We start from the raw sequence: 111,448 nt of genomic DNA, 5'->3' as shown, positions 1-111,448 counted from the left end.
AGGATGGCGCCGAAGTCGCAGTAGTGCTCGGACAGGGCCAGGAGACGCCCGACGAGCAGATCCGTCGCGGCGAGCACGGGCATCCATACGGACTGGACCGACAACATCTCGGCCCGGTCCAGCAGCTCCTTGCTGACCGGTGCCCGGGTCGGCCGGAAGATCAGGTCGACCTCCTGGCCCTGGCTGCGGGTCTTGACCAGCCAGTCCTCCGGCGGCTCGGTCACCGTGAGCCCGCCCGCCTCCAGCGTGGCCGTGACGGCGTCGACGTCCTCGGGCAGCACACAGAAGTCCACGTCGTGCTGAAGGGTCGCCGGTCCGCCGTGGGCGTACACCGCCACGCCGCCCGCCAGGGCGAAGGGGTGCCCGGCGGCCTTGAGCAGGGACGCGACCTCTTTCGCCGCTTCGAGGATGGCCTGGGTCCGGTCCGGAGGGAGCCCGTCGTCGTCCGGGTCGGCGAGCACACCCGCCGCCCTGACACCGCCGTTCCGCGCTGTCAAGACACCTCTCCGGTCCTCGCGGAGGGTGCGCGCAGCCGCGGGAGCACGAACGGGAACTCCATGACTTCCACGATACGGCGGCCCCGACGGAAGGCGAGGCGGGCGAGCGGGCGGCCCGGGGCACCCGGATCACCGGCCCCCACGCGGCCGGCGGCTACGTCGGTGGGAGGTCGAGCAGGCTGATCAGGGTGCGCCGGAAGTCCCCGGTCCGAGGATCGTCCAGACCGCCGAGCGGGGCGAGCAGCCGGTCGAGCAGCACCTGTACGGCGTCGATCGCGGGCCGTACGGCCGTCCTCCCCTCCTTGGTGAGAGCCAGCCGTACGACCCGGGTGTCCTCGGTGTCCCGAGTGCGCCGCACGAACCCGGCCGACTCCAGCGAGCGGGCCAGCTTCGACACATACAGCGCCTCCAGGCCCGTGTGGTCGGCGAGCTCCCGCTGACTCGGCGGCCGACCCGAGCGCTCCATCCCGAACAGCGAGGCCAGCAGCACATATTGGGCGTGGGTCAGGTCCAGGGGCGCCAACTCCTGGTCCATCGCGGTGCGCCAGCGGTTGGACAGAAGCCAGACCAGATGGCCGGGGGTGGCGTTCGACAGATCACTCACGACAGGTACCGTACATGGCTACTAAATGGGTGGGGCGTCGGTCCGGTGGGACGCCGGATCGGCCGGGTCTCCGCGGTGTACGGGTCGGCCGTCGCAGGGGAGAGGCGACGGACTGAAGCGTGAACGTGCCGTTTGATTTCCGGACAGGCGGAGTGGCTGTGACCGAGTGACTAGGCGCTCTCGGCGGTGGCCTGGCGTTCCGCCGCCTCGACGATGTTCGTGATCAGCATGGCGCGGGTCATCGGCCCCACGCCGCCGATCGGGGGAGCGAGGGTGCCGGCCACCCGGTCGACGTCGGGGTGGACGTCGCCGAGGATGCCCTCCACGGTGCGGGTCAGCCCGACGGACAGCACGGTCGCGCCCGGTTTGATCCAGTCGGGCCGGACCAGGTGTGCCACACCGGCCGCGGCGACGACCACGTCCGCGGCACGGGTGTGCGCGGCGATGTCGCGGGTGGCCTCGTGGCACAGGGTGACGGTGGCGTGTTCCGTGCGCCGGGTGAGCATCAGTCCGAGCGGCCGGCCGACGGTCACACCGCAGCCGATCACACAGAACTGGGCGCCGGTGATGGGGACTTGGTGGCGGCGCAGGAGGTCGAGGATGCCCCGAGGGGTGCAGGGCAGCGGCGCCGGAATGCCCAGGACGAGCCGGCCGAGGTTGGTCGGATGGAGCCCGTCCGCGTCCTTGGCCGGGTCGACCAGCTCCAGCACGGCGTGCATGTCGAGGTGCGCGGGCAGGGGCAGTTGCACGATGAAGCCGGTGCACGTGGGGTCGGCGTTGAGGCGCAGGACGGCGGCCTCGATATCGGCCTGGGTGGCGTCGGCGGGCAGATCGACGCGCAGCGAGGCGATGCCGACCTCGGCGCAGTCCCGGTGCTTGCCGCCCACATACGAGCGGCTGGCCGGGTCGTCGCCGACGAGGATCGTGCCCAGCCCGGGGACGATGCCGCGTTCCCGCAGGGCGAGGACGCGGGCGGCGAGTTCACGCTTGATGTCCGCCGCGGCTGCGGAGCCGGACAGTACGGTCGCTGTGGTCACGGTGCACACGTTCCGTTTCTGCGGGATGTTGATGGCACGGCCCTCCGGGCTCTTGCACAACTGGTCCGAGAGGATCTGCATATAGGGCTTCAGCCGGTGTTTCCTCAGCACTCGACCACGTGGAGAGCGAGACCGCCACGCGCGGTCTCCTCGTACTTGTCCTGCATGTCCGCCCCGGTCATGTCGGCCCCGGTCTCCCGCATGCTCGATGCCGACGGTCCTTTCATCCGGTGCCTCCGCCGTACTCCGTGGCCGCGTCGACCAGCCACGCCGCCGTGTAGGGCGCGAAGGAGGAGCGGACGAGGAGCCATGCGCTGGAGGCCGCCTCGCCCCGGACGACCAGGGTGATCCCGGTCTGCGCGAGCAGGGTGGTGTAGCAGGCGCCGACGGGGGCCACGCGCGGGTCGAGGTCGAGGGCGCAGCCCTGGGCCAGGATCTCGCGGGTGAGGTGCCCCCGCAGGGACAGCACCGTGCGCTGCGCGGAGACATCGGTGACGGTGGCGAACTCCTCACCGATCGCGGACCTCAGCTGCTCGACCAGCGTGTCCCCGGTGTCCGCGGGCGCGACCAGCAGCCATTCGTCGGGCCCCAGCCACAGGGCCTTCACCTCACCGGACAGCTCCGCGCGCGAGGCGGACGGCAGCCGCACACCCAGCACCGACTCGACCGCCTTCGCCGCCGGGCTGTCCGGGGTCACCCGCAGGTTGAGCTGGGTGAGGTACGGCAGCTCCCGGACCTGGAAGCCGGCGGGCAGCCGCCCGAAGGCCTCCTGCCAGGCGCCGAGCGGGCTGAAACGGGAGGGTGGAGCGTCGGCGGAGCCGGGGAAGCCGGGGAAGCCGGGGAAGCCGGCGGAGCCCGGAGCGTCGGGGGTGCCGGGGGTGTTGGGGGCGTCAACCGTCACGGCGGCTTCCCTCCTTGTCGAAGACCACGGGGTCGGTCACGAGCACGGGCACGGTGCGGCCCTCCAACGGGATGTAGAGGGTCTCGCCGATGCGCCCGGTGCCCCCGCGCAGCAGGGCGAGGGCGAAGGTGCGCCGCAGGGCGTCGCTGCGGTAGCTGGAGGTCACGTGCCCGAGCATCGGAACCGGCGGCGCGGGCACCGTCTCGGTCGCGATGATCTGGGCGCCCTCCGGCAGCAGGGTGGACTCGTCCACCGGCAGCAGGCCCACCAGTTGCTTGCGGTCGGTGCGCTGGTTCTCGGCCCGGCTGAAGGACCGCTTGCCGACGAAGTCGTCCTTCTTCTTGGACACCACCCAGGACATACCGAGGTCCTGCGGGGTGACCGTGCCGTCGGTGTCCTGCCCGATGATCGGGTACGCCTTCTCCGCGCGCAGCACATGCATGGTCTCCGTGCCGTACGGGGTGATGCCGAACGGACCGCCCGCCGCGTACACGGCCTCCCACACCGAACGGGCGTACCAGGCGGGCACGTTGATCTCGTAGGCGAGTTCACCGGAGAAGCTGATCCGCGCCACCCGGGCGGGGACGCCCGCCACGACGGTGTCCTGCCAGGTCATGAAGCCGAAGGCGGCATTGCTCACGTCGAGCGCGGGCGCGACCAGGGCCAGCACGTCCCGCGAGCGGGGGCCGACCAGCGGGATCGTCGCCCAGTGCTCGGTGACGGACGTGAGGTGGACCCGCAGCTCGGGCCACTCCGTCTGGAGCCATTCCTCCATCCAGTCCAGCACCTTGGCGGCGTTGCCGGTGGTCGTCGTGACCAGGAACTCCTCGTCGGCGATGCGCAGCACCGTGCCGTCGTCGAGCGCCATGCCGTCGGCGCCGCATATCACGCCGTAACGGACCCGGCCGACCTTCAGGGTGCTCATCAGGTTGGTGTAGAGCCGGTCCAGCAGGACGCCGGAGTCGGGGCCCTGGACGCTGATCTTGCCGAGGGTGGAGCCGTCCATCATGGCGACGCCCTCACGGGCGGCCCGGCACTCCCGCAGTACGGCCTCGTCCATCGTCTCGCCGGCGACGGGGTAGTACCACGGCCGCTTCCACTGGCCCACGTTCTCGAAGAGGGCACCCCGCGAGACGTGCCACGGATGAAGGGCGGTGACCCGGACCGGGTCGAACAGCTCACCGCGGTTGCGACCCGCGAACGCGGCGAACGCCACGGGCAGCGCGGGTGGCCGGAGCTTGGGGGTTCCCAGCCCGGCGATGTCCACGCCCACCGCCTCGGCGATGATCCCGGAGGTGAGGACGCCCGAGGTGCGGCCCTGGTCGTGGGCGGTGCCGATGGTGGTGTACCGCTTGACGTGCTCCACCGAGGTCAGACCCGCCCCGGTGGCCCTCAGCACGTCCGCGACGGTCCCGTCACGCTGGAGGTCGACGAACTGGACATCGCCGTCGCCGGGGATGCGCCAGAGCACCGAGCCCGGTACACCGGCGGGCTCGGCGGCGACGGTCGGCAGCGGGATCGGCTGTGCGGACCTGCCGAGCGCCGACAGCGCCTGTACGGCAGCCTCGTTGCCGTCCGCCAGAACCCCGGCCGTCCCGAGAACCCCGCTCGCGGCACCCGCCGTACGCACCGCGTCCAGCGCCGCGACGGGCACGAAGGAGCCCAGGCCGGTGTCGTAGCGCAACGCGCCACGAGCCTGGCTGAACAGCGCCACCGCCGGGTTCCAGCCGCCCGACACCAGCAGCAGGTCGCAGCCGATCTCCTCGGAGCCGACCCGGACGCCGGTGATCCGCTCGGCGCCGGTCGTTCCGGTCACCACCTGCCCGGCCCGCACCTCGATACCGCGCGCGGCACACGCCTCACGCCAGTGCGCGGGCACGTTCTGGCGTACGTCGATCACCGCGCCGACGCGGGTACCGGCGTCGGCGAGTTCGATGGCCGCGCGGTAGGCGCTGTCGTTCGTGGTGAACACGGCGATCTCGCGGCCCGGAAGCACACCAAAGCGGTTGAGGTACGTACGGGCGGAGCCCGCCAGCATGACGCCGGGACGGTCGTTGTCGTCGAACGCGATGGGCCGCTCGTAGGCGCCGGTGGCGAACACGACCTGCTTGGCCCGGATGCGCCAGACGCGCTGACGGGAGACATGGGCGGGCGCGTCCGCGCCGAGGTGGTCGGTGCGCTTCTCCAGGGCGAGGACGAGACCGTCGTCGTAGTAGCCGATGGCGGTGGTGCGCTGGAGCAGACGGACATCGGCCGCCGCTGAGAGTTCGTCCCTGACGGCGGTGACCCAGGCGGCGGCGGGCGTGCCGTCCAGGAGTTCACGGGAGCCCGGCAACGAGCCCCCGGCGGACGGCAGTTCGTCGACCACCACGACCCGGACACCGGCCCGTGCGGCGGTCAGGGCGGCGGACAGACCGGCCGGCCCGGCGCCGACGACCAGCACGTCGCAGTGGGCGTGCATCGTGTCGTACCGGGCGGGGTCGGGCTCGGTGCTCAGTCGGCCCTGTCCGCGCAGGCCCCGGGCGACGAGGCCGTCGTACAGCTCCACGGTCGTGGCGGTGAGCATGGGCTCGGGGAAGGGGGCCTCGATCTGCACCAGGGCGTTGGGCTCCTCGACGCCCGCGGTCATGATGCCGCGCGGACGCCCGTACTTGATGCTCGTGGCCACGTGGTGGACCCCGTTGGCCAGCAGAGCCGAGGCCAGGGTGTCGCCCGGGTGGCCGGTGTACTCGGAGCCGTCAAAGGTGAACGACAGTGTCCTGGCACGGTCCACGGAGCCGAGGCCGTCGACACGGAACGGGTTGCTCATGCGCCGGCCTCCTGACCGTCGTCGCCCGGGCGGGAGGTCGCCAGGAACTGGTGGGTGGCGGTGTCGCGCACGGCGTTGAACCAGCGACGGCATCCGGCCGCGTGCATCCACCGCTCCGCGAACGGGCCCTTGGGGTTGTCGCGGAAGAAGACGTAGTGGGCCCACTGCTCGTCGTCGAGTTCGGCGGGCTTCGCGGGGTACGGGACATGTGCCTGTCCGCCGTAGTGGAACTCGGCTTCCTCGCGCTCGCCGCACCAGGGGCAGGTGATGAGTTGCATCGGGGGTCTCCTCGGACGCGTCAGTGTGCGACGGCGGCCGCGCCGTGCTCGTCGACCAGTGCGCCGGTGACGAACCTGGACAGGGTGAAGGGCGCGTTGTACGGGTGGGGCTCGCCCGTGGCGATGGTGTGGGCGTAGCACCAGCCGACACCGGGCGTGGCCTTGAAACCACCCGTTCCCCAGCCGCAGTTGAGGTAGAGGTTCTCGACCGGGGTGAGCCCGACGATGGGGGAGGCGTCCGGGGTGGTGTCGACGATGCCGGCCCAGGTGCGCAGCATGTGGGCGCGGGCGAACACCGGGAACAGCTCCAGGGCGGCGGCCATCTGGCGCTCGATGATGTGGAACGCGCCGCGCTGGCCGTAGCCGTTGTAGCTGTCGATGCCCGCGCCCATGACCAGCTCGCCCTTGTGCGCCTGGGAGACGTACACATGGACGGCGTTGGACATCACGACCGTCGGGTGCACCGGCTCAAGCAGTTCGGAGACCAGCGCCTGCAACGGGTGGCTCTGCAACGGCAGTCGCAGACCCACCATGGCGGCCAGCACGGAGGAGTGCCCCGCCCCCGCGAGCGCCACCTTCCCGGCGGCGATACGGCCACGGGTCGTCCGTACGCCCGTCACCCGGCCGTCCGTCACATCGATCCCCGTCACCTCGCAGTTCTGGATCAGATCGATGCCGTACGCGTCTGCCCGCCGCGCGTAGCCCCAGGCGACGTAGTCGTGCTTGGCGATGCCGGCGCGCGGCTGGTACGTGGCGCCGAGCACCGGATAGCGCACGTCGGGGGAGACGTTGACGATGGGGCAGACCTCGGCGACCTCGTCCGGCTCCAGCCACTCGGCGTCGATGCCGTTGAGCTGGTTGGCGTGGACGCGGCGCTTGCTGTCGCGGATGTCCTGGAGGGTGTGCGCGAGGTTCAGGACGCCGCGCTGGCTGAACAGGATGGGGTAGTCGAGGTCCTCTTCGAGGGTCTCCCACAGCTTCAGGGAGTGCTCGTAGATGTTCGCGCTCTCGTCCCACAGGTAGTTGGAGCGGATGATCGTGGTGTTGCGGGCCATGTTCCCGCCCGCGAGCCAGCCCTTCTCCAGGACGGCGATGTTGGTGATGCCGTGGTTCTTGGCCAGGTAGTAGGCGGTGGCCAGGCCGTGCCCGCCGCCACCGACGATCACCACGTCGTACGACGGCTCGGGGTCGGGGTTGCGCCAGAGGAAGTCCGGGTGGTCCGGGAGCGCCGTGCCGGTCATGCCGAGGCTCCGTTCAGCTGGGAGTACAGGGGGAACGCGGCGGCGAGCTTCGCGACCCGGCCGCGCAGCGACTCGGCCTGGTCGGCGGAGAGCTGCTCGGGCTTCAGCGTTTGGGCGATGATGTCGGCGACCTCGCGGAACTCGACGTCGCCGAAGCCGCGGGTGGCCAGGGCGGGGGTGCCGATGCGCAGCCCGGACGACACCATCGGCGGGCGCGGGTCGAACGGCACGGCATTGCGGTTGACGGTGATGCCGACCGAGTGCAGCCGGTCCTCGGCCTGTCGGCCGTCGAGGGCGCTGCCCCGCAGGTCCACCAGGACGAGGTGGACCTCCGTGCCCCCGGTGAGCACCGTGATGCCCGCCTCGGCGACGTCGTCGGCGAGCAGCCGCCCGGCGAGGATCTTCGCGCCCTTCAGCGTGCGCCGCTGCCGCTCGCGGAACTCCTCGCTCGCGGCCATCTTGAAGGCGACCGCCTTCGCGGCGATCACATGCTCCAGCGGACCGCCCTGCTGACCGGGGAACACCGCCGAGTTGATCTTCTTGGCCAGCTCGGCCCTGCTGAGGATCACCCCGCCTCGGGGACCGCCGAGGGTCTTGTGCGTGGTGGTCGTGACGACGTCGGCGTACGGCACCGGGCTCGGGTGGAGCCCGGCGGCCACGAGACCGGCGAAGTGCGCCATGTCCACCATCAGATAGGCGCCCACGCTGTCGGCGATCCGGCGGAAGGCGGCGAAGTCCAGCTGCCGGGGGTAGGCCGACCAGCCCGCCACGATCAGCTTGGGCCGGTGGGCGAGGGCGAGCTGTTCGACCTCGTCCATGTCGACGCGCAGGTCGGACTCGCGCACGTGGTACGGGACGACGTTGTAGAGCTTGCCGGAGTAGTTCAGCCGCATGCCATGGGTGAGGTGCCCGCCGTGCGCCAGGTCCAGGCCGAGGACCGTGTCACCGGGCTGGAGCAGGGCGAACATCGCGGCCGCGTTCGCCTGGGCACCGGAGTGGGGCTGGACGTTGGCCGCCTCGGCGCCGAACAGGGCGGTGATCCGGTCGATCGCCAACTGCTCGACCGTGTCGATGTGTTCGCAGCCGCCGTAGTAGCGCCTTCCGGGGTAGCCCTCGGCGTACTTGTTGGTCAGGACCGAGCCCTGGGCCTGCATCACCGCCGGCGGCGCGAAGTTCTCGCTCGCGATCATCTCCAGCGTCGACTGCTGGCGCGCGAGTTCCGCGTCGACCGCGGCGGCGACCTCCGGGTCGAACAGGGTCAGCGGCTGGGAGAGGCTCATGCGGTCCCCTTGGCGGACTAGAAGAATACGACTGGTATATCAGTTGTAGATGCACCTTGGGCGGGCCGTCAAGAGTCTCCCGCGCGGGCTTCCGGGGGCCGATGATCGGCCGGCCTGACGCCGAAGACGGGCGCACAGCCTCGCACCGCAGCTGGTATATCAATTGTTGCGCTACCGTACGTGGTGTTGGAGTCCCGGCACGGAGGGGTGTGCGCGCAATGCCGATCGCTGTGGCGGAGGAGCGGCTCTCCCTGGCCGAACGGGCCTATCAGGTGCTGTGCGACCGTTTGGTGACCCTGCGGATCGCGCCCGGTACACCCATCAACGACGAGCAGGTGGCGGCAGACCTGGGCATGGGGCGCACCCCGGTACGCGAAGCGCTCAAGCGTCTGGAAGCCGACCGGCTCGTGGTGGCCTTCCCCCGGCGCGGCACCTTCGCCTCCGAAGTGCAGATCACCGACCTGGGCCACCTCACCGAGGTACGCCTGCAACTGGAGCCCCTGGCGGCCGACTGCGCCGCGCGCAGGGCGAGCGCGCAGGACCGGGCCGTACTGACCGAACTGCTGGCGGAACTGGACGCGGCGGCCGGGGGAGAGGTCGGGGAGCTGATCGCGCTGGACCTCCGGCTGCACCGGGCGCTGTACACCGCCACGGCGAACCCGTACCTCCGTGACACGCTCGTACGCTACGACAACCTGGCCACGCGCATCTGGTGTCTGTTCCTGGACCGTCTGCCGGGGTTGGCCGGCCATGTGGGCGAGCACGGTCCGCTCGTGCGCGCCGTGCTGGCCGGAGACGGGGAGCACGCCGCGCACCTGGCCGCCGAACACGTGTCCGGCTTCGAGTCCACGATCCGCTCCCTGCTCTGACACCTGGCTTCGGCAGGGGCTGACGTCAGCGGACGAGCACCGAGTGCCCCACCAGCCAGGCCTACCAGCCAGGTCTAGACGCCTTTGAAGGGGTCTCCGACCACCGAGGCGACGTACGCGAAGGCCAAGGGCTCGAAGAGTTCCCGGAGTTCGTGGGCGAGTTCCTGGGCGCTCTCGCCGGGCCAGCCGCTCGGGAGGAGCTCTGCCGGAAGGCCCGGGTCCAGGTAGGGGAAGCGCATCCACTGCTCAAGGGCCAGGGTGTGGAGGGCGAAGGCGTCGCCGGGTTCGGCGACGCCGGCGGACTCCCTGACGGAGGTCAGCACCGGGGACCATGAGCGCACGTACTTGTCGTAGGAGGCGGCGAGTTCTTCGAGGTTCCAGGCGCGTCGGACGAGCGCGGCGGTGTCGCCGAGTCCCTCGTGGTGCGCGGTGAAGGCGTCGACGTACCGTTCCAGGCCGAGCCGGCGCACCCACTTCACGGCCGTGGGAAGGACGCGCGCCGGAGCGATCCACAGCCCGCTGTCGAGCTGGCCCATGCCGAGCCAGATAAGTCGTTTGCGCAGGGTGTACCGCTTCTCCCGCTCCGCTTCGGGGACCGAGAAGGAGACGACGGCCCAGCCGTCCTCCAGGCGGGCCGGTTTCAGCGGGGCGTAGACGACCTCGTCGCCCTCCTCGAAGATCAGCTGAGCTTTGGCGGTGGCGGCATAGCCGCGGACCGTGCCGCGCCGCTGCGGTACGAGCAGGTCGCGGCGCGTCATCCGGGTCACGGCCGATCGGGTCGCCTGGGCCGGTACGCCCAGCCGTTCCAGGAGCGTGATCAGGTCGGCCACCGAGGACCAGCCCCGCAGCAGCCGTGAGTAGCGCCCGTGGACGGCAAGGATCAGCAGTTGTGTGCTGTTCTTCGCGTCGTCCTGCGGCAGATCCACACGCGGCTTCATCCCTCGCCTCTCGTCCTGGCGGCCTTCGCGTCCCCCATTTTTCCTCCGGGACACCGCACTCCCCTCCGCGAGCCCCCTCCGCGCACCCCTCCACGATTCTATGTCGGGTCTGTTCCGGCCTAGCGAGATGCGACATACTCGGCCCCTGCGTCACAGCGCCCGACATCCGATCGAGGAGGCAACCGCGTATGAAGCGCGAGCTCTACGGCACCGACCACGAGGACTTCCGGGTCATGGCCCGGGCCTTCGTCGCCAGGGAGGTCACCCCGCACCTCGCCTCCTGGGAGGCCGCGGGCCAGGTCGATCGCACGCTCTTCCGGGCCGCGGGCGCCGCCGGACTGCTGGGGCTCGGAGTCGAAGAGGAGTACGGCGGCAGCGGCGTGGACGACTTCCGCTACCACGCGGTCCTCAACGAGGAGCTGTGCCGAGCCGGCGCCACCTCCGTCGTCATGAACATCAACGGCTTCATCGACCTGATCGCCCCCTACTTCCGCGAACTCGCCACCCCCGAGCAGAAGTCCCGCTGGCTGCCGGGGCTCGCCGACGGCAGCCTGGTCGCGGCCATCGCCATGACCGAGCCCGCGGCGGGCAGCGATCTGCGCGGGATACGTACGCGTGCCGACCGGACGGCGGACGGCTACGTGCTGAACGGCACGAAGACCTTCATCAGCAACGGAATCCTCGCCGACCTGGTGATCGTGGTCGCCCGCACCACCGTCACCCCCGACGACGGACAGGAGGGGCTCAGCCTCTTCGTGGTGGAGCACGGCATGCCCGGCTTCGAGCGCGGCCGCAAGCTCGACAAACTCGGCCTGTCCGCCCAGGACACCGCCGAACTGTCCTTCACCGATGTCCCCGTACCGGCCGCGAACCTGCTCGGCGAGGAAGGGCAGGGCATGACATACCTGAAGCGGAACCTGTCGCAGGAGCGCGTCAGCGTCACCGTGACCGCCGCCGCGACCATGCGGCGCGTCCTGGACGAGACCATCGCCCACACCCGGGACCGGATCGTCTTCGGACGCCCGCTGTCCGAACTCCAGGCGACCCGCTTCACCCTGGCCGAACTGGCGACCGAGACGGAGATCGCCCAGACCTTCACGGACCGCTGTGTCGCCGAACTGGCCGCCGGCCGTCTGACCGCCACCGAGGCGGCGATGGCCAAGTGGTGGGTCACCGAACGCCAGCAGCAACTCGTCTCACGCTGCCTCCAACTCCACGGCGGCTACGGCTATATGACGGAGTATCCGATCGCCAGGGACTTCGTCGACACCCGCGCCGCCACCCTGTTCGCCGGCACCACCGAGATCATGAAGGAGATCATCGGCAGGTCATCAGGAACCAGGGCCCGCCCGCCGGCGACCGTACGAGATCGCTGCTCATGGCGATCTCGATCTCCGGCTCGGGGTCGGTGGACATCGCGTGGTGGTCGTTCGACACCACGTCCAGCTCCGGCGCCCAGCGCCAGTAGTCCTGGGCGTCGGTGATCGCCATGAAGTTGGTGGTGACCGGGATCGACGGGGTCGCCGCGCGCAGCACGTCCCGTTCCGCCCGGTACAGCGACAGCGACTCGTCCGAGCAGAAGCGGTGCCAGTCGAGGAGCTGGGTGGGGTTCGGGCCCGCGCCGGTCGCACGCGGGGGCAGGATCTCCTCCCAGTCGGAGTAGCGCTGGCTCCAGAAGGCGGTGCCCCAGGCGTGGTCGAGCGCTACCAGGTCGTCGCCGTACCGCGTCCGCAGCCAGTGGCGGAACGCCGCCGCGCTCTCGTCGCAGTAGCAGGCGTTGTTGTGGCAGCCGTACTCGTTGTGGACGTGCCACATCGCCACCGCCGGGTGGTCCTGGTAGCGCCGCGCCAGTTCCTCCGTGATGCGCAGGGCCGCCTCGCGGTAGCGGGGCTCGACGGGCAGAACGTCTGGCGGCTGCCGTACGACATGCGCCGGCCGTCCTTGTCGACCGGCAGCGCCTCCGGGTGCTCGCGGAAGAACCAGACCGGGGGTGCGGCGGTCGGCGTCGCCAGGTCGGCGGCGATGCCGTGGTCGTGGAGGAGACCCAGGACCCGGTCCAGCAGGGAGAAGTCGTACGCGCCCCGCGACGGTTCCAGCAGGGCCCAGGAGAAGATGCCGACGCTGACGATATTCACGTCGGCCTCGCGCATCAGGCGCATGTCCTCGGCCCAGACCTCCTCGGGCCACTGTTCGGGGTTGTAGTCGGCGCCGTAGGCGATGCCGGGGACGGAGAGGGAAGGGTTCTGGTCATTTGAGTCCCGAGGTTGCGGTGCTGGTGACGAAGCCGCGCTGGAGGATCAGGAAGAGCGCGAGCACGGGCACGATGTACATCACCGAGCCCGCCGCGACGAGGTGGTAGAGCCCGGTGCCGTGTTCGTTGACATAGCCGGTGGCGATCTTGACGGAGAGCGTGGTGCGGTCGTCGTCCAGGAGCAGGGCGGGCGCGATGTAGTCGCCCCAGCTCCAGCTGAAGGAGAGGATCAGGCTGGTGGCGATGACGGGCCAGGACTGGGGCAGAAAGATCCGCCAGAAGATACGGACCTGGCCGCAGCCGTCGATGATCGCGGCCTCCTCCAGTTCCTTGGGCATGTTGGTGAAGAACTGCCGGAAGAGGAAGATCAGATACGGGGCGCCGGCCAGCCCCCACAGCACCCACGGGATGTAGGTGTTGACGAGGTCGGCCCTGGCGAACAGCAGATACGTCGGGATGAGGGTGATGATCTGCGGGGTCATCATCGTCGACAGCACGAGGCCGAAGACGAGCCGCTTGCCGGGCGCTTCGAGGCGGGCGAAGCCGTAGCCGGCCCAGGCCGAGGCCAGGGTGATCAGGCCCGCGTAGAGGGAGGCGATCACCAGGGAGTTGCGGGCGTAGCCGAGATAGTCGAAGAGGGTCAGGGCCTGCGAGAAGTTGCTGAAGGACGGGTCGTGCGGCCACCAGTGGATGGGGACGGCGCGCAGTTCTGACTGCGCCTTGAACGCGGTGATCAGCAGCCATCCGAAGGGGCTCAGGAACAGCACGACGGCCGCGATCAGCAGCATGTAGACGACTTTGCGTCGGGCGATGACCATCACTTGCCCCCGATCGTCCGGGACTTGGACTGGCCCTGCTCGGGGTCGACCGAGTAGAAGACCACGCCCCTGCTCAGCCGGAAGACGAGCAGGGTGACGAGCATGATGATCGCGAAGAGCACCCACAGCATGGCCGAGGCATAGCCGTAGCGGCCGTTCGCGAAGTACTGGGAGAAGACGTCGATCATGATCAGGTAGTTGCTCTCGGGTACGGCTCCCACGCCCTTGGGGCTGGGGTCGAGCGAGATGAGCAGCGGGACGAAGGTCTGCAGCGTGGCGATGAGCTGGGTGACCACCTGGAAGAACAGCACGGGGGAGAGGAGGGGCAGCACGATCCGGGTGAAGGACTGCCACTGGCTCGCCCCGTCCACCCGTGCCGCGTCGAGGAGTTCCCGGGGGACGTCCTGGAGCCCCGCCAGCGAGATGATCATGACGTGTCCGCAGCCCCACACGGTCAGCATGATCAGCACATAGTGGGCGTTGGGGTCCGCGAGCCAGGCGATGCCGTTGACCCCGAAGAGGTCCAGCACGCCGTTGGCCGATCCCGAGTCACGGTCGAAGATCAGCTTGAAGGTGAGGGCGGCACCGACCGGCGGGACGACCGGCCGGCAGATGGATCAAGGTGCGGAACAGCCCCCTGCCGTGGATCTGCTGGTTCTTCATCCCCTCGCTCTCCACGGTCGACCCGGACCACGACGGCATGGCCGAGCGCGCGGTCGACCTGCTGATCAGGCGCATCGAGCAGACCGACCCGGCGACCGAGCACGAGGAGTCCGTCGGAGACTTCTCGCTGGTGATCCGCGAGTCGACGGGCGGCTGAGCCCACCGCGAGTCGCGGGCCCGCCTTCATCCACGCACCAGGGAGTCCTCCGTGCACCTCATGGCCAACGCCCCGCTCTTCCGTGACCCGGTGTACGACGGCGCCGCCGACCCGGTCGCCGTCTTCAACCGGCAGGCGGGCGAATGGTGGCTGGTCTACACCAACCGCCGCACCACCGCCCCCTGCCCCGGCGTCGCGTGGGTGCACGGCACCGACCTCGGCGTGGCGGCCTCCGCTGACGGCGGCCGCACCTGGACCTACCGGGGAACCCTCACCGGCCTGGACACCGAGGCGGGCAGAAACACCTTCTGGGCACCGGAGATCATCTGGCATGACGGACTCCACCACATGTACGTCAGCTACCTCCGCGGCGTACCGCACTCCTGGTCCGGCCCCGCCCGTATCCGCCACTACACCAGCCCCGACCTGTCGTCCTGGACCCACCACGGCGAACTGGACCTCGGCTCCGACCGGGTCATCGACGCGTGCGTGTACCCGCTGCCGCGCGGAGGCTGGCGGATGTGGTTCAAGGACGAAACCCGGGGCTCCCACACCTACGCCGCCGACAGCCCCGACCTGTACCACTGGCGGCCGATCGGACTGGCGGTCGGCCGCCGCCCGCACGAGGGCCCCAACGTCTTCGAACTCGGCGGCCACTACTGGATGCTCGTCGACGAATGGCGCGGCCAGGGCGTGCTCCGCTCCGACGACCTGACCACCTGGGAACACCGGGGACTCATCCTCGACCGGCCGGGCAGCCGCCCCGACGACGGCACCATCGGCCTCCACGCCGACGTGGTGGTGCAGGGGGACAAGGCGTACATCTTCTACTTCACCCACCCGGGCCGCACCAATGGCCCGGCCGAGGACGAGGACACCGCCGCCACCCGCCGTTCCTCACTCCAGGTCACCACCGCCCGGGTCGTCGACGGCGACCTGCACTGCGACCGCGACGAGCCCGTACGGATCGCCCTGGCTCCCACACCCGACTGACGCACCGGGCCTGGCCCGGGAAGGGCCGGCCGCGCGTTGCGGCGACGCATGTGGCCGAGCCCTGCTGTGTGGCGAGCGTCACGAGAGTCTTCGGGAGCCGTTGCGTACGCTGATCACGGCCGTTCGAGAGAGGCACCCCGGGGCGCGAGGACGACCCCGAGTGCCCCTCCCGACGTCTGATACACCAACAGAACAGCCCTTGACCTGCAAGAACGCAGGCAGGGAGCCTAGTTGTGGGAGTCCCGATGTTCCGTACCATGTTCAAGTCCAAGATCTAACGCTTGGTCATTCCCGCAGGTCAGAGGCATGATTGCCGGGCTGAGGTCAGCAAACAGTCAGCATCGGACGTGGCTGCGTCCTGGCGTTGCTGACCTCTGGGCCGGGGAGTGACCCGGCCAGGGTCGCCCCTAGCTCCATCCCGGAAGGTTTGATTCGTGCCCCGACAGCTCGCCCGCGGCATGGGGTCCTTCTTCAAGGACTGCGACTGTGCCAAGCCGACCCGTTGCCCGCACCCGTACACGATTCGGTTCAGGGACGCCCTGGGCACGCAGCGCGAGGAGGGCGGCTACACCACACAGGACGACGCGATCGAACGCCTTACGCAGCTCTACGCGGAGAAGAAGCGGACGGCACCATCCGTTGCCGAGGCTCGCCGAGAACTCGGTCAGCAGACGGTCGAGGAATACGCGAAGCAGTGGCGGCCCCGGCAGCGCAAGATGACTGAGTATTCCACCGGCGAGCACGTTGACAGCTCGATCAATGTGCACATCGTTCCCCGGCTCGGATCGCGGAAGCTGAACTCTGTCACGCCGATCGTGGTCGAGTGCTTTTTGGACGAACTGGAGAGCGACGGGGTTGGTCGCGGAAACCAGGTGAACATATTCCGCACCCTGAAGGCGATCCTGAGAGACGCCTATGGCAAGGGAGCCATGGCGGATGACCCTGTGAAGGGAATCCAAGAACCGGAATACGTCCGGCAGAAGGTGGTCATCCCGTCCCTCGCCTACGTGAAGAAGGCGCTGGCCGTCGCCGATGAGTATCTTGCGCTCGAGATCGTCATGATGGTGGGTTGTGGGCTGCGAAACGGCGAGGCCAGGGCGGTGAACGTCAACAATGTCGTGGCGGACGACATCTACCGGGTGCACGAACAGATCCACTCCAATACGCACAAGCCGGCGAAGCTGAAGCACCGCAACGCAGGTGAGTTCAGGGAGGTTCCGCTGCCGCGTTCGGTACGGGAAGCGATGGAGCGATACGAGGAGAAGCATGGGACCACGACGGAGGGTTACTTGCTGCGTGGTCCCAGTGGGTACTACACGGAGCCGATGGAACGCCGACGAGTGCAGAAGCTATCCAAGGACCTTCCCGCGGAGGACGGTGTCGGGATGTACGGCTTCCGGCACTACTTTGCCTCGAACGCGCTCGGCCACGGGATACCGATCACAGATGTGGCGGAATGGATGGGCCACAAGTCCATCGAGGAGACGTATCGCACCTACCGGCATCTGATGCCTGGGAGCATCACCAAGGCGGCCCGCATTCTGGATGCCGGCCTTTGGGAGGCGGCTTGAGTCGATCTATACCACCAGCAGATTCTTCGTCTGCTGGTGGTACACACCTTCCGTACCGCTGAGCTGCAGAAACTGCGTCGACTGAGGCGCGTGGTGGCCCGATGGTCCGGGAATGGCCCGGATCGTGGCCCGAGGTCCGACGCGGCGGACTCAGTTCTACGGCGGTGACATGAGGTCGCATCAGCCAGTGTCGCCGTCGCCGAACAGCCTTCCGTTCGGCCTTGAGGCCAGCTGTGACGGATTGGGGGCGCCGGGGCGGTGTGGTGTCACCTCTCCTTGTGTGTCCTGGTTGCGGCGTGCGCGGCAGAACGCGCTGGGTTCCGGGCTGGGCATCGGCGCGTGGTGTCGTGCCGGAGTTGGCGGGCAGTTTCGTGTGATCACCGTGCCGGCCGTAGCAGCGCGCCCGTCCAGCAGGCGTTGCGGCGACGCGCGTAGTGGGCCAGGTCGGCTGTGGCCTGCTCCCTGGGCTCGGCGATGGCGGAACGCACAGCTTCGATGTCGTCGGCGTCGACGTTCTGGACATTGACCATCAGCTCGTCCCTGATGGTCGCCGGCTTGCCCGGGGGTTCGGTGGTGTAGGCATGCACCGCCTCGAATGCGGCCTCGATGAGGGAGAACAGTCGAAGCCAGCGAGGTGGTGTGAGCCGTTGACCGCAGAAGAGGCAGGTCCGGATGCCCCGCTGCGCGGGCGCAGCCTCCATCCCGCTCGCCGCCACCAACCGCATCAACACCCGAAGGCTGACGGGCCCGTATCGACAAAGATGTCGGTTGCTCGGACCTGGAGTTCGGGCAGCGGTGGCGCGGCTGCGACATGCGACCGCCAGTACAGGGCGAAGTCAGTCACCCCAGGCGGCGGGGGCGGTGGCCGGTGGGAAGAAGGCCACGCGTGTGAGGAAGTCCTTGAGGAGGACGCGCCACACGTACCACTCGTGTCCGCCGTCGAGGAACGCGGTCTGTACGTGGATACCGGCGGCGGTGAGATCCCGCACCGCGCGGAAGGGGCCCCGGTGGAGTGTCGAATACCCGGCGTTGATGGGGTCTTGCCACCCGCAGCCGATGTAGACGGAGACCTTCCGCATGGCTGCGATCTGCGTGTCGCCGAGGACCGTGCCCGGTGGCAGGCCGGCGCTCATGATCCCGTAGTAGCCGAACCGCTCCGTGTTGTTCAGCAGCAGGTAGGACGTGCGCATGCCACCGGCCGACAGTCCGGAGTAGGCCCTGTCGGCTGCAGACGTCGAGACGTTGTAGTGCGCCTCGACCCAGGGGATCACCCGCTCGATGAGGTCGGTGCGGTGGAGCAGCTGGCCGTCCTGCGAGTTCGCGTAGCCCGTCGCGTTGGGCATGACGACGACCATCGGCTGGATCTCGCCCCTGTTGATCAGGTTGTCGAGGATGTCGGCCACGTTGCCCTGGGTGTTCCAGCCCATCTCGTTCTCGCCGCCGCCGTGGCTGAGGTAGAGGGTCGGACAGGGCTTCTGCCGCTTCGGGTGGTAACCAGGCGGCGTGTACACCACCAGGTAGTTCTTGTCGGCAGGGGACACATGCCCGGGGGAGTCGTACGTGATGTGGCCGAGCTTCCCGCGCGCGCCTGTGCTGGGTCCTTGCCAGGAGACGTCGACCCCGCCGAATCCGGGGTCGGAGGGGACGTACACCTGACTTCTGTCCACGGCCGTCCCGTGGACGACTCCGTTGACCACGTTCCAGGCCGGATTGCCGGGGTCGGGCAGTTGCCCGGTCTCCGTCGCGTCCGTGGCGTCGGTGTCCACGAAGAATCCGTAGGTGTACACGCCGCCCGGCAGGGGAGTGGTCCAGGTCCACACGCCGTCGCGGCCCTTGGCCATGTCGGTGACGGGCCAGATGGGGCTCGTGGTGTTGGGGTGGGAGGCGGGTACGTCGCCGGGCTGCCACTGGGGCGGCAGCAGTCCCTGCGTCGGCACCGTGTAGTCGGGTCCGGTGAGGCGCTGCGGCAGTTCGGACGGGCGCTCGAAATACCATTCGCCCTTGATCTGGACACGAGTCGCGGCCGGCGCGTAATAGCGGAAGGTCACTTCGTACCCGGTGGGGCTCTTGCCGGTGTGCCTGACGACGGGGCCCAGGGCGGCCGGGTTCCCGCCTCCCGAGGTGCGCTCCGAGTCTCCGTCGTCCCGCTCGCGGGTCGATGCCCTCGCTGCTTGGCCGGTTGACACGATGCTGGATGCGGCGCCGATGCCGACGGCCATGGCGCGGGCCGCCGCACGTCTGGTCAGTGACATGAGGAGTTCCTCCTACCAGGCTTCCTGGGTCGCGAAGTACCGCTTCCAGAAGTCGAGTTTCTCGGGGGACGCCACCCGTATCGGCCCGTAACGTTCGCCGATCTCCATCACGGTCGGGGATGCGGGACTGTATGCGGGCCACCGGGGCAGACCGCGGCCGTTCGGGTTGCCGGTGGTGATGTAGTTGGCCAGGTAGGAGGACAGGGTGTCGGCGATCTCGCGGTCCTGGTCGGTCCACGCCTGGGTGCTCGGGTAGAGGTTGCCGAAGAAGTAGACGATCTCGGAGCCGTGGTAGGCGCCCCGGATGTCGTGGTCGGGGCCCGGCGGGCGGTGCGTCCAGAAGTACGTGTAGACGGGCCGGTCGGCGCCCTTGGTCCACTCGGTACCCCACAGGTACGTGGAGACCCGGGAGTTGTCGCGGATCGCGTCGTTGCTGGCGAGGGCGGCCTCGTCGTCCGTACTCGCCGGGTAGAGCCGTAGAAACTCTTCGGCCATCGTGCCGAACTTCCGCTGCGCGGCGGTGACGTAGTCGTCGAGGGTGACGTGGACGGGCGGGGCGCCGGGGCGGTTGGGGTAGCCCGCCTCGCGCCAGTAGTCGAAGGCGGTCTCGGGTACGGCCCCGCTCTCGTCGAGGTTGTTGCCGGCCAGGTACCAGACGTCGTTCTGGGCCCGCGCTTCGTAGGTCGCCCGGTAGCCGGCCGGGAGCAGCCAGCCGTCGACGACGGGCCGGAAGAGGGGCGGTTTCGCGACGGACTTCGTGTCGACCGTCTCGTCCTTGAGTGAGGCGCCGTCCGTGAAGTCCTGCCAGGGCAGGGCGCGTAGCTCGGCGAGGGTGGTTGCGCCCTTCGTCACGCCGTAGGCGGGTCCCTGCTGAAGTGCGGTGTCCATCCTCCTCAACGACACGCCCAGGTAGCGCAGTTCGGGATCGCTCGGGCAGCGGACCTGGCTCTCGGCGAGGGAGCGTTGGAAGAGCCCGGTGGCGAGCGGGGACATGGACAGCATGTTCGTGGAGCCGGCGCCGGCCGACTGGCCGCCCACCGTGACACGGTGCGGATCCCCGCCGAACGCGGCGATGTTGCGCCGCACCCACTTCAGGGCCGCGATCTGGTCCAGCAGACCGTAGTTGCCCGAGACGCCCTGGCGGGACTCCGTGCTCAGTTCGGGTGTGGCGAGGAAACCCAGCGCGCCCAGGCGGTAGTTGAAGGTCACCACGACGACGCCCTTGGCGGCCAGGACCGAGCCGTCGAAGGCCGGGTCCGAGCCGGTTCCCCCGGAGAACCCGCCGCCGTAGATCCACACGTACACCGGGCGCCGTTCCCCGCTTCTCCCGGCGCCGGTCCAGATGTTGAGGTTGAGGCAGTCCTCGCTCATGGTGAGGGTGCCGGACGCCTGCGGGGGTGCGTCGCCGAAGGTGTCGGCCTTGCGGACGCCCGTCCAGGTCGGCGCGGGCTGCGGCGGCCGCCAGCGGTTCTTCCCGGCGGTGGAGGCCGCGTACGGAATCCCCTTGAAGACAGTGACACCGGATACCGCGCCGGGCACACCGGTGACGAGGCCGGACGCGGTCCGCACCGGTCTGCCGCCGAGCGGTTGCGCCGCCGACGAGGGTTGCGCCGCGACGGTGTCGAGGACGACGGCGCCCGCGGCGATGCCCGCGGCACGGCCGAGGAAGTCCCGTCGGCGCAGGGTCGGGTCAGCGGGACGGGGGGCGTGACTGTCTTCTGGCACGGTCATACGTCTCCTGATCACTGAGTGGGGGCTGCGGGGCGGCTGTTCACCCCGTCGTGGGAGGGAAGAAGGCGGTCCCGGCGAGGAAGTCCCTGAGGTTGATACGCCATGCGAACCAGTTGTGGCCGCCGTTGACGAAGCCGGGCGTGACCGGGACGCCGAGGCCGGTCAGGAGGGAGACCTCGCCGGAGTGGTAGTTGTGGCTCGGGTCCTGCCAGCCGCCGCCGACGTAGACGCGGGCCTGCTTGAGCGCGGCGACCTGGGCGCTGGTGACGGACGATGCGGCGGGCAGCGTGTAGTTGCCGCGCCGGCCGGGGGCGAAGACGCCGTACGAGCCGAACTCGGCGGTGTGCCCGAAGAGGAGGGAGTTGGTCAGGGACGCCCCGTAGCCGAGACCGGCGGCTGCGCGATCCGGGGCGGCGGTGGAGACGTGGTAGTGCGACTCCACGTATGGGATGAGCGTGTCGGTGAGGTTCTGGTCGAAGGACGCGTAGCCGGTGGAGTCGGGGAAGCCGGCCGTGTTGGGCATGACGACGACCATCGGCGGGATCTGGCCGGTGGCGATGAGATTGTCGAGGATGCGGCCCGCGTCGCCCTGCGTGCTCCAGTCCATCTCGGTGGCGTCGCCGCTGAAGAGATAGAGCGTGGGATACGGCTTTACCCGGCCCGAGTCGTAGCCCGGCGGGGTGTAGACGGACAGGTAGTTCTCGCCGGGCGGGGTGACCGAGGTCGGGGCCGGATACGTGACGTGGGTGAGCGTCCCGTGCGTGCCGGTCGGACTCGGGCCCTGCCAGGCGTAGTCGACCGTCCCGAACGACGGGTCGGACGGCACGTACACCTGGCTGGTGCGCTCGGTGGTCCCGGAGACCTTGCCGCCCTTCTCGTTCCACGGCGCGTTGGCCGGGTCGGAGACGGCGGTGCAGGTGGCCTGGGTGGCGTCGGCGCAGTCGACGTAGAAGGAGTACGTGAACACCCCGGACGGCAGCGGCGTGCTGTACGTCCACACGCCGTCGCGGCCCTTCTTCATGTCGGTCACGGGCCAGTTGGCGGCGGGGGAGTTGGGGTACGCGATCGGGATGTCGCCGGGCTGCCAGTCGGCGGGCGGCGTGCCGGGCGTTTCGAGGGCGGTGCCGTCGTCGGTGGTGAGCGCGGACAGCTCGTAGGGGTCGGCGAAGTACCACTCGCCCTTGATCTGCACGCGGTCGGCGTCGGGGTCCTGGTAGCGGAAGGTGACCTGGTAGCCGGTGGGGCCGGTGCCGGTGTGGACGACCTGAGGCGAGAAGCGGTGCTTGCCGGTGGACGGGGCGCTGCTGCCGCCGGCGGTGAGGAAAAGGGCGGCCGTCAGGGCCGCGAGGATCCGAAGAACCAGTGTTCCGCGGTGCGTTGTGGGGTGCGACATGGCGACCGGTCTCCCAGCTCACTTGGCCGACGCATCAGTGGGGCTTGTGCGAGTGACGGTGCGTACGAGAACGTAACCGGGCAGCAATATTGTGAGCAATATGCGTGACAAAAGTTCCTACAACTCTTGAAGCGGCTCGGGGTGCGGGTGGGCGTCGATCCTTCAGTCGTCGAGGTATGACGCCCAGAGACGGAGAGATTCGCTCGATGAGCAACGACTCAGGATCCGGGACACCGTCCCGCAGAACGCTGTTGGCCGCCGTGGCGGGGCTGCCGCTGTTATCCGCCTCGCCCGCCGAGGCCGTTCCGGGTGGGGCTGCGCCTGGCGGGGCGGTCGATCTCCTCCATGTCGGCAGCTGGACCCTCGGCCAGGTGCACGCGCTGAGGTTCGATCCGTCCGACGCGTCCCTGACTTTGGTCGGGCCCGTGGCGCAGGCCGGCTCGAACTGGATGGTGGCCCATCCGAGGAAGGCGGTCCTGTACGCCACCGGTGGTGAGTCCGGTGGGACCGTCCGAGCCTTCCGCGTCGACAAGTTCTCCGGCGCGCTGGAGCAGTTCGGCGAGATCGCGACACAGGCGACACCGGCGGGCGGCGGACTGTCGTACCTGGGAGTGGACGTCCGGTCGAAGACGCTTCTGGCGGCGGACTTCGCGGCCGGCACCGTCGTCTCCGTGCCGATCGGCGGGGACGGCGGGCTCGGCGCCGTGGTGTCGCGGGTGCAGGACACCGGTTCCGGCCCCCATCCGCGGCAGACGGGGCCGCACGCCCACCACGTGGTCATCGACCCGAGCGGGAGGTTCGCGCTGGTCCCGGATCTCGGTGCCGACCGGGTCTTCGTCTACCGTTTCGACCGGGCCACGCAGACCCTGTCCGACGGCCCGAGCGCCTACGCGACGGCGCCGGGGTCGGGGCCACGGCGCGTGGTCTTCCACCCGAGCGGCAGGATCGTCTACCTCTTGAACGAGCTGACCGCCGACATCCAGGCTTTGGGCTGGAGCCCCGCTGATGGCGTCCTGACCCATCTCCAGAGCCTGTCGACCAACGTGCCCGAACACACCGGCACCACGAGCGCCGCCGAACTGGCCATCAGTCGCGACGGCCGTTTCGTCTACACCTCCAACCGCGGCGAGAACACCCTGGTCGTCTTCTCGGCGGATCGCAGGACGGGCCTGCTCACGTTGGTGCAGCGCATCCCCTGCGCGGGACTCACCCCGTGGAGTTTCTCCTTCCACCCCAGCGGGAAATGGCTGTTCGTCGCGAACCAGGCCAGCAGCACGGTGAACCTCTTCGCCGTCGACCCACGGTCGGGCCAACTCACGGACACCGGCATGTCCGTGCCCGTACCGAGGCCCGCCTGCATCACTTTCAGTCACCACTGAGCCTCCGTCAGAGCGAGCGCAGCAACTCGGAGATCCGTTCGGCGACCGTCTCGGCCGCGCCCCTGGCATACCGGGAGTTCATGGCCTCGTAGGTGATCCGGTCGTAACTTCCGTCATCCGCCATGTATTTGGCGGCACCGTTCGTCATGGTGACGACACAGGTGGCGGGGAACGGTGAAGCGGCCCTGATGTCCAGTCCGGTCCGGGCATTCAACTCCGCCTGCACACAGGCGAGAACGGTGTCACCGACGCGCGCGACGACGACCGGGGCCTCGGTGTCACCGTCCGGGGTGAAGCCGTACTCCTTGGTCGGGTGAAGGGCGTGCAGGCCCGCCGGGGGAACCTGGGCGGGGACCTTCACCCGGTCGTGGAGCACGCGCAGGGGTGGGACGGCGGCGGTGGTGCGGATCCGTCCGGCTACCCGCACCGCCTCGTCGGCGAGCCGTTCGCCGAGCAGTTCCACCAGCGCGAATCCGTCTTCGTGGATGTCGGTGCGGAGCAGTTCGCCGTCGTCGCCCACTGTGGTGCGTACGGCGGTCAGGTACGGGGCCTGGTCGCCGGCCGCGCCGATCAGGAACAGCGCCACCGTGCCATCGCCGTAACGTCGTTCGATCCGTGCCGCGGTCGCGCCCGCCAGATCGGCGGTGATCCGGCGTTCACCCGACCGGGTCACCGATCCGTTCATCACCGAGGGCTGGACGGCGTGGTTCACGAGGATCGCGACCGGCCGGCCGTCGGGACGGTCGATCCGCAGCACGCCCACGCCGTCGTCGGTCGGTCCGGCGTCGTCGGCGCCGAGCCACCAGCCGTGCGGCGTGGGCATGTCCCGCTGGACACCCACACGACAGATACCACGGCCGAAGCCGGTCCGGGTCGGTCCCTGCGTCCGTACGGCATCGTGCGCGGCCCGCGCCACCGCAGTGTCGACGGCGGCGGCGAGCAGCTCGTTCTTCTCCCGCTCGGCCTCGGGCACACGGTCGGGCGGCAGGACGTGCGGGGCGGAGAACGTGTGGCTCGCCACGATCAGACAGCGCTCCGGCTCCACCCCACACGTCTGCCGGAGGATCTCCCGCGTCCGGGCGAGCTGGTCGTCGAAGATCGAGGTCTGGTCGATCACCGCGATCACGAGCGGGGCCTCGCCGTCGTCCAGGACGAGTACCCGTACGTGGAGTGGGTCGTGGACGGAGTCGAAGCCGTCGACGGGGAGGAGGGAGAACGGCAGATCCACGGCGGCTTTCCCGGCGCCGGCGGTGAAGGTGCGCCCGGTCGCGGTCACCGTACCGCCCCCTGAAGCAGCCGGAGCTGACGGGTGATCATGTCCGACACGCCCTCCACGATGGCGGTCTCGGCGTGGCCGCGCGCGATGGGGCAGCCGTTGACCGAGTGGACGGGCCGGTCGAAGCGTGCGTCGTCGGGCAGGTAGCCGATCCGGTCGTTGGCGATGGAGATCAGCAGCGTGCGGGCCAGCGGCGAACGGTCCGCCAGACGCCGGTAGATGTCGGTGACGACCTCGCCGGACACGCCGGCCAGGGCCACGTCGCCGAGGGTGATGAGCGCGAGGCGCAGCGGGACGGTGTCGACGAGTTCCTGCCGCATCGTCGACATGACGTCCTGCCCCTCCTTCACCGGGCAGGGCACCGTGCGCTGTTCCGCGCCGATCCGCACGGCGGAGGCGAGCCCGGTGAGGCCGGCCGCCACGCGCAGCACCTCCGCGCCGACGATCAGACCCTGGGCGTCCATCGCCGCGTAGGCGCGGGCCTTCTGCCGCTCGGTGGGCGCGATACCGAACGGGAGCCCGAGGTCCACGCGGGGCGCCTGGTCGCCGAGCGGGCCGGGGGTCCACAGGGCGACCGCGTCGCCGTGGTGGTCGTCGCCCTCGATGTGCTCCTCGATGTAACGGCAGGCGGCACCGGCCAGATCGCCGCTGATCTCCCCCGAGCCGAACACCACTGTCGAGTGCACCGCGTAGTTGACCACCACGGCGATCGGATAGCCGTCCAGGGTCTCGAACTTCAGCACCCAGACGGTCTTGTCCGACGGCCCCTCGGGGTTGTGCCCGAGGGTCCATCTGCCGTCGGCGTACTGCTCCCGGTTGACGTTGACGTCGGCGGTGCCGGTTCCCACGCCGAAGCGGGCGGGGCGGGCATCGGCGCGGGCCTTGTGGATGGCGGCGACGACACGGTCGTAGACGACCTCCGTGTACGCGAACGACTCCGGGCCCCCCGCGTGGGCGAGCGCCCCGGGGGAGACGTCCGCGATCCGGGGGGCGTTGTGGGTGTGGGTCGCGGTGACGACGACGTGGTCGGCGGGGATACCGAGCTCGCGCTGGATCCGCTCGCGGAGCGGGGTGATGTCGCCGGCCTCGATGAGGTCCAGAGAGACCAGGGCCGTCTCCGTATCCCCGTCGCTCAGGTACAGCGCGCGTAGAAAGAGGGGGTCGTGCACGCCGGTGAACTCACCGGGCATGGGGTGCAGGTTGGTGAGGTCGTCCGGGGTGATCTCGGCCTTCACGGCACCGGCGCGCAGGTGGGGGGCCGGGCGGTCGACGGCGTCCGGAGGGAGTTGTGGGTACTCCGTGGGCAAGGGTTTCTCCGAAGGGGGTCAGGGGTGGAGCCGCTGGAAGCCGCGGACGTCCGGGAAGGGCGGTTCGCGGTCGGGGCGCAGGTCCACCTGGAAGGTGTTGAGGATCAGGGCCAGGGTCGTGAAGGTGCCGAGTGAGATGACCAGGTCGACGAGGGCGGGTTCGCCCAACTCCTTGAGCGTGGCCGCGTACGTGTCGTCGTCGACGAAGTGCTCCAGCAGCGCCTGTCGCGCGAACCGGTGCACAAGCTCCTCGTCGGACCGCGCGAACCGGGGTTCCGCGCCGTGCGCCAGCCGCTCCAGTGCAGCCCGGTCCACGCCGGCCTCAACTGCCTTGTCGACGTGGGTGATCCACGAGTGCTGCGCGTCGAAACAGCGCGCGGCGACGAGCAGGGCCAGTTCGCGCAGCCGCTCGGGGAGCCGGGACTCGCGCGAGCAGTAGGTGCTCAGCTCTTCCATCAGAGCTCCCGGACGGGGGCTGCGCAGCAGCGCGCCGAAGGGACCGTGGACCCCGCCGCGGCGAGCCGTGAAGTCCGCTTCGAGCTGGGCCTGTTCCTCGGTGAGGTCGTGCAGGGGTGTCAGGCGCATGGATGCCTTCCGATGGTGTCGGGGTTCCGGGTCGGTCCGCCGGGGTCGCTCAGCCGGTCACGCCTCCCTCGGTCAACCCGCTCAGCACCCGCCGTTGCAGCACGACGTAGATGAGGATCAACGGCAGGCTGGTGAGCACGACATGGGCGAAGACCAGGTTCCAGGCGGCGCCGTGCGTGGACGTCGACGCGAACTGATACAGCGTCAGCGGCAGGGTGGCCCGCTCCGATCCGCGCAGCAGGAACAGGGCGAAGTAGAAGTCGTTCCACACCGAGATGATCAGCATGACCGCGCCGGTGAACAGCACTGGCGTGAGCATCGGCAGGACGATCCGCCAGTAGATCTGCCACTTGTTCGCCCCGTCGAGCTGCGCGGCCTCCTCGAAGTCGTGCGGCAGAGTGCGTACGAAACCGGTGGTCAGGAAGATCACCACACCCAGCCGGGTACCGGCGATCACGAGCATGTAGCCGAACTGCGTGCCGTTCAGGCCCAGTTGGGTCAGCACGTAGATCGTGGGGATGATCGCGGGCGGCAGGACGATGGACAGCGCCGAGGTGTAGTACGCCAGCCGCAGCGCCCGGGACCCGGACCTGCCGTACGACCAGGCCGCCATCGAGCCGAGCAGGAGTACGGCGATGATGGTCGGGGCGGCCAGCAGCAGGCTGTTGCGCAGCCCGAGGAAGTACGAGCCCTGCTCGATCACCGTGCGGTAGTTGGCACCGGCGTTCCAGTGCTCGGGCCAGCTCAGCGACAGGACGCTCGAATCACCCTGCGTCTTGAAGGAGTTGACGATCAGCAGCCAGAACGGCACGACGATCCACGGGATCGCGAAGAGGGTGAGGAACAGGTAGCGGACACCGGTCCGCAGCGTCGTCGTCACATCTGCACCTCTCGTCGGCGCAGCCAACTGATGAGCGGGACGGCGGTGACGATCACCATCAGGGTGACGACGAAGCTCAACGCGCTCGCCGTACCGAAGAAGCTCTGCCCGTACTGCGTGTACACGGCGACGTTCAGCAGCGTGGTGGCGTCACCGGGACCACCCGCGGTCGTCGAGAAGACGACGTCCAGCGCGCTGAACGCCCCGACGAGCGAGCAGGTGACGTTGAACGTCACGGCGGGCGCGAGCAGCGGCAACTTGACCGACCAGAACCGGCGCCAGGCGCCCGCCCCGTCGAGGGTCGCCGCCTGGAGGACCTGTTCGGGGATCCGGTTCAGGCCGGCGATGTACACCAGCGTGATCAGCCCGCTCAGTTTCCAGGCGTCGATCGAGGCGACCAGGAGGAGCGCGGAGGTGTCGTGCCCGAGCCACGCGTAGTGGAAGTCGCCCGGCAGCACGGCCGACAGAAAGGAGTTGACCGGGCCGTGCGCGTCCAGGACCGCTGCCCAGATGTAGCCGGCGGCCAGCGGGGAGATCAGGACCGGGACGAAGAAGAGCGAGCGGAAGACCGTGTTGACGCGACTGGTGCGCTGCAACGCGGTGGCCAGGGCGAGACCGACGGCGTTCTGCACCGCCATCGCGGTGACGGCGTAGACGGCCGTCACCGCGATCGCGTGCTTGAGAAGACCGACTTGATTCAGCAGCTCGAAGTTGTTCAGACCGGTCCACGTCAGCGTGCTGCTGTAACCGGTCCACTGGACGAACGCGAAGAACGCGTTGGCGGCGAACGGCACCACGAAGAAGACGAGCACCAGGCAGATCGAGGGCACGGCGAAGGCGTAGTGGTAGAGCCTGCGACGCGGATGGAGGCGGGAGCGGCCCGGAGGCCGACTCCCGTCCCGCTGCGGCCGGTTCGGCGCTGTCCCGTGCCTGACGGCCAGGGGCGCGTGGCGGAGTGAGGTCATCTCGCTGCTCACCGGCCGTGTCACTGCTTGGCCGCTGCTGCGGCCTGCTCGTAGAACGCCTGCATCTTCTCCGCCGTCTGCTGGGGCGTCTCCTGGGCGGCCAGCAGCTTGGAGGACTCGGGCCCGAAGTTGCCGAAGCCCGGGATCTCTGAGTTGAAGGAGAGCGTGGAGCCCTGGTCGTACGCCTTCTTCACATCCTGGAGAAGACCCTGCAGTTCGGGGGTCGTGACACCGGACAGCGTCGGGATGATCTTCGCTTCCGAGACGTAGTCCGCGTACCTGTCCCCAGTGGCGAACTCGATGAAGTCGACCGCGGCACGCTCCTTCTCGGAGTCACCGGTGCTCGGAACGTAGTAGGTGCCGAGGGGGCTGGGCGCGTACGTGGTGACCGCCTTGGTGGCCGAGACCCCGACGAAGCCGACCGCCGCGTCGACCTTCGCGGTGTCGCCGTTCGCGTCGGCGTTCAGCAGACCGATGCTGTCCGAGTTCTGCGCCACCATCGCCGCCTTGCCGTCGAGGACCGCCTTCATCTGGTCCTCCCACTTGGCGGTGGTGCGGTCCGCGTTGAAGCAGCCGGCCTTGCGCAGCTGGTCGTAGGCGGTCAGACCGGCCACGAACGCGCCGTCCGCGTCGCTGAGTTCGGCCTTGCCGGTGAGGATCTCCGTGTCGTAGGCCTGGTCCTCGTTGGTGTCGGCCAGGTAGTTGAAGGCACTGAGGATCTGCGGCGGCCACTGGGAGCCGCCCGCCTCGAAGAGCGGGGCGACGCCGGGTGTCTTCGCCTTGAGGACCTTGCAGTCGGCGGCCAGATCGGCGTACGTCTGCGGAGGCTCCAGGCCGGCCTTGGCGAAGACCTGCTTGTTGTAGAAGATCCCCGAGATCGACAGGGGGCCGATCGTGGCCGCGTAGGTCTTGCCGTCGACGCTGCCGGAGACCTCGGCCAGGTCGCCCTCCTTCTGCACGAACGGGAGTGCGCTCAGATCGAGCATGGTTCCGGAGGCGTTGAGCGACAGCGCGTCGGTCTGGTTGCCGTGCCACTCCAGGATGTCCGGACGGGCACCGGTGGCCCACTTGGTCTGCACGGTGCTGGGGAAGCTGTCGGCCGGAATGTCCACCAGCTTGATCGTGTTGCCGGACTTCTTCTCGTACGCCTTGTAGAGGTCCAACAAGGCCTGCGAATCAGCGGTGTTGTGCCACAGCGTGAGCGTCACACCCTTGGGTGCGGCCCCTTCGGTGTCGGCCACCTTGCCTGCCTGTGCCGCCGTGCCGCCACCCGAACAGGCGGACACCGTCAGCCCGATGACGAGCGCCGCGCCCAGCACACGGGAACGTCCACTGCTTCTGCTCATGCCAAGTCCTCCACCATTGAACAACCTTGCGGGGCCGTCACGTTAGGGCGGCGACAAGCGGAGGCGTCCGTCTCGGGAGTGAATGCTTAAGTTGCGGATTCGGGATGCCGGCCACGACAAGTGAAGTCAAATGCCTCGCCTCGTCCGGCCCCGGGCGTTGTCAACTGTGCGGGATGCAACTTGAGGGTGCGCGGCGGAAGCTGTGAGTCCGTGTGACACCGCTTGTTTCACTTCTTGAAACGACCAGAGCATGAGGCGACTCAACCGACGACAGGACGGACGCCGAGCCGCGCGACTGGAGCGTCCGTTCCGCCATTGCGCCAGGGAGCCCCTATGAGCTTGCGAGATGTCCCCCACTCCGACCACGACACCGAGGGCATCGGCCGCCGCCGAGTACTCGGGAGCGCCGCAGGCGCCGCGGCCGGTGCCACTCTGCTCGGCGGCCTGACGGCCGGACCCGCGTCGGCCGCCTCCCGCGCCGCCGCCGACCGTCCTGTGCGCACACGATCCGGGCTGGTGACCGGAGTCCCGGCCGCCCTGGACGGGATCACTGTCTACAAGGGCATCCCCTACGCGGCCTCCACCGCCGGTGAGAACCGCTGGCGCGCGCCGCGGCCCGCGCCGTCCTGGAAGGGCGTACGCGCAGCCGATACCTGGGGCGCCGCCTGCCCCCAGCCGGTCAACGGAATCGCCGCCGAGAAGGTGCCCCCGCTGAGCGAGGACTGCCTGAACCTCAACATCTGGACGGGCGCTGCGAGTTCGCGTGAGCGCCGCCCGGTCTTCGTCTGGATCTACGGCGGCCGCAACTCCGCCATGTGGGCCTCACAGCCGGTCTACGACGGCGCCAACCTCGCCGCCAAGGGCGCGGTCGTCGTCACCTGCAACCACCGCGTCGGCGCCTTCGGCAACCTCGCCCACCCCGGACTGAGCGCCGAGAGCGGACACGGCGGCTCCGGCAACTGGGGTGTGCAGGACACCGTGGCGGCACTGAAGTGGATCCGGGACAACATCGCCGCGTTCGGCGGCGACCCGGACCGGGTGACCATCGCCGGTTGGTCCCACGGCTCGTCGTTCGTGAACATCCTGATGATCTCGAAGCTGGCCCGCGGCCTCTACCACCGGGCGCTGCTCGCGGCCGGCGTGCAGTACACCAAGGACCCGGCGCTCGGCCACGTGGCGGGCGGCTACGACACCCTCGCCGCGGCGGAGGCCAACGGCACCGCTTTCGGCACCTACATGGGCGCCTCCTCGCCGGCCGGCCTGCGGGCGCTGACCGCCGACGAGATCGTGGCGAAGGTCTACGCGTCCGGCGCACCGGCCGTCGGTACCGACTTCGGCAACGTCCTGGACGGCTATGTCCTGCCGACGACCTACACCGACGCCATGGAGTCCCGGACCGAGTACGACGTGCCGGTGTTCACCGGCAACAACAAGGACGAGAACGGCGCCTCGCCGACCCTCGCGATGACCGTCGCCCAGTTCCAGACGTTCGCCTCGACGACCTTCGGCGACGGGGCCGCCGACTTCCTCGCGCTCTACCCCGCCACCACCGACGCGGAGGCGGCCGCGCAGTACAACGCCTACGCGCGCGACGAGGAACGCGTCTCCACCTTCCTGTGGGGCACCCAGTTCCGCAACACCGCCGGGAACCGCAGCCCCATCTACAACTACTGGTGGACCCACGCCCCGCCCGGCTCCGACCCCACCAACCCGATCGAGCCCGCGAACGGCGCCGGCGCCTACCACGGTGCCGAGAAGTACTACCTCTTCGGCAGCCTCTCCGGCACCGACCGCCCCTGGACCGACGCCGACTACGCGATCGCCGACACCACGTCCTCGTACGTCGCGAACTTCGTGGCCACCGGCAACCCCAACGGCCACTCCCTGCCCGCCTGGCCCGCCCTGCGCACGACGAAGCCGCTCGCCATGGAACTCGGCGACCACTTCACCACCCTCCCGGCGGCCGACAGCGACGCCAAGTACGCCTTCCTGAAGGACTATCTGGAGTCCCGGACGACGGCGTACTGATTCCGAGTGATTGAGTGATGGAGTGACCGAGGAGCCCTTTCCGAGCTCCTGGTGGACGAGTTGTCGACCAAGATCAACCGTCTTCACCGGGAGCTTCGGGGGCTTGCCCACCCTTCGTCGGTCGACCGGTTCAGCCGCATCCTGCGGTGTCTGGCCGGTCGACTCGCCACCCCTGGACGGGAGATCGGGACGTGGTGGAGACGGCTGGCTGCGGGAAGACAGGCCCTTCTCGCGCCGGCCCACCCGTGATGTGGCGATATCTGCATCCAGCTCGCCAGCAGGTTCGGCATCGGGATCGCTACCACCTACCGCTACGTCCGCGAGGCCGTGGACGTAGCTGGCCGCGCCGACCTCCCTGCCCGGCGCCACCCATGATCCGACCGCGGTCCGCACCCACGGCAGGATCGACGCCACCGGCGGCTTTCTCCGGGCACGGGCTCCCGTCGGCTACTGGGCGGGGGCCGACCGCCGGGGCGGCCGAATGGTTCGCGGGTCCTCCCCTCGGCCGGTGGGCGGGGGCCCGATGAGTCATCACCAGCTTCGACAATGGGCGCATACGGCTTCGCTGGGGGTTGTTGCACGTCGGTGCCGGTTCGTGAGGACTCACCGGTGTGCACGGGCGGCTCCGTAGAACCGTCCCTCGCGTTCCTCAGTCCGCCGCCCGCGGTGTGGTGGCCAGTGATACGACCGCCAGCACGGTGTTGACGGCGGAGATGGCCGTGGTGAGTCTGGCCGTCTTGGCCGGCAGTTCGCCCTTCCAGCCGGCGTAGGCGGCCGCGGCCGTGTCGGTGGCGTGGATCAGGACGGCCTGGCTCAGTACGCGTCGGCTGTCGGCGTCGTTCGTGCGCAGTCGGAGCAGGTCCGCCCCCAGGACGAGGGTGCGTACTCCGAACATGCGGGCCGGGTACACGAACGTCTGGTCGTCCTTGAGATCGCTGCCGAGTTGCTGCGCCATCCTGTGCGCGGCGAAGAGCCCGACGGCTCCGTTGAAGATGCGTACGGCGGCCAGGGTGGTCGTGGTGATGTTCCGGACGGGCATGGCCGGTTACTTCCCTTCGGTGCGGCGCTCGTAGGAGACGGCGTAGGCGGGGCTGCGGAATGCGAGGACCGGGTCGTCGGAGAGTTCGATGCCGGGGGTGACGCGGGTGGGGTCGTAGACCTGCGCGGCCCAGTGGTCCTGGTCAGCCACCGGCGCTGTGATCCGGAGGCGGCCCGCGAGGATCTCGGTGCGGTCGGCCGGCCAGGGCTTCGTGGGGTCGTCGGTGGGGTCGCCGTCCTGGCCTAGCTGGACCAGGAGGCTGAAGCCGACGGGGCCCTCGGAGAGGCGGTGGCGCAGTTCCTCGGCCAGGTACTCGGGGCCCTTGGCGCCGGCCTCTTGCTCGGACAGTTCCCGCAGCCCGGTGTCGGGTTCCCAGCGGTACCGGACCGGGTGGCGTCCGCCGTCGGCGTCCACCCAGATGAAGGCGTGGATGGCCCAGTAGCGGGCGGTGCCGTAGCTGACGGGGATGGGCATCCGGGCCGCCTCCTGCAGCCCGGCGGCGGCCGTGGGGTGGGCCATGGCGTACGCCTGGACCTTCGCCGGGTCGGGGGCTCCGGTGGCGGGGTCCTTCTCCAGGGCGTCGAGGAGTTCCAGGAACTGCTCGGGGGTGGCGGCGAAGAACACCGGGAGGTTGACGGAGACGAGGTCGGTGGCGGTGCCGTCAGGGAGGAGGAAGCGCGCCGCGAGCCCGCGGCCGGCCCGGATGCCGTCGGGCACGGTCGGGTTGGTGCTGGAGTTGGAGAACCGCACGACGACGGGTGTCGGGGCGGACTGCAGATGGGCTGCGGTGGTGAGGGGCGCGGCTGCGCCGGTGGGGGTGAAGACGGCGTCGAAGCACAGGCCGCGAGCGTGCACGCGCCGGAGCCCCGGGTACGTGCCGCTGACGCGCTCGATGGCGTCGACGGCGTCCACGGCCAGGGGCGTGGGGGTGTGGTTGTCCATGACCGGAGTGTAGATATTCAAGGTTGCGTTGCTTCCGACCTCCCCACCGGCAGGTTCACGCTACGAACAGCCCGGCCGCCCCGGGCCGGCTGAGGGTTCGTCACCCCGAGCTCTTCACGGCCTTCAGCAGGTTCCGCCAGCCGTCTTCCACGCGCTCCTGCGGCATGCGGCGTCGATGTATGAGGTGGTCGAGGAGGGCTGTGTCGAGGTAGGCCAGCAGTGATTCGGCGAGCAGATCCACGTCCCCTTCAGCGCCGGCCTCCCGCAGCAGAGAGGCGATGTGGGCGCGGCGGACGCGGATGGGCGGGGCCGTGAAACGGCGCTCGGGCGGTGGGGCGGCCGCGAGAACGAGCTCCCGGTGAGCCAGTAGATATCTGATCGTGGCCACGCCGAAGGCATCCAGCCGCTCGATGGCGGGCGCACCCGGGCCGAGCGGAGGCGGGCCGGTCAGGAAGGACGCCTGGTAGGCCTGTTCGGCGTGGTCGAGCAGGGCCATCAGGAGCCTGGACCGGTCGCCGAAGTGCCGGAAGACGGTGCCCTTGCCCACCGAGGCGGCACGCGCGATCGCGTCCATGGTGAGGTGCTCGACACCGTCCTCGGCCACCAGGCGGGCCGCGGCCTCCAGCAGACGCGCCCGGTTGCGTACGGCGTCGGCACGCATCGGCCGACCGGTGTGCGCGGTTGCGTCCAGCGATGTCAGTCGCGTCGGCGTGGGTGCGTCATTGGGGAGCGGCGCCGCTGGTGTCATGGCCTTTCCTCGACATAGAGGTCGGAAACGGGAAGGCAGTCACTCATCAGCTGAGATTCCCTCCTTGCGATGTGCATCAGGCGGGTCGCAACGCCTCCAACTGCTGCGCGAACGGTACGACGGTGATGTCGTCCGCCGCCGTCCGGGCGGCGGAACCGGAACGCCCGCGCATCAGCCCCGCCAGCTCGCCGGCGGCCCGCACGATCCGGTTGGGGAGCGTGTCGGTGAGGGGGTCGCCGTTGCCGCCCCAGTCCTCGGAGGCGGCGTACACCGTTGTGGGGACGACGACCGCGCGGAGGAAGGCGAAGAGCGGACGCAGCGCGTGTTCCAGAGCGAGCGAGTGGCGTGCCGTTCCTCCGGTCGCCGCGGCCAGTACGGCCTTGCCGGTGAGGGCGTCGTTGTCGATGACGTCGAAGAACGACTTGAAGAGACCGCTGTACGACGCCGAGAAGACCGGGGTGACGGCGATCAGACCGTCCGCCGAGGTGACCGTCTCGATGGCTTCCTCAAGGGTGGACGAGGGGAAGCCGGTGACCAGGTTGTTGGCGATGTCGGTTGCCAGGTCGCGCAGTTCGACGACCTGAACCTCGACCTCGCTTCCCGTCTCGGCCAGTTGCTGTCGGACTGCCTCGGTGAGGCGGTCAGCCAACAGCCGAGTGGACGAGGGGACACTCAGGCCGGCGGACACGACCGCGAGGCGCAGCGGCTGAGCAGTGTCGGTGCTCACTTGGCCACCCCCTCGGGGTCCGTGGTGCGCTGGGCGAGCAGGGACGCGTGGGTGGGAGCGTCCGGAACACTGCTCGGGCGTACGGACGCGAACTCCTTGCGCAGGGTGGGGAGGACCTCCTCGCCGAGCAGGTCGAGCTGTTCGAGGACGGTCTTCAGCGGCAGGCCGGCCATGTCGATGTTGAACAACTGACGCTGGTAGTCGCCGAAGTGGTCGCGGAAGGACAGCGTCTTGTCGATGACCTCCTGCGGGCTGCCGACGGTGAGCGAGGTCTGTGCCATGTACTGCTCCATCGACGGGCCGCCGCCGTAGACGGGGGAGTTGTCGAAGTAGGGGCGGTACTCGCGCATGGCGTCCTGGGAGTTCTTGCGCACGAAGACATGGCCGCCGGCCCCAACGACGGCCTGCTCCTGGGTGCCGTGGCCGTAGTGGGCGTAGCGCTCGCGGTAGAGGTTGATCAGCTTCGTGAAGTGATTCATGGGGCCGAAGAGGTTGTTCACGAAGAAGCCGTCGCCGTAGTACGCGGCCTGTTCGGCGATCTCGGGGCTGCGCACGGAGCCGTGCCAGACGAAGGGCGGGATGCCGTCCAGGGGGCGAGGCGTCGAGGTGAATCCCTGGAGAGGAGTGCGGAACTTGCCCTGCCAGTCGACGACGTCCTCGCGCCACAGCTGGTGCAGCAGCGCGTAGTTCTCGATGGCGAGGGGGATGCCCTGGCGGATGTCCTTGCCGAACCACGGGTAGACCGGGCCAGTGTTGCCACGGCCCATCATCAGGTCGACGCGCCCGTCGGAGAGGTGCTGGAGCACCGCGTAGTCCTCGGCGATCTTCACCGGGTCGTTGGTGGTGATCAGCGTGGTCGACGTCGACAGGATGATCCGGTCGGTGCGGGCGGCGATGTGGCTGAGCAGGGTGGTCGGTGAGGAGGAGACGAACGGCGGGTTGTGGTGCTCACCGGTGGCGAAGACGTCGAAGCCGACCTCCTCGGCGTGGACCGCGGTCGCGATCGTCGCTTTAAGCCGCTCGTGTTCGGTGCGTGTCCTGCCCGTGGCGGGGTCGGCGGTCACATCGCCGATGCTGAAGATGCCGAACTGCATGGAGCCCTCCCGGGCAGAGAAGTGCTGTGGTGGTGCCAGGTGACGGTGTGGGGTGGGTGGTGCTCACCCCACACCTCGTTGTGTCGGGTCGGGTTCAGTTCTGGGGGAGGAGTTCCATGAGGATGTTGATGATCTTGCTGCCGTTCTCGGTGGTCCAGTTGTGGGCGAGTTCGGCGAGGAGCTGGTTGGTGGAGGTGATGGTGGCGCCGGCCTTGTCCATGCGGCGGATGGAGATGTCGTCGGCCATCTTGGAGGGGGAGCCGCCGGCGTCGGCGACGACCTGGACGGGGTGACCGGCGGCGAGGGCGGTGAGGGTGGGGTAGACGGTGCAGACGTCGTTGGTGACGCCGGCGATGATGAGGTGGGTGCGGCCGGTGGCGGTGACGGCGTCGGCGAAGTTCTTGTCGTCGAAGGCGTTGACGACGCCCTGGCGCTGGATGCGGGCGGCGAACTCCTCGGGCGCTATCTCGGCGAGCTCGGCGAGGAGCGGGCCCTGGGCGTACTCCTCCATGGAGGAGGTCAGCACGAGCGGCATGTCGAGGGCCTTGGCGGCCTTGGCCAGGGCGAGGGCGTTGGCCTTCATCTCCTCGAAGGCGATGGAGCCGACCCAGCCCATGGTGCCGACCTGGTGGTCGATGAGGAGCAGGGCGGAGTTCTCGGGGGTGAACGCCTCGGCGCTCTGCGCGGTCTGTGCGGTCATGACGGGACCTCTTCCATGGGTGGGGATGATGGTGCGGTGATCGACCTTTTTAGTTGGTCGGCCAATCGTTAGTTGTCAGTGTACGCCACCTCGCATCCATTCCCAACAGCTGACAAAATATTTTGCCGCCCCAGACGTCTAGCTCTCCGGCCGGATCTGCATCACGACAGCCTTGGGCTCGGTGAAGAACTCGCGACTGAAGTTCCCGCCCTCGCGTCCGATGCCGGAGTCGCCGACGCCGCCGAAGGGGGCGCGCAGGTCGCGGATGAAGAAGCAGTTCACCCAGACGGTTCCGGCGCGCACGGCCGCCGAGACCCGGTGTGCGCGGTGCAGGTTCTCGGTGAAGAGCATCGCGTTGAGCCCGTACTGGCTGTCGTTGACCAGCCCGACCACCTCTTCCTCGGTGTCGAACGGGATGACCACCACGAGCGGCCCGAAGATCTCCTCCCGGGCGTGCCGCGAGTCCTGGCCGAGCCCGGTGACGACGGTCGGCCTGACCGTCCAGCCGTCCCCCGGGCCGCCGGTGACGATGGTGCCGCCCTCCGCCTCCACGCTGTCGACGTATCCGCGCACCTTCTGGTGGTGCTCCTGCGAGGCCAGCGGACCGATCTCGGTCGACGTCTGCTTCGGGTCGCCGATCAGCAGCGCCTCGGACGCCGCAGTGAAGCGCTGCAGGAACTTGTCGTAGACGGGGCGCTGCACGTAGATCCGGGAGCCTGCGAGGCAGACCTGGCCGGTGTTGGTGAAGATGGCCTTGATGGACCACTCGACGGCCGTGTCGAGGTCGGCGTCGGCGAACACCACGTTCGCGCCCTTGCCGCCCAGCTCCAGACTCACCGGGGTGAGATTGCGGGCGCCCGCAGCCGCGATGATCCGGCCCGTGCCGGACTCGCCCGTGAACGTGATGCGGTCCACGGCCGGGTTCTCGGTGAGTGCCTGGCCCGCGGAGTCGGGGCCGTAGCCGTGGACGACGTTGAGTACGCCGGGCGGCATCCCGGCCTCCAGGGCCAGCCTCGCGAGGATCGTCGCGGAGGCCGGGGTGTCCTCGGCGGGCTTGAGGACCACGGTGTTCCCCCACGCCAGGGCGGGCGCGATCTTCCAGGTCTCCAGCATCAGGGGGAAGTTCCACGGCGCAATGGCGGCGACCACTCCCGCGGGCTCGAAGCGGGTGTAGGCGTGGTGGCCGCTGTCCATCGGCAGGGTGTCGGCCGTGGACAGGCGTGCGTGGTCGGCGAAGAACCGGAAGTTCGACGCCGCGCGCGGCACATCGTTCCCCCGTGACTGGGTGATCGGCTTGCCCATGTCCCGGGTGTCCGCCATGCCCAGCTCGTCGGCGTTCTGCTCGATCAGATCCGCCAGCCGGTGCAGGATCCGCCCGCGTTCACCGTGTCCCATCCGGGGCCAGGGCCCCGAGTCGAACGCCTTGCGTGCCGCCTCCACCGCACGGTCGGCGTCGGCCTGGTCGCCCAGCGCCGCCTCCGCCCACGGCTCGCGGGTGTAGGGGTCGATGGAGGGGAACGTCGAGCCGGAATCCGACTCGGTCTCCTTGCCGTCGATGATGTGGCCGAAGGATTCCATGGTTCAGCTCCCGGTGTTCGTGGCCGAGGCGCGCTCGGCGAGCGTCTGTCCGCCTGCGGACCAGTGGGTGGGCGGCACCTCGCGGACCACCACGCGAATCGATGCCTCCGGCACGTCGATGGCCTTGTGGACGGCCTGGTGCACCTCCGTCAGCAGGGCCCTGATCTGCTCCGGAGCGCGGCCCTCGGCCAGCGTGATCTCCACCAGCGGCATGTCACTCACATCCGATCGTCACGGAGCCGAGGTTGGTGAAATGGGCGGCGATCGAGCTGCCGGGCCGGGTGAACACGGCGTCCGTCATGCCACCGGTGAGCACGAGCCAGCCCGCCTCCAGGGCCAGCCCGCGCTTGGCGAGGGAGTTCGCCGCCAGGGCCAGCGCCTCGGCGGGGTGCCCCTGTACGGCCGCACCGGTGGCGGAGTCCACCACCTGGCCGTCGACCTCCAGCAGACAGGCCTCCAGCGCCAGGTCCAGCTCCTCGGGCTTGCGCGCCACGGAGCCGATGACGAACCGGGACGACGAGGCGTTGTCGGCCACCACGTCGGGCAGCTTGAAGCGGAAGTCGGTGTAGCGGCTGTCGATCACCTCAAGGCCGGCGTACACATGCGACACGGCCTCCATCGCGCGGGCCGCGGTCACGGCCGGCCCGCTCAGCCGCTCACCGAGGACGAACACGATCTCCGGCTCGACCCGCGGATGGATCAGCTCGCCGGTGACCAGCGGTGTTCCGGCCGGGAGCACCATCGCGTCGGTGAGCCACCCCGTCAGCGGCGAGTCGATCCCCATCCGCTGTTGCTTGGCCCGTGAGGTCAGGCCCAGCTTCACGCCGACGATGTGCTCGCCCGCGTCGACCTTGCGGCGCAGGATCTCGTCCTGCACCTGGTATCCCGTCGCCAGGTCGAGGCCGGACCACTCGTCGGTGATCGGACCGCGGTCGGTCCGCCCGGCCTCGGCGTCCGCGAGCACCGTCGCGGCCCGCTCCACATCCCACTCGGTCACGGTCATGCCGCCCTACCCTTTTCCGCCGCGAGTTGGATCGCGATGTCGATGATCATGTCTTCCTGGCCGCCGACGTAGCCGGCCTCGCCCACCCGCCGGAGGATCTCGTGCGCGGGTACGCCGTACCGTTCGGCCGCGCGCTCGGCGTGCAGCAGGAAGGAGGAGTACACACCGGCGTGGCCCTGCACGATCGCGTTGCGCTCGGCCCAGGGGAGCCGGGGGATGAACGGCAGTGCCACCTCCGCTGCCGCTTCGAGCAGCTTGGGCAGGTCGAGTCCGGTGCGTACGCCCATCTTCGAGAACGCGGCCGCGAGCACCTCGGTCGGCGAGTTGCCGGCACCGGCGCCGAGCGCGCACAGTGTGCCGTCGATCTGCCGCGCGCCGGCCTGGTAGGCCACCAGTGAGTTCGCCACGCCCAGGCACAGGTTCTGGTGACCGTGCAGGCCCACCTGGGCCTCGCCGCCGATCTCCGCGACCAGTGCGTCCACCCGGGCACGGGCATCGTCGGGCAGCAGCGCCCCGGCCGAGTCGACCACGTACACGCACTGGCATCCGGCGTCGACCATGATCCGGGCCTGTGCCGCCAGTTCCTTCGGGGTGATCATGTGCGACAGCATCAGGAAGCCGACGGTTTCCATCCCGAGCTCGCGTGCGGCGCCGAACTGCTGGAGGGACACGTCCGCTTCGGTGCAGTGGGTCGCGATGCGCGCCACCTGGGCGCCTGCGTCGTAGGCCTGCCTCAGGTTCTCGATGGTGCCCAGGCCCGGCAGCAACAGCACGGCGATACGGGCCAGTTCGGCCTCGTCGACGGCTGCCGCCACCAGTTTGATCTCGTCCTCGGCGGAGAAGCCGTAGTTGAAGCTGGACCCGCCGAGGCCGTCGCCGTGGCTCACCTCGATCACCCGCACGCCGGACGCGTCCAACGCCCGCACCACATCGCGGACCTGCTTCTCGGTGAAGCGGTGCGACATGGCGTGGCTGCCGTCGCGCAGCGTGGTGTCGGTGATCCGGACGTCGACGGTCCCGTCGTCGACCTGCTCGATCCGCTCGTTCATCAGGCCACCACCTTCGTCTCGGCGAGCAGCTCGCCCACCCGGGCGGCGGCCGCGGTCATGATGTCCAGGTTGCCCGCCCACGGCGGCAGATGGTCCCCGGCGCCGCGCACCTCCAGGAACACCCCCACCCGGGCCCGGCCGTTCCAGCCCTCGCGCGGGTCGTCGAACTGCGGGTCGCTGCGGAGCGTGTATCCGGGAACGTACTTCCGGACCTCGTCCACCATGCGGTGGACCGACGCGGTGATCGCGTCCCGGTCCGCATCGGGGTCGATGGCGCAGAACACCGTGTCCCGCATGATCACCGGGGGCGTGGCCGGGTTGAGGATGATGATGGCCTTGCCGCGTGCGGCGCCGCCGACCTCGGCGATCGCCCTCGACGTGGTCTCGGTGAACTCGTCGAGGTTCGCGCGTGTGCCCGGACCCGCCGAGCGCGAGGCGATCGACGCCACGATCTCCGCGTACGGCACCTCCGTCACGCGTGACACGGCGTGCACGATCGGGATCGTCGCCTGCCCGCCACAGGTGATCATGTTGACGTTCGGGGCGTCCAGATGGGCCGGCAGGTTGACCGGCGGGCACACGAACGGTCCCACCGCCGCCGGGGTCAGATCGACCGCCCGGATGCCTGCCTCGGCATAGCGCGGGGCGTTCGCGGCGTGCGCCTTCGCACTCGTGGCCTCGAACACCACGTCCGGCAGCTCTGGCCTGCTCAGCAGCCAGTCCACGCCCTCGGCGGAGGTCTCCAGGCCGAGTTCGGCAGCCCGGGCCAGTCCGTCGCTGGCGGGGTCGACCCCGACCATGTAGCGCACCTCGACGTGCTCGCTTCGTCGCAGCTTCGCGAGCAGATCGGTGCCGATGTTGCCCGGGCCCACGATGGCCGCCGTCGTCTTCATCGCCGGTTTCCTGTCACTGGATTCCATGCCGTCGCGTCTCCTGACGCCGAATTCGCTGTCCTCATGCGCCCGCCACCCCCGCGGCTTCCTTGGAGAAGCGGGCCGTCACCGAGCCGAGACCGGCGAACGTCGCCGTCACCACGTCACCCGCGTCGGCCGGCACAGCCGCGGTGACCGAACCGGGCAGCACCACATGGCCCGCCTGCAACGTCACCCCCCGCGCGCCGAGCGTGTTGGCCAGCCACACCAGGGCGTTCAGCGGGGAGCCGAGCACCACGCCCAGGGCGCCGGTGCCGACGATCTCGCCGTTGCGGTACAGCACCGCTCCCGCCCGGCGGATGTCCACCTGGGACAGGGGGAGTGCCGTGCTGCCCAGCACCACGCCGCCCGACGACGCGTTGTCCGCGATCGTGTCGACCAGGGTGATCTTCCAGTCCCGGACGCGGGTGTCGATGATCTCCAGCGCCGGCAGCACGAAGTCCACGGCCGCCGCGGCCTCGGCCACGGTGACCCCGGGGCCGCTCAGCGGCTTTCCCAGCACGAACGCGATCTCCGGCTCCACTCGCGGTGCCAGGAACGCCGAGGGGTCGATCGGCTGCGACTCCAGGTGGAACATCGTGTCCATCAGGTGGCCGAAGTCCGGCTCATCCACCCCGAGTTGGCGCTGCATGGCCGGCGCGGTCAGCCCCACCTTGTGACCTTTGACCACCGCGCCGTCGCGCACCCACTGCTCGACCTGGGTTTTCTGGATCGCGTATGCGTCGTCCACGTCCAGGCCCGGAAAGCGCCCGGTCAGGGGCTCGATCGACTCGCCGGTGCGGTAGACGCCGAGCAGGGCCCGCGCCGCCTCCGACCGTGTTTCCGTGTCCATCAGTCACCTCGTTGCTCACTGCGGCTGCTGTGCGAGCCGCGTCGTCGGCGGCTCCGCCTCCCCCAAACTGTGTACACTTTGGCCTCGCCTCGTCAAGGCGTTGACATCACCAGAAAGTGTATGCACTCTGGCTCTGAGATGGCCGAGTGAAGCCGGGGCGGGCCCGGTCCGCTGCCGGGCCCGCCGCACCCTCCCCGTCACCCGGCCGTCGAGGCCGCACGGGATGTCCCACCGCGACGTGCCGCACATCGACGTGCCGCACATGGAGGAGCCGAGATGACGAGTGTTCCGGAGCTGCAGAAGGACGACACGGTCTTCGCCTCACTGTTCACGCCGCTGCGGCTGGGCCACCGCACCGCGCGCAACCGCATCGTCCACGCGCCGATGTCGGTCTGCTACGGCGACGCCGACGGCTTCGTCACGCGTCCCCAGGTCGAGCACTACGCCCGCCGTGCGCAGGGCGGAGCCGGCACGGTGATCACCGAGAACTTCGCCGTCAACGTCTCCGGGCGGCAGATGCCGCTGCAGAACCTGGTGGACGGCGAAGAGCGGCTGTCCGGCCTGCGCCAACTGGCCGACGAGATCCACCGGCACGGCGCGCTCGCCATGGTCCAGCTCGTGCACGCGGGCCGCTACGCCGGTCCCTGGGACGTCTACGAGAGCCGCCGCCGGCTGGCTCCGTCGGCGGTGCCGTTCGAGCTCACACCCGGCCGCACGGTCACTCCGCAGGAGATCACCCCCGAGGAGATCCAGGAGACGATCGCGGCCTTCGGCCAGGCCGCCGCACTGTGCGAACGCGCCGGCTTCGACGGCGTCGACGTGCATGCGGCGCAGGGGTTCCTCATCTCCGGATTCCTCTCGTCGCGCACCAACCAACGCACCGACGACTGGGGCGGCGACTTCGACGGGCGCGTGCGCTTCGCGCTGGAGGTCGTGCGCGAGGTGGTGCGCCGTACCGGCCCCGACTTCGTCGTCGGCGTCCATCTGATGAGCGACGAACGTGTCGAAGGCGGCTGGACGCTCGACGACTCCGTCCGGCTCGCCCCGCTCCTTGAGGCCGCCGGCGCGGACTTCCTGTTCGGCATCCCCACCACCTTCGAGACGATGCGACTGCCCGCCAACGACGGGCTCATGGGCCGGCGCGGCTACGCGCTCGCCGACAACGCGGCGCTGGCGCTCGCCACCCGCCTGCCCGTCGTGGCGGGCGGCGGGCTCGGCGACCCGCTCGCCGCCGTGCACGCCCTGGAGCGGGGCCATGCCTCCGCGATCGCCCTGGCGCGACCGCTGTTCACCGACCCGGACTGGCCGAGCAAGGTGTCCGACGGCGCCCTGGACGCCGTACGGAGCTGCCCGTGTGCGACCGCCCGCTGTCTGCGCACCCAGCTCACCGGGGCGGTGTGCGAGAGCTGGCCCGCCGAGACGATCGAACGCGGCTACTTCGGATACGACAACGACAACCACGGCGAGAGGGCCCACTCGTGATCACGCTCACCGACATCGCATACGTACGTTCCGGCGCCGCCGACCTGGAGAAGGCGACCCGCTTCGCGACCGAGATCGTGGGCCTGCAGCAGGTCGACACCGGCGAGCCAGGGGTCGCACATCTGCGGGCCGACCGCAGGCACCACAGCCTGGCCCTGGTCGAGGGACCCTCGGGAGTGATCGCCTCCGCCTTCACCGTGGCCGACGAGGACGCGCTCGCCCTGGCCGAGACCGAGCTCGAACAGCGAGGGATCCGAGTCGCGCGCGGTGACGCCGACGCGGCGCGTTCACGGCACGTCACCCGGTTCATCGCCTTCGACGACCCCTTCGGCAACCGGGTCGAGCTGGTGACGGGCCAGGAGACGATGGCCGAGCCGGTCCGGCTCACCCGCCCGTCGTCGGGGATCAGCGAGTTCGGGCACATGTGCTTCGACGCGCCCGACGTCCGCGAGGCCCACCGCTTCTGGTCCACCACGTTCAACGCCCGGGCCTCGGACTGGATCGGTGACAACGCCTGCCTCATGCGCATCGACCAGGTCCACCACAAGCTCGCGGTGTTCCGCGGCGACGGCCCCGGTCTGTGCCACGTCAACTTCCAGACGGCCACGCTCGACGACATCTTCCGCAACTGGAACTTCCTGCGCGACAACGCGGTCGACATCGTGATGGGCCCTGGCAAACACCCCACGTCCGGCTCGGTGTTCATCTACTTCCGAGGCCCCGAGGGCATCACGTACGAGTACGCCACCGGAGGCCTTCCGATCGACGAGGCCACCTGGGTGGTGCGGACCTTCGACTCCGCCCGTCCCGAGTCCCTCGACATGTGGCAGGGGCCGGTGTCGCGCCCGTCGACCCAGCCTCAACTGCCCTCCTCAGCGGCCGTCGACGCTCCATGATCCGGCCGCTGAGGAGGATGCACTTCCTCGATCAATGAGCTCGAACGGCTCGATCAGGCGATGCCGACAGTCGGCTGAATCTCACCTTCCCTACCCGCTATCTGCATACACTTTCTCTGTGTGTCTGACGAAGGAGTCACCATGCGACACGAAGGCCGGATCGCGGTCATCACCGGGGCGGCCGCCGGCATAGGCCGCGCCTACGCCCTCCGGCTCGCCGCCGAGGGTGCCGCCGTGGCGGTGCTGGACCGGGCGGACGGCACCCCGGTCGTGAAGGAGATCCTTGACGCGGGCGGCCGGGCCATAGCCGTGCAGTCCGATCTGACGGACCCCGCCTCCGTGGCAGCCGCTCAGGACGAGATCGCCGATCAGCTCGGAGCGGCCGACATCCTGGTCAACAACGCCGGGATGTATCCCAACCAGCCCTTCGAGACCATGACGTTCGAAGACTGGCGTGCGGTGTTCACCCTCAACACCGACGCCTTGTTCCACACGGCCAAGGCGTTCGTGCCGGCCATGCGCGAACGGGGCTGGGGCCGGATCGTCAACATGACGTCGAACTCCGTCGGCCTGGTCATCCCCGGCTTCACGCACTACGTGGCCAGCAAGATGGCCGTGATCGGCTTCACCCGGGGCCTGGCCACCGACCTGGCCGACGCGGGCATCACGGTCAACTCCATCGCCCCCAGCCTGGTACGGACGTCGACGACCGAGGCCGGGCCGGCGGAGTTCTTCGAGGTGGTCCCGCAGCTGCAGGCCATCCACCAGGTACAGGTCCCCGAGGACCTCACCGGCATGCTGTCGTTCCTCGTCTCCGACGACGCCGCGTTCATCACGGGCCAGACGGTGTACGTCGACGGCGGGCTCGTGCGGTCATGACGACGGTGGGGGAGACGGCCTCCCCGACTGGTACCGCCCCGGTGGTCACCGCGCTGGTCGAGGCCGCTCATGTGCTGGCCGGCCTCGGGCTGGTCACGGCCTTCGGGCATGTGTCGGTGCGGCACGGCGACTCCGTGCTCATCACGCCGCCGAAGGAGCTGGACCTGGTCGCCCCCGGCGAGTTGGTCGAGATCCCCCTGGCCGCCGACACCTTGCCCGCCGGAGCGCCCCCCGAAGCGTGGGGGCACCTGGCGGTGTACCGAGCGCGGCCCGACGTCACGGCGGTCGCGCGGGCCCAGCCCGAGGCGGTCCTCGCCGGCGGTGCCGTGGCCGACCGGATCACTCCGCTGCACGGCCAGGCCGCATGGCTCGGCGCCTCGATCCCGGTGCACGACGATGCCCGGCTGCTGCGCTCCGCCGAGCGCGCCGAGCGCGCGGCCCGCACACTCGGCGACTCCGACGCGCTGGTGCTGCGCGGCAACGGAGCCCTGACCACCGGGGCCAGCCCCGGTCTCGCCGTGACCCGCATGTGGCTGCTCGACGCCGCGTGCCGGATACACCTCGCGGCACACGGCGCGGGTCCGGTGACGGCGCTGAGCCCGGAGGAGATCGCGGCCTGGCGAGCGTCCGCCCCGCCGCTGCTGGAGCGGTTGTGGGCGCATCTGCGACGCACCGCCGGGACGGTGTGACTCCGTTCCCCGCCGGCGAATGTCCGCACATGTTCCGAGGAAGGAAGCGGTATGGGTACGACCGTAAGTGCCGGGAATCGCCTGGCCGGCAAGAGGGTGCTGATCACCGGTACAGGAGGCGGACAGGGTGCCGCCGCGCAGGAGCTCTTCGCGCAGGAAGGCGCACGGATCGTCGGCTGTGATGTGGCGCAGGGTGCCGCCGAGTCCACCGCGCTCAAGCTCGCCGAACAGGGGCATGACGTCCACGGACACACCGTCGACCTCGCTGATCCCGAAGCGGCACGGGCCTGGGTGGAGGATGCCGCCGCGAGCCTCGGCGGCATCGACGTGCTCTACAACAACGCGGCGGGCTTCGGCTTCGCGCCCTTCGCCGACTTCACCGTCGAGCTCTGGCGGCATGTGATGCGGGTCGAGCTGGACATCGTCTTCCACACCACCCATCCCGCCTGGGCCCATCTCCGGCAGAGCGGCGGGGCGATCATCAACACGGCCTCGATATCGGGTCTGCGGGGCATCGGCGGCCTCGGGCAGGCCGCCCACTCCGCGGCCAAGGGCGGCGTCATCGCCCTGACCCGCACACTCGCCGCGGAAGGCGCACCCGACGGCATCCGTGCCAACGCGATCTCCCCAGGCTTCGTCGCGTCACCGGCCACCGACGCCGCGGTCGACGACCAGGGCCGACAGTACATGCTCGACATGCACCTGATCCAGCGAGCCGGAACCGGGCCCGACGTCGCCGCCCTCGCTCTGTATCTCGCCTCCGACGAATCGAGCTGGGTCACGGGACAGAACATCTCCGTGGACGGCGGCTGGACCGCGGGTTACCGCTGACCCGCGATTCCATTGGCTGACCAATACAATGGGTGAGATGAGTCCCCGGCCGAACCGTCAGTGCCGGGGACATGACCTGTCCGCCAGGAGGATCGACAGTCATGCCACCGGAATCCCGTTCCGTCGAGGAGACGGAGAACAACGTGCCGGCCGTCGCCGACGCCCCGATGAGCGCGGCTCTCTTCCGCGCGGCCCGGGTGCACCGGCTCGTGGCCGGTGGTCTGCTGCGTGACACCGGCCTCTATACGGGCCAGGAGCTGCTGATGATGCAGCTGTGGGAGCGCGGCGAGCAGCGTCAGGCGGACCTGATCAAGACGCTCGGCCTGGACCCGTCGACCGTCACGAAGATGCTCCAGCGCCTCGAACAGTCGGGCTTCGTCACCCGCAAGCCGTCCCCCGACGACCGCCGGGCCGTCGTCGTGAGCGCCACCCGCGCGGGCCACGCGCTGCGCGACCGCGTCAGGCAGGCGTGGCGTGAACTGGAGGAGGCCACCGCGGCAGGCTTCACCAAGGCGGAGTTCGAGCAGGCCATGCACGTGCTGGCCCGGATCGAGGCGAACCTCACGACGTCGCCGTCCACTGTCGGCGCCATGGACGACACCTCCGACTCCTGACGCAGGGTCGGCGCTCCCGAGGCCCGCGCGTCTGGTCTGTATGCCCCCGACGATCGCCCGCCCATGGTGGGCGTACCGGCCGTTTCGAGCCGATGACCGGGGGGCGTGGCGTCGGCCTGCTTCCTCCCGTGGAGGGCGCCCAGCGCCATGACGTCTGCGGCACGGACTCCAGCCGGGTTGCGGTCGAACCAGGGTCATTGCGTCTAAAACCCCAATTCGTTTACTTGGGCGACCAATGTATAGTGGAAAATGATTGATTGGTCGACCAATGGGCCGCGTTGTGGCCACGAGTGCCGGCTACCTGAACGCGTGCTCGCGGCCTGTGACCTGCGATGCGCGGCGCCGTGCGTCGCGTTGTCGCGGGCGGCCCGGCCGGCGCACCGGATCGACAAAGGAGTCACCATGTCTGACCGGATCAACGAGCGCCCGGTGGCCGGGCGGCACGAGGGCCGGACCGCGGTCATCACCGGAGCCGCCGCCGGCATCGGTCGCGCCTACGCCCTGCGACTGGCTGCCGAGGGTGCCGCCGTCGCGGTGCTCGACCGAGCCGATGGCACCCCGGTGGTCAAGGAGATTCACGACGCGGGCGGCCGGGCCATCGCCGTGCAGACCGATCTCACCGACCCGGCCGCCGTGGCGGCTGCCCAGAAGGAGATCGCGGAGCACTTCGGTGGGGCCGACATCCTGGTCAACAACGCCGGCATCTACCCGAATCAGCCGTTCGAGACCATCACCTTCGAACAGTGGCGAGCGGTGTTCACCCTCAACGTCGATGCCCTGTTCCACACCGTCAAGGCGTTCACGCCGGGCATGCGGGAGCGGGGCTGGGGCCGGATCGTCAACATGACGTCGAACTCCGTCGCCATGGTCATCCCGGGCTTCTCGCACTACGCGGCGAGCAAGATGGCCGCGATCGGCTTCACTCGCGGGCTGGCCACCGACCTGGCCGACGCGGGCATCACCGTCAACGCGATCGCTCCGAGCATGGTCAGGACGGCGACGACGGAGGCCGGGCCCGCGGATCTCTTCGAGGCGGTCCCGCAGATGCAGGCCATCCGGCGGCTGCAGGTTCCCGAGGACCTGACGGGCATGCTGTCGTTCCTCGTCTCCGACGACGCCTCGTTCATCACCGGCCAGACACTCTTCGTCGACGGCGGACTCGTCCGGTCCTGAGTGCGGCAGTGGTGGTCACCTCGCCGGTGCGGTCGAGGTGACCACCGCGTCGGTGCAGGTCGCTCACGTTTTGGCCGCCCCGGGACGGTGATGACGTCGGGGGCTGACGTCCTTTTCTCCGGAGTGCAGCCCTCATGTGATCCAGGCCCGTGCCGGCACGGTCCTGGCGCATCTGTGGCGGACCAGTGCGGTCGGAGCGATGCGGTCCCGACCCGGCATCTGATTCGGTCGACGGAGAGCGGATCCCGGCTACCGTCCCGGACGTGAACCCGTTGCGGGGAAGCGAGCCATCCGCTGCTGCCCGGCAGCCGCAGGAGGTTCGGAATCGAGGAACTCGGTCATCACGTGCAAAGCGTGAGCGAGGGTCTCGCCGAGTGCCGGGCCGTTCTCCTGATCGGGCAGTAGCGCCCAGTCCTCCACCGCGATGCGCAGCGCGGCATTCAGCATGCCTGCTTCGAGCCGGACCGCGAGGTCGTGCTCGGACCGGTCGCTGCTGCCGGCGATGGCGCGGGCGAACACGGCCTCTGCGTCGAAGTGCGTTTCCAGCCATACGGCGCGCAATCCAGGCTCGTCGCGACTCAGACGCACGAGGTTGCGCAGCGCTTTGAGATGCGGCACGTCGATCACACCGGGATCGTCGGCGCTCGGCATCGCCCGGGCGAGTGAGGTGCCTCCTCGCCAGTAGTCCCGTAGGCGTTCGGTCACCATGTCCAGGCCCGCCGTGAGCAAGGGGCGCGCACACTCCTCCTTGGAGCGGAAGTACCGCCACAACGTGCGAGTGGACACCCCGGCGGCCGAGGCGATGTCCTCCGCGGTGGTCGCCGCCACGCCCTGGGCGACGAAGAGTCGGACCGCCTCTTCAGCGATCTCCATACGCGTCGTTTCGCGGCGCCGCTCCGTCAGCGGCGGCCGCCCCATGGGGCTACCGGGTTGCCCGCCCATCCACCCCTCCTCGACAAGGATCCGCCGATCTTAGTTCATGTCGCACTGCGACCTTGTGGCACAGTGCGACAGCTGGTGCTACGGTGACGCACGCGTTGCCCATTACATGGACATGCCAATTAGCGCTTGATGGTGGCGGCTTCCAGGGAGCAGGTCGTCGCTCCGCTCGCTGTCGCCGCTGGTGGAGTCCGTGTCGCTTGAGCCACGAATCCGAGCTCGACCCCCACAGTCCGGCCCTCGTGGGCCCGCAGCCCACGTCGGCCCTCCCGACGGGAGTCTCATGTCCGACGACGTTTCCCTCCGACTCGCTTCCCCCCACCCCGAGTCCCGCATCAGCCGCCGTCAGGTGCTCGGCGCGGCAGCACTCGGCGCGGCGGCCTTCGCCGGGTCCGCGGCCGGTGCCGGTGAGGCGGCCGCTGCGTCCGCCGCCTCCGCGTCCGTGACGGAACTGCGTGAACGTGCCGTGGTCGTCGGCACCGGTTTCGGCGGCGGTGTGACCGCGTTGCGGCTGGCCCAGGCCGGGGTGTCCACCCTGGTCCTGGAGCGCGGACTGCGCTGGCGCACCGGCCCGAACGCGACCACGTTCTGCCGCTTCGCGAACATGGACAACCGTTCCGCCTGGCTCACCGACCACGCCATCGTCGGCGGGGTCGAGAAGACGTGGACGCCGTACACAGGCGTGCTCGAAGCTGTCGTGGGAAACGGCATGACCGCGATGTGCGGGGCCGCGGTCGGCGGCGGTTCGCTCATGTACCACGGCATGACCCTGCAGCCCGCCAAGGCGGACTTCGCCACGTCCATCCCGACGGCGGCCGACCTCTACGACGACCTGAACCTGTGGGCCTACCCCACGGTCGCGCGGATGCTGGGCGTCTCCACCGTCCCCTACGACGTGCTGGCCTCCGACCCGTACGCTTCCTCCCGCCTGTTCCAGGACGTCGTCTCCAAGGCGGGCCTGACTCCGTTCAAGGTGCCGCTGCCCATCGACTGGAGCTATGTCCGGGGCGAGTTGACGGGTCAGTACGACCCGACCTACACCACCAGCGACATCGCCTTCGGTGTCAACAACGGCGGCAAGCACTCCATCGACGTCACCTACCTCGCCCAGGCGGAGTCCACCGGCCTGGTGCGGGTGGCGCCGCTGCACGTCGTGCGCGACCTGGCGATGGACGCGAACAAGCGCTGGGTGCTGACGGTCGACCGCATCGACACCGCCGGCGCCGTCCAGGAGCGGATCCGCATCACCGCGGACGCCGTGTTCCTGAACGCGGGCTCACCTGGCACCACCCGCCTCCTGGTCAAGTCCCGCGCCAAGGGTCTCGTCCCCGACCTTCCCGACGCCATCGGCACCCGGTGGGGCAACAACGGCGACCGCATCTGGGCCTGGATCAACCCGACGGGCGACGCCGGCACCCAGCAGGGCGGACCGGCCTGCATCGGAGGGCGCGACCCGAACAGCTCCATCCCGCTCACCGTCATCCACGCAGGCTCACCCATCCAGCAGACCGGCGTCACGGCACTGACCGTGGTCGGCTTCGGCATCGTCGACGGCGCGGGCACCTGGGCCTACGACGCCGACGCCGACGACGCCGTGCTGACCTGGCCGACCGACGCCGACGCCGAACTGCAGGCACTGATCGCCGCCAGGATGCGGGACATCGCCACCGCCGGCGGCGGCCTGATGATCGACACCGACGCGGGCGCCCCTTCCACCTGGCACGCCCTGGGCGGCGTACCGATGGGCGAGGCCGTCGACCTCTACGGCCGGGTCCTGGGTCACAAGGGTCTGTACGTCCTCGACGGCGCCCGCATTCCCGGCTCCACCGGCGCCTGCAACCCGTCGATGACCATCGCCGCCCTCGCCGAACACAGCATGCGGACCATCGTCCGTCAGGACCTCGGACGCGTCTTCTGAGCCTTCACGGGCCTGTCGACCGGCTCCCGTCGTCCTCGCGTTCTCCCGGGTGATCGCCAGTTGGGGCGCAGTGCTGCGAGCTGCGCCCCTTCCAGGTGCTTGCGGACACTCCGCGGTCACCGATCTCCGGCTCCCGCATTCCGTTGGCTGGCCAATGCGTCGAGGCGGGATGACTGCTGGAGCGAAGCCGCCGAATGATTTCCTTGGTCGACCAATGTATACTTGGAGAGAATTGATTGGCCGACCATATTTTGGAGCCTCCGTGACCACCTCCTTCGAGCCGCTCAACCTCTCCGGCAAGACCCTGAACAACCGCATCGTGATGTCGCCGATGACGCGCAGCCGCGCCTACGGCCCCGACCAGACGCCCATCGAGGCGACGGCCGTGTACTACTCCCAGCGCGCCTCGGCCGGCCTGATCATCTCCGAGGGCATCCAGCCCAACGTGGTCGGCCAGGGCTACCCCAACACCCCCGGCCTGCACAGCTCCGCCCAGGTGGAGGCCTGGCGCCGGGTGACCGACGCCGTGCACGACAAGGGTGGCGTGATCTTCGCCCAGCTCATGCACACCGGCCGCATCGGCCACCCCAGCCTGCTGCCCGACGGCGTGACCTCCGTGGCCCCCTCGGCGGTCGCCGCGGACACCAAGGTCTTCACCGCCGAGGGCCTGCAGCCCAGCGGCACCCCGAAGGAACTCACCCCGGCCGAGATCGAGCAGACGATCGCCGACTTCGCCTCCGCTGCCCGCAATGCGATCGACGCGGGCTTCGACGGGGTCGAGATCCACGGTGCCAACGGCTACCTGATCCAGCAGTTCCTCTCCGACAACGCCAACCTCCGTGACGACGAGTGGGGTGGCACCGTCCAGGGCCGTATCCGCTTCGGCGTGGAGGTGGCCAAGGCGGTGGTCGAGGCGATCGGGGCCAACCGGGTCGGTTTCCGCATCTCGCCCGGAAACCCCTTCAACGACATCGCCGAAAGCAACCTGTCGAGCCTCTACGGCGAGCTGCTGACCGCGCTCTCCCCGCTCAGCCTGGCCTACCTCCACCTGATGGAGGGCCCGGACCGCGAACTGACCCTCCAGCTGCGCAAGCAGTGGCAGGGCACGTTCATCCTCAACCCTTTCACCCACCCGAGCCCCACCGGCCCGGACGCGCTGAGCCTGGTCGAGGACGGCACCACCGACGCGGTGTCGTACGGCGCGCTCTTCCTCGCCAACCCGGACCTGCCGCAGCGGCTCCAGCTGGGCGGCCCGTTCAACACCCCCGACACCGCGACGTTCTACGGCGGCGACGAGCGCGGCTACACCGACTACCCGGCGCTCGGCTGACCCCACCGGGGGCCCGTCTCGGGCCCCGCACGGGGTGGGCACCGCACAACTCCCGTACAGCGCACACGCATTGAACGGAAAGGTGAACGTCATGCCCTTGGCGCTGCTGGCCCTCGCAGTCGGAGCCTTCGGGATCGGCACCACGGAATTCGTGATCATGGGACTGCTCCCGGAGGTGGCGTCCGACTTCGGCGTCTCCATCCCGACAGCCGGTTTCCTGGTGACGGGCTACGCCCTCGGCGTCATGGTCGGCGCCCCGCTCATGACCATTCTGGGCACCCACGTCCCGCGCAAGCGGATGCTGATGCTGCTGATGGGCCTCTTCGTCGTCGGCAACCTGCTCTCCGCCGTCGCTCCCGTCTTCGCCGTGATGCTGATCGGCCGCGTGGTCGCCTCGCTCGCCCACGGTGCCTTCTTCGGCATCGGCACGGTGGTCGCGGCCGAGCTGGTGGTGCCGGAGAAGCGGGCCCGGGCGATCGCCCTGATGTTCACCGGCCTGACCGTCGCCAACGTCGTCGGCGTCCCGCTCGGCACGTTCGTCGGCCAGTCGGTCGGCTGGCGCGTCACCTTCGCGATCGTCGCGGCGCTCGGCGTCGTCGGACTCGCCGGCGTCGCCAGGCTGGTCCCGGACCTGCCCAGGCCCGAGGGCGTGCTCCTGCGCCATGAGCTGGCAGCCCTGAAGAACACACAGGTCCTGCTCGCCATGGCGATGACCGTGCTCGGCTTCGGCGGGGTCTTCGCGGCCGTCACCTACATCGCGCCGATGATGACCGACGTCGCCGGCTACGCGGACACCTCGGTGACCTGGCTCCTCGTCCTGTTCGGACTCGGCATGGTGGCCGGAAACCTGATCGGCGGCAGGTTCGCCGACCGCGCCCTGATGCCCCTGCTTTACGTCTCCCTCGGCGCCCTCGCCGCAGTGCTCGCGGTGTTCACGGTCACCGCGCACCACAAGGTCCTCGCCGCGATCACCCTCACCCTGGTCGGCGCGCTCGGGTTCGCCGCCGTTCCGCCGCTGCAGAAGCGGGTCCTGGACCATGCCTCAGGTGCCCCCACCCTGGCCTCGGCCGTCAACGTCGGCGCCTTCAACCTGGGCAACGCGCTCGCCGCCTGGCTCGGCGGCCTCGTGATCTCCGCGGGCCTCGGATACACGGCCCCGGCCGTGGTCGGCGCGCTGCTGGCTGCCGGGGCACTGGTCCTGGCCGTGCTGGCGGCGGCCCTCGAACGTCGCTCGCCGGCACGGCTCGGCGCGACGGACCGGACCGGGCCGCGGCCGACCGAGCAGGTCAACCGCTGAGGCGTGCCCAGGGGAGCGTTCGGACCGGGTCGGCCCGGAGCGCGGTGCTCGTTGGCCGGCCCGGTCCGAACGACACCCCTAGGGCGCGGCGAACATGGGGGAGGGGGCCGGCTCGGGCCGGTGCACACCCCGTGGGCGGTAGCCCAGTCGGTCCGACACCCCCACCAGATCGGCCAGCAGCCAGATGATGGCCAGCCACATCTCGGTACCCTGCAACCCCGGCTCCCGGCCGGGACCCGAGCCGCCCTCTCCCGCCGGGCCGAAACCGAAGCCGGCTCCGTCATGCCAGCGGCCCAGCGCCGACGTCAACTGCTCACTCGCCCACGCCCGCACCTCCTCCTCCCGATGACGGGTCTGACGTCCCGCGAGCCACAACGGATGCGCCACGTCCAGCACGTTGCACGCGTTGTGACGGCCCGCCGCGAACCAGCGCGGATCGCGGGCATGGGCCAGTACGGTGTCCACCACCCGCTCCGCATACGGCACGGGAAGCCCGAACTGCGCGAACGAGCCACGGGTCAACCGGTAATAACCGTTGACCAGTTGAAGCCGCCCCTCGGCCGGAGAGGGCGCCGTGCCCCACATGCCCGTCCACGGATCCACCCGGGTGCCCAGCCAGCCGAAGAGCGCCTCCAGCGCACCGGGGCCGTCCGACGTCCCACCATCCATGTCGCGATTGCGGTACGCACCGGTCGCCCAGCAGTCCACCCACGCGCCCGCCGCCCACGCCTGGGTCCGCCACGGCAACGCCTCAAGCCGTGCCACCAGTTGACGGGCCGTCATCCGGTCCACGGCGTGCACCGGGTGGATGAACCGGGACCCCAGCAGATCCAGCGCGTAGCCCACCGACAACACGTGGTACTCGGCCGCGCCGTCCTCGATCCATCCGTCCTGGGCCGGTGCGGGCAGCGTGCCCGGGCCCCCTCCGGGCGCGAGTTCGGGCACCAGTCCGCTCACCGGATCCTGCAACACACGCAGCCGCTCGGCGTGTTCGGCGGCGGTCAGCTGCTTCGGGGGTGCGCCCAGCAGCAGATCGGAGATCTCCACCGCGTCGCAGTGCGCGCGCACGGTCGCCGAGACGCCCGGCCGATCGCTGTAGCGGCCGGTGTCGTCGCTCCAGCAACGGGCCACCACATCGGCCGCCTGCGCCCGGGCCCGCTCGGCGAACTCGGCCACGGCGTCACCCGGTTCGCCCTTGGGCCCGGCGGCGCCCGATCCGCCGCGCCCGCGACGGTCCCGCAGCGGGCGGGCCGGATTGCCGGCGGCGATCGTCCACGGCGCAAGGTCCTTGGTGACGACGGCCCCGGCCCCCACCACGCAGTGATCGCCGATGGTCACCCCGTCCAGGACGACGACGTTCGAGCCGATCCACACGTCGTCGCCGACGACGATGCCCTTGCTCGTCAGCGGCTGCCGGTGCACGGGTTCGTCCGGGGCGAAACCGTGGTTGAAACCGAGCAGGGAAGCGTGCGCGCCGATCCGTACCCCGTTCCCGAGCGTCACCCGCCCCCGAACCGTCGCGTACGGATTGACCGAACAGTCACGCCCGGCCCGCACCTCACCCGTGACATAGGCGTAGCCGGCGATGTATGAGTCGGCGCCGAGACTCAGCACATCGGTGAACACGGCAGCGGCCGAAGAGACATAGCAGCGCGGCCCGAGACTCGCCCCGGCCTCGGCCAGACGCTCCTGGTGCGTGCTCTGGGCCACGCGCTGGGCGGCAGAGGCCCGGTGCGCGAAATCCCAGGGACAGTAGTCGAAATATGAGTCTTTGACGCCATCTTCCTGATCCACGCACGTCAGCATAGATAGCGCTTACTATCCGGGCAACAGTGCTACGCGCGCTGTCGGCGCCGTCTCGGCGCGCTCGATCCCGACCCGGGGCCAGGCAGTGGTTCATCGCCCACCGCAGGCAATCCGGGGCGTCCTCACCACGTGGTTCACGAGCCGGCCGTGCACCTTGGGTGTGCGCGCCTCACTCACCGTGGAGTCCAGCCCGTCCCGTCCGGGCGCCCGGGGACGACGGATCGCGATCGCCGGCAGTCCGGCCGCGGCGCCATCCGTCTCCCGGAGCCGGCCCGTGCGTTCCCGCCGCGTCCACGGCCGTTTCGCGAGCGTGCGCGGTTCGCCGAGGTTCACACCGTGATCGTCACCGTGACTCTCGTTCACCGCGCGCGCCTTCGCGTCCACCGGCTCAGCCGTCACCCACTCGACCGGCGTCGTCTCCACCACCGGAGCATCCTGGCCGTGGCCTCCCGTCCTTCACCCGTGGGATTCGGCCTACGGGGAAGCGCCTCATCGCGGGACGGCTGCTCCCGCGGTGAGGCGAAGCGAGCGGCCGGAGTTGGCCGGGTGGTCAGCCGGCGGCGGATGGTGCGTTGGGGTCGGGAAGGCTTCCCGCGGAGTAGGCGCCGATGAGACCGCCGTCGACGACGATGACCTGTGCGGTGACGAAGGCGGCGTCGTCGGAGGCGAGATAGGCGGCTGCCGCGGCGATGTCGTCGGGGACTCCGGCGCGCCTGATGGGCTGGCCGTGTGCGAGCTTCTCGGCGATGGCCGCGGTCAGCAGGGCGGCCGCCTCCCCTTCGAGACCCTCACCCTTCGCTTGAAGGTTGGTCACGACGCCGCCCGGGGCGATCGCGTTGACCCGGATGCCGTGCGGCGCCTGCTCCAGGGCAACGGAACGGGTGAGGCCGACGATCCCCGCCTTGCACGCGGAGTAGATGTGCGGGCCGAGTCCGCCCTGCAGCGCGGAGACGGACGTGGTGCTGATGACGGAGCCGCCCGTGCCCTGCGCCTGCATGACGCGGCAGGCGTGCTTCATGCCCAGGGCGATACTCCGTAGGTTCACGGCCACGGTGCGGTCGAAGGCAGCGGCGTCCAACTCGGTGATCGGTCCTTGTACTCCGGCGATGCCGGCGTTGCCGTAGAACACGTCCAGGGCGCCGTGTCCGTCGACCGCGGCGGCGACCAGCGCCTCGATGTCGCTCTCGACGCTCACGTCACACCGTACGAACGTGCCGCCGATCTCGTCGGCCACCTGCTTGCCCGCCGCCTCGTCCACGTCGGCCACCACCACGGTGGCCCCCTCGGCGGCGAACCGGCGGGCCGCTCCCGCACCGATTCCGCTCGCCGCACCGGTGATCACGGCGACCTTGCCCGACAACCTCGACATGTGCGTCTCCTTCGTATAGGTCATGCGTTGTCCGCCTCCGGTGCCGTCTCCATCGGAGGCGGTCCGCTGATCCCGGCCAGGAGGCCGCCGTCGGCGATGAACTCGGCGCCGGTCGAGAAGGACGACTCGTCACTCGCCAGGAAGACGACGAGCCGTGCGATCTCCGCGGGGTCGCCGGCCCGGCCGAGGGCGAACTGGCTCAGGTCCGGGGACGCCCCCGCCGTCATCGGGGTGGTGATGAAGCCCGGGTGGACCGAGTTGACCCGGATCCCGTACCGCCCCAGGTCGAGGGCCGCGGCCTTGGTCAGACCGACCACCCCGAACTTGGAGGCCACGTAGCCGGGCACCCACGGGGCTCCCAGCAGTCCGTTGACGGACGACATGTTGACGATCGAGGCGGGTGTCGCCTGCTTCAGGGCCGGGATCGCCGCCTTCATGCCGTTGAACACCCCGGTGAGGTTGACCGCGATGACCGCCTCCCAGTCGGCGTGCGTGTAGGCGTCGATGGGCCCGAAGTTCGCGATGCCCGCGTTGTTGACCAGTGTGGTGAGCCTGCCGTAAGTGTCGACGGCCGTTGTCACGGCCGACTCCCAGTCCGTCGGCTTCGTCACGTCGAGGTGGACGTAGGTCGCCGCCGGTCCGATCTCCTGGGCCAGTGCCTGTCCCTCCGCGTCCTGGAGGTCACCGATGACCACCTGCCCGCCCTCGGCGGCCACCGCCCGCGCGACGGCCGCGCCGATCCCGCCGGCACCACCGCTCACCAGCGCGACCTTTTCTTTCAGTCGAGACACGGGTATCTCCTTCTTCCGTGGTTTCGGTCGGCCGGGCGACTTCGGTCGACGCCCAGGCAGCCCCGTTCGAGTTCGCCAATGTCGGCGCGCAGTTCGGCGGTCGTGCGTTCGCTCTCGACCCGGCCGTTCACCAGCAGGTAGGCGCGGTCGGCCACATCGAGCACGGGCCGGGCGAACTGCTAGACGTGGCCGACCGCCATCCCCCGGTCCGAGGCTTCACGCAGGGCGGTCATGAGCCGCTGGACGGTGCGGGGGCCAGCCCGAAGGACAGCGCGGCGACGAGCAGCAGCTTCGGCTCACGTGAGAGGACGGCGGCGAGCCCGAGCATCTGCTGTTCGCCGCCGGACAGCAGGCCCGTGGGCTTGTCGAGGTGGCGTTCGCGTTCCGGGAACAGGGCCGGCATCGTGTCGTTGTTCGAGTCCGTGGCGCCGCGGGCGGACAACACGAGTACGCACGATTCCTCCAGAGAGATGGGGCTCGCACTGCGCGGCGGCAGCAGGATGGGGGAGCGCTGAAAGGAGGCAGGCACTTGCTGCGGAGCTGGGAACATCACCGTCAAGCCCCCCGTGGCGTGACTTCACCGGCACGGGGGCTTATGGGTCAGCCGACCTGTCGGACGAAGTCGGCACAGCGCTCGCCGACCATGATCGCGGGCGCGTTGGTGTTCCCGGACGGGACCGACGGCATCACGGAGGCGTCCGCGACGCGGAGTCCGGGCACCCCGTGGACGCGCAGCGTGGGGTCGACGACCGAGTCCGGGTCGGTGCCCATCCGGCAGGTGCCCACCTGGTGGTGGTAGCTCTGCAGGGTGCGCCGCACATAGGCGGCGATCTCCGCGTCGCTGCGGACCCCCGGGCCCGGTGCGATCTCCACGGTCCGCCAGTCGGCCAGCGCCTTCTCGGCCGCGATCTCGCGGGTCATCCGGATCGCGGCGACCAGGGCGGCGAGGTCGGCGGGATCCGCGAGGTAGTTGGGGTCCAGCACGGGTGTGTCCGCCGGATCGGCCGAACGCAGCCTGATGCTGCCCCTGCTCAGCGGACGAACGTGCCCCGCCAGGACGGTCCAGCCGTGTCCCGAGGCCGGGACGCGGTAGCCCGGCACCGGCAGCGGGACGTGCGACATCAGCGGCTGCAGGTCGGGGACGGGCTGAGCGGCGTCGCTCCGCGCGAAGTACTGCGCCTCCAGCTTGTTCTCCTGGCCGTCCGGGATCAGGGACGGTGACTCCCAGACCATGGGCGCGATGGTGTGGTCGTGCAGGTTCCGGCCCACCCCCGGCAGATCGGCCCGCACCGGAATGCCGAGCGCACGCAGCTCGTCGGCCGGGCCGATCCCGCTGAGCAGCAGCAACTGCGCGGAGCCGATGGTGCCGCCGGAAAGGATCACGTCCCCGGAGCAACGGAAGGTGACGGGGCGGCCGTCGCGCTCCACCTCGACGCCGCGTGCCGTTCCCTCGTCGTCGAAGACGATCCGGTTGGCCCGGGAGCCGGTCAGCACCGTCAGCAGCGGGTTGTCGAGCACCGGCGCCAGGAAGGCGACCCAGGCGGTGTGCCGCTTTCCGTCCCGGATGGTGCGGTGCAGGAGTCCGGCGCCGAGGGTGTCTTCGGCGTTGCAGTCGTCGTTGAGGGGCAGCCCGGAATCGACGCACGCCTCGACGAACGCCGAACTCACCGGGTTGGGGCGGTGGTTGCGGCTCACGCCCAGCGGCCCGCCGGCCCCGTGGTAGTGCGACGGGCCGTCCTCGAAGTCCTCCGAGCGCTTGAAGTACGGCAGCACGTCGTCGTACGACCAGCCGGTGGCGCCGTCCGCCGCCCAGCTGTCGTAGTCGGCGCGGTGACCGCGTACGTAGATCATCGCGTTGATCGCGCTGGACCCGCCCAGCACCCGTCCGCGCGGCCAGAACACCTTCGTGCCGTCGGCGTGAGCCTGCGGCTCGGTGAAGTAGGCGTAGTCCGACGGGCTGTTCCACAACTGACCGAGGCTGCCCGGGTCGTGGATGGCCGGGTCGTCGTCCCGGCCGCCCGTCTCGACGAGCAGGACGCGCCGGCCGGCGTCGACCAGCCTGCGTGCCACGACACAGCCCGCCGACCCGGCCCCGACCACCACATGGTCGAACTCCACGCCGTCGTAAGCGTTCTCTACGGCTCCCACGATGTCCCTCCGGAAGGTGTTGCTGTCGATTGGATGGTCAGCCGAGGCCGTCGGCGCCGACCTGGACGGCGGCCTCGTCGAGGAGGGCGTCGGAGACGGGCTGCGGCCGGCCGTCGAGGTCGAGGACCGGGGTGGCCTCCTTGTACCAGGACTCGATGACGGCGTTGCCCCAGAAGTCGCGGCGCCGGTCGTCGTGGACGTTCCAGCGGTACGTCTCGTGGTCGGGGTCGCCGGTGTAGTAGTCGGAGGTGTAGATCTCCACCCGGTGGCCGTCGGGGTCGCGGAGGTAGACGTAGAAGGCGTTGGAGACGCCGTGCCGTCCCGGGCCGCGCTCGATGTGGTGCTCCTTGCGCACGGCTCCGAACAGGTCGGCGGTGCGCAGGACCTGGTGCGATTCGTGGGTGGCGAGGCCCAGGTGGTGCAGGCGGGGGCCGTCGCCGCCGGTGAAGGCGACGTCGTGCACGGTCTGCTTGCGGTACATCCAGGCGGCGTACAGCTCGTGCTCGTCGCCTTCGATGGTCTCCGAGCAGCCGAAGCCCAGCGACTTGTAGTGGGCGTAGGCGGCCGGGATGTCGGGGGTGCAGATGTTGAAGTGGTCCAGGCGGGCGATCTCGGCGCCGCGGTGGAGGTCGTAGCGCTGGATGAGGCGCTCGGCGCGGTCGATGTCGTGGAAGAACTCGACGGGGAAGCCGAGCGGATCGACGACCCGGACGGCGTCGCCGACGCCATGGGTGCCCTCGCCCCTCTTCAACCGCCGTACCGGGCGCCCGAGTTCGCCGAAGAACCGCTCGGCCTTGTCGAGGTCCTCGGGGGTACGGACACGGTAGGAGATGTGGTCCAGGGCCGCGATCTCGCCCTTGCGCAGCACCAGGGAGTGGTGGGTGAGTTCGTCGGTGCCGCGCAGGTACAGGGAGCCGGCGTCCTCGTACTGCACGTGGAAGCCGAGCATGTCGACCCAGAACCAGCGGGCGGCGCCGAGGTCGGTGACGGCGAGCTGGGCGTACGCGGAGCGGACCACGTCAGGTGCCGGAGTGTTCATGAGGTGGCTCCGAAGCGGGGGGTGTGCACTTCGCCCAGGGCCACGTGCACGATCTTGGACTCGGTGTAGAAGTCGATGCTGTGGGCGCCGCCCTCCCGGCCGACCCCGCTGGCCTTCACACCGCCGAACGGGGTGCGCAGGTCGCGGACGTTGTGGGAGTTGATCCAGACCATGCCGGACTCGACGGCGTGCGCGATGCGGTGACCGCGCTTGAGGTCGGAGGTCCAGATGTAGGCGGCCAGGCCGAACTGGGTGGCGTTGGCCAGGTCGACGGCCTCGGACTCGTCGTCGAAGGGCGCGACCGCGACGACCGGGCCGAAGATCTCCTCCTGGAAGATCCGGGCGTCGCGCTCGACGTCGGCGAAGACGGTCGGCTGGAGGTAGTTGCCGTCGGCGAGGTGGTCGGGACGGGCGCCGCCGGCGATCAGGCGGGCCTCCTTCCGGCCGATCTCCACGTAGTTGAGGACACGGGCGTAGTGCTCGGCATGGACCAGTGCGCCCACCTCGGTCGCCGGGTCGGAGGGGAGGCCGACGCGGACGTTCTCCGCGCGTTCCGCGAGGCGACGCGTGAACTCCTCGTACAGCGGGCGTTCCACGAGGACGCGTGAACCAGCGGTGCAGCGTTCGCCGTTGAGGGAGAACACCCCGAACACCACCGAGTCCAGGGCGGCTTCGAGATCGGCGTCCGCGAAGACGACGACCGGCGACTTGCCGCCCAGCTCCATCGACGTGGTCTTCAGGTGCTGCGCGCTGGAGCGGATGATGTGGCGGCCGGTGTCCGTGGAGCCGGTGAAGGAGATCAACGGTACGTCCGGGTGGTCGACGAGGGCCTGTCCGGCCTCCTCGCCGATGCCGTGCACGATGTTCACCACCCCGGCCGGGACGCCCGCCTCCGCGAAGATCTCCGGCCACAACGACGCCGACAGCGGGGTCCATTCGGCGGGCTTGAGGATCAGCGTGCAGCCGGCCGCCAGCGCCGGGGCGAGCTTCCAGCTCTCCAGCATGAACGGGGTGTTCCACGGCGTGATCAGCCCGGCGACCCCGACCGGCGTGCGCACCACATAGCTGAACTGCTCGGTGCCCTGCCGGAACGCCTCCTCGCCCAGCGCCACGATGACGTCCGCGAAGTAGCGGAAGTTCTCCGCGGCCCGCCGGGCCTGACCGCGCGCCTGGGTGATCGGCAGCCCGGAGTCGTAGGACTCGAAGAGCGCGAGCCGGTCGTGCCGGGCCTCGACGGCGTCGGCGACGCGGTTCAGTACGGTGGCCCGCTCGCGGTTGGACATCGCCGACCACTCGGGGAAGGCGGCGCGGGCCGCGGCGACGGCCTTGTCGATGTCGGCGGCGCCGCCGCGCGCGGCCTGGGCGTAGGGCTGGTTGGAGACCGGGTCGGACACGTCGAAGACGCGGCCGTCGGCGGCCGGGACCGGCTCCCCGCCGATCCAGTGCGGGATGAACGAGGGCAGGCCCTCAGGAGTGGTCACCGGTCGGCTCCGATCTGCTGGGTGAGGTCGCCGCCCTCGGCGAGCAGCGCGCGGATCTTCGTCAGCCCGGCCTCGGTGGGGGTGACCAGCGGCGGACGGACGAAGTCCGAGGCGATACGGCCCTGTTGGGCGAGCACCCACTTGGCGGGCGCGGGGTTGGTCTCGACGAAGAGCAGGTCGACCAGCGGGTGCAGGGCATAGTGGAGTTCACGTGCGCCGTCGAAGTCGCCGGCCTCCCACAGCTCGTACATCCGGGCCACGGCCGCGGGCGCCAGGTTGGACACGGCGGAGACGAAGCCCGCCCCGCCGAGCGCCAGCAGCGGAAGGCACAGCAGCTCGATGCCGGACCAGACGAGCAACGAGCGCCCGCAGGCGTGCAGGACGCGGGAGAAGTGCTCGAAGTCCTTCGTCGTCTCCTTGACGCCGACGAAGTTCTCGAAGTCGCTGAACAGGCGCTTCACGGTCTCCGGCGCGATGTCCACCGCCGTGCGCGAGGGCACGTTGTAGGCGATGATCGGCAGGTCAGGGAACTCCCGGGCGACCTTGGCGTACCACTGGTAGAGCGCCTCCTGGGTGGGGCGCGCGTAGTACGGGGTGATGACGAGAGCCGCGTCCGCGCCCAACTCGTAGGCGGCGGCGGTCATCGCCAGGGTCTCGTCCAGCTTGTGCGAGCCGGTGCCGGGCAGGAAGGGCACCCGGTCGGCGATCGTCTCCACGGCCGTGCGCATGCCCTCGATCCGCTCTGCCACGGTCTGCGCGCTGGGCTCGCCCGTGGAGCCGCCCAGCGAGATGCCGTGCGAGCCGGAATCCAGCTGGAAGCGGATCAGGTCGCGCAGGCCGGCGTGGTCGACCGCACCCTCGGAGGTGAAGGGCGTGACGACCGGGGCGATGGAGCCGCGGATGACGGACGGGTCGCTGCGGAACTTCATGCGTCGTCTCCTTGGTGTTGCTGCTGTTCCTTGCGCCAACGCGCGTACGGTTCACGCCAGTCGGGGCCGAGCGGGTAGAGGCCGTCGACGGACTGCCCGGCCGCGACTTGCTCCGTGATGAACCGCTCCTGGAGTTCCTGCTCCCGGCAGTCGGCGACGAGCTGTGCGGCCAGCTCCGGCGGTACGACGACCACGCCGTCCGCGTCGCCGACCAGCAGGTCGCCTGGCTGGACGAGGGCGCCGCCGCAGGCGACGGGCACCCCGCTGTCCCAGGGGACGTGCCGGCGGCCCAGCACCGAGGGGTGCGCGCCGCCGTGGTAGACGGGCAGGTCCAGGGCGGCGACGGCGGCGCTGTCCCGCAGCCCGCCGTCGGTGACGACCCCGGCCGCACCGCGCTTCAGCGCCCGCAGCGCGAGGATGTCGCCGAGCGTGCCGGCGGAGGTGTCCCGGCGGGCGTCCATCACCAGGACGTGCCCGGGGCGCAGTTCCTCGATCGCCCGCTTCTGTGCGTTCATCCCGGCGCCGTACTTCTTGAACAGGTCCTCGCGCAGCGGGAGGTAGCGCAGGGTGTGGCCGACGCCGACCATCGTTTCTCCGGGCCGGGTCGGGCGCACGCCGTCGATGGACATGTGCGGAAGGCCGTGTTTGGCGCGGAGTTGTGAGCTGAGCGTGGCGACGGCCACCGAGCGCAGATCCTCGGCGAGTTGCTTGTCGAGGACGGGTTCGGGTGCGTACGACGCCCCGTAGGCGGCTTCCCGTTCCGCGGGGTCGGTCTTCGGCATCGCCCCGTACGGCGCCAGCGGTTCGCCCGCCGCGATCGGGCTGCGCAGCCGCCCGCTGGACTGCCCGCCGCCGCTGACCTCGACCTCCACGACGTCACCGGGGGAGACGACGGAGGCGCCGGCCGGGGTGCCGGTGAGGATGACGTCCCCGGGCTCCAGGGTGACGAGCCGGGAGAGGTCGGCGACGAGCTGCCCGAAGGGGAAGAGGAGGGTGTCGGTGGTGTCGTCCTGGACGAGTTCGCCGTTCACCCAGGTGCGCAAGTGGAGTGCGGCGGGGTCGAGTCGACGTGCGTCCAGCAGGCGGGGGCCGATCGGGGTGAAGCCGTCGGCGCCCTTGGAACGGAGGTTGGAGCCGCGGTCGGCCTTGCGGAGGTCGTAGACGCCCGCGTCGTTGGCGGCCGTCACCCAGCGGACGTGGCGCCAGCCCTCCTCGGGCGGCACCCGGTGGGCCCGGGTGCCGATGACGAGGGCGATCTCCCCCTCGAAGCCGAGGAGTTCACATCCTTCCGGCCGGACGATCGCCTCCTCCGTCCCCGCCAGCGAGGACGGAGGCTTGAGGAAGTACGACGGCTGGGCCGGGATACGCCCGCGCTCCCGGGCGCGGCTGGGGTAGTTGAGATGGAGCGCGATGACCTTCGAGGGGGTGCTGCCCAGGGGGTGCGGCATCAGGCGCTCCCGGGCAGGGGGTTGTCGGGGCCGGACTTCTGGCCGCGGGTGCGGAAGGTCATGCCCTCGAACTCGCCGGACTTCCCCCACTCCTCGGCCATGCGGAAGAAGGCCACCGGGCCGAGTGGGTAGGGCCCCTCCAGCCGCTGCGCCAGCCCCAGCGGCTCGCCCTCGTTGTTGTAGTAGCCGGGGGTGCAGTCGAGGTCGTACACGTGCGGGTGGCCCTGGAGGAGCATCTCGCACCAGGCGTTCTGGGCCTCCTCGGTGACCTCGACCTCCGCGTGGCCCCGGGTGAGCGTGCCGCTGACCACGGTGGCCACGGACTTGGCCGCCTCGTCCCAGCCCTGGACCATGTTGGGGCCGAAGTAGGCGCCCTGTGGGTTCTGGATGACGAACATGTTGGGGAAGCCGTTCACGAACATGCCGTGCAGCGAGCGCATTCCCTCGCGCCACGCCTCGGCGAGCTTCAGTCCGTCCCGGCCGGTCACGCCGTAGCCCATGCGCTCGTGGAGGGGGCTGCCGTACTCGAAGCCGGACGCGAAGATGACGCAGTCCACCTCGTAGTCGGTGCCGTTCACGACCACCGCGTTCTCGGTGAAGCGCTCCACGCCCTTGCCGTCGGTGTCGACGAGGTGCACGTTCGGCCGGTTGAAGGACTGGAGGTACTCGTCGTGGAAGCAGGGCCGCTTGCAGAACTGCCGGTACCAAGGCTTGAGCTTCTCGGCGGTCTCCGGGTCCTGGACGACGGCGTCGACCCGGGCGCGGATCTGCTCCATCTTGTGGAAGTCGGCCTCCTCCATGACGGCCCGCACCCGCTCGGGGGTGAACTCCTCGGCCGGGAGCCCGCGGAGGGTCGCGCGGGCCCGCTTGGCGATCTCGGTCCAGCCGTCGTTGACGTAGTCCTCGGGCTCCTCGGGTCCGGGCGGGCCGAACGGCGGGACCACGGCCTCAAGGAAGTTGTCGAGCCAGCGCTTCTGCCAGCCGGGGGTGGCGGTCGCGCCGAACTCCTCGGGATCGATGGGCCCGTTGCCGCGCACGTCGACACCCGACGGGGTGCGCTGGAAGACGAAGAGCTCTCCGGCGTCCTTGCCGAGCGCGGGCACGAGCTGTACCGAGGTCGCGCCGGTGCCGATGACCGCGACCCGCTTGTCGTGCAGCTTGTCCAGGGGAGCGCCGGCGGTCACGGGGGAGTCCTCGGTACCCGATCCGGACCGGTACGCCGAGCTGTCGTCGCCGCCGGTGTAGGCGAAGTCCCAGCGGCTGGTGTGGAACATGTGCCCGGCGAACGTGTCGATGCCGGGGATGCGCGGCACCTTGGGGACGTTCAGCGGGCCGGGGCCGATCCCGACGAAGTTCGCGGTGAAGCGGTCGCCGCGGTCGGTGGTGACGGTCCACAGGGACGTGTCCTCGTCCCAGTCGAGCGCGGTCACCCGGGTGTGGAAGAGCGCCTTGTCGTAGAGGTCGTAGTGCCGCCCGATGCGCCGGGCGTGCTCCAGGATCTCCGGGCCGTGCGCGTACTTCTCGGTCGGGATGTGGCCGGTCTCGTCGAGCAGCGGCATGTAGACGAGGGAGGTGCTGTCGCACATGATCCCCGGGTACCGGTTCCAGTACCAGACCCCGCCGAAGTCGCCGGCGTGGTCGATGATGCGTACGTCCTCGACGCCCGCCTCCTTGAGCCGGGCGCCCGCGGTGAGGCCGGCGAATCCGCCGCCGACGAAGGCGAACGTCACGTGGTCGGTGACCGGCTCCCGGTCTTTGACCGGCAGGTACGGGTCCCCGTCCAGGCCCGCGAACCGTTCGGTCAGCCGCATGTACTGGGACATGCCGTCGGGACGGATGCGCTTGTCCCGTTCGGCGCGGTACTTGCGCCGCAGGACTTCGGTGTCGATCTCGGCCGGAGCGGCCGTCGGGGCACTGCTGTCAGTGGGCACGGAGACTCTCCATGTGGTTCGGGGCGGGGCCGTGTGGTGCGACGCGGGGCCGTTGAACGCCCTTGGATTCCCTGGGGTGGCGCTTTCGGGCAGCGCGGTGCCGTGCGCCGGGCCGCGGCGAGGTGATGGCTCGCCGGGCCACGGCGTGGTGGTGACTGGTCGGCTCCCCGTGCGGGGAGTGCTCAGCTCCCGGTGCGGGAGAGGAAGCGCACCAGGTGGTCGGTGAAGACCTCGGGCCGGTCGAGGTTGGCCATGTGGCCGGCCCCGTCGATCACGTGGAGTTCGGCGCCGGGCACGGCGGAGGCGATGGCCTCGGAGAACACCGGCGGCAGGGTCTGGTCCTCCGCGCCGACGAGCACGAGCGCCGGCACGTCGAGACGGGGCAGGTCGTCGAGCAGGTCGAGTTCGGCGATGGCGCCGAGCGCGACGCTGAAGGAGTACGCGTCGGTCAGGGCGACCTGCTCCTGGAACTCCTTGATGTACGGCCGGTTCTCGGCGAGCGCGGCGGCGGCGAAGATCATCGGCGTCATCTGCTCGACGTTGGCCCTCATGCCGTACTCCACCGCGGCCGCGCCGGAGGCCCGCATCATGGCGGCCATCTGCTCGTTCGCGTGGGCCCCGGTGTCCGCCAGGACCAGGCCCGAGACCCGCTCGGGCGCGGAGAGCGCCATGGTCATGGCGACCATGCCGCCCATGGACAGTCCGACGACCGGCGCCCGCTCGATGCCGAGCTCCGACATGACCGTGAGGACGTCGTCGGCGTAGTCACGCAGTGTCAGGGGTCCGCCGGCGGGAGCGGACCCACCGTGGCCCCGGGCGTCCACCGCGATCACCCGCCGCGAGGTTTCCAGGGCCCGGAGCTGGGGCTCCCAGGTCAGGGCGTTGCATCCAATGCCGTGCAGGAAGAGAACCGGGTCCCCTGTGCCCCTGTCAACGACGTTGTTGCGCGCTTTGTGCGCAGGAGAAAGCACAGCGACCTCCTTGCGAAGTAGGTGCCTACTTACTTTGGTCTGGGGACTTCCTAGTCCTCGTTTCAGGCGCGCGTCAACGGTCGTGCAGTGGATTTCCGATTTGTTGCGCGACCCCTTGACCGCACTCCGGAGCGTTGTTAGTAAGTACCTACTTCGAAAGGAGTGAGTCGTGCTCGACAGTGCAGTTGCAGCAGGCCACAACACCGTCGACGAGGGCATCGGCAGCTGGATCACCCGGCGCGCCTTCTTCGCCGGGGACCGGATCGCCCTCGTGGACGGGGACCGGCGCATCACCTACTCCGACTTCGACCGGCGCACCGGTCAACTGGCCGACGCCCTCCATGAATCGGGCGTACGGCAGGGCGATCGCGTGGCCGGGCTGATGACCAACAGCGCCGCCTTCCTGGAGACGCTGTTCGCCGCCGCCAAACTGGGGGCGGTCTTCGTGCCGATCAACTACCGGCTGGCACCGCCCGAGGTCGCCCACCTCCTCGCCGACTCCGGCGCGGACGTCCTGGTGTGGTCCGGCCACCTGTCACCGCTCGCCCGCGCCGCCCTGGCCGGCGAGGGTGTCCGGGTCCGTCTCCGTATCGTGGTCGGCGGTCAACCGGCCGACGGGGAGGTGGAGTTCGAGCAGTTGCTGGCCTCCGGCGACCCTAGGACACCGCAGAGCCAGGTCACCGGGCGCGACGTGTGCGGCCTGATGTACACCTCGGGCACCACCGGGCGGCCCAAGGGGGCGATGCTCACCCACGACAACCTGCTGTGGAACGTGATCAACATCCTCAGCAACGGCCGCGGCATGCGCCAGACCGACAAGACGGCCACGGTCGCCCCGATGTTCCACATCGGGGGCCTGGGGGCCCACACCCTGCCCCTGCTGTACGTGGGCGGCACGAACGTCGTCATGCCGTCGTTCGACGCCCGGGACATGCTCGCGGCGATGGCCCGCGAGCGGGTCACCCTGCAGTTCCTGGTGCCCGCCATGTGGTCCGCGCTGATGGCGGTCGAGGACTTCGAGTCGTACGACCTGTCCGCGCTCGAACTGGCCATGACCTCCGCCGCGCCGTGCCCGCGCCCGGTGCTCGACCACTTCCTGGCCAAGGGCGTGGCCTTCCGGGAGGCCTTCGGACTGACGGAGACGTGCGGGGTCACCCTTCTCGATCCCGAACACGTCGTACGGAAGGCGGGCTCCATCGGACGGCCCGCGTTCCACACCCGCACCCGGGTGGTCGACGAACAGGACCGTGACGTACCCCTCGGCGAGGTCGGTGAGCTGGTCGTACACGGCCCGACCGTCTTCGCCGGCTACTGGGGACAGCCCGAGGCCACGGCCGAGGCGTTCCGCGGCGGCTGGTTCCACACCGGGGACCTGGCCCGCGAGGACGACGAGGGCTTCCTGACCCTGGTCGACCGCAGCAAGGACGTGATCATCTCCGGCGGGGAGAACGTCTACCCGGTCGAGGTCGAGCGGGTGCTCGTCCAGCACCCGGCGGTCCGCGAGATCGCGGTCGTGGGCGTACCCCACGTCAAGTGGGGCGAGACCCCGCTCGCCGTAGTCGTCCCCGGCGACGAACCGCCGCCGACCGCCGACGAGTTGATCGCCTACGCCCGCGAGAACCTCGCCCACTTCAAATGCCCGACCCGCGTCGAGTTCGTTACCGAACTCCCGCGCAACGCCACCGGCAAGGTGCTGAAGACGACCTTGCGCACCCGCTACGGCACTTCGGAACAGCAGCACGCACAAGGAGACCAGGTATGAAAGCCGGACGCTTCATCGTCGACACGCACGTCCACGCCCAGCGCCACGCGGCGGGCAAGAAGGTCCGGGACTCGGTCGCCGCCGCGAACGAGGGCAACAAGGGCGTCAAGGTCAACCCCTGGCGCCAGCTGGGCGCCAACATGCCCGCCATGGAGACCTACGACAACTCGGAGCGGCTGCTCTGGGACATGGGCAACTACGACATCGACATGTGCGTGCTGCTGCCCGCGTTCGGCATGTCCGACGCGCTCAACGCCGAACTGATCGAGCGCCACCCCGACCGTTTCGTCGCCGAGTGCGGTGCGACGGACTACCGCAAGGCCTGCATCGCGGGCGAGGTGGAGTGGTCCATCAAGGGCGCGTGCGAGGCGCTCGACGAGTTGCTGGCCACCGGGAAGTACCGGGGCGTCGGCGAGGCGGCCCCCTATATGCCGGTCCTCCCGGACGGCGCCGATCCCCGTGAGGGGATGGTCAGTTCCGACGAGGCCGTGCGGAACATGATGGCGATGTGCGACGTCGTCAAGCAGTACGACGGCGTCATCTTCCGGACCCACTCAGGCTGCGGCATGGGCTACGAACTCGGCTACCACTTCGGCAGCCTGGGCCCGACGAACTACAACATCCTGCTGGTGCACGACCTGGCGACCGCCTACCCCGAGGTCCCCATCGTCATCAACCACGGCGGGATCCAGGCCCACTGGTCGGAGATCTTCTACGACCAGTGCCTCCAGGTCGCCGCCGCGCACGACAACGTGTACCTGGAGACCGGCCTGTGGTGGTCGGAGCTGTACGACAAGGCGATAGCCGACCCGAACATCGGCCCCGAGAAGCTCATCTTCGGCACCGACTGGGGCGCGAGCATCGGCTGCCACACCCAGCCGTTCGGCCAGCCCTCCAGCTACTTCGTCCAGGACCGCCGCTCCGGCCCGATCCGCCACCAGGCCGACTACTGGGGTTGGGGCCTGCGCGAGCTGACCCGGGTCCGGATGGCTCAGGACGACATGAACCTCATCCTCGGCGGCAATGCGGCCCGGCTGTACAAGCTGCAGACGCCGTTCTCCCGGATCTTCCGGCCGACCTACCTGGACTGACCCGGCCCCTGGGCCCGTACCAGGCGACTCGACCAGCTCGGTATTCGAACGTATGTATGCATCCTCAAGGAGTTCCCATGCCCGAAGCCGTGATCGTAGCCACCGCCCGCTCGCCGATCGGCCGCGCCTCGAAGGGCTCGCTGCGGGAGATGCGCCCCGACGACCTGACCGTGCAGATGGTGCAGGCGGCGCTGGCCAAGGTGCCGCAGCTCGACCCGCGTGACATCAAGGACCTGATGCTGGGCTGCGGCTCGCCCGCCGGAAGCTCCGGCTACAACCTGGGCCGGGTCGTGGCCGTGCTCGCCGGAATGGACCACCTGCCCGGCACCACCGTGAACCGGTACTGCTCCTCCAGCCTCCAGACGACTCGCATGGCACTGCACGCCATCAAGGCCGGCGAGGGCGATGTCTTCATCTCCGCCGGGGTCGAGACGTGCAGCCAGTACGACAAGGGCGTCGCCGACGGCCTGCCGGGCACTCCGAACCCGCTCTTCGACGCGGCACGGGCCCGCACCGCGTGGCTCGCCGAGGGAGGCCGGACCTGGACGGACCCGCGCGAGGAGGGCGGGCTTCCGGACATGTACCTGAGGATGGGGCAGACGGCCGAGAACGTCGCCCAGTTCGCCGGGGTCAGCCGTGAGGACCAGGACGCGTTCGCCGCGCGGAGCCAGAACCGCGCCGAGAAGTCCATCGCCGACGGCTTCTGGGCCCGGGACATCACCCCGGTCACCCTTTACGACGGCACGGTGGTGACCAGGGACGACGGCCCCCGGGCGGGCGTGACCCTGGAGGCGCTCGCCGCCCTGGAGCCCCGGTTCCGCCCGGACGGCACGGTGACCGCGGGCAACTGCTGCCCGCTCAACGACGGTGCCGCCGCCCTCGTGATCATGTCCGACACGAAGGCCCGGGACCTCGGCATCACCCCGCTGGCCCGCATCGTCAGCACCGGCCTGACCGGTCTGTCGCCGGAGATCATGGGGCTCGGCCCGGTCGAGGCCTCGCGCGAGGCCCTGGCCAACGCCGGTCTCACCATCGACGACATCGACCTCGTCGAGATCAACGAGGCCTTCGCCGCCCAGGTCATCCCGTCCGCACGCCAACTCGGCATCGACGAGGACAAGTTGAACGTCCACGGCGGCGGCATCGCGGTCGGCCACCCCTTCGGCATGACCGGGGCCCGTATCGCGACCACCCTGATCCACGCCCTCCAGGAGGGCGACAAACAGTTCGGCCTGGAAACCATGTGCGTCGGCGGCGGCCAGGGCATGGCCATGGTCCTCGAACGCCTCAGCTGAGCCCCCCCAACTCCCTTCACCGACAGGAGCTTTGCCATGGCCCATCCCACTTCCCGTACGGCCATCGTCACGGGCGCGGCGCGCGGTATCGGCGCCGGCGTGGCCCGCCGGCTGGCGGACGACGGTTTCGCCGTCGCCGTGCTCGACCTGACCGAGGACGCGGGCGCCGAGGTCGTCGCCGAGATCGAGAAGGCCGGCGGCCGGGCCCTCGCGGTCGGCGTCGACGTCGCCGACGAGCAGGCCGTACAGGCCGGTGTCGATCGGGTGGCCGCCGAACTCGGCGCCCCCACCGTGCTGGTGAACAACGCCGGAGTCACCCGGGACAACATGCTGTTCAAGATGGGCGCCGACGACTGGGACGCCGTACTGAACGTGCACCTGCGCGGCGCGTTCCTGATGAGCCGCGCGACCCAGAAGTACATGACGCAGGAGAAGTGGGGCCGGATCGTCAACCTCTCCAGCATCGCGGCGCTCGGCAACCGCGGCCAGGCCAACTACTCCGCCGCGAAGGCGGGTCTGCAGGGCTTCACCAAGACCCTCGCCATCGAACTCGGCAAGTTCGGCGTCACCGCGAACGCCATCGCGCCCGGGTTCATCGAGACCGACATGACCCGGACCACCGCCGAACGCCTCGGCATCCCGTTCGACGACTTCGTCAAGGGCGCCGCGAAGAAGATCCCGGTCGGCCGCGTCGGCCAGCCCGAGGACATCGCCCACCTCGTGTCGTACCTGGTCAGCGAGGGCGCGGGATTCGTGTCCGGGCAGGTCGTGTACGTCGCCGGCGGACCGGTCGGCTGAGCCGCACCGCAGACCGAGTCATCCACAACAGGGAGCAGCAGCAATGAAGATCTTCCAAGGACTGGACGAGCTGGAGAAGGCCGTCGGCACCCACCTCGGCCACTCCGACTGGCACACCGTCACCCAGGAGCAGATCGACCAGTTCGCCGAGGCCACCGGCGACCACCAGTGGATCCACGTCGACCCCGAAAGGGCCGCCACCGGGCCGTACGGCGGCACCATCGCCCACGGTTATATGACCCTGTCACTGATCTCGAAGTTCGCGTGGGAGGTCTACAAGGTCGAGGGCCTGGCCATGGGCGTGAACTACGGCGCCAACAAGGTCCGTTTCCCCGCACCGGTGCCGGTCGGCTCTCGGATCCGGGCCGGCGTGGAGGTGGTCTCGCTCACCCCCGGAGGCGGCGGCCGGCAGCTCGTCACCCGTGTGACGGTCGAGCGCGAGGGCGGCGACAAGCCGGTCTGCGTCGCCGAGATCGTCGGCGTCCTCTTCCCCAAGACCGACTGAGAGTCACGATGAACACAGAGACAGCCCTGCCCGCGGAGCTACGGCAGCGGGTCGAAACCCTGCTGGCCGAGCACGACCCGGCGACCACCGAACGGTTCACCTTCCTGCGGGCCAGGTTCGACGCGGGCCTGGCGTGGGTCTGGTTCCCGCCGGGGCTCGGAGGACTCGGCCTCGCCAGGGAACTCCAGGCCGAGGTGAACGCCCTGCTGGCAGCGGCGGGTGCCCCCGACAACGACCCGCACTCCAACGGACCGGGCCTCGACATGGCCGCGCCCGTCATCCTCGCCTTCGGCACCGAAGAGCAGAAGCACCGCTTCCTCAAGCCCCTGTGGACGGGCGAGGAGACCTGGTGCCAGCTGTTCAGCGAACCCGGCGCCGGTTCGGACCTCGCCGCGCTGAGCACCCGCGCCGTCCGCCAGGGCGACGACTGGATCGTCAACGGGCAGAAGGTGTGGACCTCGCTGGCCCGCAAGGCCCGTTGGGCGATCCTGGTGACCCGCACCGACCCGGACGTGCCCAAGCACGCCGGACTCACCTACTTCGTCTGCGACATGACCGACCCCGGCGTGGACATCCGGCCGCTGCGCCAGATCACCGGCGAGGCGGAGTTCAACGAGGTCTTCCTCACCGACGTACGCCTCCCCGACGACCTGCGGCTCGGCGCGGTGGGCGAGGGCTGGAAGGTCGCGACCGCCACGCTCAACAACGAGCGGGTGGCGATCGGCGGCGCGGCGCCCGGCCGGGAGAGCGGCATGATCGGGGTGGTGTCCCGCACCTGGCGGGAGCACCCCGAGCGCCACACCCCCGAACTCCACGACCGCCTGCTGTCGTTGTGGGTGGAGGCCGAGGCCGCCCGGCTCACCGGTCTCAGGCTGCGCCAGAAGCTGGCCGCCGGACAGCCCGGCCTGGAGGGTACGGCGACGAAGCTGACGTACTCCCGAGTCGCCCAGGCGGCGAGCGGCCTTGAGGTCGAACTGCTCGGCGAGGACGGCCTGCGCTACTCCGACTGGACCGAGACCCACCCCGACCACGCCGACTCGACCGGCCGCGACGCCGGTTACCGCTACCTGCGCGCCAAGGGGATCTCCATCGCGGGCGGCACCTCCGAGGTTCTGCGCAACATCATCGCGGAACGCGTCCTCGGCCTGCCGCCGGAGCCCCGTGTCGACAAGAACGTTCCCTGGAAGGACCTGCCCCGATGAGCGAACTCCAGCCGACAGGCCCTGAGCCGGGCGAGCTGAACCTGCTCGAGACCGAGACCGAGAGCGATCTGCGGGCCGTCGTCCGCGAGTTGCTCGCCGACCGCTGCGACCCCGTCACGACGGTAGGGGTCTACGACGGCGACTCCTCGGTCCTCGCCCCGCTGTGGAAGTCCCTGGCCGTCGAACTCGGTCTGGCGGGGCTGCTGATCCCCGAGGAGCGGGGCGGCGCCGGAGCCTCGGCGCGTGAAGTCGCGGTAGTGCTGGAGGAGTTGGGCCACGCCATGGCGCCGGTGCCCTTCCTCACCAGCAGCGTCGTCGCCACGACCGTCCTGCTGGCGGCCGGGGCCGACCGGCTCCTGGCCTCCCTGGCCGCGGGCGAGTCCACCGCGGCACTGCTCCTCCCGCTCTCGACCGCTCCCGGCGACGCGATGTCCGGCCTGACCGCCGACGCCGACGGCCGGATCAGCGGGCGGGTGACCAGCGTCGCCGGAGCCGTCGAGGCGGACGTCCTGCTGGCCCCGGTCACGACGTCCGAAGGCACGGCCCTCTACGCGATTTTGGCGCGGGACGCCGTTGTGGACCCGGTGTCGTCCCTCGACATGACCCGCCGCCTCGCCGACGTGAGCCTCGACGCTGTCGCGGGCGAACTCCTGCTGCCTTCCGAGTCGGGCGCGGAGGCTGTGCGCCGCGGCCTGGAGACCGGTGCCGCACTGCTCGCGTCCGAGCAGGTCGGCATCGCCCGGTGGTGCCTGTCCACGACCGTCGCGTATCTGAAGGAACGCCGGCAGTTCGGTCGTATCGTGGGCGGGTTCCAGGCACTCAAGCACCGCGTCGCCGACCTCTATGTGGCGGTGGAGTCGGCCTCGGCGGCGGCACGTTACGCCGCCGCGGCCGTCGCCGAGGACCACCCGGACCGTGCCGTGGCGACCGCCGTGGCGCAGGCGTGGTGCGCGGACGTCGCCGTGCGGACGGCGGAGGAGGCGATCCAGCTGCACGGCGGGATCGGTATGACGTGGGAGCACCCCGCCCACCTGTACCTCAAGCGCGCCAAGGCCGGCCAGATCGCCTTCGGTAGTCCCGGGTTCCACCGCGCCCGGCTCGCCGGCCTCATCGACCTGGTGGCGTGAGCATGCGGGCGTACGTCCTTGAGGGGGACGTCAGATGGGTGGAGACCGACGCCGGCGGTCTGATCCACAACACCTCCGCACTGCGCTGGGCCGAGGCGGCCGAGCACGCCTTCTACCAGGCGGCCGTGCCCGACCTGCCCGCCGACCGGCTGCCCCGCCGCAGGATCGAGGCGACCTACCACCGCCCGCTGAAGTTCCGTGACCGCTACCGAGTGACGCTGTCGGTCGAGAAGCTGGGCCGCACCTCCGTCACCTACGGCTGGACCGTCACCTCCGGCGGCGAACTCTGCATCGAGGGCCGGCACGTCGTCGTACACCTCGACGGCCAGGGCACACCCACGCCGTGGCCGCAGTACTTCCGGGACGCTGTCGCCCGCCTGGAGAACACGGCCGTCCCCACCTCCCGGTAGACCCGTACAGACAAGGTTGGAGTGCTCATGCGGACGGAGATGTTCATCGCCGGCAAGTGGACCGGGGGCAGCGGCGCCACGTCGGCGACCGTCGACCCGGCCACCGGCCAGGTGATCGCGCACGTACCCGAGGCGACCGCCGCCGATGTCGACGCGGCGGTGGAGGCGGCGGCCACCGCGTTCGCCTCGCCGGAGTGGGCGGACATGCTGCCCGCGAGGCGGGCGAAGCTGCTGTTCGACGCGGCCGACCTGCTGGAACGCAGGGCGGACGAGTTCGCCCGGCTGGAGACCCTCGACCAGGGCCAGCCGCTGAGCGTCGCCACCCGGATCTCGGTGCCGAACGCCGTCGAGCACCTGCGCTACTACGCGGGCTGGGTCACCAAGATCACCGGTACGACGGTGCCGCTGTCGGTCCCCGACGTCGACTACCGCACGCGCCGCGAGCCGCTCGGCGTGTGCGCCCTGATCACGCCGTGGAACTTCCCGCTGATGATCGCCATGTGGAAGCTCGCACCGGCGCTCGCCACCGGGAACACCGTGGTGATCAAGCCCGCCGAGCAGACACCGCTGACCACGCTGCTGCTGGCCGAGGTGCTGGAGCAGGCCGGCGTGCCCGCAGGGGTGGTCAACGTCGTCACCGGCGGACCCGAGGTGGGCAGGGCTCTGGTGGCTCACCCGAAGGTCGCGAAGATCTCCTTCACCGGCTCCACGGCTGTCGGCAGGGAGATCGCCGCGGACGCGGGACGCGCGCTCAAGCGGGTCTCCCTCGAACTGGGCGGCAAGGCACCCAGCATCGTCGCCGCGGACGCCGACATCGACGCGGTGATCGCGGGCAACCTGATCGCCGGCCTCGGCAACTCGGGCCAGGCGTGCGCGGCGGCGACCCGGTTCTACGTCGACCGCTCCCGCGCCGACGAGTTCGCCGGCAAGGTCGCGGCCGCCGCCTCCGCGATGCGGCTCGGCCCCGGACTCGACCCGTCGACGCGGCTCGGCCCGCTGGCGTCGCTGGAGCACCTGGAGAAGGTCGACGCATACGTCCGGATCGGCGAGGCCGAGGGCGCGGAACTGCTCACCGGTGGCCGGCGCGCGGACGGCGAGCTCGCGAACGGCTACTTCTACGAACCGACGGTGTTCGCGGGCGTCACCCAGGACATGCGGATCGCCCGCGAGGAGATCTTCGGCCCGGTGCTCTCCGTCATGCCGTACGACGACCCGGACGAGCTTGCCCGGCTGGCGAACGACACCGAGTACGGGCTCTCCGCCTACATCTGGTCCAACGACATCCGCACGGCCAACCGCCTGGCCCGCCGGATCAAGGCAGGCACCGTGCTGATCAACCTGCCGCCGGGACTCGACGCGGCCGCGCCCTGGGGCGGCATGAAGGCGTCCGGGCTGGGTCGCGAGATGGGCTGGGAGGTGATCGAGGCGTACACGGAGGTGAAGAGCATCTGGACCGGCCTGGCTTGAGCCCGGCGACCGCTCCGGACCGCTCCGCACCCGCTCGCACCTGCACGGGTAGGATGCTGGTATGCCGTTCCTGACAAGGGTGTTCGCGTGACGACAGACCATCAAGGCTCGCCCGCGAAGGGCCCCGCGAAGAGCTCCCGACAACGGCTTTCGAGCGATGAGCGCAAGGACAAGATCGTCGCCGCCGCCCGTGAGGTGTTCGTCAGGTACGGGCTGGCCGGGGCCCGCACGCGTGACATCGCCGAGGCGGCGGGAGTCAACGAGGCGCTGCTCTACCGGCACTTCCGTTCCAAGGAGGAGCTTTTCGACGTCGCGGTCGTCTCACCGCTGGAAGAGGCCACGGCCTGGCTCGTACAGGTCCTCCCGGGCCCGGAGGACGACCTCTCCGACGAGACCGTCCACCAGCGGATGCGGCAGCACATGCTCAACACCATCCGTGCGATGGACGAGGTCGCTCCGCTGCTGGGCGTCATGCTGTTCTCCGACGAGGTCACGGCCGGCACGTTCTACAAGGAGCGGGTCGAACCACACCTCGCCGAGCTGAAGCGCATCCTCGAACTGAACCTGCCCCACTGGCGGCACCGCGACTTCGACCCGGAAATGGTGATCCAGGCCGCCTTCGGCGCCGCGTGGTTCCGCGCGATCAACGCCCGGTTCACGGGCCGGCCGCTCGACTTCGAGGTGGAGGCGGACCAGCTCACCGCGCTGGTGCTGGACGGGCTGCAACCGCGGGAGCAGTGACGGACGGCCTGCCCGAGGGGTACTGACAGGGCCTCTCGGGCTCCGCGCGGTCCCGCCTACGCTGACGGTATGGACAACCGGGCTGACGACAACCGGGCCGAGACCGGCGCCTTCCTCAAGTCCCGCCGGGACAGGATCACACCGGAGCAGGCCGGGCTTCCCGTCTCCGGAATCCGCAGGGTGAGCGGTCTGCGCCGCAGCGAGGTGGCGACGCTCGCCGGGGTGAGCGTCGAGTACTACACGCGCCTGGAACGCGGCAACTTCGGCGTCGTCTCCGACGGTGTGGTGGAGGCACTGGCCAGGGCCCTGCGGTTGGACGACACGGAACGCGCCCATCTGTACAGCCTGCTGCGGACGGCGAACACCCCGCCCACCCGGGTGCGGCGCGGATCCGGCGGCCTGCCGGGCGTGCGTCCGGGCGTGAGGCGGATCGTCGAGGGGATCCCGGACCTGCCGGCGTTCGTACGGAACAACCGCTTCGACATCGTGGCCGCCAATCCGCTGTGGCGTGCGCTGTACTCGGAGATGTACGCCGATCCGGCGTGCGGATCGAACACGGCGCGGTTCGTCTTCCTCGGCCGCGCGGCGCGGCGGTTCTACGTCGAGTGGGAGCTCGTCGCCCGGCGAGCGGTGGGCGCGCTGCGGGTCGAGGCGGGCAGGAACCCGTACGACCGTGAGCTCTCCGACCTGATCGGGGAGCTGTCGACCCGCAGTGACACCTTCCGTGTGCTGTGGGGTGCCCAGGACGTGCACGTCTTCCGGGAGGGGACGAAGCGCTTTCGGCACCCGCTCGTCGGCGACCTGGACCTCGACCACGAGACGGTGCGGTGGGCGGACGACACCGGGCTGGTCATGACGGTGTACACCGCCGTACCCGCAAGCGCGGCCGAGGACGGGCTGAAACTGCTGGCGAGCTGGTCCGCCACACCCGAAGGGACACGGGACGCCGGTGCGGCTTCCGGTGAGGGGCCCTGCCGTTACCCCTGACAGCAGGGACTCCCACAACCTCCTCGTCCCCGGTTGCATGGTGCGTGACCCACCGCTGGGACGGCCGTCATCGGGCTCGGCGGGCACGGCAAGAGGAGATTCGGATGACGAAGCGCGCACTCGGAAAGAGCGGCCTGGAAGTGTCGGCCATCGGCCTCGGCTGCATGGGACTGACCTTCAGCTACGGTCCGGCCACCGGCAAGGGGGAGGCGATCGGGTTGATCCGGGCGGCCGTGGAAGACGGGGTGACGCTCTTCGACACCGCCGAGGTCTACGGGGAGGCGAACGAGACGCTGGTCGGCGAGGCCCTGGCCCCGGTTCGTGATCAGGTCGTCGTCGCCACGAAGTTCGGATTCAGGGACGGCAACCCCGGAACCACGCTGGACAGCCGTCCCGAACGGATCCGGCTGGTCGCCGAGCAGTCCCTCAGGCGCCTGGGGACCGACCGGATCGACCTGTTCTACCAGCACCGGGTGGACCCGGACGTGCCGGTCGAGGAGGTCGCCGGCACGGTCCGGGACCTCATCCAGGAGGGCAAGGTCAAGCACTTCGGCCTGTCCGAGGCGGGCGAGGACATCATCCGCAGGGCGCACGCCGTCCAGCCGGTCACGGCCCTGCAGAGCGAGTACTCCCTGTGGTGGCGCGAGCCCGAGCGGACCGTCCTGCCGGTGCTGGAGGAACTGGGGATCGGTTTCGTGCCGTTCAGCCCGCTCGGCAGGGGCTTCCTGACCGGCACGATCGACGAGAGCACGACGTTCGCGGCAGACGATGTCCGCGGTGTGCTTCCTCGTTTCGAGGAGGCCGCGCGCAAGGCCAACTTCGCGCTGGTCGAGCTGCTGGGTGACATCGCGGACGCCCTGCGGGTCACCAGGGCCCAGATCGCCCTCGCCTGGCTGCTGGCCCAGAAGCCGTGGATCGTGCCGATCCCGGGGACGACCAAGCGGCACCGCCTCGACGAGAACATCGCTGCCCAGGGAGTGGAGCTGACGCCCGACGACCTGGGGCGCATCGAAGCGGCCCTGGCCCGGGTGCGGATCAAGGGGGACCGCTACACGGCTCAGCAGCAGGAGGCGATCAACCGGTAGGGCAGGCGGACGTGTCGACGCGGGACCCGGCGGCCCCCGTCATGACGGGTCGCCCTCCAGCGCGGAGGGGTTCAGCGACGCCAGCAGTTTCACCAGCAGTGCGTGCGCCTGGTCCTGCTCCGCCGACGTCAGCACCTGAAGCGCCTCGGCGTGGGTGGCGTCCACGGCTTGTGCGGCCTCCGTCGCGAGCCGCAGACCTGCCTCCGTGATGTGCAGGCGCTGGGTGCGCCGGTCGCCGGGGGTGGTGCGCCGCTCCAGCAGCCCCCGCTCGACCAGCCCGTTGACCGCGGTTCCCATGGACTGCGGGGTGATCGCCGCCCTGCGTGCCGCGGTCGCGCCGGAGACGCCCGGCTCGCGGATGGCCTGGGCCAGGGCGCTGTTCTGGGCGAGGGTGAGCTGGAACGGCCGCAGGGTGCGTTCGATCCGGGCCGCCAGGATCTGGCCGATCTGCCAGGCCACATAGCCGGTGCGGCGGTCGGGATGGTTCACGGAGTGGACCTCTTTTGTAAGGCAGCTGATTATGAGGTACAAATATTATCAGTTGCCTTCTAATCTAGGAACGACCCGATGTCCCAGCACGTTGCCACCCGACAGCCGCACAAGCACGCCCTGGACGTGGCCCATCCGCCACCCGGTCCGGGAAACCTGCGTGCCGTCCTCCTCCCCGTGGCGGTCGTGCTGCTGATCGGCACCGTGTTCGTCAGCGTCTATCTCGCCGCCTTCCACGCACCGCGACCGCATCAGCTCCGCGTCGGCACGACGGAGATCGGCACGGCGCAGACGGAACTGAGCCGCGAGCTCGAACGCGTCGCCCCCGGCGGCTTCACCCTGGAGACCTACCCCGACGAATCCGCCGCCCGCGACGCCGTCCAGGACAGGACCGTCTACGCGGCCTACCTGGGTGACGGGAAGCTGCTCTACGGCAGTGCCAACGGAGCCACCGTCACCGCGACCGTGACCACCGTCTTCGGTTCCGTGGCACACGCGGAGCACCATGAACTCGCGGCCGAGGACGTGGCGCCGGCGGCTGCGGGGGACACCCGGGGTCTGTCCGTCTTCTACGCGGCCTTCGGCCTGGTGCTGGCCGGATACCTCTTCGGCATGACGACCTACCAGCTCGTGCCCCGGCTCCAGTACCGCTGGCGGATGGCCAGCCTGGCCCTGTTCGGAGGCGTCGGCGGTCTTCTGGTCACCCTCATCGCGGGGAGCACGGGCTTCGGCGCGCTGCCCGGCCCCTTCCTGCCCCTCGTCGTCGTGATCTCGCTGATGGGCGCGGCGGTCGGTGCCACGACCATGGTGCTGCTACGGCTGTTCGGCTCGGCCGGCGTCAGCCTCGCCTCGATCCTCATGCTGATCCTCGGCAACAGCAGCAGCGGCGGCATCATGCCGGCGGCCTACCTCCCGGCCTGGCTGCGCCCACTCTCGGAGATCCTGCCGGTCGGTGTCGGCGTCCGCGCGATGCAGGGGCTGTCCCGGTTCCAGGACGACGGTCTGGTCCGCGCCCTGGTGATCCTCCCGGTGTGGGTGCTCGGCGCCGCCCTGGTGCTCTACCTGAAGGACGTGTTCCGGCGCGAGGCTCCTCCTGTCGCACAGGAACAGCGCGAGCCGCAGCCCGCGGCAGTCTGATATCGGCATTGACGCGATCCCTCAGTCCTCGCTGCTCTCTGCCTTGCCTGCGGATGCGCCCCGGCTCATCGCGAGTACGGCGTCGCGGCGGCTCAGCGCGCCGAACGGCGAACCGCCGGTCGGGTTCTGGCTGCCGTGGATCCAGGTGGGGCCGTCCGCGAGGTGGGTGAGTGCCTCCTCCGCGACTTCGTAGGGGTCGGCGAACTCGCCGCCGTACGACTCGCCGTGGGCCTCGCGCATCCGGCGGTGGGACGGGGTGTCGGTCCTGCCGAGCACCAGCCCGAGCACGTCCACGCCGCTGCCCCGCCACTCCGCCCACAGGCTCTCCGCGAGGATGAGATCGAAGGCCTTGGTGGCGCCGTACGTGGCGAGCGTGGCGCCGCCGGCCCAGGCCGCGCCCGAGGTCACCAGCACCACGGCCCCGCGTCCCCGTGCGACCATCGGGGAGCCGAAGCGGTAGGCCGCCTCCAGTACCGCCGTGCAGTTGCGGTGGACCAGTTCCAGATGGGTGTCGAGGTCCCTGTCGAGGAACGTGACGCTGCGGGTGTCGGCCCCGGCGTTGTACACGAGGAGCCCGACCTCCAGGTCCGAGGTGACGCGTTCGAGTTCCGCCAGGGCGCCCGCGGCGCTGAGATCGAGCCCGACCGTGCGGACCTCGACACCGTGCCGGGCCCTGATCTCCTCCGCCGCCGCCTCCAGTACGGGGACCCGCCGCGCGACCAGGACGACGTTGATGCCCCGGGCGGCCATCCTGTGCGCGAACGCGACGCCGACTCCGTCGGAGCCGCCCGCGACGATGCCCCAGGGGCCGTATGAGCTGCCCATAGTTGTGATCACTGCTCCTCCGCTCGTGGTCCACCGGGCGTGCGGCCGGCGTTGGGCGGCGTCAGCATCGCGCGGGGTCCGGGGGAGCCGTCGAGGTTGGCGTTGATCCGCTCGGCGATGCGCCAGCCCTGGGCCGTGCGCTCCCAGCGCCAGGTGTTCGCGGAGACCTGGAAGACCCAGAAGCGGCCGGCGTCGGCGTCCCAGCGCAGGTGCAGCGCGTGGCTGCGGCCGGTGGCGTGGTCGCCGTCGACGACGATGTGCGGCACGGTCAGGACGTGGCCGCAGCCGCCCGCGATCACGCTTTGGTGACCTGTGCCGTGGACCATGCCGACGATGTCGTCCCGGCCTTCCATCCGCAGGTGGGGGATGGCGTCGAAGACGCCGTCGTCGGTCCAGAGCGCCGCCGCGGCCTCCCCGGAACCGCTGTCGACGGCGGGCCCGTACTGGGCGACGAGCTGCATGATGTCGACCTCGTCCCGAAGCGCGCGAACCTCTGCCGTCAGCTTCTCGACCGTGACGCGCAGTTCGTCGATCTCGCTCATGTGGGCCCTCTCCGAAGGCTGTTCAGGTTCCTGTTCAGGGCACGACGACGATGCGGGCCGGTCCGTCCGCGTCGCGTGCCGCGTCGAGGGCGTCGGGCACCTCGTCGAGCCCGACGGTCCGGCCGAGCATCGGTGTGACGTCGAGGCCGCCGGAGCAGACCGCCTCGAACGCCTCGTCCCAGTGATCCATCGACGGGCCGCCGCCGAACTGGATGTTGAGGCCCTTCCGTTTGGCGGTCAGGGTGTGCAGGTGGTCGCCCTCGGGCGGACCGCCCACGGAGAAGATCCGGGTGCCGCGCTCGCAGCCCCTGATGATCGAGTCGAGCACGCCCGGGACGCCGACGCACTCGAACACGACGCATCCCGGAAGGCCCGCCATCGTGGCCAGCATGTCCTTCGTCGACTCGGCGGGCCCGCGGGCCACCTCGCGCCAGGCCCGGTACGGCGAGACCGCGGCGGGATCGACGACCATGTCGGCCCCCATGGCGCGTGCGGTCTCGCGCCGCGAGGCCACGAAGTCGACCGCCACGATCGGCCCCACCCCAAGAGCCTTGAGCCGCGCGATCACCGACAGGGCGACCGCGCCGCAGCCGATGACCAGCGGTATCTCCCTGGTCGTGACCTGGGCGCGAGACGCGGTCGACCAGCCCACCGAGATCGCGTCGGCGACACAGACGACCTCACTGGGGAGCTCGGAGACCACGACCCGGGTAATGGCCTCGGTCAGCAGCAGATACTCGCCGAACCCGCCGGGCGACTCCGGGTTCTGCCCGATGATCCTGCGGCCGGCGGCGGTGGGCAGCACCGGCAGCGAACTCACCCGGGTACCCACGGGGATACGGCGTTCGGTGCCGGGGCCGTGGTCGACCACCTCGGCGCAGTACTCGTGGCCCATGACGATGTCGACATCCTGGTCGTACGTCGACATCCCGCTGTCGTCGTCGGCGCCGGCCTCCGGATGGTCCATGAAGTGGAGGTCCGACGCGCAGATCCCGCACGCGAGCGATCGGACAAGGAGCTGGCCCGGTCCGGGAACCGGATCATCGACGATCCGGACCTCGACCGTCCCGCCCCGCAGCACAGCAGCCCGCATCAGAGGTTCTCCTCTCCGCCATGGGACTGTAGCGACGCCGGGCGAGTTATAGAAGACCGTCTCCTATAAATAAGCCGTGGGGGTCTTGGTCACTACGATGTCCGCCATGACCGAGTCTCGCCGTCGCCCGGGTCGTCCACGTGACACGAGCATCGACGAACGGGCCCTCGTGGCGACGCGCGAACTGCTCGTCCGGCGCGGCTTCGACGCGACGACGATCCAGGCCGTCGCGGAGCACTCTGGCGTGCACGCGTCCGCCATCTACCGCCGCTGGCCGTCACGGATCGAACTGATCGAGGAGGCCACGTTCCCCGGGCTCAGCCCGCTGAGCGTCCGGCCGACGGGAGATCTGCGTCGCGATGTGGGCCGGTTCATCCATGCCTACCTGGCGGCCTTCAACGCGCCCGCGGCACGTGCGGCCGCGGCGGGACTCCTGGCGCACCATCAGACGTCGCGGCGCCCCCGTCCGCCGGAGCTGGACCTGAGGGTCTCGGCGCGTCCGCAGTTCCAGGACATCCTGCGCGCCGCGCCGCCCGGAAGCGTCGACCCCGACGTCGACCCGGACGACGTCTTCGACATGCTCCTGGGTGCCGTGCTGACGCGCACTCTCCTTCTCAACGTCACCACGCGACAGCGTCCCCTTGAGCGCACCGTCGAGATGGTGCTGCGGATGCTGCGGCCACTCGGCGACGGCTGAGCCGGTACGCCCAGGTGCGGCCGGAGGCGGGCTGTCTCGCCCACCGTTGTGTTGGCCGACCAAATTAGATTCCGATGTAGGGAATGTATCCGAGGTGGAGTACGCTACAACCAATGATTGGGCGACCAAGTAATACAGCCGATCACCGATACCACCCCTGGAAGAGGTCCCGTCATGACCGCACAGACCGCGCAGAGCGCCGAGGCGTTCACCCCCGAGAACTCCGCCCTGCTCCTCATCGACCACCAGGTCGGGACCATGGGCTGGGTCGGCTCGATCGCGTTCGAGGAGATGAAGGCCAATGCCCTGGCCCTGGCCAAGGCCGCCAAGGCCCTCGACATGCCGCTGGTGCTGACCTCCTCCATGGAGGAGTACGCCCAGGGCCCGCTGCTGTCCGAGCTGGCCGAGATAGCGCCGGAGGAGTTCGCCGGGCGTATCCAGCGTCAGGGTGTCGTCAACGCCTTCGACGACAAGAACTTCGCCGACGCCGTCGCCGCAACCGGCCGCAGCCACCTGATCATCGCCGGCGTCACCAACGACGTCTGCACCGTCTACCCCACCCTCACCGCCCTCGCCGCCGGTCACCCCGTCCAGGTCGTCGCCGACGCCGGCGGCTCCCCCTCCAAGATGGCCGACGACATCTCCATCCGCCGCATGGACAAGGCCGGCGCCACCATCACCTCCACCAACCAGCTCCTCGCCGAACTCGCCCACAACTGGACCACCGAGAACGGCAGCAAGATCATCAACATCCTCATGGAACTCCTCCCCCAGAACTGAACCAGCCAGGCGGGGTGCGGGAGTTGGCCCCTCCGCACCGCACCCCGCCCTCGCTCGCCCCGACAGCACCAGAACTCATCGGAGAGAAGAAGTGACGAGCAGCACCACCTCGCAGATACCGGCTCAGGCCGCGGCCCCGAACGGGCACGCCTTCGCCGAGGACCTTCCCGAGGGCTTCACCCAGGTCGTCCGAGAGGTCAACGGCACCCGGATCCACAGCGTCATCGGCGGCTCGGGCGAGCCCCTCGTGCTCCTGCACGGCTGGCCGCAGACCTGGCGGGAGTGGCGGTTCATGCTGCGGCCCCTCGCCGACCTGGGGTACACCGTCGTGGCACCCGACCTGCGCGGTACCGGCGGTTCGGCGATCACGGAGGCGGGCTACGACAAGGACAACCAGGCGCGTGACGTGCACGAGCTGCTGCAGGCGCTGGGGCTGACCGGTCCGTTCCGCATCGTCGGCCACGACATCGGTGGCATGGTCGCCTTCTCCTACGCCCGCCTGTATCCCGAGCAGGTCCACAAGCTCGCCCTGGTCGACCTGGCAGTCCCCGGCTACGGCCTGGAAGAGATCATGGACCCGGCGTCGGGCGGCCTCTTCCACTTCGGTCTCTTCATGGCCCCCGAGGCGCCGGAGCTGCTCTTCCAGGGCAACGAGAAGGCGTTCCTGACCTGGTGGTTCGCGAAGATGGCCGCCAACTCCGCGGCCTTCCCGCCCGAGGAGATCGACACCATCGCCGCGTCCCTGAACAGCCCGGACGCCCTGCGCGGCGGCTTCGAGCACTACCGCACCATGCTCCAGGACGGCCGGGACAACCGTGCCTGGGGCGAGGCGGGCGGCCTCCTGACGATGCCCGTACTGGCCGTCGGTGCCGAGCACAGTGTCGGGAGCTATCTGGCACAGACCCTGAAGCCCGTCATACCCGCCGTGCAGGAATCGGTGATCGCCGGCAGCGGTCACTACATCCCCGACGAGCACCCCGAAGCCCTCCTCGCCGTACTCACCCCGTTCCTGGCCTGACCCGAACACCGACTCACGTAAGGATCCGCATCATGTCCATGGCATTTCTGGCGAACCCGGAACGGCAGCAGACGCTGGAGTGGCTGGACGGGGGCACGTTCTCCGTCCTGCTCGACAGTGAGGCCACGGAGGGGCAGCTCACTGTGGGCAGGTTCGATGTCGCCAAGGGGGAGGCGCCGCCATTTCACATGCACACTCGTGAGGACGAGATCTTCATGCTGATCAAGGGTGAGGCGCTGCTGTGGCTCGGTGACGAGCAGATGGAGCTGTCGGAGGGCGGGATCGTCTACCTGCCCCGGAACATCCCGCACGGTTACCGCATCACCTCGGACACCGCCGACCTGCTGATGATCACTACCCCCGGTGGCATCGAGGGCATGTTCCAGCAGGCCGGCCGCGACATCAGCACCCCCCGCCCCAAGGACTTCGCCATCACACCGGAGAGGCTGGCCGAAGCCGCCGAGAAGTACGGACAGATCCTGCTCGGCCCGCCGCGCTGACGCGTCGCTGATCGATACCGCACGGGCGCCCCGTCAGGGCGACGGCAGGGTGCCTGGGAGACACGTCGCGATCAAGGCGGGTTGCGTAGAGTTGGTCTCATGAAGGCGCGGCTCGATCTGCTCAGCGCCGTGGACACCGGGGTGACGGAGAAGGAAGTCTTCCGGCTGGCTCTCCAGCACGCCGTGACGGAGCTGGGCGCCCTGGGCGGAATGGTGCACTTCAGCGGCCCCATGTCCGCACTGCGCCTGGTGTCGGCGAACGGACTGCCCCTCGTCCTCACCCGGGCCTGGGAGATCGTCGGCCAGGAAGGGACCACCGCCCCGGCTCGCGCCGTACGCCAGGGCCGCCCGGTGTGGGTGCCCTCCGGCCCCGATGCCCCGACCGAGTCCTCCGCGAGGGTATGGCCGGCCACCGGCGCGGCCGCCGTTCCCGTGTTCGGGGCGGACCACGCCGTCGGCGCGCTCACCGTCCTGACCGGCGACGGTGGTGAGCCGACCGAGGAGCAGTGGGACTTCCTGCGAGCGGTGACCGCCTGGGTCGAGCAGCGGTTGGACCAGGCGCCGCCTCCCACCCGGCCGCCGCAGCGGAACTGGAGCAGCACCCGCGTCCGGGAGGCGCTGGAGGAGGTCCAGGTCGGCTCATGGGAGTGGAGCATCCAGTCCGGAGAGCTGTACTGGGACGAAGCCTCCATGGCCCTGTGCGGTGTGGACCCGGCCGACTTCGTGCCCCGGATCGATACGTTCATGAAAGTCGTTCACCCCGACGATCTGCCGTGGATGCTGGCCGAGGTCGAGAAGTCGATCCGTGACCGCACGCTCTACCAGGCCGAGTTCCGGATCCGCCGGCCGGACGGTACGAGCCGCTGGACCCTCGCGCGCGGCAAGGTGGTGCGCGACGACGAGGGGGAGCCGCTGAGGATGGTGGGCGGCTGGTGGGGGATCGAGGAGTCCTACTCGGCCCGGGACGCGCTCGCCCGGGCCCTGCGGCACATGAGCGACGGTTTTCTGGCCCTGGACCATGACTGGAGGATCGTGTTCGCCAACCTGGAGGCGGAGCGCACCCTCGGATCCTCCGAGGAGGAGCTGCTCGGCCAGGTTCTGTGGGAGCTGCCCCGGGTACGGCAGGTTCGTGGCCTGGAGCGCCGCTGCCGGACCGCCGCCGCAGAGGTCGTCCCGGCCGGATTCGACATCCGCCTGCCCGACACCGGCCGCTGCTACCACCTGCGGCTGGTCCCGGTGCCGGAAGGCACCACCTGCTACTGCGCCGACGTCACCGAGGCACGGCGACTCGACGCCGAGCGCGAGGCCGCCGAACGCGCTGCCGCCGAGCGATCCGCCCGGATCACGGAACTGACGACGGCTCTCGCCAGGGCGACCACCTCGAAGGACGTCGCGGACGCGGTCGCCCGGCGGGTGATGCAGCCGTTCGGCGCCGTCGGCCTGGTCATGCAGACCATCGAGGGCGACCGGGCGTACAACGTCGGAGCCGTCGGCTACCCCCAGAAGTTCCTGGACCGGATGGACGGCGCCCTGCTCCGCGAGGCCACGCCGGTCTGGGACTCGCTGCTCCTGGACGCGCCGGTGTTCATCTCGTCGGCGGAGGAGTACGCGGCACGCTATCCGGGGCAGGCCACCTGGCCGGGCGAGGTGGCCAAGCAGTCGTGGGCCTTCCTGCCATTGACCGCCGCCGGGCGTGTGCTCGGCAGCTGCACGATCAGTTTCGACCACCCGCGCCGGCTGACAGGCGAGGAACGCACCCTGCTGATCGCCATCAGCGGTCTGGTCGCGCAGGCCCTGGACCGGGCCCGGGTGTACGACTCCGTGCACACCCGGGCCCAGGAACTCCAGCGCGGTCTGCTCCCGCGCGCGCTGCCCACGCCGCCTGCCTGCACTGCCGCCGCCCGCTATCTGCCCGCCGGCCACGGCATGGAGGTCGGTGGCGACTGGTACGACGTCATCCCGCTGTCCGGCGACCAGGTCGCGCTGGTCATCGGCGATGTGATGGGGCACGGGCTGTCCGAGGCGGCCACGATGGGACGGCTGCGCACCGCGGTGCACACGCTCGCCGACCTCGAACTGCCTCCCGACGAGGTCATGGTCCGCCTCAACGACATCGTCGGCGGCCTCGGCGACGACTCGTACGCCACCTGCCTGTACGCGGTCTACGACCCGACGACCCTGGTCTGCTCCTTCGTCCGCGCCGGGCATCCGCAGCTGGTCGTGGTGCATCCGGACGGGAGCGTGCACATCCCCGAGGCGGATCCCGACCCGCCGCTCGGCGCGGCCGAGCCCCCGTTCGAAACGGTGGAGCTGACGCTGCCCGAGGGCAGCCTTCTCGTCCTGTACACCGACGGTCTCGTCGAGTCCGCCGGACGTGAGTTCGACGAGGGCCTCACCGCTCTCGCCGCGCTCCTGCGCACGGCACACAGCCAAGGCCCCGACACGGTCTGCGACACCCTCGTTTCCGGCCTGCTGCCCTTCGACCAGCGGGACATCGACGACGACGCCACGCTGCTCGTCGCCCGTCTCAACGCTCTGGCCGCCGACCAGATGGCCTCCTGGACCCTGCCCGAGGATCCGCGTGCGGCGGGCGAGGCCCGCGGGCACGTGCGCGAGCAACTGTCCTCGTGGAATCTGGACGAGCTGACGATGAGCACCGAACTGATCGCGAGCGAGCTCGTCGGCAACGTCGTACGACACGCTAAGGGGCCCATACGGCTTCGGCTGCTGCGCAGCGCCGACCTGGTCTGTGAGGTGTCGGACGGCAGTCTGACCACCCCCCGTATCCGCCGCGCTCTGGAGACCGACGAGGGCGGACGCGGGTTGCAGCTGGTCGCCGCGCTCTGCCGGCGCTGGGGCACCCGTTACACGCCGACGGGGAAGTGCATCTGGACAGAGCAGGCGCTGCCGCCTCCCGCATGACGACGATCGGATCGCCTTCAGGTCCGGCTCGGCTCCGTGTCGTGCTCGTCGGTCTCCGTGTGCGGAAGCGGGCGTCCCTGGTCGTCGACGGGGGCGCCGGCCCAGATTCGCAGGGCGTCCATGGCGGGTCCGAGGCCCATGCCGCGCTCGGTGAGCCGGTAGGTGACGGCGACCGGGGGACCGGGAGAGACCTCGCGCTCGACGAGTTCCACCTCCTGGAGCTCGGAGAGGCGGTCGCTCAACACGCGCTTCGACAGCGCCGGAAGCGCGGAGTGCAGTTCACTGAAGCGGGCCGGACGCTGGAGGAGGAGATCGATGAGGGGACCCGTCCAGCGCTTGCCGAGGAGGTTGAAGACGTCTTCGGTGTAGGAGCAGGAGTGCAGCGGCAGCCGGGTCTCGGTCATGGTCCCCATGGTACCGACAGGGAAGTTTCGGTGCACTCGGTGCGTTTGAGTAACCAGGTTGATGAAGTGAATGAGGGGAGCAGGGCATGGAGAGGAACATGGACGGGGCGGACGGCGCCACTTCGACGGCCGCTGAGGACTGGGAGCGGGCGAAGTTGCTCTTCGATGCTCGTGACTACATCGCCGCCGCGCGCATCCTGAGCGGCCTCGTCGCGGATCACCCCGAGCAGAACGGCCCACGGCTGCTGCTCGCCCGCGCCTATTACCATTCGGCGGCCCTGGGCCGGGCCGAGGCCGAACTGCGCGTGCTGGTCGAGCGAGACCCGGGCGACGCCTACGCGCATCTCCTTCTCGGCCGCGCGTTGGAGCGGCTGGGGCGCGCCGAAGAGGCTGCCCCCTTTCTGAAGGTGGCGAAGATCCTCGGCGCATGACAGAGGCGGAGATGCGCCCTGGCCTCATGAGTGAGGCCAGATAACTGCATACATTTACGAGCGCTCCTTTGAAGTCGATCTCGAAAGAAATCGCCTTTCATCTTTACTGGGGAACTCAGAGTGTGCACACTTCGAGGTGCAGGCCCTCGGTGGCGCAACGCCGAATCGGCCGGTGGAGTTCGATGCAGTGGAGGGACATCATGATCGAAGTGAGCCGCACTCTTCCCGTGAACGACGGCGCGGAGCCGGTGCTCCGGGTGGACGACGTCTGGGAAGGCCTGGTGGACAAGGCCCAGGACCCGCTGGCGTATGTCGCCAGCATGAGCGAGTGCACCGTGACCGAGCGGTTCGAGGGCGGTCTTGTGCGCGATGTCGTGCACGCAGGGCAGCCGGTGCGCGAGGTCGTCACGTTCTACCCGAAGCAGCGTGTGCACTTCGTGCGTACGCACGGCACGGCCAGGGGCACGATCGACAACGAGATCGGCCACGACGATGCGGGAGAACTGACCCTGACGTTCTCCTTCCGCATTGTCGTCGACGGAGTGGAGGCGGGCAGCGCCGCGGAGAAGGAGTTCGCCGCGCACATGGAGGTCGACTACCTCGATGCGGTGCGGACGACGCTCAAGGCGGTACGCGACCGGGTCGCGGGTGCCACCACCGGAATCTCGGCCTGAGGGAGACAGCCATGACTGCGATGCAGACGGAGTTCTCCGCCAAGGTGTTCGCGCTGGTCGACGCGACCGACGCGGCCGGCTTCAGCCGGCTGTTCGCCCCGCAGGGCCGCATGCGTTTCGGGAACAACGAGCCGATGACCGGACCCGAGGCGATAGAGGCAGGGGTCAATGGCTTCTTCGGCATGATCAAGGGGCTGCGCCACACGGTCATCCATGAGTGGAACTCCGGTTCCGACACCGTCGTCGAGGAGTTGGTCGACTACTACCGGCTGGCCGGAGACACCGTCACCGTCCCGGCCGTCACCGTGTGGCATGTCGACGAGGCCGGCCTCATCGACGACTTCCGCGTCTACTTCGATCTCGCTCCGCTCTTCGCATGAGATCTCGGCATGCCGGAGCGCCGTGGCGTCGGGCACGAACTCCGACACCGGCGAGCTGAATACGCGAAAGGTGAATACAGTCCCGGGCGCCCCCGGACTCGGACGATGGCCTGTCGGCGGGTTGTCGCCCGGTCCGGGCTCCCGCACGTCCTTATTGGATACACCTCTTGGGTACACTCCCGGCGTGAGCAGGAATACGAGCGAATCGTCGGAAGAGCGAGATCCGGCCCGGCCCATGAGCGTGGTCGACGGCGCTCCGGCACCTGGTGTGAACTCCCAGGCGGCCACCGGCGGACGCCGGATGGCTCTCGATGTGCACGGGCGGCTGCGGGCCATGATCCTCAGTGGTGAACTGCCCCCGGGCTCGGCGCTGCTCCAGGCCGAGATGGCCCGCAAACTGGGCGTCAGTCGGACCCCCATGCGCGAGGCGTTCCGGCTCCTCCAGGAGGAGGGCCTGATCGACGCCAGGCCCGACCAGCGGGCCCGGGTGCGCGCGGTGGACCCCGAGGACCTGGACGGTGTGTACGGGGCCCGCATCATGCTGGAAGCCCTGGCCGTGACCACGACGGCGAAGACGCTCACCGGCGAGGACCTCGACCGCATGAGCGAGCTGCTGGAGCGGATGAAGGGCCTCGCGGACGACGGGAGTCAATTCGAGTGGTACGCCGCGCACCGTGAGTTCCACCACCTGGCCACGAAGGCTGTCGGAGCACAGCTGCAGCGCATGCTCTCCTCGCTCGCCGAACACAGCGAGCGCTACATCCGCCTCGCCCAGCTGGGCGTACCGGGATCGTCGGCGCGGGCGCGCAAGGAGCACGAGGCGCTGTTGGAGGCCCTCAAGGCGAACGACGAGGCCGAGGCCGGCCGGGTGGTCGCCGGTCACCTGGCGCGTACGGCCCTGAGCGTCATGGCCGACGTCGCCCCGGAGTACGAACCCGTCACCACGCGCGCGGCACTCAGGGCCGTCGGCGGCTGACAGGCCTGACGGCCGGGTGCGGCACCTCCACCTCGCAGTAGCGGAACCCTCTCGCCGTAGCATCGAAGCGAGCGAGGAAAGGGGCAGGAGTGGCCGCCGCCGATGTCACAGAAGAAGCAGCGCAGCCGACGGCAGTCGGCCGGGGCCGGCCCAGGAAGCATGCGGCCGAGGCCGATTGCCCCCGCAAGGGCGAGCGCACCCGGCGGCGCATCCTGGAGGCGGCACGCCGGAAGTTCGCCGAGGTCGGCTATGAGCGAGCCACGATCCGGGCCATCGCGGCAGAGGCCGAGGTCGACAAGTCGTCGGTCATCCAGTACTTCGGCAGCAAGGACGAGCTGTTCCGTGAGGCGGTCCGCTGGGACATCCCCGTCCCCGAGATGACCGCCGACGACCCCGCCCAGACCGTCGAGAACCTCGTGCGGGGCATGCTCGGGGCCTGGGCCGCGGACCCGGACAGCCCCATGGCCGTTCTTCTGCGCACCAGCATGACCAGCGAAGACGCCGCCGAACTGCTGCGCAGCCATATCACCGCCCAGGCCGTCGAGCCGGTGGCCGCCACGGTCACGGCCGACGACGCCCGTCTGCGTGCCGCGCTGATCGGCGCCATGATGATGGGCATCGCCAGTCAGCGCTATCTGCTGCGCATGCCGGACCTGGCCGCCGCGGACACCGAGGACATCCTGCGCCTCGTTGTCCCGCTGTTCCGCGGCCTCATCGCCCCTGAGGAGTCCGAGAAGCCCGGCCGGCCGGAGACTGCCGAGGCGTGAGGCCGCCGGTTCTCAGGCCTTCCAGTCGTCCGGTCCCAGGGTCAACGCGACGCGGCCGACATTGCTGTCGTCCTCCAGATAGCGGTGCGCGTCGGCGGCGTGCGAGATTGGGAACGTGCGGTCGAGGACCGCGCGGAACCCTTGCTCGACGTGGGTCCACAGGGCGTCGACCGCGGCCGGGTTCCCGGTGCGTACGCCGATGACGCGCTGGCAGTTGGAGTACAGGCGCAGCAGGTCGAGCTGCACCTTGCCGCCGAGGAAAGCCCCGGAGGTGACCACCGTGCCGCCGCGGGCCAGTGCGTCGATGGTGGCGTCCCACACGGCCGGGTCGCCCAGATTGTCCACGACGATGTCGGCGCCGTGGCCTTCGGTGGCCTCGCGCACCTGTGTCGAGAAGTCGGGCGCGGTGGCGTCTAGGACGACCTCGGCTCCCGCCGCGGCCATCGCCTCGCGCTTCTGAGGCGAACGCGAGGTGGCGATGATCCGCGCGCCCAGATACCGGGCGAGCGCCGCCGTGGCCGATCCGAGCGCCGAGGCGGCACCCTGCACGAGCACCCACTGGCCGGGCCGCAGCCCCGCCTGGGCGAGCTGGTTGGCGGCGACCGCCCCGTTCAGGGCGAGCGACGCGGCCACTGCGGGTGAAATGCCGTCCGGCACCCGGTGGACGTTGCGTACGGGGGCCACGCAGTACTGCGCGTAGGCGCCCGGGCGATGGGTGCCGATCAGGGACAGCGAGGCGCAGGCCTCCTCGCGACCCTCGGCGCACTGCGCGCACGTCCCGCAGGTCACGACCGGGAACACCGCCGCCCGGTCGCCGACCTGGACGGAGTCCACGCCGTCCCCGACAGCGGCGACGACCCCGGCGTGGTCCGCGCCGAGGACGTGCGGCAGCCGGAACCGCGCGTACGGGTGGCGGCCCGCGCGGGCCGTGAGGTCGAGCAGGCGGCCGATGCTCACCGCGGCGACCTGGACGAGGACCTCGCCGGGGAGAGGGCGAGGGGTGTCGATCACCGCCTGTTCCAGCACGTCGGGCGGGCCGAAGCGGCGGAAGACGACGGCCCGCATGGACTCGGGTACCGGCAGTGGCTCAGGCCAGTCCACCGTCGTACGGGTCAGTGTGCTGTTCATGAGATCACCACCGCGCTGGGTGCCACCACCGTGTTGTGCAGGCGGCCGATCCGCTCGATCTCCACGACGACCTCGTCCCCGGCGGCGAGGAACTCACCGCGCGGGATCCCGCAGCCGGCGGGGGTGCCGGTGAGGATGACGTCCCCGGGTTCGAGCCGGGTGAGGCGGCTGGCCGCGGCCACCACCTCAAGTATGGGCACCATCATCTGCGCGGTGGAGGAGTCCTGCTTCAGCACGCCGTTGACGCTGAGCCGGATCCGCAGGTTCTGCGGGTCGGGCACCTGCCAGGCGGGCACGAGCCCGGGGCCGAGCGGGCAGAAGCCGTCCTGTCCCTTGTGCCCCAGCCAGTCGAAGGTGAAGGGCTCGGCGACGGGGAGCGCGGACTTGAGCCGGTCCCGGGCGGAGATGTCGTTGGCGGCGAGATAGCCGGCCACGTGGTCGACGGCCTGGTCGGGCGTGAGGTTGCGGCCGGGCCTGCCGATGACGACGGCGAGTTCGGCCTCCCAGTCGACACGTGCGCCGGGGTAGGCGGGCAGCGGCACGGGATCGCCGGGTCCCGTCACCGTCGTCGTGGGCGGCTTGAGGAAGAAGAACGGTTCGCCGAGCTCGCCGGGTCGCTCGATGCCCATCTCGGCGATGTGGTCCCAGTAGTTGGCGCCGGCGCACAGGACTTTGCCGGGGTACGTCAGCGGCGGTGCGAGCCGGGCGTCGGGGATCGTCGCGGAGACGGACGGCGTCCAGTGGCGCAGCCCGGGTGCCAGGGCGTCCCACCGCCGCAGCACCTCCAGGAGCGACAGGCCGCCCGTCTCGGGAGGCCCTTCCACCACCTTCCCGTCGATCAGAACACCGACGGCGGTCTTCTCGGAGTCGCCGGTGCGGTACTGCACCAACGACCAGTCAGGCGACTGCATGGCTTCCTCCGGTTGGCGGCTCTGTGGGGAACAGCAGGACCATAGTGCATACACATTACGCCGGAAAGGGTAGGCTGAGGGAAGTGTTGTGACCAGGCCCGGGAAGCCGGATGCAGTGGAGAGGCGGGCGGCGCGGGTGACGCAGTCAGGTTTGATGGATCCGTTCGACGGCATACCGCTGCCGGTCATCTCGCATCCCAGGCGCACCAGCGTCGAGATCCACGACCATCTGCGGTGGCTGATCCTGGACGGCGTCCTGCCGCCCGGCACGGAACTGAAACAGGCCGAGCTGGCGCGGGTTTTCGACGTCAGTCGCACCCCGCTGCGCGAGGCGTTCCGGATGCTCCAGGAAGAGGGGCTGATCGACGCCGACATCAACCACCGGGGCCGGGTCACCGGCCTGGACGTGGCCGACCTCGACTGCCTCTACGCCGCCCGGATCTCCCTGGAAGCCATGGGCGTGCGGATCACCGCGGGCCGCCTGACCCGGCAGGAGGTCCAGGAGGCGTCCGCGCATCTGCACGACATGGACAGCGCCGAGGAGGCGGCAGATGCCACGGCGTGGCACGAAGCCCACCGGGCCTTCCACCGTGTGCTCGTCTGCCGGTGCACCCCCACGGTCCTGCGGACGATCACCTCCTACGCCGAACGCAGCGAGCGCTATCTGCGCACGCTCCAGGACCGGCATCCCGGGGTGTTCCCGCAGCGCCGGCAGGAGCACTACGACCTGTTCGGGGCCGTCATGGCGGGCGCTCCCGAGCGGGCCGCACACCTGATCACGCGACACCTCGCACGCACCGCCCGCCGGGTGATCGACGACCTCGCGCCCGGCCGTGAGGCGCCCGATGTCGGCCAGGCGACGGTCATGGTGTGCGGTGAGGATCTCGGAACGGCTTCCTGGGAGAGCTGGACTCCTGCCGAAAAAGGTGTACACACTTAGAGGTGGTGCGACCCGTCGGGACGCGGCGCACCGGAACTGTGAGGAGATTGCCATGCTGCGTGTCAAAGGCCTGCTGCACTACGGACTCCAGGTCCCCTCCCTGGACACGGGCCAGAGCTTCTACGACACCTTCGGCCTGCGGACGCTCGAGCGGGACAACGCCCTGGTGGTCCGCTGCGACGGCCGCGAGCAGGACCAGACGGTCCTGCTGGAAGGGCCGGTCAAGCGACTGCACCACGTGGCGTTCGCCGTGGAGCCCGACTCCCTGCCCGACTGGCAGCGCCATCTGGAGGGCCTCGGTGTGCGGCTGCTCGACGCGCCCGCCCAGCTCCCCGGTGGCCTGTGGTTCCGCGACCACGAGGGCAACCTGCTGAACCTGCGCGACGAACAGCTCGGCGCCTGGCGGGACTTCGGCACCACGGACGCCCATGAGCCCAACTTCGGCGACCGCATCCGCCGCGTCGACCAGGCCCGCTGGCTCACCACCGACGAGAAGCCCCGCCCCCGGCGCCTGGGCCACATGCTGATCTTCAGCACGGACCTGGACGCGTCCGAGGCCTACTACTCCCGCACCCTGGGCCTGCGCCTGTCGGACCGCATCCGGGGCAAGGCGACCTTCATGAACTCCGGGCCCGGTGACCACCACGTCTTCGGCTTCCTGCCCGCGACCCACCCCGGTCTGCACCACTCCTCCTGGGAGGTCGCCGACATCGACCAGATCGCGATGGGTGCGCGGACCATGGCCGCCGCGGGTCACAGCCACGGCTGGGGCCTCGGCAGGCACACGCTGGGCTCGAACTTCTTCCACTACATCCAGGACCCATGGGGCAGCTGGATCGAGTACTCCAGCGACATGGACTGCATCACGGACAGCTGGAAGGCGGGCGACTGGGACGTCCCGCCGGCCGTCTGGAGCCCCGAGATCCCCGCCGACTTCATCACCAACCAGGAGGAGAAGCCTTCCTGAACTCCCTGCTGAACCTCTTCTTGGGCTCCTGACCTTGGTGTTCGGTGTTCCGGCGGGGGCCGTGCGGAATAAATCTCAACGCTTGTATATTTTTTTGAGGTGCCGCTTCCGGCCTACCGCCGAACCAGGAGTCCTGCCATGCCCTCCGACAGCACGACCACGCCCGCCAACCCGGAGTCCGCCCCACCGGGAGAACCGGGAGAGGCCCCCCGCGGGCGCCACCTCGGTCTCGCCCTCGTCGTCATCGCCGCCGCACAGCTGATGGTCGTGCTGGACGGCACGATCACGAACATCGCGCTGCCGAGCATCCAGACCGACCTCGAGGTCTCGGCGTCGAACCTGGCCTGGATCGTGAACGCCTACGCCCTCGCCTTCGGCGGGCTGCTCCTGCTGGGCGGCCGGGCCGGCGACCTCTTCGGGCGCCGCCGCATGTTCCGCACCGGCATCACGGTCTTCACACTCGCCTCGGTCCTCGGCGGCCTCGCCCCGAACGAGGAACTCCTCATCGGCGCCCGCATCCTCCAGGGCATCGGCGCCTCGATCGCCGCGCCCACCGCGCTCTCCCTGATCGCGACCAACTTCCCCGAGGGCAAGCCCCGCAACAGGGCGATGGGCGTGTACGCGGCCATGGCAGGGCTCGGCTCCACGGTCGGACTCCTCCTCGGCGGCGTCCTGACCGACTACCTCGACTGGCGCTGGGTGTTCTTCGTCAACATCCCCATCGGCATCGCCGTACTCGCCGGCACGAAGGTGCTTTCCGAGGGCGAACGCAACACCGGACGCCTCGACGTGCCCGGAGCGATCACCGGCACCGGCGGCCTCATCGCGCTCGTCTACGGCATCACGCGCGGCGGCCAGGACGGCTGGACCGACGCCCTGACCCTGGCCTCCTTCGGCGTGGCCGTCGTCCTGCTGGCACTCTTCCTCGTCCTCCAGATGCGCACCACGCACCCGATGCTGCCGCTGCGCCTGTTCAGGGACCGCAACCGCGCGGGCTCGTACGCGACCATGCTGTTCCTGGGTGCGGGCATGTTCGCCACGTTCTACTTCCTGACGCTCTACATGCAGCAGATCCTCGGCTACAGCCCGGTCAAGACCGGGTTCGCCTACCTTCCCTTCAGCTTCGGCATGGGGATGGCCGCCGGGATCAGCTCCAAGCTGGTCGCCCGCCTCGCACCCCGGCAGATCGCCGGCCCCGGGCTGGTCATCGGCGCGTCGGGCATGTTCTGGTTCAGCACCCTGGAACCGGGCGCCTCCTACGTCACGCACCTGATGCCCGCCATGTTCGTCACCGCGCTCGGCCTCGGCATGAGCTTCGTCCCGATGACGCTCGGCGCGGTCAGCGGAGTGCGCGACCAGGACTCCGGCATCGCCTCCGCGCTGCTCAACACCGCACAGCAGGTCGGCGGCGCCCTGGGCCTGGCGGTGCTCACCACGATCTCGACGTCGGCGGCGAACGACAAGCTTCCGGAAGCGGCGGGCAACTTCTACCGGGCCGTCGCCATGAAGGACTTCGCCACGGTCGCCAAGGCCGGCGAGGCCCTGACCCACGGCTACACCACGGCGTTCACCGTCGCCGGATTCCTGTTCGTGGGCGGCCTGTTGATCACCCTGTTCGCCATCAACGCGAAGAAGCAGGAGCACACGGCGTGAACGGACCCCGAGTCCTGTCCACCGTCACGGAGCTCGACACCCACGAGCGGGGAACCCTCTTCTCGGCTCGCGGTGCCCGCTTCTCGGTCGACCTTGATCCGTTCCTGAACACGGATCTCTTCCGGATGACCGGACCGGTCTTCTCACCGCATCCGCACGCCGGTTTCTCCGCAGTCACCTACCTGTTCGACGACTCCACCACCCGCTTCCACAACCGGGACAGCCTCGGCGACAGGAGCCTGATCGAACCGGGCGGAGTGCACTGGACCGTCGCGGGTTCGGGCATCGTGCACGACGAGGTCGTCGAGGAGCTCGGGCGGCTCGGGCACGGCGCGCAGATCTTCGTACGGCTGCCCGAGACCGACGAGCAGAACGACCCGTACGGCATGCACTTCGGCGCGCAGGAGCTGCCGTCGGACGAACTCACCGAGGGCGTACGGGTCCGCGTGGTGGCGGGCGAGGCGTTCGGGATGCGCTCGCCGGTGCGGGAGGCGGCCGGCTCACATGTCTACGACCTGATGCTGGGGCCCGGCGCCCGTGTCGAGGTCCCCGTGGACCCCGAGTTCCGCGGCTTTGTGATGACGGTCGAGGGGGAGGGTCGTATCGCCACCCCCGAGAGCCGCGGCGAGCTGGGTCCGTCAGGCCTCGCCGTGTTCGAACCCGGCATCGGGGCCGTGGAGTTGGCGGCCGGCGAGCAAGAAGCGCAGTTCCTGTTCGGGGCGGGCCGGCCGCTGCGCACCCCCGCGTACATGTACGGCGGGTTCTGCCTCTCCAGCCGCACCCGCGTCACCGAAGCCGTCGAGCGCTACCAGTCCGGCGAGATGCACGGACTGCTGACGGCACCGTGACAACCAGCAAGACATACACCCCACTTGAAGGAGTACGGATGTCCCCGACCGTAGTGGTCATCGGCGGCGGTTACGGCGGAAGCGCCACGGCCAAGGCGCTGGACGGCGTCGCCGAGGTCGTCCTCGTCGATCCCAAGGAGGCGTTCTTCCACGCCGTCGGCGCCCTGCGTGCCGTCGTGGACCCGGAGTTCCTGCCGCAGGTCTTCTTCCCCTACGACAACCTGCTCACCAACGGCCGTGTGGTGCGCGACCGTGCGGTGCGCGTCGAACCGGGCCGCGTGACCCTGGCCTCGGGCGAGGAGATCGACGCCGACTACATCGTGCTGGCCACGGGCTCTGGCTACCCCTTCCCGGCCAAGACCGACCTGGACGGCACCGAAGCCGCCCAGCACAAGTACCGGCAGGCGCACGCCGATCTCCGGGCGGCCGAGCACGTGCTGCTCCTCGGCGCCGGACCGGTCGGGCTGGAGTTCGCCGGTGAGATCAAGGCCGTATGGCCGGAGAAGAAGGTCGTCATCGTCGATCCGGTGGCCGACATCCTCAGCGAGTACGCGCCCGAACTGCGCGAGGAGATCCGGCGTCAGCTCGGTGAGTTGGACGTCCAACTCGTCCTCGGCTCCCCGCTGAAGGGCAACCCGTCCACTGCGCCCGGCGTGCGCGGCACCTTCCACGTCACCACCGACTCCGACGTCGACATCACCGCCGACATCTGGTTCCGCTGCTTCGGAGTGGTTCCCAACTCAGGCTACCTGGCAGGTGCGTTGATGGACGTGCGCCTGGCGAGCGGCGAGGTCGCCGTCACCGACACCCTCCAGGTGAAGGGACAGGACACGGTCTTCGCCCTCGGCGACCTCACCGACATCCCCGAGTCCAAGCGCGCCGGCACGGCGATGCGGCACGCGAACGTGGTCGCGGGCAACATCAAGGCCCTCATCGAGGGCACCGGCGAATTCGCCACCTACCAGCCGGGTCCGGCCGCCATCCTGCTGCCGCTCGGCCCGACCGGGGGAGCGGCCCAGCTCCCGGGCCAGGGCGTCCTCGGCGCCGAAGTCACCTCCCAGCACAAGGGAGCGGACCTGATGACGGGCCGCTTCGGCGAACTGTTCGGCACCCGGACGGCATGAGGGCCGCCCACGGCTCCGGCTCACCCCTGGGGCGGGGGCACCAGTCGCACGGCCAGGTCGCGCAGGAAGGGCTCGTAGCGTCCGACCTGGGCGGCGCCCGTGATCCGTTGCCGTGTCGGATCGACGTCCCTCGCCATGTTTCCTGCCATCCTCATCTTCCCGAACACGCCCTTGGAGTTGCTCATGACCGCACCCGGCTTTGTGTCGACCGAGGCCGACGGCACCGCCGTCTGGTACATGGAGTCGCTCATGACCGTGCTCGCCTCCGCTGAGGACACCGACGGGAAGTTCGGTGTCCTCGAGGTACGGGCCAAGCCCGGCATGGCCGGACCGCTGCACATCCACCACAAGCACGACGAGGCCTTCTACGTCCTGGAAGGGAGGGTCAGGGCCCGCTGCGGGGAAGACGTGTACGAATGCGGCCCCGGGTCGTTCATCTGGCTGCCGCGAGAGGTCCCGCACCAGGTCAACGCGGTCGGTGACACCGAGGTGCGGATGCTGGAGTTCTCCCTCCCGGGCGGCATCGAGGCCTTCCACCGGGAGGCCGGCGTGCCGGCCGAGACCCGGACCGTGCCGCCGGTGTCGGTCCGTCCGGACATGGACGCACTGCGCGGGCTGGCGGCGAAGTACGACGTCGAGATCGTCGGCCCGCCGCCCGCCCAGGCCGGCTGACATTCCTGGGAGGACGACGGTGCCTGTCTCCCGCGATCATGGGAGACAGGCCGCCCGGTTGACCTCGCTCACTGCGCCTTGTGGCGGTTGGGGTCAGTCCTGTCGTGGGGTCGCGCCACCGGTGAGGCGGATGTCGCGGGAGGAGGAGCCGACGTGGACGGTGCGGCGGCCGGCGGGCCGGACCCAGCGTCGCGCGTCGGTGTCCCAGTAGGACAGGCTGCGTTCGTCGACGTGCAGGGTGATGCGGCGTGACCGGCCCGGGTCCAGTTTCACGCGGTCGAACGCGGCGAGGGCCTTGACCGCCATCTCGACGGGCGCGTTCCTGGGCGGGCCGACGTAGACCTGCGGGACCTCGGCTCCCGCGCGGCGGCCTCGGTTGGTCACGGTGAAGGCGACGTCCAGGCCACCGTCGTGTGCCGGGCGTACCGTCAGCCGGTCGTAGCCGAACTCCGTGTACGACAGACCGTGTCCGAAGCAGAAGAGGGGTTCGATGTCCTCCCGGTCGAAGTGGCGGTAGCCGGTGAAGATCCCCTCGCTGTAGGTGACGACGCCCTTCACGCCGTAGTAGCGCTCGGGGTGGGCGGGTCCAGGACCGGGTGGTCGGCCTCCTTCTTCGGGTAGGTCATGGTGAGTTTGCCGCTGGGGTTGGCCCGGCCGAGCAGCAGGTCGGCGGTCGACCAGCCGCCCTCCTGGCCGACGTACCCCGCCAGCAGGACGGTGCCCACCTTGTCGAGCCACGGCATGGTGACCGGGTCGCCGACGTTGAGCACGACGACGGTGTTGCGGTTGGCGTCGACGACCGCCTCGATCAGTTCGTCCTGGTGTTCGGGCAGGCTGAGGCTGGTGCGGTCGCCGGAGCCGCCGACGTTGCCGCCGGAGCCGTTGAAGGCGAACACGACCGGGGTGTGCACCCGCCGGGCCAGACGTGCGGCCTCCTTGATGTCGGCGGCGCGCTGCTCCGGGGTCACCCAGGCCAGGCGCACCTGGACCGGGCCCCGGCCCTGGATGGTCTCGGCCCACCCGGTGGAGGTGATCCTGATCTGGTACGCCTTGCCCGCGGTCAGCTGGACCACACCCCGCCCGTTGTCCAGACCGTCGGTGGTCGGCACGATGCTGGTCCACTTGCGGACGAAGCTGTCGCGGGAGGAGGCGGCCGTGGCGACCTGGGTACCGTCCAGGGAGAGGGCGGCGGCCCCGCCCCAGGCCTGGATCATCAGCGCGTACTCGCCACTGCTGGGCGGAGTCAGCGTGCCTGTCCACACGTACGCCGAACCGATCGGGAACGCCTTGTCGCCGGTGAAGTCCACGGTGGCGTCGAGCACTTGGGCGCCGCCCGCGGCAGGGGTACGGGTCAGCCCGGTGCCGGTGCCGCTCGCCGGGGTGAGGACGGCGGTGGGCACGGGTGTGCCGGTGAGGTCCACCCCCACGGAGTGGGCGATGTCGACGCCCGCGGTGCGCCTCAGCGCGTCCAGCGGGGAGATCATGCGGTCCTCGAAACCGTACGCCCGCTCGCCGGACACCGTCACCGCCACCTGGGCCGCGGTCGGGCCGATCAGGGCCAGGGAGCGCAGTGCGGCCCGGCCGAGCGGCAGCCCGCCGTCGTTGGTGAGGAGCACCGCGCCCTGGGTGGCGGCCTTGCGGGCGGTGCGGGCGCCGGCGGCGATGTCGATGGTGGGGCGGGCGGGTTTGCGGCTGCCGTCCAGCAGGCCGAAACGGTCGTACTGGCCGAGGATCCGGCCGACCGCCAGGTCGAGCGCGGCCACCGGGATGGTGCCTGCTTGGATGGCCTGCTTCAGCGGGTCGCCGAAGAAGGAACCGTTGGGCATCTGCAGGTCGAGGCCGTCCTCGATCGAAATGCTGTGGGTGGCGCCCCAGTCGGAGGTGACGAACCCCTCGAAACCCAGCTCGCCGCGGAGGATGTTGGTCAGCGTCGTCCTGTTCTCCGCGCACCACTCGCCGTTGAGGTGGTTGTACGCCGCCATGATGGAGGACACACCGGCGCGGATCACCGCCTCCCAGGCGGGCAGGTAGATCTCGTGCAGGGTGCGGTCGTCGACCCGGAAGTCGAAGTTGGTCAGCGGGTCGTTGGGGGCGGCACGGTTGAACTGGCCCAGGATCTGGTTGTTGGCCAGGTAGTGCTTGGCCTGGGCCAGCATGCCCTGCGCCTGCACGCCCTCGATCTGGGCGGCGCCGATGGCCCCGTTGAGGTAGGGGTCCTCGCCGGTCTGGTCCTTGTTGCGGCTGAAGAACGGGGCCCTCGACACCTCGATCTGCGGCGCCAGCAGCACGTCCATCCGCAGGGTGCGGCCCTCACGGCCCATCACCTCCCCGTACTCACGGGCGAGTTCACGGTTGAAGGAGGCGCTCACGGTGGACATGGGTGGCAGGCCCGTGGCCGAGGCGGCCACATTGACCCCGGCCGGGCCGTCGCTCAGGCGCAGCTCTGGTATCCCCAGCCGGGGCACCGGGGGCAGGTATCCGGCCTGGCCGAGGCGTACGGGGTCGGTGGCCCCGTGGACCAGGGAGATCTTCTCGTCGAGGGTGAGTTGGGCGAGCAGGTCGCGGACCCGGCGGCTGCCGGTGCCGGCCGCGGAGGCGGGTGCCGCCGCCACGACCGGTCCCAGCGCGGTTAGGAACGCGACGGCGGCGGCCGTGGCGCCGAATCCCTTGAGCGCGTCGCGGCGGTTCGGCTCGTCAGTACGTCTGTGCTCCGTCGAGGCGTGGTTGTGGGGCTGGTGCATGAGGGCGTCCCTTCCCTGTGGTGCACGTCATCGGGCACACCACCCCTGAGCCGCCGTCAGAAGGTGAACGCAACGACGGTCTTTGATCGTGGGGCGGCGCGCCTGAGTGTCGAAGCCCGAACCGGAATGGTCAATGCTTTAAGCAACACCATTTCTTCTGGGACTTGAGCATTCAGATCCCGAATCATCGAGGCGGTGCGAGCCTTGCCAGGCCGTGGAAGTCGCCCTTGGGTTTCGGGAAGGCCCGCCCGATGAGCGACTGGTAGAAGCGGATGGGCTCGACGTCGCGCGGTACAGGGTGACCTTGTCCGTGATCGGTGGGCGAACTGCCCGGACCCACACCGATGATGACCCGGCCCTTCGTCAACTGGCGAGGAGGTTGGCGCGTTCGGCAGGCTCGGTCGGGTTCTGGGGCGCGGGGACGGTGAGGGTGAGCAGGGACTGTTCGGCGACGGCCCCGATGATCCTGGTGCTGGCGGCCTCGGAGCCGGGGGACCGGGCGTCGGCGTAGAGGTCGAACCGCATGCCTGTTGCCTCCACGATGCTCCGTCGACGCAGTAAGTAAAAACTGGCTTACCTGGAGCCCGTCAAGACTCCGGGATGCACTTTCCGGGCCTAGGGGGCTAAGGGGAGGGGTCTTCGGTGCCGTCGTGCCGGTTGGCGAGCGGTAAGTGGATACTCTTTTGGGGTAAGCGGTGATGATCGAGTGAGCGGAGCCCCCATGTCTCTTCCCGTGCTGTTCGGAGCCAATGTCGACCCCGTCTGGGAGGATCCGGGGGAGCCGCTCCGGATCACCCGGCAGGTCGAGAAGGCCGGCCTGGATCTCGTCACGGTCCAGGACCACCCGTATCAGCCCAGGTTCTACGACGCCTGGACCTTGATCAGCTACCTCGCGGGCGCCACCGAGAAGGTCACCTTCGTGCCCACGGTCGCGAACCTCCCGCTACGGCCGCCCGCCATGCTCGCGAAGTCCGCGGCCAGCCTCGACGTGCTCGCCCCCGGGCGGATCCAGCTCGGTCTCGGCACCGGCGCCTTCTGGGACGCCATCGAGGCCATGGGCGGGCCGCGCCGGGAGCCCAAGGAGGCTGTGGCGGCCCTCGACGAGGCCGTCGAGGTCACCCGGCTGATGTGGAGCGGCGAGCGCTCGGTGCGTTTCAAGGGTGAGCACTACTCGATCTCCGGAGTCCACCCGGGACCTGCCCCCTCGGCGGACCTCGGTATCTGGCTCGGCGCCTATGGCCCGCGCATGCTGGCGCTGACGGGCCGGAAGGCGGACGGCTGGATGCCCTCGTACGGCTTTCTCGGCCTCGACCGCCTCAAGGACGCCGTCGCGCGGCTCGACGCGGGCGCGCAGGAGGCCGGCCGGGACCCCGCGTCGTTGCGCAAGGTCTACAACCTCAACGGACTGATCAGTCCCGTCGAGTCCGCCGTGCCGTTCCAGGGCAATGTGCGGCAGTGGGTCGACCAGCTCGTCTCCCTCGTGCGCGAGAACGGGATGAACGGCTTTGTCTACTGGCCCGACGCCGATCACCTGCGCCAGCTGACCGTCTTCGCGCTGGAGGTCGTGCCGGCCGTGCGCGCCGCGCTGGCCTGATGGAAGAGGGGCGGCGGGGGCGGGAACAGAATCCGGACTCCCCTGGTTGTGTGGAGTAATCAGGTAGTAATTAGTTACCTGACCCTCCAAGGAAGGCGCAGTGATGACCACCTCGCTCCCGCTCCCCGACCTCGACGGCGCCACCGCGCTCGTCGCCGGCGGCACCGGCAACGTCGGATTCTTCGCCGTCGACGCGCTGCTCCGCGCGGGCGCCGACGTGCTCGTGCCTACCCGCAGCAACGCGAAGTTCGACCGCTTGCGGTCCCGCCTCGACTCGTCGCTGCGGGATCGGCTGTCCGGTCTGCCGGGCGACATCGGCACCCCCGAGGGCGCTCGGGAGATCGCCGAGCAGGCGAGGGCCCGGACCTTCGGCGGCCTCGACGCCGTCGTGTCCACGGTCGCCAGCTGGCACCAGGGTCCGCCGGTTCTGTCCGGGGGCTTCGACGCGTTCCGCGAGGTGATCGAGTCGACGCTCTACCCGCACTTCGTGATCGCCGAGGCGCTGGTGCCCGTGCTGAAGTCGGGCGGCTCGTTCACTACCGTCAACGGCCCCGTCGGCTTCACCGACGGCGTGCACTCCTCCACCGGCCCCATCGCCGCGGCGACGGCGGCGCAGAACCGCCTGGTCCTCGCGATCGCCGACGAGACAGGCGGCGACCCCCGCGTCAACGACATGGTGATGTGGGCCTACCTGGGCCCGAACGGCACCCGCCCCGGCTCGCCCCTGCAGGGCGAGGAGGTCGGCGCGTTCCTGGCCTGGCTCGCCGGTCCGGACGCGAAGGGCGTGCACGGCCGGACCGTCCACCTGCGCACCCCCGACCAGGTACGGCGGACACTCTCGGGTGCCGCGCAGTCCGGCGACCTCGGCTGAACGGGACACCGGACACCATGAACCTCTACGAACTGGCCGGCGGCAGCGAGGCCTTCCACCGGATGACCAAGACCTTCCTCGCCAAGGCCCAGGCGGACGACCTGCTGGGCACGATGTTCGCCGGCCTGGACGACCACGCCGGGCACATCGCGGACTTCTTCGTCATGACCTTCGGCGGCCCCGACAACTACCTGCGCGAGCGCGGCGACCTGCGCTTCCTGCTCAAGCAGCACGTGGGCCTGCGCATCACCGAAGAACAGCGGCTCCGCTGGATCCGCCTGATGACCGAGGCGGCCCGTGAGACGGACCTGCCGGAGGCGTTCATCACCGTCTTCGTCAACTTCCTCCAGGGACCGTCCCGCAACACCACCCGGGTGTCCCATCTGAGCCCGGCCGAGGCCAGAGCGATGCTCGGCGACTGACCGATCCGCCCCACACACCCCTAGGAAAGGACCAAGGACAACCGCCATGGAATGGAAGATCGACCCGTCCCACTCGTCCGTGGACTTCACCGTCCGCTATCTCGTCACCACCGTCCACGGCAACTTCACCGGCCTGCGCGGACCCGTCCAGCTGAGTGACGCCGCCGAGGGCGAGACGCCCGAACTGCTCTCCTTCGACGCCACCTTCGACGTCACCAGCTTCCAGACCGGCATCCCGCCCCGCGATCACCACATCAAGGGCGAGAACTTCCTCGACGCCGAGGCCCACCCCGAGGCGAAGATCCGACTGGTCTCCCTGACCAAGGACGTGCCGTCGCGCTACCTGATGACGGTCGAACTCACCCTGCACGGTGTCACCCGCACCGTCGACCTGGCGGCGGACACCGCCGGCCCCGTCACCGACGCCTTCGGTGTCCAGCGTGTCGGAGCGACGGCCACCGGGCGCGTCAGGCGCAGCGACTTCGGCGTCGACGCGTTCCCGGGCGTCATCTCCGACGCGATCGACTTCACCGTCAACGTGCAGGCCGTACCGGCGTCGGTACCCGACGACCAGCTCCCGCCCGCCAAGTAACTCCTCCTAAGGAACAGCACCATGAGCACCCCGACCTCAACACCTCTCGACGGCAAGGCGGTCGTCGTTCCCGGCGGCACCGGCAATGTGGGCGAAGGCATCGTCCGCGCCTTCCTCAAGGCGGGCGCCACGGTCGTCGTCCCCAGCCGCAGCCAGTCCCGCCTCGACGCGCTGGCCAAGCTGATCGGCCCCGAACTCGCGGTCAACCTCAAGACCATCGAGGCTGGCTACGGCACCTTCGACGATACGGACGCGCTGGCCACGAAGCTCGTCGAGGAGCTCGGCCACATCGACCACGTGGTCGCCTCGGTCGGCGGCTGGTGGATGGGCAAGGCCCTGTGGCAGATCAGCGAGGAGGACTGGCAGAAGGTCTTCGTCGACGTCGCGACCTCGCACATGGCGCTCGCCCGCGCCTTCGTTCCCCGCCTCACGGAGGACGGCAGCTACATCACGATCGCGGGCTTCTCCGGCCAGAAGCCGTACCCGGCCGCAGGCATCGTCAGCATGCAGGGCGCCGCACAGCTCATGATGCGCGAGGCGTTCAGCGCCGAACTGAAGGGGCAGCGGCGTATCAACGACCTCGTCCTCGGCCCGATCATCAACCGCAGCCGCCCGGGCGGCGACCCGAACTGGCTCACCGCCGACCAGGTTGGCGAAGCGGCGGTCGCCGTCGCCCGTACGCCCGCGATCGCCGACGAGCACATCGTTCTGGACAATGTCGAGGACCTCAAGCAGACCCTTGCCCGGGCGGCCGACTGACCGTTCACCCTCCCTGACAGAGCCTCGGGGCCGACGCTCTGTCGTCGCACTCGGCGCGGATGGCGGCTGCACAGCTGTCATCCGCGCCGCCGACTCGGCAAACGTGTGGCGGTCGGTGAAGAGAAGTACCGGGGCGGCGTATGCCTGAACGGGGGCTGCGTCCCGACCAAGGTCCCGCCGTCGGGAGCTGGAGATCGGCAGGCGCGTTACGCAGCCCTGTCCCCGCCCGCCGACGCCGTACCCTCACCGGTCGATGGTGCGCTCGGGACCGGCGCGGTGGCCGGAGTCCAGTTCTCGTAGCGCAGGCCGAAGCCGAAGCGGAACAGCGGGTTCTCGGTGTCGAAGGGGACGTCGGACCGGCTGGCGGTCACGGCGTCCATGGAGGACGGCAGGTCGAACGGCAGGCTGCCCTCGGGCTGGGCCTCGCCGAACAGGATCCGGACGAAGGCGTCGTCGGAGGCACCGAAGTTGCCGGTGACCGCCGCGGCGTGCTCCGCGACACCGGTGAGGACGGCCGGGCGGTCGAGGTAGACGTCGAGGACGGTGGGGACGGTCTCGCAGACGGTCCGGATGCGCTCGGTCTCCTCGTCCGGGAAGGCGAGGGACCCGGCGCGGAAGAACGCCTCGACGGGGCCGGGCCGGTGCTCGAAGGGCGCATCCACGCGCAGTACGGCGACATCCGCCTCGGCGGGCGTGTCGACGAGGGTGGCGCGGGTGCCGACCGCTTCGGCGGACAGCCCCTCGGCGTAGAGGCGCAGGGGTGCGGTGAGGGGCAGGCGGGCGGGGCCGGCGTCGTTCTTGAGGAGGACGTGGGCGGCCGCCTGCGCGGCGAGTCCGTCGGCGCGTGACTGGGCGGTGCCGACGACGAGGCCGGCCCGCTCGGCGTCGACGAAGGGGTTGTCGAACAGGCCGAGGCGGAACTTCTCGCGCAGCAGGCGTCGCACGGAGGTGTCGAGCCGCTCCTCCGCGACGCGGCCGCCCTTGACCAGATCGACCAGTACCCGGACCTTGAACTCGCCGCCGAACTGGTCGAGTCCGGCGTCGAGGGCCTTGAGCATGCGCTCCTCGTAGCTGAGGTGTTCCACGCCCCAGTACGTGTGGCCGAGGATGCCCCAGTCGGCGCAGACGACGCCGTCGTAGCCGAGCTGTTCGCGCAGCAGCCCGGTGATGATCTGCTTGTTGAAGCCGAAGCCGACCTCCTCGAACTCCGTCCCGACGGGCATGCCGTAGTACGGCATCATCTGCGAGACCCCGGCTTCGATGACGGCCTTGAACGGCTCCAGGTGGTAGGCGAGGTTGTCGCCGGGGTAGACCTGTTCGCGGCCGTAGGCGAAGTGCGGGTCCTCCCCGTCCTTCTGCGGGCCGCCGCCGGGGAAGTGCTTGGCCATGACGGAGACCGACTCGGGCCCGACCCGCTCGCCCTGTAGGCCCCGCACGTAGGCGACCGCGAGCCTGGTGGTGAGGGCG

109 protein-coding genes and 2 pseudogenes (2 of these 111 only partly in view) are annotated in these 111,448 nt (G+C 70.0%); 52 read left to right on the top strand and 59 right to left on the bottom strand.

Annotation, left to right across the window (positions count from 1 at the left end; genetic code table 11):
• The 8 genes from ACWD4G_RS31035 to glyA form a co-directional block, all read right to left on the bottom strand.
• On the bottom strand, positions 1-497 hold the 5' portion of the coding sequence (locus ACWD4G_RS31035) for a nucleotidyltransferase family protein (RefSeq protein WP_451299240.1). It extends 172 nt beyond the left edge of the window; 497 of the gene's 669 nt are visible here — the first part of the coding sequence; its start codon is at positions 495-497; its stop codon lies off the left edge, out of view.
• 154 nt (positions 498-651) lie between these two features.
• The gene (locus tag ACWD4G_RS31030) at positions 652-1,101 is read right to left on the bottom strand and encodes a MarR family winged helix-turn-helix transcriptional regulator (protein WP_451299238.1); all 450 of its coding nucleotides are present in this window, start codon (positions 1,099-1,101) and stop codon (positions 652-654) included.
• A 170-nt stretch (positions 1,102-1,271) separates the two neighbouring features.
• Positions 1,272-2,138 carry a bifunctional methylenetetrahydrofolate dehydrogenase/methenyltetrahydrofolate cyclohydrolase gene (locus ACWD4G_RS31025; RefSeq protein WP_451299272.1) on the bottom strand — a complete coding sequence of 289 codons (867 nt, stop codon included), beginning with the start codon at positions 2,136-2,138 and terminating at the stop codon, positions 1,272-1,274.
• A 223-nt stretch (positions 2,139-2,361) separates the two neighbouring features.
• On the bottom strand, positions 2,362-3,039 hold the full coding sequence (locus ACWD4G_RS31020) for a sarcosine oxidase subunit gamma (RefSeq protein WP_451299236.1): 678 nt from the start codon (positions 3,037-3,039) through the stop codon (positions 2,362-2,364).
• Entirely contained in the window at positions 3,029-5,848 is a 2,820-nt protein-coding gene (locus tag ACWD4G_RS31015; protein WP_451299234.1) for a 2Fe-2S iron-sulfur cluster-binding protein, read from the bottom strand. Before ACWD4G_RS31015 ends, ACWD4G_RS31020 begins: the two co-directional genes overlap by 11 nt.
• A complete protein-coding gene (locus ACWD4G_RS31010; RefSeq protein ID WP_451299232.1) occupies positions 5,845-6,126 on the bottom strand; it encodes a sarcosine oxidase subunit delta in 282 nt (93 codons plus the stop codon). The genes ACWD4G_RS31015 and ACWD4G_RS31010 overlap by 4 nt, the downstream gene beginning before the upstream one ends.
• A 20-nt stretch (positions 6,127-6,146) precedes the next feature.
• The gene (locus ACWD4G_RS31005) at positions 6,147-7,367 is read right to left on the bottom strand and encodes a sarcosine oxidase subunit beta family protein (RefSeq protein WP_451299230.1); all 1,221 of its coding nucleotides are present in this window, start codon (positions 7,365-7,367) and stop codon (positions 6,147-6,149) included.
• Positions 7,364-8,647 (bottom strand): serine hydroxymethyltransferase, encoded by a 1,284-nt coding sequence (glyA, locus tag ACWD4G_RS31000; protein WP_451299228.1) that lies wholly within the window; start codon positions 8,645-8,647, stop codon positions 7,364-7,366. The genes ACWD4G_RS31005 and glyA overlap by 4 nt, the downstream gene beginning before the upstream one ends.
• A gap of 218 nt (positions 8,648-8,865) precedes the next feature.
• Here glyA and ACWD4G_RS30995 point away from each other — a divergent pair, with 218 nt between their 5' ends.
• On the top strand, positions 8,866-9,516 hold the full coding sequence (locus ACWD4G_RS30995) for a GntR family transcriptional regulator (RefSeq protein ID WP_451299226.1): 651 nt from the start codon (positions 8,866-8,868) through the stop codon (positions 9,514-9,516).
• A 74-nt stretch (positions 9,517-9,590) separates the two neighbouring features.
• Here ACWD4G_RS30995 and ACWD4G_RS30990 read toward each other — a convergent pair whose 3' ends face one another.
• Entirely contained in the window at positions 9,591-10,454 is an 864-nt protein-coding gene (locus tag ACWD4G_RS30990) for a PaaX family transcriptional regulator (RefSeq protein WP_451299224.1), read from the bottom strand.
• Positions 10,455-10,642: 188 nt separating this feature from the next.
• On the opposite strand from ACWD4G_RS30990, the gene ACWD4G_RS30985 reads away from it, so the two are divergent.
• Positions 10,643-11,938 (top strand): acyl-CoA dehydrogenase family protein, encoded by a 1,296-nt coding sequence (locus ACWD4G_RS30985; protein WP_451299223.1) that lies wholly within the window; start codon positions 10,643-10,645, stop codon positions 11,936-11,938.
• On the opposite strand, the pseudogene ACWD4G_RS30980 reads toward ACWD4G_RS30985, so the two are convergent.
• The 3 genes and pseudogenes from ACWD4G_RS30980 to ACWD4G_RS30970 form a co-directional block, all read right to left on the bottom strand.
• Positions 11,841-12,604 (bottom strand): annotated as a pseudogene (locus tag ACWD4G_RS30980) (beta-galactosidase); the annotation flags it as partial. The gene ACWD4G_RS30985 and the pseudogene ACWD4G_RS30980 overlap by 98 nt on opposite strands.
• A 97-nt stretch (positions 12,605-12,701) precedes the next feature.
• Positions 12,702-13,523, bottom strand: coding sequence for a carbohydrate ABC transporter permease (locus ACWD4G_RS30975; RefSeq protein ID WP_451299221.1), 822 nt, complete (start codon positions 13,521-13,523; stop codon positions 12,702-12,704).
• Positions 13,523-14,053 (bottom strand): carbohydrate ABC transporter permease, encoded by a 531-nt coding sequence (locus ACWD4G_RS30970; RefSeq protein WP_451299219.1) that lies wholly within the window; start codon positions 14,051-14,053, stop codon positions 13,523-13,525. Before ACWD4G_RS30970 ends, ACWD4G_RS30975 begins: the two co-directional genes overlap by 1 nt.
• Before the next feature lie 92 nt (positions 14,054-14,145).
• Here ACWD4G_RS30970 and ACWD4G_RS30965 point away from each other — a divergent pair, with 92 nt between their 5' ends.
• The 3 genes from ACWD4G_RS30965 (at position 14,146) to ACWD4G_RS30955 (ending at position 16,907) form a co-directional block, all read left to right on the top strand.
• The gene (locus tag ACWD4G_RS30965) at positions 14,146-14,343 is read left to right on the top strand and encodes a substrate-binding domain-containing protein (protein WP_451299217.1); all 198 of its coding nucleotides are present in this window, start codon (positions 14,146-14,148) and stop codon (positions 14,341-14,343) included.
• 60 nt (positions 14,344-14,403) lie between these two features.
• Entirely contained in the window at positions 14,404-15,336 is a 933-nt protein-coding gene (locus tag ACWD4G_RS30960; protein WP_451299270.1) for a glycosyl hydrolase, read from the top strand.
• Positions 15,337-15,794: 458 nt separating this feature from the next.
• Positions 15,795-16,907: a tyrosine-type recombinase/integrase gene (locus ACWD4G_RS30955; RefSeq protein WP_451299268.1), complete on the top strand. Its 1,113-nt coding sequence runs from the start codon at positions 15,795-15,797 to the stop codon at positions 16,905-16,907.
• Positions 16,908-17,284: 377 nt separating this feature from the next.
• On the opposite strand, the gene ACWD4G_RS30950 is transcribed toward ACWD4G_RS30955, so the two are convergent.
• The 4 genes from ACWD4G_RS30950 to ACWD4G_RS30935 form a co-directional block, all read right to left on the bottom strand.
• On the bottom strand, positions 17,285-17,632 hold the full coding sequence (locus tag ACWD4G_RS30950) for a hypothetical protein (RefSeq protein ID WP_451299266.1): 348 nt from the start codon (positions 17,630-17,632) through the stop codon (positions 17,285-17,287).
• Positions 17,633-17,743: 111 nt separating this feature from the next.
• Entirely contained in the window at positions 17,744-19,159 is a 1,416-nt protein-coding gene (locus ACWD4G_RS30945; RefSeq protein WP_451299215.1) for an alpha/beta hydrolase-fold protein, read from the bottom strand.
• Between the two features lie 12 nt (positions 19,160-19,171).
• Positions 19,172-20,890: a carboxylesterase/lipase family protein gene (locus ACWD4G_RS30940; protein WP_451299213.1), complete on the bottom strand. Its 1,719-nt coding sequence runs from the start codon at positions 20,888-20,890 to the stop codon at positions 19,172-19,174.
• Between the two features lie 40 nt (positions 20,891-20,930).
• The gene (locus ACWD4G_RS30935; RefSeq protein WP_451299211.1) at positions 20,931-22,283 is read right to left on the bottom strand and encodes an alpha/beta hydrolase-fold protein; all 1,353 of its coding nucleotides are present in this window, start codon (positions 22,281-22,283) and stop codon (positions 20,931-20,933) included.
• A 206-nt stretch (positions 22,284-22,489) separates the two neighbouring features.
• Here ACWD4G_RS30935 and ACWD4G_RS30930 point away from each other — a divergent pair, with 206 nt between their 5' ends.
• Positions 22,490-23,662: a lactonase family protein gene (locus tag ACWD4G_RS30930; RefSeq protein ID WP_451299209.1), complete on the top strand. Its 1,173-nt coding sequence runs from the start codon at positions 22,490-22,492 to the stop codon at positions 23,660-23,662.
• A gap of 7 nt (positions 23,663-23,669) precedes the next feature.
• On the opposite strand, the gene ACWD4G_RS30925 is transcribed toward ACWD4G_RS30930, so the two are convergent.
• From ACWD4G_RS30925 to ACWD4G_RS30900, 6 genes are read right to left on the bottom strand one after another with little or no spacing between them, the layout of a single operon-like run.
• Positions 23,670-24,938, bottom strand: a complete 1,269-nt coding sequence (locus ACWD4G_RS30925) for a hypothetical protein (RefSeq protein ID WP_451299207.1) — start codon at positions 24,936-24,938, stop codon at positions 23,670-23,672.
• Positions 24,935-26,245 (bottom strand): neutral/alkaline non-lysosomal ceramidase N-terminal domain-containing protein, encoded by a 1,311-nt coding sequence (locus ACWD4G_RS30920; RefSeq protein ID WP_451299205.1) that lies wholly within the window; start codon positions 26,243-26,245, stop codon positions 24,935-24,937. Before ACWD4G_RS30920 ends, ACWD4G_RS30925 begins: the two co-directional genes overlap by 4 nt.
• 18 nt (positions 26,246-26,263) lie before the next feature.
• Positions 26,264-26,830 carry a carboxymuconolactone decarboxylase family protein gene (locus tag ACWD4G_RS30915; protein WP_451299203.1) on the bottom strand — a complete coding sequence of 189 codons (567 nt, stop codon included), beginning with the start codon at positions 26,828-26,830 and terminating at the stop codon, positions 26,264-26,266.
• Between the two features lie 49 nt (positions 26,831-26,879).
• Positions 26,880-27,710 carry a carbohydrate ABC transporter permease gene (locus tag ACWD4G_RS30910; RefSeq protein WP_451299201.1) on the bottom strand — a complete coding sequence of 277 codons (831 nt, stop codon included), beginning with the start codon at positions 27,708-27,710 and terminating at the stop codon, positions 26,880-26,882.
• Positions 27,707-28,687 (bottom strand): carbohydrate ABC transporter permease, encoded by a 981-nt coding sequence (locus ACWD4G_RS30905; RefSeq protein ID WP_451299199.1) that lies wholly within the window; start codon positions 28,685-28,687, stop codon positions 27,707-27,709. Before ACWD4G_RS30905 ends, ACWD4G_RS30910 begins: the two co-directional genes overlap by 4 nt.
• Before the next feature lie 8 nt (positions 28,688-28,695).
• Positions 28,696-30,021: an ABC transporter substrate-binding protein gene (locus ACWD4G_RS30900; protein ID WP_451299197.1), complete on the bottom strand. Its 1,326-nt coding sequence runs from the start codon at positions 30,019-30,021 to the stop codon at positions 28,696-28,698.
• Between the two features lie 333 nt (positions 30,022-30,354).
• On the opposite strand from ACWD4G_RS30900, the gene ACWD4G_RS30895 reads away from it, so the two are divergent.
• Positions 30,355-32,049 carry a carboxylesterase/lipase family protein gene (locus ACWD4G_RS30895; RefSeq protein ID WP_451299195.1) on the top strand — a complete coding sequence of 565 codons (1,695 nt, stop codon included), beginning with the start codon at positions 30,355-30,357 and terminating at the stop codon, positions 32,047-32,049.
• A 649-nt stretch (positions 32,050-32,698) separates the two neighbouring features.
• On the opposite strand, the gene ACWD4G_RS30890 is transcribed toward ACWD4G_RS30895, so the two are convergent.
• The 12 genes from ACWD4G_RS30890 to ACWD4G_RS30835 all read right to left on the bottom strand — a co-directional run bounded on the left by ACWD4G_RS30890 (position 32,699) and on the right by ACWD4G_RS30835 (position 42,693).
• Positions 32,699-33,088: a hypothetical protein gene (locus ACWD4G_RS30890; RefSeq protein WP_451299193.1), complete on the bottom strand. Its 390-nt coding sequence runs from the start codon at positions 33,086-33,088 to the stop codon at positions 32,699-32,701.
• Between the two features lie 6 nt (positions 33,089-33,094).
• Positions 33,095-34,030, bottom strand: a complete 936-nt coding sequence (locus ACWD4G_RS30885) for a catalase family peroxidase (protein WP_451299191.1) — start codon at positions 34,028-34,030, stop codon at positions 33,095-33,097.
• A gap of 100 nt (positions 34,031-34,130) precedes the next feature.
• The gene (locus ACWD4G_RS30880) at positions 34,131-34,778 is read right to left on the bottom strand and encodes a TetR/AcrR family transcriptional regulator (RefSeq protein WP_451299189.1); all 648 of its coding nucleotides are present in this window, start codon (positions 34,776-34,778) and stop codon (positions 34,131-34,133) included.
• 76 nt (positions 34,779-34,854) lie between these two features.
• Positions 34,855-35,505, bottom strand: coding sequence for an FMN reductase (locus ACWD4G_RS30875; RefSeq protein ID WP_451299187.1), 651 nt, complete (start codon positions 35,503-35,505; stop codon positions 34,855-34,857).
• Entirely contained in the window at positions 35,502-36,599 is a 1,098-nt protein-coding gene (locus tag ACWD4G_RS30870; protein WP_451299185.1) for an LLM class flavin-dependent oxidoreductase, read from the bottom strand. The genes ACWD4G_RS30875 and ACWD4G_RS30870 overlap by 4 nt, the downstream gene beginning before the upstream one ends.
• Before the next feature lie 94 nt (positions 36,600-36,693).
• A complete protein-coding gene (locus tag ACWD4G_RS30865) occupies positions 36,694-37,299 on the bottom strand; it encodes an isochorismatase family protein (RefSeq protein ID WP_451299183.1) in 606 nt (201 codons plus the stop codon).
• A 138-nt stretch (positions 37,300-37,437) separates the two neighbouring features.
• The gene (locus ACWD4G_RS30860) at positions 37,438-38,877 is read right to left on the bottom strand and encodes an aldehyde dehydrogenase (RefSeq protein ID WP_451299181.1); all 1,440 of its coding nucleotides are present in this window, start codon (positions 38,875-38,877) and stop codon (positions 37,438-37,440) included.
• A gap of 3 nt (positions 38,878-38,880) precedes the next feature.
• Positions 38,881-39,090 carry a tautomerase family protein gene (locus tag ACWD4G_RS30855; protein ID WP_451299264.1) on the bottom strand — a complete coding sequence of 70 codons (210 nt, stop codon included), beginning with the start codon at positions 39,088-39,090 and terminating at the stop codon, positions 38,881-38,883.
• A gap of 1 nt (position 39,091) precedes the next feature.
• Positions 39,092-39,874: a 2-keto-4-pentenoate hydratase gene (locus ACWD4G_RS30850; protein WP_451299262.1), complete on the bottom strand. Its 783-nt coding sequence runs from the start codon at positions 39,872-39,874 to the stop codon at positions 39,092-39,094.
• 2 nt (positions 39,875-39,876) lie between these two features.
• Positions 39,877-40,929 carry a 4-hydroxy-2-oxovalerate aldolase gene (gene dmpG / locus ACWD4G_RS30845; RefSeq protein ID WP_451299179.1) on the bottom strand — a complete coding sequence of 351 codons (1,053 nt, stop codon included), beginning with the start codon at positions 40,927-40,929 and terminating at the stop codon, positions 39,877-39,879.
• Positions 40,929-41,849: an acetaldehyde dehydrogenase (acetylating) gene (locus tag ACWD4G_RS30840; protein WP_451299178.1), complete on the bottom strand. Its 921-nt coding sequence runs from the start codon at positions 41,847-41,849 to the stop codon at positions 40,929-40,931. Before ACWD4G_RS30840 ends, dmpG begins: the two co-directional genes overlap by 1 nt.
• Before the next feature lie 34 nt (positions 41,850-41,883).
• Positions 41,884-42,693 (bottom strand): 2-keto-4-pentenoate hydratase, encoded by an 810-nt coding sequence (locus ACWD4G_RS30835; protein ID WP_451299176.1) that lies wholly within the window; start codon positions 42,691-42,693, stop codon positions 41,884-41,886.
• 276 nt (positions 42,694-42,969) lie between these two features.
• Here ACWD4G_RS30835 and ACWD4G_RS30830 point away from each other — a divergent pair, with 276 nt between their 5' ends.
• The 7 genes from ACWD4G_RS30830 to ACWD4G_RS30800 all read left to right on the top strand — a co-directional run bounded on the left by ACWD4G_RS30830 (position 42,970) and on the right by ACWD4G_RS30800 (position 49,257).
• Entirely contained in the window at positions 42,970-44,175 is a 1,206-nt protein-coding gene (locus ACWD4G_RS30830) for an oxidoreductase (protein WP_451299174.1), read from the top strand.
• Positions 44,172-45,071 (top strand): VOC family protein, encoded by a 900-nt coding sequence (locus ACWD4G_RS30825; RefSeq protein WP_451299172.1) that lies wholly within the window; start codon positions 44,172-44,174, stop codon positions 45,069-45,071. The genes ACWD4G_RS30830 and ACWD4G_RS30825 overlap by 4 nt, the downstream gene beginning before the upstream one ends.
• 141 nt (positions 45,072-45,212) lie before the next feature.
• Entirely contained in the window at positions 45,213-45,950 is a 738-nt protein-coding gene (locus ACWD4G_RS30820; protein ID WP_451299170.1) for an SDR family NAD(P)-dependent oxidoreductase, read from the top strand.
• A complete protein-coding gene (locus tag ACWD4G_RS30815; protein ID WP_451299168.1) occupies positions 45,947-46,639 on the top strand; it encodes a class II aldolase/adducin family protein in 693 nt (230 codons plus the stop codon). The genes ACWD4G_RS30820 and ACWD4G_RS30815 overlap by 4 nt, the downstream gene beginning before the upstream one ends.
• A gap of 51 nt (positions 46,640-46,690) precedes the next feature.
• A complete protein-coding gene (locus ACWD4G_RS30810; protein ID WP_451299166.1) occupies positions 46,691-47,470 on the top strand; it encodes an SDR family NAD(P)-dependent oxidoreductase in 780 nt (259 codons plus the stop codon).
• Positions 47,471-47,571: 101 nt separating this feature from the next.
• Entirely contained in the window at positions 47,572-48,084 is a 513-nt protein-coding gene (locus ACWD4G_RS30805) for a MarR family winged helix-turn-helix transcriptional regulator (protein WP_451299164.1), read from the top strand.
• A 402-nt stretch (positions 48,085-48,486) separates the two neighbouring features.
• On the top strand, positions 48,487-49,257 hold the full coding sequence (locus ACWD4G_RS30800; protein WP_451299162.1) for an SDR family NAD(P)-dependent oxidoreductase: 771 nt from the start codon (positions 48,487-48,489) through the stop codon (positions 49,255-49,257).
• A gap of 249 nt (positions 49,258-49,506) precedes the next feature.
• Here the strand turns inward: ACWD4G_RS30800 and ACWD4G_RS30795 are convergent, their stop codons facing one another.
• On the bottom strand, positions 49,507-50,199 hold the full coding sequence (locus ACWD4G_RS30795) for a TetR/AcrR family transcriptional regulator (RefSeq protein WP_451299160.1): 693 nt from the start codon (positions 50,197-50,199) through the stop codon (positions 49,507-49,509).
• 280 nt (positions 50,200-50,479) lie between these two features.
• Here ACWD4G_RS30795 and ACWD4G_RS30790 point away from each other — a divergent pair, with 280 nt between their 5' ends.
• The 3 genes from ACWD4G_RS30790 (at position 50,480) to ACWD4G_RS30780 (ending at position 54,741) form a co-directional block, all read left to right on the top strand.
• Entirely contained in the window at positions 50,480-52,114 is a 1,635-nt protein-coding gene (locus tag ACWD4G_RS30790; RefSeq protein WP_451299159.1) for a GMC oxidoreductase, read from the top strand.
• A 262-nt stretch (positions 52,115-52,376) separates the two neighbouring features.
• Complete coding sequence (locus tag ACWD4G_RS30785) at positions 52,377-53,444, top strand: alkene reductase (RefSeq protein WP_451299157.1); 1,068 nt, start codon at positions 52,377-52,379, stop codon at positions 53,442-53,444.
• 91 nt (positions 53,445-53,535) lie between these two features.
• Positions 53,536-54,741, top strand: coding sequence for an MFS transporter (locus tag ACWD4G_RS30780; RefSeq protein ID WP_451299155.1), 1,206 nt, complete (start codon positions 53,536-53,538; stop codon positions 54,739-54,741).
• A gap of 78 nt (positions 54,742-54,819) precedes the next feature.
• On the opposite strand, the gene ACWD4G_RS30775 is transcribed toward ACWD4G_RS30780, so the two are convergent.
• The 12 genes from ACWD4G_RS30775 to ACWD4G_RS30720 all read right to left on the bottom strand — a co-directional run bounded on the left by ACWD4G_RS30775 (position 54,820) and on the right by ACWD4G_RS30720 (position 68,654).
• Positions 54,820-56,547: a DapH/DapD/GlmU-related protein gene (locus ACWD4G_RS30775; RefSeq protein ID WP_451299153.1), complete on the bottom strand. Its 1,728-nt coding sequence runs from the start codon at positions 56,545-56,547 to the stop codon at positions 54,820-54,822.
• 90 nt (positions 56,548-56,637) lie between these two features.
• Complete coding sequence (locus ACWD4G_RS30770; RefSeq protein ID WP_451299150.1) at positions 56,638-56,973, bottom strand: hypothetical protein; 336 nt, start codon at positions 56,971-56,973, stop codon at positions 56,638-56,640.
• Between the two features lie 124 nt (positions 56,974-57,097).
• The gene (locus ACWD4G_RS30765; RefSeq protein ID WP_451299148.1) at positions 57,098-57,916 is read right to left on the bottom strand and encodes a glucose 1-dehydrogenase; all 819 of its coding nucleotides are present in this window, start codon (positions 57,914-57,916) and stop codon (positions 57,098-57,100) included.
• A 20-nt stretch (positions 57,917-57,936) separates the two neighbouring features.
• A complete protein-coding gene (locus ACWD4G_RS30760; RefSeq protein WP_451299146.1) occupies positions 57,937-58,707 on the bottom strand; it encodes an SDR family oxidoreductase in 771 nt (256 codons plus the stop codon).
• A gap of 229 nt (positions 58,708-58,936) precedes the next feature.
• Positions 58,937-59,152 (bottom strand): hypothetical protein, encoded by a 216-nt coding sequence (locus ACWD4G_RS30755; protein ID WP_451299144.1) that lies wholly within the window; start codon positions 59,150-59,152, stop codon positions 58,937-58,939.
• A 155-nt stretch (positions 59,153-59,307) separates the two neighbouring features.
• Positions 59,308-60,855, bottom strand: a complete 1,548-nt coding sequence (locus ACWD4G_RS30750) for a GMC family oxidoreductase (protein WP_451299142.1) — start codon at positions 60,853-60,855, stop codon at positions 59,308-59,310.
• Positions 60,856-60,892: 37 nt separating this feature from the next.
• A complete protein-coding gene (gene hpaD / locus ACWD4G_RS30745) occupies positions 60,893-61,894 on the bottom strand; it encodes a 3,4-dihydroxyphenylacetate 2,3-dioxygenase (RefSeq protein ID WP_451299140.1) in 1,002 nt (333 codons plus the stop codon).
• On the bottom strand, positions 61,891-63,375 hold the full coding sequence (gene hpaE / locus ACWD4G_RS30740; protein WP_451299138.1) for a 5-carboxymethyl-2-hydroxymuconate semialdehyde dehydrogenase: 1,485 nt from the start codon (positions 63,373-63,375) through the stop codon (positions 61,891-61,893). Before hpaE ends, hpaD begins: the two co-directional genes overlap by 4 nt.
• The gene (gene dapA, locus ACWD4G_RS30735; RefSeq protein WP_451299136.1) at positions 63,372-64,304 is read right to left on the bottom strand and encodes a 4-hydroxy-tetrahydrodipicolinate synthase; all 933 of its coding nucleotides are present in this window, start codon (positions 64,302-64,304) and stop codon (positions 63,372-63,374) included. The genes hpaE and dapA overlap by 4 nt, the downstream gene beginning before the upstream one ends.
• The gene (locus tag ACWD4G_RS30730) at positions 64,301-65,752 is read right to left on the bottom strand and encodes a fumarylacetoacetate hydrolase family protein (protein WP_451299134.1); all 1,452 of its coding nucleotides are present in this window, start codon (positions 65,750-65,752) and stop codon (positions 64,301-64,303) included. Before ACWD4G_RS30730 ends, dapA begins: the two co-directional genes overlap by 4 nt.
• Positions 65,752-67,683, bottom strand: a complete 1,932-nt coding sequence (locus ACWD4G_RS30725) for a flavin-containing monooxygenase (protein WP_451299132.1) — start codon at positions 67,681-67,683, stop codon at positions 65,752-65,754. The genes ACWD4G_RS30730 and ACWD4G_RS30725 overlap by 1 nt, the downstream gene beginning before the upstream one ends.
• A 182-nt stretch (positions 67,684-67,865) precedes the next feature.
• Positions 67,866-68,654 carry an alpha/beta fold hydrolase gene (locus tag ACWD4G_RS30720; protein ID WP_451299130.1) on the bottom strand — a complete coding sequence of 263 codons (789 nt, stop codon included), beginning with the start codon at positions 68,652-68,654 and terminating at the stop codon, positions 67,866-67,868.
• 169 nt (positions 68,655-68,823) lie between these two features.
• On the opposite strand from ACWD4G_RS30720, the gene ACWD4G_RS30715 reads away from it, so the two are divergent.
• The 12 genes from ACWD4G_RS30715 (at position 68,824) to ACWD4G_RS30660 (ending at position 81,124) form a co-directional block, all read left to right on the top strand.
• The gene (locus ACWD4G_RS30715) at positions 68,824-70,416 is read left to right on the top strand and encodes an acyl-CoA synthetase (RefSeq protein WP_451299128.1); all 1,593 of its coding nucleotides are present in this window, start codon (positions 68,824-68,826) and stop codon (positions 70,414-70,416) included.
• Positions 70,413-71,507, top strand: coding sequence for an amidohydrolase family protein (locus tag ACWD4G_RS30710; protein ID WP_451299126.1), 1,095 nt, complete (start codon positions 70,413-70,415; stop codon positions 71,505-71,507). Before ACWD4G_RS30715 ends, ACWD4G_RS30710 begins: the two co-directional genes overlap by 4 nt.
• A 77-nt stretch (positions 71,508-71,584) precedes the next feature.
• Positions 71,585-72,802 (top strand): acetyl-CoA C-acetyltransferase, encoded by a 1,218-nt coding sequence (locus ACWD4G_RS30705; protein WP_451299124.1) that lies wholly within the window; start codon positions 71,585-71,587, stop codon positions 72,800-72,802.
• A gap of 36 nt (positions 72,803-72,838) precedes the next feature.
• The gene (gene fabG, locus ACWD4G_RS30700; protein ID WP_451299122.1) at positions 72,839-73,600 is read left to right on the top strand and encodes a 3-oxoacyl-ACP reductase FabG; all 762 of its coding nucleotides are present in this window, start codon (positions 72,839-72,841) and stop codon (positions 73,598-73,600) included.
• 43 nt (positions 73,601-73,643) lie between these two features.
• Positions 73,644-74,105 (top strand): MaoC family dehydratase, encoded by a 462-nt coding sequence (locus tag ACWD4G_RS30695; protein ID WP_451299120.1) that lies wholly within the window; start codon positions 73,644-73,646, stop codon positions 74,103-74,105.
• A gap of 8 nt (positions 74,106-74,113) precedes the next feature.
• The gene (locus ACWD4G_RS30690) at positions 74,114-75,307 is read left to right on the top strand and encodes an acyl-CoA dehydrogenase family protein (protein ID WP_451299118.1); all 1,194 of its coding nucleotides are present in this window, start codon (positions 74,114-74,116) and stop codon (positions 75,305-75,307) included.
• Positions 75,304-76,434, top strand: a complete 1,131-nt coding sequence (locus ACWD4G_RS30685; RefSeq protein ID WP_451299116.1) for an acyl-CoA dehydrogenase family protein — start codon at positions 75,304-75,306, stop codon at positions 76,432-76,434. Before ACWD4G_RS30690 ends, ACWD4G_RS30685 begins: the two co-directional genes overlap by 4 nt.
• A 2-nt stretch (positions 76,435-76,436) precedes the next feature.
• Positions 76,437-76,844 (top strand): acyl-CoA thioesterase, encoded by a 408-nt coding sequence (locus tag ACWD4G_RS30680; RefSeq protein WP_451299114.1) that lies wholly within the window; start codon positions 76,437-76,439, stop codon positions 76,842-76,844.
• 27 nt (positions 76,845-76,871) lie between these two features.
• Entirely contained in the window at positions 76,872-78,311 is a 1,440-nt protein-coding gene (locus ACWD4G_RS30675; protein WP_451299112.1) for an aldehyde dehydrogenase family protein, read from the top strand.
• Positions 78,312-78,398: 87 nt separating this feature from the next.
• Positions 78,399-79,052, top strand: coding sequence for a TetR/AcrR family transcriptional regulator (locus ACWD4G_RS30670; protein WP_451299110.1), 654 nt, complete (start codon positions 78,399-78,401; stop codon positions 79,050-79,052).
• A gap of 69 nt (positions 79,053-79,121) precedes the next feature.
• Positions 79,122-80,039 (top strand): helix-turn-helix transcriptional regulator, encoded by a 918-nt coding sequence (locus tag ACWD4G_RS30665; protein ID WP_451299108.1) that lies wholly within the window; start codon positions 79,122-79,124, stop codon positions 80,037-80,039.
• A gap of 104 nt (positions 80,040-80,143) precedes the next feature.
• Positions 80,144-81,124, top strand: coding sequence for an aldo/keto reductase (locus tag ACWD4G_RS30660; protein ID WP_451299106.1), 981 nt, complete (start codon positions 80,144-80,146; stop codon positions 81,122-81,124).
• 39 nt (positions 81,125-81,163) lie between these two features.
• On the opposite strand, the gene ACWD4G_RS30655 is transcribed toward ACWD4G_RS30660, so the two are convergent.
• On the bottom strand, positions 81,164-81,613 hold the full coding sequence (locus ACWD4G_RS30655; RefSeq protein ID WP_451299104.1) for a MarR family winged helix-turn-helix transcriptional regulator: 450 nt from the start codon (positions 81,611-81,613) through the stop codon (positions 81,164-81,166).
• Positions 81,614-81,691: 78 nt separating this feature from the next.
• Here ACWD4G_RS30655 and ACWD4G_RS30650 point away from each other — a divergent pair, with 78 nt between their 5' ends.
• Positions 81,692-82,750, top strand: a complete 1,059-nt coding sequence (locus ACWD4G_RS30650; RefSeq protein WP_451299102.1) for an ABC transporter permease — start codon at positions 81,692-81,694, stop codon at positions 82,748-82,750.
• 21 nt (positions 82,751-82,771) lie between these two features.
• Here the strand turns inward: ACWD4G_RS30650 and ACWD4G_RS30645 are convergent, their stop codons facing one another.
• The 3 genes from ACWD4G_RS30645 to ACWD4G_RS30635 are packed head-to-tail and all read right to left on the bottom strand — an operon-like array spanning position 82,772 to position 85,210.
• Positions 82,772-83,575, bottom strand: coding sequence for an SDR family NAD(P)-dependent oxidoreductase (locus ACWD4G_RS30645; protein ID WP_451299100.1), 804 nt, complete (start codon positions 83,573-83,575; stop codon positions 82,772-82,774).
• A gap of 8 nt (positions 83,576-83,583) precedes the next feature.
• A complete protein-coding gene (locus tag ACWD4G_RS30640; RefSeq protein ID WP_451299098.1) occupies positions 83,584-84,117 on the bottom strand; it encodes a nuclear transport factor 2 family protein in 534 nt (177 codons plus the stop codon).
• 34 nt (positions 84,118-84,151) lie between these two features.
• A complete protein-coding gene (locus tag ACWD4G_RS30635) occupies positions 84,152-85,210 on the bottom strand; it encodes a zinc-binding dehydrogenase (protein WP_451299096.1) in 1,059 nt (352 codons plus the stop codon).
• Positions 85,211-85,316: 106 nt separating this feature from the next.
• Between ACWD4G_RS30635 and ACWD4G_RS30630 the strand changes: the two genes are divergently transcribed.
• The 5 genes from ACWD4G_RS30630 to ACWD4G_RS30610 all read left to right on the top strand — a co-directional run bounded on the left by ACWD4G_RS30630 (position 85,317) and on the right by ACWD4G_RS30610 (position 91,127).
• The gene (locus ACWD4G_RS30630; protein WP_451299094.1) at positions 85,317-85,907 is read left to right on the top strand and encodes a helix-turn-helix domain-containing protein; all 591 of its coding nucleotides are present in this window, start codon (positions 85,317-85,319) and stop codon (positions 85,905-85,907) included.
• Between the two features lie 174 nt (positions 85,908-86,081).
• Positions 86,082-86,687, top strand: a complete 606-nt coding sequence (locus ACWD4G_RS30625) for an isochorismatase family protein (protein ID WP_451299092.1) — start codon at positions 86,082-86,084, stop codon at positions 86,685-86,687.
• Between the two features lie 91 nt (positions 86,688-86,778).
• On the top strand, positions 86,779-87,705 hold the full coding sequence (locus ACWD4G_RS30620) for an alpha/beta fold hydrolase (protein ID WP_451299090.1): 927 nt from the start codon (positions 86,779-86,781) through the stop codon (positions 87,703-87,705).
• 32 nt (positions 87,706-87,737) lie between these two features.
• On the top strand, positions 87,738-88,205 hold the full coding sequence (locus ACWD4G_RS30615; protein WP_451299088.1) for a cupin domain-containing protein: 468 nt from the start codon (positions 87,738-87,740) through the stop codon (positions 88,203-88,205).
• A gap of 99 nt (positions 88,206-88,304) precedes the next feature.
• Positions 88,305-91,127: a SpoIIE family protein phosphatase gene (locus ACWD4G_RS30610; protein WP_451299086.1), complete on the top strand. Its 2,823-nt coding sequence runs from the start codon at positions 88,305-88,307 to the stop codon at positions 91,125-91,127.
• A gap of 17 nt (positions 91,128-91,144) precedes the next feature.
• Here the strand turns inward: ACWD4G_RS30610 and ACWD4G_RS30605 are convergent, their stop codons facing one another.
• Complete coding sequence (locus ACWD4G_RS30605; RefSeq protein WP_451299084.1) at positions 91,145-91,531, bottom strand: winged helix-turn-helix transcriptional regulator; 387 nt, start codon at positions 91,529-91,531, stop codon at positions 91,145-91,147.
• A gap of 86 nt (positions 91,532-91,617) precedes the next feature.
• Here ACWD4G_RS30605 and ACWD4G_RS30600 point away from each other — a divergent pair, with 86 nt between their 5' ends.
• The 5 genes from ACWD4G_RS30600 (at position 91,618) to ACWD4G_RS30580 (ending at position 94,759) form a co-directional block, all read left to right on the top strand.
• Positions 91,618-91,962: a tetratricopeptide repeat protein gene (locus tag ACWD4G_RS30600; protein ID WP_451299082.1), complete on the top strand. Its 345-nt coding sequence runs from the start codon at positions 91,618-91,620 to the stop codon at positions 91,960-91,962.
• Between the two features lie 200 nt (positions 91,963-92,162).
• Entirely contained in the window at positions 92,163-92,636 is a 474-nt protein-coding gene (locus ACWD4G_RS30595) for an SRPBCC family protein (protein ID WP_451299080.1), read from the top strand.
• Positions 92,637-92,647: 11 nt separating this feature from the next.
• Complete coding sequence (locus ACWD4G_RS30590; protein WP_451299078.1) at positions 92,648-93,016, top strand: nuclear transport factor 2 family protein; 369 nt, start codon at positions 92,648-92,650, stop codon at positions 93,014-93,016.
• A gap of 184 nt (positions 93,017-93,200) precedes the next feature.
• Entirely contained in the window at positions 93,201-93,992 is a 792-nt protein-coding gene (locus ACWD4G_RS30585) for a GntR family transcriptional regulator (RefSeq protein ID WP_451299076.1), read from the top strand.
• Positions 93,993-94,081: 89 nt separating this feature from the next.
• Positions 94,082-94,759 carry a TetR/AcrR family transcriptional regulator gene (locus ACWD4G_RS30580; RefSeq protein WP_451299074.1) on the top strand — a complete coding sequence of 226 codons (678 nt, stop codon included), beginning with the start codon at positions 94,082-94,084 and terminating at the stop codon, positions 94,757-94,759.
• Between the two features lie 12 nt (positions 94,760-94,771).
• Here the strand turns inward: ACWD4G_RS30580 and ACWD4G_RS30575 are convergent, their stop codons facing one another.
• Both ACWD4G_RS30575 and ACWD4G_RS30570 read right to left on the bottom strand, forming a co-directional pair.
• Positions 94,772-95,887, bottom strand: a complete 1,116-nt coding sequence (locus tag ACWD4G_RS30575) for a zinc-binding dehydrogenase (protein WP_451299072.1) — start codon at positions 95,885-95,887, stop codon at positions 94,772-94,774.
• On the bottom strand, positions 95,884-96,798 hold the full coding sequence (locus ACWD4G_RS30570; RefSeq protein ID WP_451299070.1) for a fumarylacetoacetate hydrolase family protein: 915 nt from the start codon (positions 96,796-96,798) through the stop codon (positions 95,884-95,886). The genes ACWD4G_RS30575 and ACWD4G_RS30570 overlap by 4 nt, the downstream gene beginning before the upstream one ends.
• A 154-nt stretch (positions 96,799-96,952) precedes the next feature.
• Between ACWD4G_RS30570 and ACWD4G_RS30565 the strand changes: the two genes are divergently transcribed.
• The 5 genes from ACWD4G_RS30565 (at position 96,953) to ACWD4G_RS30545 (ending at position 102,330) form a co-directional block, all read left to right on the top strand.
• On the top strand, positions 96,953-97,738 hold the full coding sequence (locus ACWD4G_RS30565) for a GntR family transcriptional regulator (RefSeq protein ID WP_451299068.1): 786 nt from the start codon (positions 96,953-96,955) through the stop codon (positions 97,736-97,738).
• Positions 97,739-97,790: 52 nt separating this feature from the next.
• The gene (locus tag ACWD4G_RS30560; RefSeq protein ID WP_451299066.1) at positions 97,791-98,705 is read left to right on the top strand and encodes a VOC family protein; all 915 of its coding nucleotides are present in this window, start codon (positions 97,791-97,793) and stop codon (positions 98,703-98,705) included.
• A gap of 138 nt (positions 98,706-98,843) precedes the next feature.
• Positions 98,844-100,358 (top strand): MFS transporter, encoded by a 1,515-nt coding sequence (locus ACWD4G_RS30555; protein WP_451299064.1) that lies wholly within the window; start codon positions 98,844-98,846, stop codon positions 100,356-100,358.
• A complete protein-coding gene (locus tag ACWD4G_RS30550) occupies positions 100,355-101,206 on the top strand; it encodes a pirin family protein (RefSeq protein ID WP_451299062.1) in 852 nt (283 codons plus the stop codon). The genes ACWD4G_RS30555 and ACWD4G_RS30550 overlap by 4 nt, the downstream gene beginning before the upstream one ends.
• Positions 101,207-101,244: 38 nt before the next feature.
• Positions 101,245-102,330, top strand: a complete 1,086-nt coding sequence (locus ACWD4G_RS30545; RefSeq protein WP_451299060.1) for an FAD-dependent oxidoreductase — start codon at positions 101,245-101,247, stop codon at positions 102,328-102,330.
• A 20-nt stretch (positions 102,331-102,350) separates the two neighbouring features.
• Here ACWD4G_RS30545 and ACWD4G_RS30540 read toward each other — a convergent pair whose 3' ends face one another.
• Positions 102,351-102,515 carry a hypothetical protein gene (locus tag ACWD4G_RS30540; RefSeq protein WP_451299058.1) on the bottom strand — a complete coding sequence of 55 codons (165 nt, stop codon included), beginning with the start codon at positions 102,513-102,515 and terminating at the stop codon, positions 102,351-102,353.
• On the opposite strand from ACWD4G_RS30540, the gene ACWD4G_RS30535 reads away from it, so the two are divergent.
• Positions 102,514-103,002: a cupin domain-containing protein gene (locus ACWD4G_RS30535; RefSeq protein ID WP_451299056.1), complete on the top strand. Its 489-nt coding sequence runs from the start codon at positions 102,514-102,516 to the stop codon at positions 103,000-103,002. The genes ACWD4G_RS30540 and ACWD4G_RS30535 overlap by 2 nt on opposite strands.
• Before the next feature lie 93 nt (positions 103,003-103,095).
• Here ACWD4G_RS30535 and ACWD4G_RS30530 read toward each other — a convergent pair whose 3' ends face one another.
• The 3 genes from ACWD4G_RS30530 to ACWD4G_RS30520 all read right to left on the bottom strand — a co-directional run bounded on the left by ACWD4G_RS30530 (position 103,096) and on the right by ACWD4G_RS30520 (position 106,283).
• Positions 103,096-103,560, bottom strand: coding sequence for a fibronectin type III-like domain-contianing protein (locus ACWD4G_RS30530; RefSeq protein ID WP_451299054.1), 465 nt, complete (start codon positions 103,558-103,560; stop codon positions 103,096-103,098).
• A complete protein-coding gene (locus tag ACWD4G_RS30525; protein ID WP_451299052.1) occupies positions 103,557-105,743 on the bottom strand; it encodes a glycoside hydrolase family 3 C-terminal domain-containing protein in 2,187 nt (728 codons plus the stop codon). Before ACWD4G_RS30525 ends, ACWD4G_RS30530 begins: the two co-directional genes overlap by 4 nt.
• 363 nt (positions 105,744-106,106) lie before the next feature.
• Positions 106,107-106,283 carry a hypothetical protein gene (locus tag ACWD4G_RS30520; protein ID WP_451299050.1) on the bottom strand — a complete coding sequence of 59 codons (177 nt, stop codon included), beginning with the start codon at positions 106,281-106,283 and terminating at the stop codon, positions 106,107-106,109.
• A 181-nt stretch (positions 106,284-106,464) separates the two neighbouring features.
• Between ACWD4G_RS30520 and ACWD4G_RS30515 the strand changes: the two genes are divergently transcribed.
• From ACWD4G_RS30515 to ACWD4G_RS30490, 6 genes and pseudogenes are all read left to right on the top strand, one after another.
• A complete protein-coding gene (locus ACWD4G_RS30515; protein ID WP_451299048.1) occupies positions 106,465-107,337 on the top strand; it encodes an LLM class flavin-dependent oxidoreductase in 873 nt (290 codons plus the stop codon).
• A gap of 103 nt (positions 107,338-107,440) precedes the next feature.
• Entirely contained in the window at positions 107,441-108,208 is a 768-nt protein-coding gene (locus tag ACWD4G_RS30510) for an SDR family oxidoreductase (RefSeq protein ID WP_451299046.1), read from the top strand.
• A 17-nt stretch (positions 108,209-108,225) separates the two neighbouring features.
• Positions 108,226-108,630, top strand: coding sequence for a globin domain-containing protein (locus tag ACWD4G_RS30505; protein WP_451299044.1), 405 nt, complete (start codon positions 108,226-108,228; stop codon positions 108,628-108,630).
• A gap of 46 nt (positions 108,631-108,676) precedes the next feature.
• Positions 108,677-109,222, top strand: a complete 546-nt coding sequence (locus ACWD4G_RS30500; RefSeq protein ID WP_451299042.1) for a YceI family protein — start codon at positions 108,677-108,679, stop codon at positions 109,220-109,222.
• 21 nt (positions 109,223-109,243) lie between these two features.
• A complete protein-coding gene (locus ACWD4G_RS30495) occupies positions 109,244-109,981 on the top strand; it encodes an SDR family NAD(P)-dependent oxidoreductase (RefSeq protein ID WP_451299040.1) in 738 nt (245 codons plus the stop codon).
• A 13-nt stretch (positions 109,982-109,994) separates the two neighbouring features.
• Positions 109,995-110,152 (top strand): annotated as a pseudogene (locus tag ACWD4G_RS30490) (dihydrolipoyl dehydrogenase); the annotation flags it as partial.
• A 35-nt stretch (positions 110,153-110,187) separates the two neighbouring features.
• On the opposite strand, the gene ACWD4G_RS30485 reads toward ACWD4G_RS30490, so the two are convergent.
• On the bottom strand, positions 110,188-111,448 hold the 3' portion of the coding sequence (locus ACWD4G_RS30485; protein ID WP_451299038.1) for a glycoside hydrolase family 3 protein. It continues 548 nt past the right edge of the window; only the last 1,261 of its 1,809 coding nucleotides appear in the window; the start codon falls outside the window, past its right edge; it ends in the stop codon at positions 110,188-110,190.

This window comes from Streptomyces sp. NPDC002643, assembly GCF_053592555.1.
This window is presented reverse-complemented; position numbering and strand designations above follow the sequence as displayed.

What these genes read in the sequence shown, in the direction of transcription:
- ACWD4G_RS30820 (WP_451299170.1), top strand. Translation starts at nt 45,213, where the DNA reads ATGCGACACGAAGGCCGGATCGCGGTCATCACCGGGGCGGCCGCCGGC.
- ACWD4G_RS30500 (WP_451299042.1), top strand. Translation starts at nt 108,677, where the DNA reads ATGGAATGGAAGATCGACCCGTCCCACTCGTCCGTGGACTTCACCGTC.
- ACWD4G_RS30950 (WP_451299266.1), bottom strand. Translation starts at nt 17,632, where the DNA reads ATGCGGTTGGTGGCGGCGAGCGGGATGGAGGCTGCGCCCGCGCAGCGG.
- ACWD4G_RS30815 (WP_451299168.1), top strand. Translation starts at nt 45,947, where the DNA reads ATGACGACGGTGGGGGAGACGGCCTCCCCGACTGGTACCGCCCCGGTG.
- dapA (WP_451299136.1), bottom strand. Translation starts at nt 64,304, where the DNA reads ATGAAGTTCCGCAGCGACCCGTCCGTCATCCGCGGCTCCATCGCCCCG.
- glyA (WP_451299228.1), bottom strand. Translation starts at nt 8,647, where the DNA reads ATGAGCCTCTCCCAGCCGCTGACCCTGTTCGACCCGGAGGTCGCCGCC.
- ACWD4G_RS30630 (WP_451299094.1), top strand. Translation starts at nt 85,317, where the DNA reads ATGACCGAGTCTCGCCGTCGCCCGGGTCGTCCACGTGACACGAGCATC.
- ACWD4G_RS30990 (WP_451299224.1), bottom strand. Translation starts at nt 10,454, where the DNA reads ATGAAGCCGCGTGTGGATCTGCCGCAGGACGACGCGAAGAACAGCACA.
- dmpG (WP_451299179.1), bottom strand. Translation starts at nt 40,929, where the DNA reads ATGAACGAGCGGATCGAGCAGGTCGACGACGGGACCGTCGACGTCCGG.
- ACWD4G_RS30860 (WP_451299181.1), bottom strand. Translation starts at nt 38,877, where the DNA reads ATGGAATCCTTCGGCCACATCATCGACGGCAAGGAGACCGAGTCGGAT.
- ACWD4G_RS30985 (WP_451299223.1), top strand. Translation starts at nt 10,643, where the DNA reads ATGAAGCGCGAGCTCTACGGCACCGACCACGAGGACTTCCGGGTCATG.
- ACWD4G_RS30535 (WP_451299056.1), top strand. Translation starts at nt 102,514, where the DNA reads ATGACCGCACCCGGCTTTGTGTCGACCGAGGCCGACGGCACCGCCGTC.
- ACWD4G_RS30510 (WP_451299046.1), top strand. Translation starts at nt 107,441, where the DNA reads ATGACCACCTCGCTCCCGCTCCCCGACCTCGACGGCGCCACCGCGCTC.
- ACWD4G_RS30890 (WP_451299193.1), bottom strand. Translation starts at nt 33,088, where the DNA reads ATGCCCGTCCGGAACATCACCACGACCACCCTGGCCGCCGTACGCATC.
- ACWD4G_RS30885 (WP_451299191.1), bottom strand. Translation starts at nt 34,030, where the DNA reads ATGGACAACCACACCCCCACGCCCCTGGCCGTGGACGCCGTCGACGCC.
- ACWD4G_RS30685 (WP_451299116.1), top strand. Translation starts at nt 75,304, where the DNA reads ATGAGCGAACTCCAGCCGACAGGCCCTGAGCCGGGCGAGCTGAACCTG.
- ACWD4G_RS30765 (WP_451299148.1), bottom strand. Translation starts at nt 57,916, where the DNA reads ATGTCGAGGTTGTCGGGCAAGGTCGCCGTGATCACCGGTGCGGCGAGC.
- ACWD4G_RS30900 (WP_451299197.1), bottom strand. Translation starts at nt 30,021, where the DNA reads ATGAGCAGAAGCAGTGGACGTTCCCGTGTGCTGGGCGCGGCGCTCGTC.
- ACWD4G_RS30525 (WP_451299052.1), bottom strand. Translation starts at nt 105,743, where the DNA reads ATGCACCAGCCCCACAACCACGCCTCGACGGAGCACAGACGTACTGAC.
- ACWD4G_RS30895 (WP_451299195.1), top strand. Translation starts at nt 30,355, where the DNA reads ATGAGCTTGCGAGATGTCCCCCACTCCGACCACGACACCGAGGGCATC.
- ACWD4G_RS30590 (WP_451299078.1), top strand. Translation starts at nt 92,648, where the DNA reads ATGACTGCGATGCAGACGGAGTTCTCCGCCAAGGTGTTCGCGCTGGTC.
- ACWD4G_RS30675 (WP_451299112.1), top strand. Translation starts at nt 76,872, where the DNA reads ATGCGGACGGAGATGTTCATCGCCGGCAAGTGGACCGGGGGCAGCGGC.
- ACWD4G_RS30680 (WP_451299114.1), top strand. Translation starts at nt 76,437, where the DNA reads ATGCGGGCGTACGTCCTTGAGGGGGACGTCAGATGGGTGGAGACCGAC.
- ACWD4G_RS30855 (WP_451299264.1), bottom strand. Translation starts at nt 39,090, where the DNA reads ATGCCGCTGGTGGAGATCACGCTGGCCGAGGGCCGCGCTCCGGAGCAG.
- ACWD4G_RS30690 (WP_451299118.1), top strand. Translation starts at nt 74,114, where the DNA reads ATGAACACAGAGACAGCCCTGCCCGCGGAGCTACGGCAGCGGGTCGAA.
- ACWD4G_RS30880 (WP_451299189.1), bottom strand. Translation starts at nt 34,778, where the DNA reads ATGACACCAGCGGCGCCGCTCCCCAATGACGCACCCACGCCGACGCGA.
- ACWD4G_RS30730 (WP_451299134.1), bottom strand. Translation starts at nt 65,752, where the DNA reads ATGCCGCACCCCCTGGGCAGCACCCCCTCGAAGGTCATCGCGCTCCAT.
- ACWD4G_RS30915 (WP_451299203.1), bottom strand. Translation starts at nt 26,830, where the DNA reads ATGCGCCTGACACCCCTGCACGACCTCACCGAGGAACAGGCCCAGCTC.
- ACWD4G_RS30930 (WP_451299209.1), top strand. Translation starts at nt 22,490, where the DNA reads ATGAGCAACGACTCAGGATCCGGGACACCGTCCCGCAGAACGCTGTTG.
- ACWD4G_RS30940 (WP_451299213.1), bottom strand. Translation starts at nt 20,890, where the DNA reads ATGACCGTGCCAGAAGACAGTCACGCCCCCCGTCCCGCTGACCCGACC.
- ACWD4G_RS30975 (WP_451299221.1), bottom strand. Translation starts at nt 13,523, where the DNA reads ATGGTCATCGCCCGACGCAAAGTCGTCTACATGCTGCTGATCGCGGCC.
- ACWD4G_RS31005 (WP_451299230.1), bottom strand. Translation starts at nt 7,367, where the DNA reads ATGACCGGCACGGCGCTCCCGGACCACCCGGACTTCCTCTGGCGCAAC.
- ACWD4G_RS30565 (WP_451299068.1), top strand. Translation starts at nt 96,953, where the DNA reads ATGGATCCGTTCGACGGCATACCGCTGCCGGTCATCTCGCATCCCAGG.
- ACWD4G_RS30610 (WP_451299086.1), top strand. Translation starts at nt 88,305, where the DNA reads ATGAAGGCGCGGCTCGATCTGCTCAGCGCCGTGGACACCGGGGTGACG.
- ACWD4G_RS30505 (WP_451299044.1), top strand. Translation starts at nt 108,226, where the DNA reads ATGAACCTCTACGAACTGGCCGGCGGCAGCGAGGCCTTCCACCGGATG.
- ACWD4G_RS31010 (WP_451299232.1), bottom strand. Translation starts at nt 6,126, where the DNA reads ATGCAACTCATCACCTGCCCCTGGTGCGGCGAGCGCGAGGAAGCCGAG.
- ACWD4G_RS30570 (WP_451299070.1), bottom strand. Translation starts at nt 96,798, where the DNA reads ATGCAGTCGCCTGACTGGTCGTTGGTGCAGTACCGCACCGGCGACTCC.
- ACWD4G_RS30960 (WP_451299270.1), top strand. Translation starts at nt 14,404, where the DNA reads ATGGCCAACGCCCCGCTCTTCCGTGACCCGGTGTACGACGGCGCCGCC.
- ACWD4G_RS30545 (WP_451299060.1), top strand. Translation starts at nt 101,245, where the DNA reads ATGTCCCCGACCGTAGTGGTCATCGGCGGCGGTTACGGCGGAAGCGCC.
- ACWD4G_RS30650 (WP_451299102.1), top strand. Translation starts at nt 81,692, where the DNA reads ATGTCCCAGCACGTTGCCACCCGACAGCCGCACAAGCACGCCCTGGAC.
- fabG (WP_451299122.1), top strand. Translation starts at nt 72,839, where the DNA reads ATGGCCCATCCCACTTCCCGTACGGCCATCGTCACGGGCGCGGCGCGC.
- hpaD (WP_451299140.1), bottom strand. Translation starts at nt 61,894, where the DNA reads ATGAACACTCCGGCACCTGACGTGGTCCGCTCCGCGTACGCCCAGCTC.
- ACWD4G_RS30795 (WP_451299160.1), bottom strand. Translation starts at nt 50,199, where the DNA reads ATGGGCGGGCAACCCGGTAGCCCCATGGGGCGGCCGCCGCTGACGGAG.
- ACWD4G_RS30870 (WP_451299185.1), bottom strand. Translation starts at nt 36,599, where the DNA reads ATGCAGTTCGGCATCTTCAGCATCGGCGATGTGACCGCCGACCCCGCC.
- ACWD4G_RS30705 (WP_451299124.1), top strand. Translation starts at nt 71,585, where the DNA reads ATGCCCGAAGCCGTGATCGTAGCCACCGCCCGCTCGCCGATCGGCCGC.
- ACWD4G_RS30995 (WP_451299226.1), top strand. Translation starts at nt 8,866, where the DNA reads ATGCCGATCGCTGTGGCGGAGGAGCGGCTCTCCCTGGCCGAACGGGCC.
- ACWD4G_RS30945 (WP_451299215.1), bottom strand. Translation starts at nt 19,159, where the DNA reads ATGTCACTGACCAGACGTGCGGCGGCCCGCGCCATGGCCGTCGGCATC.
- ACWD4G_RS30605 (WP_451299084.1), bottom strand. Translation starts at nt 91,531, where the DNA reads ATGACCGAGACCCGGCTGCCGCTGCACTCCTGCTCCTACACCGAAGAC.
- ACWD4G_RS30560 (WP_451299066.1), top strand. Translation starts at nt 97,791, where the DNA reads ATGCTGCGTGTCAAAGGCCTGCTGCACTACGGACTCCAGGTCCCCTCC.
- ACWD4G_RS30665 (WP_451299108.1), top strand. Translation starts at nt 79,122, where the DNA reads ATGGACAACCGGGCTGACGACAACCGGGCCGAGACCGGCGCCTTCCTC.
- ACWD4G_RS30710 (WP_451299126.1), top strand. Translation starts at nt 70,413, where the DNA reads ATGAAAGCCGGACGCTTCATCGTCGACACGCACGTCCACGCCCAGCGC.
- ACWD4G_RS30595 (WP_451299080.1), top strand. Translation starts at nt 92,163, where the DNA reads ATGATCGAAGTGAGCCGCACTCTTCCCGTGAACGACGGCGCGGAGCCG.
- ACWD4G_RS30575 (WP_451299072.1), bottom strand. Translation starts at nt 95,887, where the DNA reads ATGAACAGCACACTGACCCGTACGACGGTGGACTGGCCTGAGCCACTG.
- ACWD4G_RS30625 (WP_451299092.1), top strand. Translation starts at nt 86,082, where the DNA reads ATGACCGCACAGACCGCGCAGAGCGCCGAGGCGTTCACCCCCGAGAAC.
- ACWD4G_RS30775 (WP_451299153.1), bottom strand. Translation starts at nt 56,547, where the DNA reads ATGCTGACGTGCGTGGATCAGGAAGATGGCGTCAAAGACTCATATTTC.
- ACWD4G_RS30805 (WP_451299164.1), top strand. Translation starts at nt 47,572, where the DNA reads ATGCCACCGGAATCCCGTTCCGTCGAGGAGACGGAGAACAACGTGCCG.
- ACWD4G_RS30865 (WP_451299183.1), bottom strand. Translation starts at nt 37,299, where the DNA reads ATGACCGCACAGACCGCGCAGAGCGCCGAGGCGTTCACCCCCGAGAAC.
- ACWD4G_RS30635 (WP_451299096.1), bottom strand. Translation starts at nt 85,210, where the DNA reads ATGCGGGCTGCTGTGCTGCGGGGCGGGACGGTCGAGGTCCGGATCGTC.
- ACWD4G_RS30640 (WP_451299098.1), bottom strand. Translation starts at nt 84,117, where the DNA reads ATGAGCGAGATCGACGAACTGCGCGTCACGGTCGAGAAGCTGACGGCA.
- ACWD4G_RS30810 (WP_451299166.1), top strand. Translation starts at nt 46,691, where the DNA reads ATGGGTACGACCGTAAGTGCCGGGAATCGCCTGGCCGGCAAGAGGGTG.
- ACWD4G_RS30835 (WP_451299176.1), bottom strand. Translation starts at nt 42,693, where the DNA reads ATGGACACGGAAACACGGTCGGAGGCGGCGCGGGCCCTGCTCGGCGTC.
- ACWD4G_RS31015 (WP_451299234.1), bottom strand. Translation starts at nt 5,848, where the DNA reads ATGAGCAACCCGTTCCGTGTCGACGGCCTCGGCTCCGTGGACCGTGCC.
- ACWD4G_RS30955 (WP_451299268.1), top strand. Translation starts at nt 15,795, where the DNA reads ATGGGGTCCTTCTTCAAGGACTGCGACTGTGCCAAGCCGACCCGTTGC.
- ACWD4G_RS30660 (WP_451299106.1), top strand. Translation starts at nt 80,144, where the DNA reads ATGACGAAGCGCGCACTCGGAAAGAGCGGCCTGGAAGTGTCGGCCATC.
- ACWD4G_RS30600 (WP_451299082.1), top strand. Translation starts at nt 91,618, where the DNA reads ATGGAGAGGAACATGGACGGGGCGGACGGCGCCACTTCGACGGCCGCT.
- ACWD4G_RS30840 (WP_451299178.1), bottom strand. Translation starts at nt 41,849, where the DNA reads ATGGAATCCAGTGACAGGAAACCGGCGATGAAGACGACGGCGGCCATC.
- ACWD4G_RS30615 (WP_451299088.1), top strand. Translation starts at nt 87,738, where the DNA reads ATGTCCATGGCATTTCTGGCGAACCCGGAACGGCAGCAGACGCTGGAG.
- ACWD4G_RS30495 (WP_451299040.1), top strand. Translation starts at nt 109,244, where the DNA reads ATGAGCACCCCGACCTCAACACCTCTCGACGGCAAGGCGGTCGTCGTT.
- ACWD4G_RS30790 (WP_451299159.1), top strand. Translation starts at nt 50,480, where the DNA reads ATGTCCGACGACGTTTCCCTCCGACTCGCTTCCCCCCACCCCGAGTCC.
- ACWD4G_RS30800 (WP_451299162.1), top strand. Translation starts at nt 48,487, where the DNA reads ATGTCTGACCGGATCAACGAGCGCCCGGTGGCCGGGCGGCACGAGGGC.
- ACWD4G_RS30780 (WP_451299155.1), top strand. Translation starts at nt 53,536, where the DNA reads ATGCCCTTGGCGCTGCTGGCCCTCGCAGTCGGAGCCTTCGGGATCGGC.
- ACWD4G_RS30935 (WP_451299211.1), bottom strand. Translation starts at nt 22,283, where the DNA reads ATGTCGCACCCCACAACGCACCGCGGAACACTGGTTCTTCGGATCCTC.
- ACWD4G_RS30540 (WP_451299058.1), bottom strand. Translation starts at nt 102,515, where the DNA reads ATGAGCAACTCCAAGGGCGTGTTCGGGAAGATGAGGATGGCAGGAAAC.
- ACWD4G_RS30515 (WP_451299048.1), top strand. Translation starts at nt 106,465, where the DNA reads ATGTCTCTTCCCGTGCTGTTCGGAGCCAATGTCGACCCCGTCTGGGAG.
- ACWD4G_RS30830 (WP_451299174.1), top strand. Translation starts at nt 42,970, where the DNA reads ATGACGAGTGTTCCGGAGCTGCAGAAGGACGACACGGTCTTCGCCTCA.
- ACWD4G_RS30645 (WP_451299100.1), bottom strand. Translation starts at nt 83,575, where the DNA reads ATGGGCAGCTCATACGGCCCCTGGGGCATCGTCGCGGGCGGCTCCGAC.
- ACWD4G_RS30555 (WP_451299064.1), top strand. Translation starts at nt 98,844, where the DNA reads ATGCCCTCCGACAGCACGACCACGCCCGCCAACCCGGAGTCCGCCCCA.
- ACWD4G_RS30695 (WP_451299120.1), top strand. Translation starts at nt 73,644, where the DNA reads ATGAAGATCTTCCAAGGACTGGACGAGCTGGAGAAGGCCGTCGGCACC.